Source organism: uncultured Tenacibaculum sp. (assembly GCF_947502995.1).
Taxonomy (GTDB): Bacteria; Bacteroidota; Bacteroidia; order Flavobacteriales; family Flavobacteriaceae; genus Polaribacter.
On sequence record NZ_CANNBW010000014.1, the window covers coordinates 1 to 115,343 of the forward strand.

Genomic DNA, 115,343 nt, shown 5'->3' on the forward strand with positions numbered 1-115,343 from the left:
TGGTGATACAGATACGTATGCAAATGCCTAGAATAGGAACTCGTAAGTTGTATTATTTACTAAAGGAAGAGTTTAAAGATCAAGGGATAAAAATAGGTAGAGATGCCCTATTTGATTACTTGCGCTCAGAATCTATGTTGATCAAACCTAAAAAGAATTATACTAAAACCACGAACTCTAAACATTGGTTACGCAAATATCCTAATCTGATTAAAGATAAGAAGGCTGTTAAACCAGAACAATATTTTGTTAGCGATATTACTTATATAAAAAGTAGGGAACGAACCCATTATTTATCTTTGGTAACCGATGCTTTTAGTAGAAAAATTATGGGATATCATTTAAGTGATGATATGAGTGCAGAAAATGTAGTTAAAGCTTTAAATATGGCTATTAAAAACAGGATTACATCTGGACCTATGATTCATCATTCTGACAGAGGACTACAATACTGTTCAAGAATATATCAGAAAAAGCTAGTAGATAAAGATATAAAACCATCAATGACTGATGGATATGACTGTTATCAAAATGCTCTAGCAGAAAGAATCAATGGAATCTTGAAACATGAATTTTTAATTTATAAATGTAATACAGGCAAGGAATTGAAAAAACTAATTGAACAATCAATACATGTTTATAATAATTTGAGACCACATTTGAGTTTGAATATGAAAACTCCTAATTTTATACACAACAAAAAACCAGAGAAGCTAGCTTCTCTGGTTTAAATATTTTTTTAACTGTCAACCTATTTTAGGACGACTCAAAATAAACTAACTGTATTATTTTTTCTTTTGAGCTCTACGTTGTGCTTCTTGTTGTTCTTGAGCTTGCTTCATAGCAGCATCTAAACGCTCCCTGAATTTACTTTTCTTAACAGGCTTTTTCTTGTTTTCTTCAATTTGAGCATGAATTTTCTTTTCATCAATTACGTAATTCTTAATAACGAACATAATCGTAATCGTTAGTAAGTTAGAAACGAAATAATATAAACTTAATCCACTAGCATAATTGTTAAAGAAGAATAACATCATAATAGGAGAGAAGTAAATCATATACTTCATCATCTTACTCATATCTGGCATTCCCTCTTGTGGCGGAGCTTGCATTGCAGATTGTTGACTTTGGTTCATTTTCATGTAAAAGAAAATTGCAACAGAAGCTAAAATTGGAAATAAACTAATGTGGTCTCCATAAAAAGGAATCTTGAAAGGAAGTTTAGCAATAATATCATAAGAAGATAAATCTTCAGCCCATAAGAAAGCCTTTTGACGGAAATCTATATTTGTAGGGAAAAATTTAAATAAGGCAAAAAATACAGGCATTTGTAATAATGCGGGAATACAACCAGACATCATACTTACCCCAGCTTTGCGTTGTACAGCCATAGTTTCTTGCTGACGCTTCATTGCGTTTTCTGTACCAGGATACTTTTTATTGATTTCTTCCATTTCAGGACGAATCACTTTCATCTTAGCACTAGATAAATACGATTTGTATAATACAGGTGATAAGATAATTCTAACAACAATAGTCATTAAAATAATGATTAAACCAAAGTTACCTATAAATCCTTTTAAAACATTAAATACAGGATAGAAAACAGTTCTGTTTAAGAATCCGAAAATACCCCAACCTAAATCAGAAATTTCATTTAAATCTGTTCCTTTATATGTACTTAATAAATTATAATCTGTTGGTCCGTAATACCATTCCATATTATAATTTAATTCACCATTTTTTAAAGCTAATGGCGTATTTAAGCTAAATGTTTTTGTATATATACTGTCTTGATCTTCACCTAAATAATCAACAGACTTTAATTTTGCATCATTAAAAGGAGTGTCTGTTAATAAAGCAGTAGAGAAGAAGTGTTGTTTATAGGCAACCCATTCTACATCATTTACAACTTCATCATCTTTCATTTGTAAATAGTCTACATCTCCATCTTCTTTAAAATAATAGTAAGTATACATATTTTCTGTACGCATACTTTTTTCTTTACGTAAAGATTTTAATTTCCAGTCTAAGTTAATATTCTGAGAACTATTAATTACGTTACTTAACCCTTGTGAACGAACAGCAAATCCAATTCTGTAGTCGTTTGGTTTAATTTCGTAACGGTACTCTAAATACTGACCTTCAGAAACTTTAAGTTTCATAGAAAGTACAGTATTTTCTCCATTTTTAGTTTTTTCTGGAGCAAATAATAAATCTTGAGTGTTTATAGTACGATTATCAGTTGTACCAAAATTGATATTAAAATTTGCATTTTTATTATTAATAATATGTAGTGGTAAAGAATCGTAAGTCTTGTAATTTTTAATTAAAGCCTTGGTAATTTGTCCACCTTTATTGCTAATAGTTAACTGAACTAATTCATTCTCAATTACTGTTTCACCATCTTTTCCATTAATGGCACTGTGAGCAAATGCACCTAATTGATTTTTAAAAGCAATTTGTTGTAAAGAATCATTTACTACAATGTTTTTAGTCTTAGTTGTGTCTAAAACAGTATTTGTAGTAGTAACTTGTTCTGTTGTTGTAGTGTTTGGTTTTTCAGCATCAACTTCAGGCTTATTAGAATTTAAATACCATAGTAAAATTCCACCTAATAATAACATTCCTATGAATGAGTTGAAATCAAATTTTTTTTCTTCCATCGATATACGTTAAATGTCAACTTGTCATTTACTCAAAAAACTGAGTAATAAAACGCGACAAATGTAGCAAAACTACATCTTATTTCAGTTGTTTAGTTATAATTAATTTATGTCATATATATAGCGCAAACTATGTTCCGTTTTTTAAATTTGTTAAAACTAAATTATTGTAATGGCAAAAAAGTATACAATTCAAAAATCCCCTTTTGTAGTTCCAACAACAGATGGAAAATTAATCGAAGAACATTTCGGTAATGCTACAGACGGAAACTCGAAAGTAAGTATTGCACACATGGTTGCTCCTGCAGGATGGGCTGAACCTTTTCAAACTCCAGCATTTGATGAATTTACATATATCATAAAAGGAAAGAAACAATTTATTATTGATGGAGAAACTATAATATTGGAAGCAGGACAATCTATTAAAATAGAAAAAAACGTTAGAGTACAGTATTCAAACCCTTTTGAAGAAGAATGCGAATATTTAGCAGTTTGTTTACCTGCATTTTCTATTGACTTAGTAAATAGAGAAGAGTAAAAAATTAAACGGTGAGCAAAAAGTTCACCGTTTGTTATTTTTGATTTTAGAAACCAGTATATCTGCATTCGTAAGTTCCTGGTGTAGGATTGTTGTCTAAACAAGGACCGCATTCAGTAAAAGGAGCAGTACAAGAGTTTTGACAAGCTCTTAGAGAATGATAATCGCAAGTAGAAGCAATTGGCACAGGACCAAATCCACCTAAAATTTCTAATTGTTTTTGTTTACTAAGTTTTTTTCCGATTTCGAATATTTTTTTCATGGTTAATATTTTTGAAAAATTAATATTCTGTGATGGTTTAAAGACATTCACAGCTTTACGTCTATTTCTTCGCGACAAGAACAATTAAAACTAAACTTTTCATTTTAAAATTTAAATAACTAATTAGTTAATCTTTATTTAAAATATTATTTGTGTTCATTTTATTAAAAGTTTAATTTAAATAGCAGAAATAAAAAAAGGCATACTCTTTTTAGAGCACACCTTTTTAATAAAATTTTCTTTTCATTATGTCTTATTACTCACAAGCTCCAGTTAAACAGCAGTGAGTTTCTGCAAAACCTAAACAACATCCGTTTGTTCTAGGGAAACCACCACAAGACAAACACTGTTGAGCAGAATATTGAGGACAAGTAACTGATATTAATCCTCCACTAATTTCTTGTTGTTCTTTTTTATTTAAGGCTTTACCTAGGTTTAAAATTGATTTTTTCATAAGTATTAATTTTTAATCGATTACTTATTAAACTATATCAATGCAAACAGATTCTGAAGCAATAATATCAAAAGGTCCACAGAATACTTGAACACATATTTGGTTTGAACCACATCCTGTACCGCAGTTTCTATTTCCGCAACCATTAGTTTTTGTTGAAGTTAAACCGCTTCCTTTTATTTTTTGTTGTTGTGTTTTACTTAGTAACTTACCTAAATTGAAGATTTGATTTTTCATAAATTTGATTTTAATAGAAGATTATTTTTCGTGTGGTCCAGTTGGTTTTATACCAATAACACAGCCGCAATTTCCAACACCAACACATACCCATTTTCCTCCACTATTTAAACATGCATCTTGCGCTATGCTACCTCCGTTTATAGTTTGTTGTTCTTGTTTGTTTAAAGTTTTACCTAAGTTTAAAATTGATTTTTTCATAAATGTTGATTTATATTTTTGTTCGAAGTAAAATTTCAATTTTTGAGTAATAAAATCAATAAGGATTTCAGAAGTGTAACACTTTTTTTCAAAAGCGTTTTATTGTAAAAAAGAAAGAGAACTCTTAATAGAGTTCTCTTTAGTAAATGTATGTTATTGTTTATTATCGTTGTAAAAAACCTGAAAAATTAAGTAGTAAGTATTCTTCGTATCTACAATTTGATAAATTAGTGTATGGTCTAGCTACTATTACATTATCAGTAAAATTATCTAAATAATTATGATTAACTCTATCTACTTCTGTAACTCCATTGTTATCACTTTCTTCAGATATTACTGAAGAATGATGAAACCCGAAATTAACATCATTATAATTTAATGGATGAGCTGTAGATGTTATTGAATGTGGTAAATGTACAGGAGCTAATGGATGAAGTACTTCAGGAAAATATAATTCTATACAATTTTCATTTAAAACAGAATTTAAGAAGAATTGCATTGCTCTTTGCGTTAAATTGCTACCTACTGGTGTTAAACAATCACCTAAGTCATCTTCGCAAGTAATTAATGGTTTAGGAGGAGTTTGTGTACCGTGAATAGGATCTCTATTAGGAGGACTATTATCTATATGATCTCTTAAAATATTTAAAAACTCACTTTTAAAATTCAAATTAGAGCTTTCTCCTATTAATTCGTTTAATGTTACAGATTCTCTTCCTTGTATATAATTAGAAAGTTCCACTCTGTTTGTCATTTTAGTCATAATAACTTGTGCGCTGATATAAGATACCCATTGTAGTTTTTTTTGAAGTTGATTATCTTGATTACTATGAGGTATAATAATTTGTGATCTTTCGTTTAATTCAAATTCAGCGTTTTTATGATCTAAAATTTCTAATTCTTTAGCACTATCTTCACAAGCAATAGTTAGAAGTACGGAACAAATAAAAAGTAATCTTGTTATTTTCATTTTCTACTTGATTTTATATTTTGAATGATCTTACAAGTTATGTATTGTCATTTTAGATGAAAACATGAATTTCAAATTAGTACAGTTTATTTTCAAATCTGCGATGTGATTTTTAAAATATATTTAAAATATTTTTTCAAGAGTATATTCTTTTCTTCTAGAAGAAACAGGAATTTTTATCTCGTTTTTTAATACTAAAAAACCTTTTTTACTATATTTTATTACATGTTTTTTGTTGACTAAATACGATTGATGACAACGAACAAATTTTTGTTCAGATAATAATTCTTCAACTTTTTTAGCAGATTTAGTAATTACAATTTTATCTGTAATAGATGAGTAAAAGGTAGTGTAATTTCCTTCAGATTTACAGTATAATATATCATCTTCATGAATTGCAAAAACAGTGTCCGCTGTTTTTAATACAATACGTTTATTAGTGTTCTTGTCATTAAAATACTCGTTTGTTACTTCTATGGATTTTTCTAGCGTAGTTGTTTGAGTTTTTTGTTGAATAGCTTTATTTACAGCTTCTATAAATTCATCATCATCAATCGGTTTTAATATATAATCTAAAGCACCAACTTTTATGGCTTTGATAGCATGTTTGTTAAAACCAGTAATAAAAATGATTTCAAACTTTTTAAAAGTTAATTTATTTAAAATATCAAAAGCAGTTTGTTGTCCTAGGTTTACATCAAGAAATAGTAAGTCGGGTTGTTCTTTTTCTATAATTAAAACAGCAGTATCAACATCAGATGCTTCCCCAACAATATTTATTTTATATATAAAATTTTGTTCTATTTTCTTTTTAACATCGACTCTTACATGTGTTTCATCATCAATTATAATCGCTTTAATCATTATCTGAGAGTTTATATGGTATTTCAAATGTTACTATAACACCTGTTTCATTTGATTTATTTTTAATGTTAATTCCTTTTTTTACAACTTTTTTTAAGTAGCTATCAATTAGTATGGTAGAAGATGTTTTTGAGTTTTTACTATGATTTAACAATCCATTTCCATTATCTTCAATTATGCACAGTAAAGTTTCATTTTGTTGGGTTAAACTTAATGTAATTTGTCCTGGATAGTTTATTCCAGACAAGCCATGCTCAATACTGTTTTCTATAAAAGGTTGAATTAACATCGGAGGAATAAAAATTAAATCATCTTGATTAAGATTCTTTAAATTCAGTTGAAATTGAAAAGTATCAGGAAAACGAAGTTGTTGTAGTTCAATAAACTTTTGTAAAGCTTCAATTTCTTCATTTAATTGAATATAATTTTGTGTTGAATTTTCTAGAATCAAACGCAATAATCGAGAAAACTTCAATAAGTATTTTGATGCTAATTTAGGTGTGTCTTCTATTTTATTTTGAATTGCATATAATGTGTTAAATGTAAAATGCGGATTCATTTGTAAGCGTAACAAGCGTTGTTGCATTTGTAAGTTTTGCTTTTCAAAATTATGTTTGCGTTGTTTGTAAAAGAGGTAACCAACAGTTATAAAAATGACGAATAAAACTATAAAACCGAATATTCGTTTTAAACTTTTAATTTCTAAATCGTTTTTTTCAGCTATTATTTTCTTTTCCCTTTCAGAAGCTTTTTTGAGTTCTATAAGTTCATTCTCAAACTTTTTAGTGTACTCTTGTTCTTGATAACTGTATATACTATCTAAATTATTCTGTACAGGGTCTATTTTTTTATTTGTTAAAAACGAAAGATGAAGTTGTGTTTGTAAAATACTACGTTTTGTTGTAGATTTTACATTGCTGTCGATTAGGTTTTTAGCAGAGTCAAGATGTTGTTTCGCTTTCTGAAAAGCATTTAAATAGATATAACTCTCTGAAATATTTTTATGTAATCCTGCAATTTCATTTTTTGAATTTAAATTCTTTTTCCCTTTGGTTAAAAAGTGTAAAGCTTTTAAGTAATAGTTTACAGAACTCGAATAATTTTTCTCATAAAACTGATGAATACCAAGCTCTCTAAATAAATTATATTTAGTGTTTTTATTTAGCGTATTTTCAAATTTAGAAATACTATCTAATACTGAAAAAGCTCTTTGTTTATTACCAAGTTTTAATTCATACTGAGCTTGAATGATTAACTCTTCACTGATATCATTTACAGTATGTCCTTCTTGTAATTTAGCCTTTATTTGAAGTTTATTATGTATTAAAGCTTTCTGTATATCACCTTTCGCTTTAAAGATATTTTCAAGCATGTATTGATAATAAGAATCTTCAGTTTTTACTAACTTTTTATAATCATTAATAACGGTAAAACAGTCACCATAATTTCCTAGTTGATTATGAAATTTCCAACAATTAAAATAGTATTTTAATTCAAGTCTATTCTGAATACTATCTTTCACAAAATCTTTAGCTTTATGAAAGTATATAACGGCAGAATCATTCAATTTTTTAAATCGATAATAATTAGCCAACATATAATCATTTTTAGCTTCAATAGAATCATTAATAAATGAATGCTGTTTAATAAAGTTTCTAACTTTATTTAGTTTGATTAATGTAGAATCTCTGTTTTTAAATGCTTTTTTATGAAGAAGTTTAATTTCATTAAGTACTTCTATTTCATCCTTTTTAGGAGTACAGGCATGAACAAAAAATGTTAGTGTTATAAAAAAACACAGACGCTTAAACATAGTAAGATACTTGATTGATCTGACTAAGTTATGAAATTAAAAACTTATTGAATTTAGTAAAATAGGAGTAGAGGAGTTGTTAAAATTGATATTTCTTATCTATAGCGTATTTAACGAGTTCATTTCCGCTATTTAAATTTAATTTTCTAATCATATTTTTTCTATGCGTATCTACAGTAGTTTTTGCGATAAAAAGATCTTCAGCAATTTGCTTAGATGTTTTACCATTAGCAATATGTTGTAAAATTTCTTTTTCTCTGTTAGATAAAACAATTTTATCTGATTTACCAATAGTTACATTTTTATCGATGTAATCATTCATAAAGTTAAAGGCTACATTAGGATCAAAAAAAGTATTGCCACCAGCTATTACTTTTATAGCTTTTGATAACATTTTAATTCCAGAGTTTTTCAATAAATATCCTGAAGCACCAGCGTCTAACATCTGTTTTATAGCATCAGGTTGATCGAACATAGTTAATGCTAAAACTTTAATGTGTTTAAATTTAGATTTTATAATCTTTGTAGCCGAAATGCCATCCATTTTAGGCATTCTAATGTCTGTAATAACTAATTTTGGTTGTTTTAATTCTACAAGTTTTATAAGTTCTTCGCCATTATTTACACTGCCAATTATTTTGATTTCTTCATCATATTCAAAGAAAGACTTTACTCCATCAATCAACATTTGATGATCTTCTGCAATAACGATTGTAGTCATGTTTTTCAGATTTGTTTTACTCAAATATAATAAACCAAAATAGTATTGGATTACTTACAGCTAGGTATTTAAATAGGGATATTCAATATAATTGAAGTTCCGCCTTTTGAAGAAGAATCAATTTGAAAAGTTCCTTCTAAATGTTCAATTCTTTTTTGGATAGAATGTAATCCCATTCCTGTTTTAGCTTTAATTTTTTTAGGATCAAATCCTTTTCCATTATCTTCAATAATGATATTTAAAGCATCATTAAACTGAGAAATACTGATAGTTGCCTCACTAGCTTCTGCATGTTTAATAATATTAGTTGTAAGTTCTTGTATAATTCTAAATAAAGTGAGTTCTGTATTGGTATCTAATCGCTGTTCTAAACCAAAATCTATAATTTCAATTTTTAACTGATTTGCAGCAGAAATTTTCTCAGCCATAATTTTTACAGCGACTAATAATCCCTGATTAGCGATTACTCCTGCATTTTTAGCATGAGCTATACTTCTGACTTTTAGATAAGTTTCATCAATTAATTTTTCAGTTTTTTCATACAATTCATCTTGATTGAAATGTTTTTTCTCTCTATTTAGTTTTAAGTTTTCAAAATGAAGTTTTAAAGTAGCGAGAACACTACCAATATTGTCGTGTAAATCTTCAGCTATACGAACGCGTTCTTTTTCTTGACCTGTAACCATTGCATTAATGGTGTTAATTTCTTGCTCTTTAAGTAATGTAAGGTTTTTCTGTTTTTCTAATTCTTTTTGTTGTTCAGCTAATAAGCGTTTTTTCTTAGAGTTTTTGAGGTTTAAATACGCTATAATTCCGCCAAGGAAGAGGAAAATACTACTAATTAAAAGTATTGTTTTTAATCTCAAGTTTTCTTTTTCTTTTTTTTCTGTCTGATATTTAGTGTTAATTTCTGCAAAAACTTTATTCCTAGATTGAATATCTACAATACTATCAATTTTACTTTGCTTTAAAAGAAAGTTGTAAGCTGAATCAATTTCACCTATTCCGTAATAAGCTTTTGCTAATCTTCTGTATGCAATAATTTTTTGATGTAATTTGCTATTGGGTATTTTGTATTTAAAACCTTTTTTAAAGTATTTTATAGCTTCATCGTAATTTTTTCTCCTTAATTGATTAGAACCTAAATTAATTATTATACCAAATGCATAACTATTATTAAGAAAAATATTTTCTCTAGTGTAGTTTTCAAATGCTTTCTTGTAATAAATATCAGAATTTTTATAGTCTTTATAAAAAAGTGTATACTCCATTCCAATATAGTGTTGAATCCTTGCTTTTAAAAATGAAAAAGTATCTGAATTAACAGTACTATTTAGTTTTTTTAATTCATAAATATTATTTACGCAATCTTTTACATGTTTATATCTTAAATATAAAAAATCAGAAGAAATTTTCTCATATTGATCATAAATATTGTTGTTGTAATCGTAAAACTCATCACTTACTAGTTTTACTTTTCGAGTTCTATCTAACAATAAAGGCAAAATTCTTTTTAGTGCCTCACATACCAAAATTTTATCATTGTTTTTTTTTGCTTGTTCTTTTGCAGCAAAATAATATTTATACGCTCTATTATTATTTAATAGTTTATTAGAACAATAATCTCCGAGTGTTATTTTTTTTAAAATTTCATATTTTGTAACTAAGTAAGTTGGAATTTTTTTATTATCAAAAATGATAGTATCAAGTTTACCATTCTCATGAAAGTCAATTTGCCAACTAATCAATTTTTTTAGATTAGTTGGCATTTTTACTTTTTTTAAATAATCTTTTATACTATCAAAACGACTATATTTTATATCAATAATTAACTTATCAATTTCATCATTTTGAGAGTTTAAAGAAAAGCTTATAATTAAAAATAATATTAATATTTTTCTATTGATCAATTTTTGGGTTTACTCTTGTGAAACAAATATCAATTCGATCTTGATTTAAATCTTGATCATCAGGTTTTATATCATCTTCAATGTCAAGATTAAGTATTTCTTTGTCAATTTTTAGATGTACAGTATCACCTTCTTTTATTTTAAAGTCGTGAGTTGGTATGTATTCTATATTATGACTCTTATTACTAAAAGCTCTTAATTGAACATAAATTGCTTTTACTTTTCCGTAATCTTTTTCTTCCTCAATAGCTAATTTAGTAATATTATTTAATGTAAATTCTACAATACCTTGTAATCTACCATATTCAAGAGATATTTTTTTAACAATATTAGTTTTAGGGTCAGTTTCTATGATACCAGATATTACAAAAGTTGTTCTGTATTTATCAGCAACAAGCATTACTTGGTAACTAGGATTGTTTAAGTTGATTTGTAAAAGTTTATCCATTTTTTAAAAATTAAAAGTTAAGTTTAAATTAATATCATCCATTATTTGTTTTATAGGAATAATTTTTGAGAATTTTTCACTTCTCCTAGATCTACTTTTTACTATTCCAACTATTCTATTATTATTATCAATAACTAAAGAACCAGAATCACCATCGACAGTAAATAAGCAACTTGAGGATTGATGTTTTACTTCAATTAAACCTTTATTTATAGTTTGTCCGTTTATGCTTTCATTACAATAATTTGAATGAATTATGCCTTCAGTGAAATCTGAAAAAAAACCATATTTTTTTACTTTTTCACCTTGCATATTATCAGAATATAAATGAGGAATTGTGCCGCTAATTTTAATTCCTGAATTAATTTTATGATTAATATTATTATCTATATCTATTAATGCATAATCAATATGTCTATTTATTTTTTTAAAACCACCAATGGAATTTGTTATTCTTCTATTATTATTATCAAAAAAACCATCAAAGTAGTACAAGTTTTCATTTCCTATAATTCCGTGAGAAACTGTTAAAGCAAAAAAATCATTACTTATTTTGTTTTTTAAGAATGCTCCTATAGTATGAGTAGTACTTTTGCCTTTTCCTAATAACAGACCTCCACCTCCGATTAATCTATTTTTTATTCTTGTATTTTCAGTTTTACTACAAATAGTATTATTTTTTATAAAATTTAATGGGAAATTACTTTCTCTGATTGTAGTTTTAATTTTAATATCTTTTAAATCATGCCTTGACTTGTTATCTATGTAGTTAATTAATTTTATATTATCAGGAATATCAATATTTTTTTCTTCTCTTCCTTTTTGGTTTATAGAGAATTCAATAGTAAACTTTGAGCTTCCTTTTTCAGATAAATCTATTATTTTAGATATTGAAAAAGGAATTTTATGCGATTTTAAAAATTCTAAAGAAATATTATCAATAGCTTGATGTATTTCATATTCACTAATTTGTACTTCTTCCCCCATGAAGTTTAATTTTGATTAGTTTATTCAAAAGTAGGTTGTTTTAAATACCTACTATATACCTATAAATAGGTATATTTTTCTACTTATTTATAAGTAAAATTGAGTTTAATCACCAATAATTATGCTTCCATCTTTAGATTCTGGAGCCATTGGATCAAAGGGGAGATTGAGATTTTTTACTTCTATATTCTCATCAGAAGTATCAGTGCAACTAGCAAAAACTAATGCAAATAAAAATAGAATTAGGAGTAGTGTTTTTTTCATATTTTAATTTTTATCCAACTAAAATATTAAAAAAAAACTAGTGTAAAGTGAAAATAGTCAGTAGAATACCTAATAAAATAGCTATGAATTTCTGAAGATTGAATTTATGATTTTCAGAACTTTCAAATAAAATAATTGTAGAAATATGTAAAAATACACCAATAATTAAAGCTGTAATTTCTTGGTTATATTGTTGTAACCAACTTACATTTTCTCCTAAAAAATAACCAATAGGACTCATCAAACTAAAAATGAAAAGAAAAATGAATGTCTTTGGTTTAGAGAAATCAGAGTGTAGAAAAAAAGTAGTGATAATAATTGCAACTGGAATTTTATGAACTACAATGGCCCATAATAAATTATCATTGGCATTATGAATAGGTAAACCTTCAGAGAAAGCATGTAGAGATAAACTCACAAATAACAACCAAGGAAAAGTATTAGAATTAGAATGTAGGTGTACATGACCATGTTCAGCTCCTTTAGAAAAAGATTCTAGAATAGACTGAAATAAAATCCCAATTAATATAATAATACCTATTTTATGAAATTGTGTATGATCATGAGAATGCGCATATACTTCAGGCAGTAAATGTAAAACAGTTACAGATAATAAATACGATCCACTAAAGGCTAATAAAAGTCTAGTGTATAGTTTGTTTGGTTTTTTAAAAAGAACAAAAGCTCCTCCTAATAAAACAGAACCTATTAAAATTAGGTAATTCATTTAGCTACTAAAATTAATCGATTTGAAGTTTCTTCGTTAAAAGAATTCAAATTATAATCGCCAAAAGTATCAATAATTTCTAATCCTACAGCATCAAAGTATCTCTTCATTTTATCAAAACTCAAGAATTTAACTTTTTCTGTGTATGAATGTTCTTCATTATCAGCTTTAAAATTAATATGCTTAAAGATAAACCCGTCTTTAATTTCACGTTTTATATGAAATTCAATATTGTCAATCGTTTTTACTTCTTGTTTAACAAGTTGTTGTTCTGTTTTAATAACATTTAAAAAATCTAAAACTAAAACTCCATCATCTTTTAAACCTGTTTTTATGGCTTTTAATACTTGAAGATCTTCATTATCATCATCAAAATAACCAAAACTTGTAAACAGATTAAAAACAGCATCATATTTGTTTTCTAATGTTTTACGCATATCCCAAACTTCAAAACTTAAACTTTCGTTTTCAAATTGTTTAGCGTAGTCGATACTATTTTTACTTAAATCACCTCCAGTTACTCTATAACCTAAAGAATTTAAAAAAATAGAATGCCTTCCTTTACCACAAGGTAAATCAGCTATATGAGCAGAAGTAGAAAGCTTTAAATGCGCTGTAATATTTTTCATAAATAATTGCGCATCTTCATCATTTCTGTGCTTGTATAATGTATGATAATATGGTGTGTCAAACCATGAACTGAACCAATCTTTTGTCTTCATAAGTAATATGGACGCAAAAGTAATGAAAACTTACATTTTTCTTTCCTGAATTATTATCTAAAAACACAATAATTAAAATGTATTTTTGCAATCTAAGACAGCGTAGATGGATAAAGATTTTAAAATGGTTGCAACAACCATTTCTGGACTAGAAGGTGTTTTGGCCGATGAGCTAAGAAAACTAGGTGCTAGAGAGGTAAAAGAAGCAATTAGAAGTGTACATTTTAGAGGAGATAAAGGTTTTTTATATAAAGCAAATATTGCACTAAGAACAGCAATTAGAATTTTAAAACCTATTAAACGTAGTAAAGTTTTTGATGAAGAAGATTTATATGAAGCAATTCAACGTGTAAAATGGGAACGTTTATTAGATGTTGATGGAACTTTTGCTATAGATGCTGTTGTTTATTCTAGAAACTTTACTTCAAACTCTCACTATATAGCATTAAAGTCTAAAGATGCTATTGCAGATTATTTTGTGCATAAGTATAAGAAAAGACCCAATGTAGATTTAAAATATCCTGATGTAAAAGTTCACATTCATATTCATAAGGAATGGTTAACAATTTCCTTAGATAGTTCTGGAGATTCTTTGCATAAAAGAGGATATAGAAGTGCTACGAATATTGCACCAATTAATGAGGTTTTAGCAGCTGGATTAATTTTACTTTCAGGATATAAAGGAGAAGAAAATTTTATTGATCCTATGTGTGGTTCTGGAACTTTATTAATTGAAGCAGCCATGATCGCAAATAATATTCCTGCAAATATCAATAGAAAACATTTTGCTTTTGAGAATTGGAAGGATTACGATGAAGATTTATATTTTATAATTCAAGATTCTTTGTTGAAGAAAATCCGTAATGCTCATTATAAAATTATGGGGTTTGATAAAGCTCCTTCTGCAGTTAAAAAAGCAAGACAAAATATTATCAATGCAAATTTAGAAGAGTTTGTAGGAGTTCATCATGTGAATTTCTTTAATTCTAAAAAAGAAGTATTTGGTAAAACAACAATTTTGTTTAATCCACCTTACGGAGAACGTTTAAATATAAATATTGAAGAGTTTTATAGAAGTATAGGAGATACCTTAAAACATGGTTACCCAAACTCTACAGCTTGGTTAATTACTTCAGATTTTAATGCTTTAAAGTTTGTTGGATTACGAACATCGAAAAGATTACCAATAAAAAATGGTGATTTAGATTGTCGTTTTGTAAAGTATGAACTTTATGAAGGAAGTAAAAAAACAAAGAAGTTTAGCGAAAGCTAAACTTCTTTGTTTTGGGTAAAATGGTTTACTTATTTATTTTTTGAATAAATAGTTGTTAAAACTTCTACCGTTTATTTTAGTGTATTTTGAGTCTATATCATAATTTACAATCATATTTTTTACATCAAACTCTCCAGATACTTCCATGTATTTGATGTTTAAATCCTCTTCAAACTTTACGTTATTAAAAGAAACGCCTCCGTTAAATTCTGTATACTTGAACGTTGCAGTTTCTTGAAAAATCGAATTAGCAAAACTTACATGCTTTCTAAACTTAGCGTATTTAAAAGTAGCAGGTTCATCGAAGTTTGTGTTTTTAAAAGTGATGTCTCTATCGAACGAAGCATATTTAAAAGTAGTATCTTCTAAAAACTTAGATCCACTAAAATCTGTGTTGTATTCAAAATCTGAATATTTAAACATTGATTTTCCTTCAAAAGTACAGTCTCTAAATGTTACATCGTCTTCAAAATTTGCGATAAACGTATACCCGCTATCTTCATGTGGTATGTAAGCCAATACATCGTCTTTAAAAACACAGTTAACAAAAGAAATTTTACTAATAATTTGCTTTTCAACAGTGTTAGAACCACCATTATTCCACCATCTTCTTCTTTTTGGTAAGTTTGGTAAAGCTTTATCCATATAAGTTAAGTCTAAAATACCAACTACAGTAGCATTACTAATGGTAATATTTTCTTCTTTTTCTATAGCCTTTAAAATTTCGCTAGCATTTACGGTTTTCTGTGCAATTAATACAGAAGTCATAAAAAATACTAGTAGTGTTGTAATTGTTCTCATGATTTAAATAGTTTACTTATTTATTCTAAAGACAACGACATTTTTAATATGTTACAAAAAAAAACGTCCAATATAAAATTGGACGCCTGTATACTGTTTAGTGCTTGATTATTAGTTTACAGAATCACTTAAACCAGCACCTGCTTTAAATTTTACAACATTCTTAGCAGCGATTTGAATTTCTTTTCCAGTTTGAGGATTTCTTCCGCTTCTTGCAGCTCTTTGAGAAACTGACCAAGTTCCCCAACCAACTAAAGCTACTTTGTCACCTTTCTTTAAAGCGCTAGTTACATTGTTAGTTAAAGAATCTAATGCAGCTTTAGCAGCAGCTTTAGAAATTCCTGCATCAGCAGCCATTGCGTCGATTAACTCAGACTTGTTCATAATTTGTAGATTTTAAAATTAATTAATAAATTTTTTGCTTTAACGCTTAACAAATATAGATTTAATGGGGTATTGTGCAAGTTACAGCCCTAAAAAACTAAGGATTTGTTAATAAAAACCCTCGATTTGTTAATAACCATAGGTTAAAAAAGGTTAAAATACGTCAAACCCCTATGAATAAAGGGCTACAGCGCCTTAGCTTTATCTATAAATGTAAATCCATTTAATAAACTAGCAGCATCTAGTTTTTTCTTGCCAGAAATTTTTATTTCATCAATAATAAGGAAGCCATCTTTAACCGCCACTTTTATTTCTTTCTTGGTTGTTAATATTGTACCTATTTCAATATTATGATCCTCTTTTTGCTTTGAAACTCCATAAATTTTAGCAGAAATCTCATCTTCACCATTTATTATAGTAGTCCAAGCTGCCGGGTATGGATTTAATCCACGAATATGATTATAGATCTCATCTAGAGATTTAGACCAATCAATTTTACAATTGTGAGGAAATAATTTAGGTGCAGCTTTTTCTTCTAGTTCAGGCTGTTTTGTTGTTGTTACATTTTCAGAGGCAATTAAATCGACAGTTTCTACAACTAAATCAGCTCCTAAATACATTAATTTGTCATGTAGCTCACCAACGATTTCATTAGAAGTGATATCAATTTCTTTTTGTAAAATAATTTCTCCTGTATCAATTTTGTCATCAATAAAGAAAGTAGTTACACCTGTTTTGGTTTCACCATTTATTATAGCCCAATTAATTGGAGCTGCACCTCTATATTCAGGTAGTAAAGATGCATGTAAATTAAATGTACCGTATTTTGGCATTTTCCAAACTACAGTAGGTAACATTCTAAACGCTACTACAATTTGTAAATCGGCGTTTAAATCACTTAATTCTTGAACAAATGAATCTGCTTTTAAGTTTTTTGGTTGTAAAACTTTAAGGTTTTGAGAAACTGCATATTTTTTTACTGCAGACTCGTTAAGTTTTCTTCCTCTACCAGCAGGTTTATCAGGAGCTGTAATTACTCCAACAATAGTGTAGTTTTGCTCTACAAGTTTTTTTAAAATGGTAACTGCAAAATCTGGAGTTCCCATAAAAACAATTCTTAAATCTTTCATTTATACAAGTAAATACGTGTTATAATTTGTTACTTTAATTTTTTCTTCCGCAAGTAATTTTCGCAAATGTATTAAAATGTCTCTTTCTTTATAATTTAATATTTGACAGATTTCTCTGGAAGATATTTCTGTTCGTTCTTTAATAAGATTTAATATTTGAGATGAAACATCAATAATTTTTTCTTTTCTTAAACAAACATCGCATGTGTTACACACTTTAGGATTTTCTTCTCCAAAATAGGAGAGGAGTTGAACACTTCTGCAAACAGTATCATTTTTAATAAATTGAATTAAGTTTTTAATTTTTTCATGCTTATAACTTAATAGCTGGGTAATTTTCTTGGATGACCTATTTATTGTTAAATCATCTTCTCTTGGATGTAAAAAATATAAAGTACTGTTTTTTGAAGATTTTTTATAATTAATAATTTGATCTATATGTAATTCATTGAGAATATCAATAACTCTTGTAGAAGTGATTCCTACAAGTTTTCCAATAGTGAATTCATTTATTTGTACTTCTTGTTCAAATAGTCCACCATACATTCTTAAAAGTGTATCAATAAACTTAATTTTCCGACCATTAGCAGACTTATAGGAATTTAATTGATTATGATGAATTAAAAATTGTAATGTTGATTTCTTCTGACTAAAATGATTTAACTCAATAATCCCAAAATTATTCAATATTTGAAGGATGTTAAATACTTTTCTAGTAGGTAAGTTATATACATTACAGAATTCTAAAATATTAAAATCGAAGCCTGTTTCTACCAATTCTCCTTTTGCGATTTGATAGTACTGATATAATTTAGCGTGAGTAAATTTTATTTCTTTTAGAGTAGGTTGAGAACTTTCAAAAAGATTTAAAGTAAGTTTTATATCACTTTCATTCGTTAGTGTAATAGCATACGAATTATCACTATTTCTTCCAGCTCTTCCGGCTTCTTGTACATAATTTTCTATAGAACTAGGAATATTATAATGTATAACAACTTTAACATCCGGACGATCTATTCCCATACCAAAAGCATTTGTGGCTACCATAATAGGAGTTCTATTATTCATCCAGCTTTTATAAGCTACTTCTTTTTCTATAGCTGATAAACCAGCATGGTATGAAGCAGATTTAAAACCATTTGCATTTAAAAAGTTTGAAATTTCTACAGTTTTTTTTCTAGAACTCACATAAACTATTGCAGGAGAGTTTATTTTGGTAAATATTTCTTTGAGTCTGTATAATTTATCTTCGCTCTTTAAAATACGATAGCTTAAGTTCGGTTTGTAAAAAGACTTCTTAAAAAGAATAGGTTCTTTTAAATGTAATGTACTATCTATATCTACTAAAACTTTTTTGGTAGCTGTAGCAGTTAACGCTATAATCGGCGTATCGTTTTTTAGTTCTTTTAAAATAGATAATTCTGCGTACGATGGTCTAAAATCATGTCCCCATTCAGAAATACAGTGAGCTTCATCAATAGCGAAAAAAGAAATTGGTAATTGTTTTATTTTTTCTTGAATGAATTTAGATTGAATTCGTTCTGGAGATAAGTATAAAAATTTATAATTTCCAAATTTAAGATTATCAAAAATACGAACGACTTCATCTTGAGAGCTTCCAGCAGGAATATGAAAAGCTTTAATCCCTTTTGCGTCTAAACTATTAACTTGATCGTTAATTAACGCAATAAGAGGAGAAACTACAATACAAATACCTTCTTTTATAAGTGCAGGAATTTGATAACATATTGATTTTCCACCACCAGTTGGAAGTAAGGCAATTGTATCTTTATCATTTAAAACAGATTCAATTATTTCTAATTGTTGAGTTCTAAATGTATCAAAACCCCAATATCTTTTTAATATATCTACTGGGCTATTCACGATTTAAATATTATTCAAGATAAAGAAGCACCTGTTTCTAACACTATCAAAAGGAACATTTATAATTTCATAACCTAAATCTGAATAGGCTTTATTTAAAAACATACTGATTTTTTCAGCTTGTTCAAAAGTTTCATAACGTTCATTATCAGATTTGTAAATATCTTTCCAAGGTAAGAATTGAAATACTTTGGTATATCTATACTTTTTGCTTTTTTCTAAAAAAACTTCGGGTACTTCAGTATTAAAATATTGTAAATAAGCATGAACACTAGGAATTCCTCTATCAAAAAAAACAATTTCTTTGCTAGAATTATCTGCATTTATGTATTGTTTTTCTCTACCTTCAAGTAATTTATAACTAAACAAAAGAGGGTCTGTAAGAAAAAGTTGATCGATACCTTGTTCTTGTGCTTCTCTAGTTACTTCTCTAGAAACTTCAGGCATACATTTGTAACCTCTTCTTTTTAAGTATCTTAAAACTGAAGATTTTCCTGTGCCTGGTCCGCCAATAAAAACAATTTTTTGTTGCATGACGCAAAAATACTAGATTCGCCAGTTATATATAATAAATAGTGTAATTTTGTGTTCAATTTTTATAATGAAGGTGTAGCTAGAACACAAGCTTAAATTAATTTACGTAATTAAACTATGTCTGATAGAGAAGCATTTTATGCAAATTTGAAAGAAAAATTAAACGAAACAACTAAATTTCCTACCAAATATTTATATAAATTTATAGTTCCTAGTGAAGACAAGAAAGTGGAACAAGTTCAAGATATTTTTAACAAAGGTGGTGCTGTAATCAATACTAGGAAATCTAGATCGGGAAAGTATACAAGTGTATCTATTCACTTGAACGTTTCTAGCGCAGATGAAGTAATCTCTTATTATCAACAAGCCGAAAAAATAGAAGGCATTATATCATTATAAAACCTTATGAAAACTACTCTTATTACCACGATTTCACTCTTTATTTCTTGTTTTCTTTTTGCACAAAAAGATGAAGTTCTTTTAACTATAAACGATGAACCAGTTTATGTTTCTGAGTTTAAAAGAGTTTATGAGAAGAATTTAGATCAGATTAAGGAAGAAGAAAAAGATGTAGATAAAAATTTGAATCTTTTCATTAATTACAAGTTAAAATTAATTGATGCTTATAAGTTAAAATTAGATACTTCCAAAACATATAAGAATGAACTAAGTTCATATAAGAATCAGTTAATGACACCTTATCTTCATGATGATGAGTTCAAACAAAAAATGGTAAAGGAAGCTTATGATAGAACTGTTGAAGAAGTTAGAGCTAGTCATATTTTATTAGCTTATCCTAAAAAAGGTAAAAAAGATTCTATCGCTTTAAAGAAAAAACTAGAAGAAATAGGAAAACGAATTTTAAACGGTGAAGCTTTCGATAAGGTAGCTAAAGAAGTTTCTAGTGATCCTTCAGCGAAAATTAATGGAGGAGATTTAGGCTATTTTTCAGCATTTAGAATGGTATATCAATTTGAAGATGCAGCTTACAAAACTAAAGTTGGAGAGGTTTCTAAACCTTTTGGAACTAGATTTGGATATCATATTTTAAAAGTTACCGATAAAAGAAAGTCTAGAGGAGAAGTTGAAGCAGCACATATTTTAATACGTGATACTGAAGCAAAAGGAAAAGCGAAAGTAGATTCTATTTATCAACAATTATTAGGTGGGGCTAATTTTGAGGATGTAGCGAAAAAATATTCTGAAGATAAAGGTTCTGCAAATTATGGAGGTAAATTACCAAGGTTTGGTTCTGGTAGAATGGTGTTAACGTTTGAGAATGCTGTAATGGACTTACAGAAAGAAAATGAAATAAGTAAGCCTTTTAAAACTCGTTTTGGATGGCATATAGTGAAATTATTAAAAAAATATCCTGTTAAATCTTTTGATGAAGTGAAAGAGGATTTACAGCGTAAAATAAGAACAAGTAACAGAGGAAACTTATCTACACAACGTTTAATTAAGAAATTAAACAAAGATTACCAACCTACAGAGAATAAAAGTATAATTGAAAAGGTAGCAGCTAAAAAAGTCTTAACTAAAGAAGATTCTGTAGCTACAGTATACACTGTTCAAAACAAAAAATATGCATTAACTGAGTTTTTAGATTATGCAAAGAACAAGCGATATTTATCTACAGAAGAATTATGGTCTAAATTTAAAGATCAAGAAATATTAAGTTATTACAAAAATAATCTTGAAAATATATTTCCTGAATATAAAAACACACTCCAAGAATATAAAGATGGATTATTGTTATTCGATTTAATGCAATTAAAAGTTTGGAATAAGTCTCAAAGTGAGAGTGAAGAATTTTTAGCCTTTTTCGACAAAAACAAGAAGAATTATAAAAGTGAAGACCTAGAAAAGGTTAGAGGAGAGGTTATTAACGATTATCAAAAATATTTAGAAGATACTTGGATTGATAACTTAAAATCTTCAAACAAGGTAAAGATTAATAAAAGAGTACTTAAAAGAGTTAAAAAAGCTTATAAACAATAAACTAAATTAGTGAAGAAGGTCATTTTTACATTTTGTTTTTTAGCATTTCTATCATGTGATAAAATAAAAGAATTTATATCTACTGATACCGATAGTGATAATGAACCAGTAGTTGCTTCTGTAGGAGAAGTAAACTTGTACTTATCTGATGTCGCTAATGTTGTGCCGAGAGGAACTTCTAAAAATGACAGTTTAGTTTTAATTAAAAGCTACATAAATACTTGGGCTAAAGAGCAATTGTTGTTAAAAAAAGCTGAAGAAAATATTTCTGATGTTAATAACAAACAAATTAATGAGCTCGTAAAAAATTACAAAGAAAGCTTATATATAAATGGCTATAAGGAAACTTTGATAAATCAACAGCTGGATACTATTATTTCAGAACAATCAATTCAGAAATACTACACAAATAACAAGGATAACTTCAGATTGAATGAAGAATTACTTCAGTTAAAGTATATTTATTTTGGTAAAGATTTTTTAGATAAAAAAGAAGCGATAAAAAAGTTTCAATCTACTACAGTAGAGGATTTAGAAGATTTAGAAAACTTAACGATTAATTTTAAAGATTATATGTTGAGAGATTCATCTTGGGTAAGCTATGATGATGTTTTGTTAAAAATCCCGCCATTTAGATATGAATCGAAAGAAAAACTGTTAAAAAAATCCAAATTCATTCAGAAAGAAGATAGTTTAGGAGTATATTTGGTCGCTGTGAATAATGTGCTAAAGAGAAACGAGATTGCTCCTTTGAGTTACATTAGAAGTAATATAAAGCAACTTATTTTACATAAACGTAAAATAGAATTAGTAAGAGAGATAGAAAAAACGTTGATTAATGATGCAATTAAAAACAATGAATTTAAAGAGTATTAGTATTGTAATGATTTTAGGATTAGCTCCAATTTTTGCAGGAGCTCAAAAGAATAAGATAGATGGTGTAGCAGTAGTTGTTGGTAAGAATGTTGTTTTAAATTCAGATATTGAAAAGTTTAAAAAAGAGATTGAAACACAGAGTGAAGGAAAAATAAAAATTACTGATTGTCAAATGTTAGAGCAATTGATGGATCGTAAGTTACTTGCTCATCATGCTGTTGTGGATAGTGTTACTGCATCAAAAGCTGAAATTGACGACAGAGTAAAAAGAACTATTGACTTCTTTATAAGACAACATGGTGGAGAAAAAGAGGCTATAGCAGTTTATGGATTTAATGACAAAGAAGATTTAATTAAGGAGCTTGAGCGTGTTCAAAAAGAAGAAATCTTAATAGAAAAAGAACAACAAAAAATTACTGGTGATGTAGATTTAACTCCAGAAGAAGTTCGTTTATATTTTAATGGTTTAAAAGAAAAAAATGAATTACCTGAATTTCCAGCAGAAGTAGAATTAGCACAGATAGTTTTAAAAGCTGAACCAACTAAAGAAGAAAACGAGAGAATTATAGCTAAGCTTAACGAGATTAAGAAAGATGTAGAAGAGAATGATGCTAGTTTTAGGTTAAAAGCAATTGTAAACTCAAATGACCCTTCTGTTGCAAGAAATGGTGGTAATTTAGGAACAATTACAAAAGATACACAATTTATTAAAGAGTTTAAGGAAGTTGCTTTTTCTTTAGATGAAGGTCAAATTTCTGAGCCATTTAAGTCTATTTTCGGATATCATATTATTTTACTACACAAAATTAAAGGTAATGGTAGAGAAGTTTCTCACATTGTTATGAAACCTGAAATTGAAGAGAATAAATTAAAAGATGCGAAAGAAAAATTAGAAAAACTTAGAAAAGATATTATCGCTGGAGAGTTAACTTTTGAAAAGGCAGTTGACGATCATTCACAAGATGATGAAACAAAAAACAGTGGAGGATTAATATTAAATCCATACACAGGAGAGTCTACTTTCGATTTAACAAGAATGGATCCTGCTTTATATGGTAGAATTAATGAGTTACAAAAAGGAGAGTTTTCTGAAGTTTTTTATGACGAAACAAGAGCAGGAGAGAAAATGTATAAGTTATTATACATGAGAAATAGAACAAATACGCATAAAGCTGATTTAGTAGATGATTATGTTAAAGTTCAGAAATTAGCTCTAGTAAAGAAAAAAGAAGAAACAATTGCTAAATGGTCAAAAGACAAAATTTTAGAAACTTATGTTAAGATTGGAAGTGATTACAAAAAATGTACTTTTAAATCTAACTGGAAAAAAGAAAATCAATAATGTCAGACGTTGCTGCAGTTAATAATTTAGTAACTAAATATCAACAGTTACAGCAAGAAATAGGTAAAGTAATTATAGGTCAAAAAGAAGCCGTTAATTTCTCATTACTATCTATTTTTTGTGGTGGTCATTCACTTTTAATTGGTGTACCAGGATTAGCAAAAACTTTATTAGTAAATACAATATCAGATGCATTAGGGTTGAATTTTAATAGAATTCAGTTTACTCCAGATTTAATGCCTTCAGATATTTTAGGTAGTGAAATCTTAGATGAAACTAGAAAGTTTAAGTTTATTAAAGGACCAATATTTTCTAATATCATTCTTGCAGATGAAATCAACAGAACACCACCAAAAACTCAAGCAGCTTTATTAGAAGCAATGCAAGAACGTTCTGTAACTATAGCTGGTCATCATTACAAATTAGATTTACCGTTTTTTGTATTAGCTACTCAAAACCCAATAGAACAAGAAGGAACTTATCCATTACCTGAAGCTCAATTGGACCGTTTTATGTTTTCTATAAATTTAGATTATCCTTCGTTTGAAGAAGAAGTAGAAGTGGTAAAAAATACAACAACAACTAATGAGTTAAAAGTAAATGCTTTATTTAATGCTCAAGAAATTGTTGAGATACAAAAGTTAATTCGTAAGATACCTGTAGCAGATAATGTAGTAGAATATGCAGTTAGTTTAGTTGGAAAAACTAGACCTAAATCTGATAAAGCTACTGATTTAGTTAAAAAATATATTGATTGGGGAGCAGGTCCTCGTGCTTCGCAGAATCTAATTTTAGCAGCTAAAGCAAATGCGGCAGTTAATGGTAAATATTCACCTGATATTGAAGACGTACAAGCTGTAGCTGTACCAATTCTATCACATAGGGTTGTTAAAAATTACAAAGCAGAAGCTGAAGGAATTACTATAGATGAAATAATTACTTCTTTATTTTAATAAAGTATTCAGAAAGTAAAGTTATAACACAAAAAACTCGGATGATTTCATCCGAGTTTTTTTATTTTGAGAATGTAAAGTTTTATTTATTTCTTAATAAACTTTTTAATAAATGATCTTTGACCGTCATTTACTTCTAAGATATGTAAACCTTTAGATAAGTTACTAACATCAATATTTTCATCTACTTTACCATTTAAAACTGTTTGACCAATAGTGTTAATAATCTTGAAAGAAGCATCTCTTTTATCTCTTAATGAGATTTTCAAGAAGTTAACAGCAGGATTAGGGTAAACTTTAGCATCAAAAATAGGAGCTTCATTACCTAATTCACCATCAATTTCTATACTAGTTAACACTTCAGACGTTCTTGCGGCAGTACCAATATTTACAGTGTAATCTTCCACTTCTCCATAACTAAACGTTTCACACGCTGTTGGAGCTCCATTCCATTTCATAGAAACTCGCATTCTTGTATTTCCTAATTTAGCTGAACTAGGAATAGAGAAGTTGTATGATAAGTTACCAGAACTAGAAGAAGAACCAGTTACTAACTGTTCATTAGATTCGAATGTTCCATTTTGGTTTAAATCAATCCAAACACTCCAATATTCTGTATAAGAAGAGCTAACAAAACCTGCACTTACTACGATAGTATTGCTACCATAGTTCAAATTTCCTATTAAGTTGGTAAAGTCACCATATCCAGCATTTGCACCAGTATTATTAGTTATACCACCTATAGCTACATTGTCTATGTATTCATAGTTTACATTATTTCCTTTAGAATTACAATATGTTAGAACAGGAGTTGAAGGTAAAGTTGTCACATTAACAGTATTACTAGCTGATGATGTATTTCCAGCAGCATCTATAGCTCTGATAGAAAAACTATACGAAGTATCAGGATTTAAATTTATTGCATTATAACTTAATGTAGTAATTGTTGTAACTTTTGTAGACCCTCTATAAACCTCATAACCTGTAACACCTTTATTGTCTGTTGAAGCATTCCAAGATAGGCTCACGGAAGTTTCTGTAATGTTTGAAGCAGTTAATCCAGTTGGTATTGTTGGTGCTTGAGTATCTGGTGCTTCTAATGTTGTTACATTAACAGTATTACTTGCAGAAGAAGTATTTTCAGCGGCATCTATAGCTCTTATAGAGAATGAATATACAGTATTAGCATTCAAGTTAGTTACATTATAATTTAATGTTGTAACTGTAGTTAATTTTGTAGATCCTTGGTAAACATCATAACCAGTAACTGCTGTGTTATCTGTTGAAGCATTCCAAGCTAAACTAACAGAAGTTTGAGTTGTATTGGAAGCTGTAAGTCCAGATGGAGAAGTAGGTGCTTGTGTATCTGGAGTAGGTGTAGATCCACCATCTATAGTATGAGTTCCAAGATCAGAAATTGTATTTGAACTTAAAGAATTCCATTCTGAAGTTGTATACGATGTATTAGGTGAAGTTACAGATGATTTACGTTGTAAAGTAACATCCTTACCAAAATTAGCACTGCTTGCAGGAGTACCAACAAGATCTATTAAAGAGTTATTTTTAAATAATGCAACAGCATCATTACCATTAAAATTCATTGCTCCAGCACTAATAGTTTGATCAGCTTTACTTGTAATTGTAGTAGAAGCACTCACATGAGCTACAACATAAACTTCACCATTAGCTAACTGTCCTGATAAATTTAAAGTACTTCCCCAAGAATTATCACCATTTGTAGTTTTTCTTAAAGAGTATCCAGATAAGTTTACAGTACTTCCAGTAAAATTAGCAATCTCTATAGCTTTATTAAAAGATGAACCTTCTACATATTCAGAAATTATTAATTCTGTAGTAGTTCCAGATCCTCCAGATCCGCTAGAAGTAGTTACAACATTTACTCCATTGCTGTTAGCAGAAACATTACCAGCAGCATCAAAAGCTCTTACAGAAAAAGTATAAGCTGTTCCTGCTGTTAATCCAGTAACATTAAATGAAGTTGAAGTTGTTGTACCTATTTGAGTAGTTCCGCTAAATATATTATATCCTGTGACTGCAACATTATCAGAAGAAGCTGTCCAAGCTAAGTCAGTAGTAGTTTGTGTGGTGTTAGATGCAATTAGCCCAGAAGGATTTGTCGGAGCTTGTGTGTCACTTCCTCCAGAATTACCAAATAAATCTTCTGCTTGTGGTCCTCCCCAAATTTGAGTAGCAAAAGCAGGATTGTCGATAAAAGGATTTCTATTTCCTTGTTCTTGTTCTAATATTGGATTTCTTTGTTTTTCTAAATCAGATACAGGATCTTCAGCATTCCACTGTAAAAACAGACTAATCATATTTGGATCAGTAGCAACTGTAGTTCCAACTCCAACGTTAATAGGAAGCGATTGATTTCCGTAACGTATATACATATACATCATCATTCTAGCAACATCTCCTTTCCATTCATCTCCAGGGTACCAGTTTCCTTGTGAAGTAATGTATGATGGAGTACCAGATCCTGCAGCAAATTTACGATTACTTCTCGAAGAATTTCTTTGAGCATCACAAGGTCTTAAGTTATGAGCATCAGCACCTGGACCAGATGTTCCTAAATTAGGGTTTGCTAGTGATTTAGAATATACATGTTCTCTATTCCATACGCCACTTCCTCCGCCATTATCATCTCTACCACGAGTTCTATCATTAGTAATATCAGAATCCGTATCATTCCAACCGTAAATTAAAAGTACTTTAGTTGGGTCAGTAGGGTCTAAATCAGTTTGTTTTAAAGCGTTCCAAACGCCTGGTGTATAACTTAAAAAGTTATTATGAGTACTGATTACTTTGGTAGCAAGTTCATCTTTAAGGCTAGAACCGGTTAAGTTTAAGTTTACATCGTTATAGTACGACGGTATTTGTCCTAATACTGACAAAGAAGTCATCAGCATTAAAAGAGCCAAATGTTTTTTCATTATGTAGTTATGTTGGGTTTAATCAATTACAAATAACATATCGATATGTTAATAAAACATTAATAAAGTGTTAATTTTTAAGAAGTTATTAACACTTTCGAAAATGGTATTTTATTCCAAGATAATCTTCAGAAAAAATGTAAATTTGCAGGCTAAATACTAGACTAAAAAATGAAAATATCATATAACTGGCTACAACAATTTTTACAATTTGACTGGAATCCAGAAAAGATAGGGGAATTATTGACGGATTTAGGACTGGAAGTTGAGGGGATTGAACTTAAAGAAAGTATTAAAGGAAGTTTAAAAGGTGTTGTTGTTGGTGAAGTTCTAACATGTAAAAAACATCCTAATGCAGATAAACTTAAAGTTACTACTGTTAATTTAGGAACAGGTGAACCAGTACAAATAGTTTGTGGAGCACCTAATGTAGATGCTGGACAAAAAGTTCCTGTAGCTACCATTGGAACAATGTTATACGACGAAAAAGGAGAAGGCTTTAAAATTAAGAAAGGAAAAATCAGAGGTGAAGAGAGTCATGGTATGATCTGTGCCGAAGATGAATTAGGTTTAGGATCTAGTCATGATGGAATTATGATTTTAGATGAATCTTTAGTTCCAGGAACTCCTTGTGCCGATGTATTTAAAATAGAAACTGACCATGTTTTTGAAATTGGATTAACTCCTAACAGAGCAGATGCAATGAGCCATTATGGAGTGGCAAGAGACTTAAGAGCTGGTTTGTTACAAAACGACGTGAAATTAGAATTAATTTCACCTTCAGTTTCTGATTTTCATGTTGATGAAAGAAGATTAAAGATTGATGTTGAAGTTGAAAATAAAGAATTAACGCCAAGATATTGTGGAATCACGATTACTGATGTTGAAGTAAAAGATTCTCCAGAATGGATAAAAAATAGATTAAAAGCAATAGGAATTGCTCCTAAAAATAATATTGTAGACATCACAAATTATGTTTTACATGAATTAGGTCAGCCTTTACATGCTTTCGATGCTTCAAAAATTAAAGGAAATAAAGTTGTTGTAAAAACTTTAGAGGAAGGTACTAAATTTACCACTTTAGATGAAGTTGAAAGAGAATTATCAGCTGAAGATATCATGATATGTGATGCTGAATCGAATCCTTTATGTATCGCTGGTGTTTTCGGAGGTTTAAAATCTGGAGTTACAGAAAATACAACTACTGTTTTCTTAGAGAGCGCATATTTTAATCCTGTTTCTGTTCGTAAAACAGCTAAAAGACACGGATTAAATACAGATGCTTCTTTTAGATTTGAAAGAGGAATCGATATTAATCAAACGAAATATGCGATTAAAAGAGCAGCATTATTAATTGAAGAATACGCTGGAGGAAAAATGTCTTCAGATATTATGGATTTCTATCCTGAGAAGGTTAATGATTTTGAAGTATTCTTATCGTTTGAAAATGTTTATAAATTAATTGGTCAAGATATTCCAAAGGAGACGATTAAAAATATTTTAGCTTCACTAGAAATCAAAATTAATAGTATTACAGAAGCTGGTTTAGGTTTAGTTATTCCTTCTTACAGAGTTGATGTTCAAAGAGAAGCAGATATCATTGAAGAAATTTTAAGAGTTTACGGATATAACAATATTGAGTTTTCTCATAAATTAAATACTTCGATATCTTTTGATAATGATACTCAAGTTAAAGTTGAAAACATAGTTTCAGATCATTTAGTTGCTTTAGGCTTCAATGAAACTATGGCGAATTCATTAACAAAGGCAGATTATATTGGCTTATCTGAAGATTTAAATGAGAGCTTTAATGTAGAAATGTTAAATCCATTGAGTAATGATTTAAAAGTATTACGCCAATCATTATTATTTAGTGGATTAGAAAGTATTTCTTATAACATTAACCGTAAGAATAATGCGTTAAAATTCTTTGAATTAGGAAAAACCTATCATAAATATGAATCAGGTTACCAAGAAGATAAACACTTAACATTATTTGTTACCGGAAATAAATTAAAAGATAATTGGAAAATAGCTTCTGAAACATCTAGTTTCTTTTATTTAAAAGGAGTAATTACTAGTATTTTTAACCGATTAGGTTTATCAAACTTAAAGAATTCACCAGTAAAATCATCGGTATTCTCTGAAGGATTAACATTAAGTTTAGGTAAAACAAAATTAGTAGAGTTCGGAGTTGTTAAACGTTCAATATTAAAAGAGTTCTCTATTAAGCAAGAAGTTCTTTTTGCAGATTTTAAATGGGATGTTATTTTAGGATTAGTGGGTAAGAAGAAAATAAAAGTTACCGATTTACCTAAATTCCCTGCAGTAAAAAGAGATTTAGCTTTATTATTAGATAGCAAAGTTGAATTTAAAGAAATTTACAATTTGGCTTTTCAATCTGAAAGAAAGCTTTTAAAAGAAGTAGACTTATTTGACGTTTACGAAGGTGAGAATTTACCTGAAGGAAAAAAATCGTATGCTGTTAGTTTTATTTTACAAGATGAAAATAAAACATTGAATGATAAGCAGATCGATAAAATAATGCAAAAATTACAGCAAACATTCGAAAAGAATGTTGGTGCAGAATTAAGATAAATAGATAAGCTCCCATTGGGAGCTTTTTTTTAATAGTTAATAAGAATGAAAATGAAAAAAGTTGTTTTAATATTAATAATGATTTGTGGATTAACAATTAATGCACAAAAAGAAGAATTAGAAAATTTAGGAAAAAAAATAGAAGAAACTTTAGCTAATGGAAATACTGAATTTATAAATAGTATTTATGATGTTAAAGAAATGGGAGATCGTTTTTTACTTAAAAAAACGAAGAGTAAAAAAATAAAGAGTTTTAATAAATCTTTTTATAGTGGTTTTTCTTCAAGTTTTGATTTCGGAGCTTTAATAAAAAGTGAGATAGAAAATGATGCTACTTATCAGTTCTTAAAATTAATTGAAGAAGATGGAGATCATTATTTATTATTTAGACTTTATGGTCAAGGAGTAAATTATCATAAACATTTGCTTAAAAAGGATAACGGAAATTATAAGATAATTGATACTTATATTTATATAACAGGTGAATATTTAAGCGATACGTTCAAGTCTATATATATGGGAGCTTTATTAAGTCAAGGAATTTTAAGTAATTCTAGTACTAATAAATCTATTATGAGTGATTTGATGAAAATGAATGAGATTAAAGTATTCTTAAATAGAGGAGAAGTAGATAAAGCAAAAAAAGCATATGAAAGTATAAGTAGTTCTTCTAAAGAAAAAAAGATATTTAAATTAACAGGAATCAGACTTGCAGGAGAAGTATCTAATGAGGCATACACAAAAGCTATTACTGATTACGAAAAATCATTTCCAAACGATATAAGTCTTTATTTAATATCTATGGATAAACTGATATTAAATGAAAAATATGATGAAACTATTGTAGTTTTAGATAAATTAAATGCTGCACTTAATGGAGATCCATTTTTAGATTACATGAAAGGGAATGTATATTTATTAAAAAAAGATCTTGAAAAAGCTGAAACTTTATTTAAAAAAGTAACTAATATTTATCCAGATTTTATGGATGCATATGATAGTCTGTTAAGTATTTATATTGAAAAAGATAATTTAAAAGAAGCAATATCTATATTAGATACTTTTGTAAAAGATTTTGAACTTCCTAAAGAAATACTTTTTGAAACATTAAAACAAAATTATCCAGAGTTTTCAAAAAAGGAAGAAGTTATAAACTGGTCAAATCAATAATATGTATAAATCAATAATTCGCCCTATTTTCTTTCTTTTCGATCCAGAAAAGATTCATCATTTCACTTTTTCTTTGGTAAAAGTAATGTCTAAAATTCCGTTTGTTTCATCTATTTTTAGAGGACTTTACCAAGTAAATGATAAACGATTAGAAAGAAACTTATTCGGATTAACATTCAAAAACCCAGTAGGCTTAGCTGCTGGTTTCGATAAAAACGCAGTATTGTATAACGAGCTTGCTAATTTCGGTTTTGGTTTTATCGAAATAGGTACAGTTACTCCAAAAGGTCAAGTTGGTAATCCAAAACAAAGATTATTTCGTCTAAAAGACGATAAAGGTATTATTAATCGAATGGGGTTTAATAATGAAGGATTATCTGCAGCTATATCACAGTTAAAAAAGAATAAAGGAAAAGTAATTATTGGAGGAAACATAGGAAAGAATACTGCTACAAAACCAGAAAACTATACAGAGGATTATACAGTTTGTTTTGAAGAATTACATCCTTATGTAGATTATTTTGTGTTGAATGTAAGTTGTCCGAATGTATCAAGTCATGCAAAATTAGAAGATGCAGCATACTTAAAAGAATTAATTACAGAAGTTCAAAAAATTAATAGTTCTAAAGAAAAACAGAAGCCAATTTTATTAAAAATAGCACCAGATTTAAATAATAATCAGTTAGATGAAATTATCGATTTGGTTGCTGAAACAAAAATAGATGGAGTTATTGCCTCTAATACTTCTGTGGATAGAACAGGTTTGAAAGCTTCAGAAGAACGATTAAAAGAGATTGGTAATGGAGGTTTGAGTGGACAGCCGATTAAATCTAAAAGTACTCGTGTAATTAAATATTTAGCTGATAATTCAAATAAAGCATTTCCAATTGTAGGAGTAGGAGGAATTCATTCTGAAAAAGATGCCTTAGAAAAAATTGAAGCCGGAGCAGATTTAGTTCAAATTTATACAGGTTTTATTTACGAAGGCCCATTGCTTATAAAACGAATTAATAAAGCAATTTTGAAAAAATATTAAAACTTAATAAAACTCATAACCAATTCGGTTATGAGTTTTTTGATTAACAATTATTGCTTAACAAATTTAATAGGCAATTGATAAATTTTTCCTTTGCTTATCGTTGAAGCTTGTATCGCTTTATAATTTAATTTTCTCTTAAGGAATGATTCGATTACCGTATCACTTGTATTAATATCTATAATTACAATTTCATTTTTTTCATTAATCATAAAATCTACTTTAACTGTAAAATCTAGATTAATATCGGGTTTTTCGTTATTTAATAGTTTAACGATTTCAGTTCTTAATTCTTTTTTTAATTCTTTAGAAGGAATAGTAATGTCATTAGCAAAAGTTAAAGTGCTAGTTAAAAAGGCGATTAAAATGATTAAATTTTTCATATTCTTTTATTTTAAAATTAATTATGATACAAACCTATAGCAATTGTATTTTCTTTATAGTTAACTATTGTTAACCACTGTTAATTAACGTTTTATTAGTAATTTTTATAAAGGTGATTTTACTGTGTATATTTGTTTTGAAATTGTAAACTAATGATAGAAATTTTAATCTCTTTTGCTTTATCTACAATGGCTTTAGCTATATCGCCAGGACCAGACAATATTTTCGTACTAACACAAAGTATTGTAAATGGAAAAAAATATGGACTTGCTACTGTCTTAGGTTTAATGACAGGTTGTATTATTCATACAACTTTAGTTGCATTTGGAGTTTCAGAGGTGATTAAAGCTAACGATAATTTATTTTTTGTAATCAAGTTATTTGGAGCTTTATATCTTTTATTTTTAGCTTATAAAGTATTCAAAAGTGATGCGAATATTACTTTTTCTACAGATAATGTTCAAAAGAAATCGACTTTATCGTTATTTAAAACAGGATTTTGGATGAATGTTTTAAATCCTAAAGTGACTATCTTTTTTCTAGCATTTTTTCCTCAATTTTTATTTTCAGATACAATCTCTACAGTATATCAATTTTACGTTTTAGGAGGAATATTTATTCTAGTTTCTTTTGTGATTTTTTCTACTATAGCCATTTTAGCAGGAGCTATTTCAGAGATAATTAAAAAGAACAATAAAGTCGGTGTATTTTTAAAATGGCTTCAAATAGTTGTATTTGTTGGTATTGCCATTTTTATTTTGATTCCATAGAAAATAAATTATTTAATAGATTTTATCAGAGTTATTAATTATTTCAACTAAACTTTCTTCAAAAGTATTAGCTACTAAATCATTAAAATTATTTTCAGTATTGTAGTTTATATAAATTTTTGAGTCTAATTTAGAAAAACCTATTTGATGACTGTTGATTAAATAATCACAAAAAGGGATAAAATTTATGTTTTGATTCTCAAAATATTCAAGCTGAATTCTTTCTAAAGGATAAATAGTAAATATATGTTCATTAGAATCATAATCTTTAAATCCATTAATTCTAGAATATAAATACTTGAAACTAGAAGGGGATTTAAAGTTTAAGATCTTTTCTAACTCAAGGATTTCATCAATAGAAGAAGCGTTATTTAATTTTATATCAGATTTTTTCCAATGAGTTATAATTTCATCTAAATTCATAAAAATTATTTCCAATTCTTTTTTATAATTAGGTTTTCTATGTGAGCATAATGATGATCACAATGCCAAGCATAAATACCAATATTTTCTCTCAAAGATACTTTTTCATTTCCTTCAGGATGAATAAAATATTGATCTAAATCATCGTTAGATAATGTTTTTAAAAAATAAACCCATTTGGCATGTAAAGCTTTTAAACTATTAATTGATAACCCTATTGGTCCATGTTTTGTGTCATCTAGATTAGCCCAACGATCTTCATAATAAGCTTTAATTACTGGAGTATTTTCGGTTAAAGTCCACTTAAAACGAGTATATGAATTATGATGACTATCAGCACAATGATGTATAACTTGTCGTATAGTCCAACCATTTTCTCTGTAAGGAGTGTCTAGTTGTTCTGCAGTTAAATGCTTAACTAAGTGTTCTAGTTTTTCTGGAAAAGCAGCTAGTGTTGTAATCCAATTATCAATTTCTGTTTGAGTAATTTTTTTAGGTAAATTAGGCTTTCCAATAGGATATCTTAATGTTTCCAAAACTATTCTTTTTTAAGTCTTTTTAAACTTTTTTTTGCTCTTCTATTTTCAGGATTAATACTCAAAGCTTTATTGTAATATGTAATAGCTTTAGTTGTATCTTGTTTTTCAAGAAATGCATCTCCTAAACTATAGTAACATGTAGAGCTTTTAGGATATAATTCAATATTAATTTTAAACGTAGTAATTGCTTTATCTATTTCATTGTTTTTAAGAAAAGCATATCCCTTTCGGTTTATAGTTCTTTGTCTAATTACCGGACTTAAACTGTCTTTTTCTTTAATTGAAAGAAAGCCTTTTAAAGCCATTTCAAAATTATTTTCCTTTAAATATTCTGTAGGTGTTTTTTCTCCTTCTTTCAATTTAACAAAGACTAACTTTTCATCTTTATGTTCTCTTTTTTCTGCTAAAACAATTTTAGAATCAGAAGTATTAAAAATTAGTTTTTCATTTAGTTCTCTAGCATAAAAAGTGCTATCATTTACCTTTAAGGGTTTAAGATCAGAATTTCTCCATTTTAAGAACAGTTCTTTATCCTTAAAGTAAACTTCTATGATTTCATCTGCGTTAAAAAAGTACCTACCTTCAGCTTTAGAAATAAAATCATCATTATTTATTTTAGAAGTACAACTTAAAAGTAATAAAGTTGCTAATATTAAAAGTTTGGTTTTCATAGTTTGTTGTTTAATCGACTTAAAAAGTATGACGGTCTTTTTATTTTTTTGTTACGTAAAATTAATATTTAAATGGCATAACTATTGACATCTATTATTGAAAATATTTAATATTTTTAATTTATTTCACTGAATTTCAGTTGTTTGTTTGTAAAAGAGCAATTCCGTGAATAAGAAAATAACGAAATCAATGTCATATTGACAGATATTCATACTATGAGTAAATCAAAAATTATACATTTAGACAATTTGTCTTTACAAGATATGTTGAATGAAGATTCTGAGTTAATTCCTTTATTAACTCCAGAAGATGAAGAAATAATAAACAATGAGGAAATTCCTAGTGAATTACCAATCTTACCATTACGAAATACAGTTTTATTTCCAGGTGTTGTAATTCCAATTACAGCAGGAAGAGATAAATCAATTCAGTTAATAAAAGATGCTAATAAAGGAAACAAAACTATTGGAGTTGTAGCACAACGTAATAGCGAAGTTGAAGATCCTACTTACGAGGATATTTATCATACTGGTGTTGTTGCACAGATTTTAAGAGTTTTAAAAATGCCCGACGGTAATACTACAGTTATTATACAAGGTAAAAAACGATTTGAAATTACTGAAATGATTCAACAAGAACCTTACATGAGAGCTAAGGTTACTGAAGCAATTGAAGAAAGAGATATCGACGATAAAAAAGAATTTGATGCTATTATCGATTCTATTAAAGAGTTGTCTTTAGAAGTAATTAAAGAAAATCCGATGTTACCTTCTGAGGCTTCTTTTGCAATTAAAAATATTCAATCTAATTCATTTTTGGTGAACTTTATTTCATCAAATATGGATTTAAGTGTTGGACAAAAGCAGGTTCTTTTAGAGAAAGATAATTTAAAAGAAAGAGCGCTTTTAACACTAAAGAATTTAGATAAAGAATTGCAAAAGTTACAACTACGTAACGATATTCAGTCTAAAACAAGATCTGATTTAGACAAACAACAACGTGAGTATTACTTACATCAGCAGTTAAAAACAATTCAAGAAGAATTAGGCGGCGTTTCTCATGACCAAGAGTTAGAGGAAATGAAAGCCAAGGCGAAGGATAAAAAGTGGTCTAAAGAAGTAGGAGAGACGTTCGATAAAGAATTAAATAGACTTCGTAGAATGAATCCTCAAATGGCAGAATATGGTGTTCAGCGTAACTATTTAGAGTTATTATTAGAGTTACCTTGGGGAATATATTCTGAGGATAAATTTGATCTTAAAAAAGCGCAAAAGATTTTAGATCGTGATCATTTCGGACTAGAAAAGGTTAAAGAGCGTATTATTGAGCATCTAGCAGTTTTAAAGTTAAGAGGAGATATGAAGTCTCCAATTATTTGTTTATACGGACCTCCGGGAGTTGGTAAAACGTCTTTAGGTAAATCTGTTGCAGAAGCTTTAGGACGTAAATATATTCGTATGTCTTTAGGAGGTTTACGAGATGAAGCAGAAATAAGAGGACATCGTAAAACTTATATTGGAGCGATGCCAGGACGTTTAATTCAAAACTTAAAAAAGGCTGGTACTTCTAATCCTGTATTTGTATTAGATGAAATTGATAAATTAGGTCAGAGTCACCAAGGTGATCCTTCTTCAGCAATGTTAGAAGTTTTAGATCCTGAACAAAACACAGAGTTCTATGACAATTATTTAGAAGTAGGTTACGATTTATCGAAAGTACTTTTTATAGCAACTGCAAATAATATTAATCAAATTCCATGGGCTTTAAGAGATCGTATGGAAATTATTAATGTTACTGGATATACAATTGAGGAAAAGACAGAAATCGCTAAAAAATACTTGTTGCCTAAACAATTAAAAGAGCATGGATTAAATGATGAACATTTAAAACTAGGAAAAGCTCAAATTGAAAAAATTGTTGAAGGTTATACTAGAGAATCTGGTGTTCGTGGTTTAGAAAAACAAGTAGCAAAAGTTGTGCGTTATGCAGCCAAATCTATTGCTATGGAAGAACAGTATAATATTGCTTTAACTTCTGAAGATATTGAAACTATTTTAGGTCCGGCTCGATTAGAAAGAGATAAATATGAAAATAATGACACAGCAGGTGTTGTAACTGGTTTAGCTTGGACTAGCGTTGGAGGAGATATTTTATTTATTGAATCTATTTTATCTAAAGGTAAAGGTGCTTTATCAATTACTGGAAATTTAGGAACAGTAATGAAAGAATCTTCTACAATAGCAATGAAATATATTAAGTCTAATGCTGAAGACTTTGGAATTAAACCTGAAGTTTTAGATAAATACGATGTACATATTCATGTTCCTGAAGGAGCAACTCCTAAAGATGGACCAAGTGCTGGTATTACCATGTTAACTTCTTTAGTTTCTGTATTTACACAACGCAAAGTAAAAAATAAAGTAGCTATGACTGGTGAAATTACTTTGAGAGGTAAAGTACTTCCTGTTGGAGGAATTAAAGAAAAAATATTAGCTGCTAAAAGAGCTAATATTAAAGAGATTATTCTTTGTGCAGATAATAAGAAAGATGTTAATGAAATTAATCAGAGTTATTTAAAAGGATTAAAGTTTCATTACGTGACAGAAATGAGTGAAGTAATCGATATAGCATTAACAAAACAGAAAGTTAAAAACGCAAAAAAATTGAACTAAAAAAAACTCCCTAACTAGGGAGTTTTTTTATTCTTAAAAGTACAGATTTACTTTCCTGAAAGTAACTGTTCGTTATTTTGTTCGTGTAATGTATTAGCTAGGATATTAAGTTTACTTTTTGTGAGTTTAGAAGTTTTACCTACTATTTTAATAAATTCGTCTACTTTTTTCTTCGTAGTTGGATATCCGATATTATTACCATTTGCATCATAAGACATTTCAATAAAATTTCCGTCATTATCTAATATGTACCAAAATGGAAAACCTTTTACTTTTGAATTAGTTTCAGCCATGTCATTTCTAGAACCAAAATAAGTCTTCGCTTTTTCTTCAGTCAACACAATATCTACAACAATATAACTTGTATTGTACAAAGGTTTACAAGTTTCGTTTGTCATTTGGTGTTCAAGTTTTTTACTTAATTCACATGATTCTACTCTATAATTTACAAATACATATTTACTCTCTTCTTTAGCTTTGATTAACGCATTGTCTATTAGTTTTGATGCCTTAAGTTGCGCATCAGATGAAAATTGAAAAATAAAAAATGTAATAAGTAATAGTAAATATTTACGCATAAGATTGGGGATTAAAAAGTTATGTATTCAATTTAAAGAAAAAGATAGCTTTTTATCCCTTCGTTCATCTACAGATTTTTTCCTTTCAACGAAACTTAAGAGTATTTCATAAAACTAAAGTTAATAAGTTAAAGAAATTTAAATTTTTATGAGTTGTAATATTAATTTTATGGTCTTTCTACTTGATTATTAGTTTTTTATTGATAATAGTTTTTGGAGAGTTTTCTATATTGAAAATTTTTAGAAAATAAGTTCCACTTTCTAAACTTGATATTTTGTAAGCTTCAGAAGCTTTATTAGTGTTTATTTCAGAAACAATTTGTCCAAGTGTATTATAAATTACAGCATTAAATTTTTTACTTTGTCTATTAGCTATAAATAAGTCATCACCGTTTTTATTAGGGTTAGGATATATTACAAAGTCATTTTTAATAGTATTATTTATGTCTTCTGTACTTAGTACCATATTACTTTTTAATGCTTCATACGCATTGATTCTTCCGTAACCAAAGAAATCATCTTTACCAGGTAAATCAGAATTTCCTCCAACTTTATCTTCAGAAGTATTTCTTAAAACCGTATTTATTTCATCTATAGTTAAATCTTTATTTAGAGATAACATAAGTGATATTAAACCGGCTACATGAGGAGCAGCCTGAGAAGTTCCACTCCAATAATAATTGTAGTTTGTATCTGAAGCATTGTTTAAACCATAGATATAATTTCCAGGAGCAACAAAATCAATTTGAGGGCCATAATTACTTCCACTAGTACTACTCCAAGAAAATGGGCGAGCAATTCTATCACTAGAATTTGTAGCTCCAATAGCAATAGCTTTTTCGTATCTAGCAGGATATTCTACCGAGGTGTTTTTATTTCCTGCAGAAACTATTACAGGTACATTTTTACTGTAGGCATAATCGATTGCTTCCTTTAAAAAATTTGAAGGATCTACACCACCAGCAGATAAATTAATTACATGAGCACCATTATCAACTGCGTAAATTATAGCTCTTCCCCAATGTGTATAAAAGCCTTTGTTTTCTCTGTCTAAAACTCTACATATCATTATTTTAGAGTTCCAGTTTACACCTGCATACCCAATATTGTTATTTCCTGTTGCAACAGCAATACCAGCAACATTAGTTCCATGTCCGTGATGATCATCTGGTGAGTTGTTATTTTCAACAAAATCCCAACCAATTCTATAGTCATCAACAAAACCATTATTATCATTATCAATTAAATCTCCAGGAATTTCATCTTCATTAATCCAAAACCTATTTTCAAATTCAGGATGATTAGTTTTTATACCGCTATCTAATACAGCAACAACTATATTAGGATCACCAGTTGTTAGTTCCCAAGCAAGATCCATATCTACATCTGCATCAGGTTTAGATGGAGACAAAGAAAAACTTCCATCGTTTATAAAACTCCATTGACGATTAAATAATGGTTCGTTAGGAGCTAATACAGCTTTACCATGTCCTTCTCCTATCTGGTCTATTTCTACATATTCAAATAGTCCAGTATTTTGATATTCTGAAACAATTTCACTGTAATTTTCTTCATTATTTAGCTCTAATAAAAAAGTTTTATTGAAGTTATGTATAGATTCAATTTTAGTTACGTTAAGCGTTTGGTTGAGTTTAGAGAAAACTTGACTTTTACTTTTAGCTCCTGAATTTTTAAACTTAACAATAAGTCGTTTTTGTGAAGTAATGTTGTTTTTGTTGATATCATTTTGTTGTGAAATTCCAGAATAAACAACAAATAACAAGCAAAAAGCATAGCGTATATTTTTCATTATCATAGTTGGTTTTTTAGACAATGAAAGTTAATAAAAAATAAGTAAAAAACTTACTTCCATTTAATATTACAACCAATACTTGGTTTTTGATTTTCAAGAATGGTATTGTGTTCTATTAAAGCATCAATAGCGTTTCTTAAATCTTTACCAGAAACAGGAATATTATTACCAGGTCTTGAATTATCTAATTGTCCATGATATACACATTTTAAATCACCATCAAAAAGATATAAATCAGGAGTACATGCAGCATTATAGGCTTTGGCAACTTCTTGTGTTTCGTCATATAAATAAGGAAAAGGGTATTGAAGTTTTTCTGCATTTTCTTTCATTAAAACCGGACCATCTTGAGGGTAGTTTACAATATCATTACTACTAATAGCAATACAATTAATTCCTTTAGTTTTATAATCATTAGCAATTCTAACTAATTCTTCATTGATGTGAATTACAAAAGGACAATGGTTGCAAATAAAAAAAATAGCAGTTCCATTTTCTCCTTTATTTTCAGATAATTGAATTGTTGTATGATCTATTGTGTTTATTAATTTAAAATCTGGAGCAAAAGCACCAATCTGAAATTTATTAGATTCCGTTAAAGCCATAAGTCAATTAATTTTAGACTTCTCTTAAGTCTATTGTTTGTCCATTTGTAAGCTTATTACTACTATCTAAGTTATAAATGCGTTCAGCTACAAATTCAGGAGAATAAAGTTCGTTATTATTTTTTAAATCTATAAAACGTTGTACGTTTTTAAACTTAGAGACTTCAGTAGTTCTAATTTGAGATTGCATATTTGTATCGACTACACCAGGACGGATTCCAAAGGCTTTTACACCATTTTCTACATTTTCTTGCTCTTTAGATATCGTAGCGGTTATCATATCCAGTGCAGCTTTAGAACTGCAATAAACACTCCAACCTTCATAAGGTTTTTTTGCTGCGCCTGAAGAAATATTAATAATCTGTTTTTTACAATTAAGTTCAGATAATTGATTAATAAATAGGCTAGAAAAAATAAGAGGTATTGTTGTATTTAAGAATACAGATTGATGAATATCTTGATAATTAATAGCTTCTAAATTCGCTATTTCACCAAGTCTACCTGCATTATTTACTAAAGTTATCGAAGTAATTGCTGTTTTTTTAACTTCATCTAAAAGCATTTCAAAAGCATTCTTAGCTTCTTCAATATTTAATAAATCAACAGAAATTTGAGTAACATTTTGAATGTCTATAATTGACCGTGATAATGAAAAAACTATATAATTTTCTTGTAGATATTTTTCAACAAGAGCTTTACCAATTCCTTTACTACCTCCAGTTACAATTAATACATTACTCATTTAATAATTTTTTATAAAGGGCTAAAGTTTCTCGAACTGTTCGTTCTATGCTATATACATTTTGAATTCTAGCTTTAGCATTTTTACCCATTTGAATTCTTTTTTCATTATTGTTAGCCAAATCAGAAATAGCTTTACCAATACTTTTATAATCTTTTAAAGGCACAACAATTCCAGAGTTTTCATCAATTAATTCGGTGCAACCTCCAGCATTTGTCATTATTATTGGTTTTCCAACACTCATTGCCTCGCTTATTGCCCTACCAAATCCTTCGCTTAAAGAAGACTGTACATACATATCAGAACCCGCTAATAAAGACGGAACATCATCACGTTTTCCTAAAACATGAATTCGATTTTTTATTTTACTTTCCTCTTTTAATTTAGATAGGTGAGGAGCATCAGTTTTATCACCAATTAATATAAAATGAATTTCTTTTTCTGAAGTTAAATAGTTAGATGCTTGTAAAAAATACTTTGTTCCTTTTACTTTTCTGTGATTACCAATAGAACAAACAATTATAGCATCTTTAGGAATTCCAATAGAAGTGTAATCAAATGGAATAGCATTATCAAACCAATCTGTACTATAACCTTTAAATATACGTACAGCTTTTTGTTTACGTTTACCAAATAGTTGTTTTTTTACATGGTTGTAAACGAAATTACTATTTCCAATAATAGCATCAATTCTTGGATGTAAATAAGTTAAATAAGCGCTAGGATCATGCCAATGTAAACTTGCAGATCCGTAATAAATAACAGCTTTTATGTTAGGGTATTTTTTTAAAACACCTAATCCGCTACGACTAGCTTTACCACTGATAAAATGTACAATATTTATCTTTTTAGAAGTTAAAAGCTCAGTAAAAGTTTTTTGATATTCTTTATCAATTTTCTCTTTTGGATGTAAATATTGATAATCTGAACGGTCTAATTTTTTTTCTTTAAGATAATTGATTACTTCTTTAGATAAATTACCAATTAAATAAATATTTACTCCCTGTTCTTTTAAGCCTAAATACAAAGCTATTTGAGCTATTTGTGCAATTAAATTACCACCACCAACTACAAAAAGTACATTCATTAATTGTTGTTATTTATATAATTTTTTAGCTTCATTCCAAAAAACATCCATTTCGGTTAAAGACATATTAGATAAATCTTTACCAGCTAATTTAGCTTGTTCTTCTAAGTACTGGAATCGATTGATAAACTTTTTATTTGTTTTTTCTAAAGCATTTTCTGGATTAACCTTTATAAATCGTGCATAATTGATCATAGAAAACAAAACATCTCCAAATTCTTTTTCTATGTTTTCCTGATTTCCATTTTCAATTTCTTCGTTGAGTTCATTCAATTCTTCTTGAACTTTTTCCCAAACTTGATGTGGTTCTTCCCAGTCGAAACCAACTCCAGCTACTTTATCTTGAATACGATTAGCTTTTACCAAAGCAGGTAAACTTTTAGGAACACCTTCTAAAACAGATTTCTTTCCTTCTTTAAGTTTAAGTTTTTCCCAGTTTTGTTTAACTTGTTCTTCGTTTTCAACAGAAACATCGCCATAAATGTGTGGGTGACGATCTATAAGTTTATCTGATATTGCATTGGCAATATCCGCAATATCAAAAGCTTTTTTTTCACTTCCGATTTTTGCATAAAAAACGATGTGCAAAAGCACATCGCCTAATTCTTTTTTAAGTTCTACTAAATCATTATCTAAAATAGCGTCACCTAATTCGTAAACTTCTTCAATTGTTAAATGTCGTAAACTTTCTAATGTTTGTTTTTTATCCCACGGACATTTTTCACGAAGATCATCCATGATGTCTAAAAGACGATTAAAAGCTTCTAACTGTTGTTTACGAGTATTCATATTTTATTCTTCTTCCTCTGAACTAATAACTTCTTCATTTAAAGAAGTAAAATCAAATTCTGCTTTTACTAAAATATTATACCATTGTAATACTTTCTTAATGTTAGAAGTATATACTCTTTCCTCATCGTAACCTGGTAAAACTTCAGAAAAATAAGAAGTTAATTTATTAGCACTTTCTTTGTGTGAAATTGCTTCTTTGTTATCTTCTTTGTTAGCAATGTTTTTAAAAACTTCAGCTAACGGAATATCCTCTTCGTATGTAAAGATTGCAATATTCTCTAACAAACTAACATTGTGAGTTGCAGTAATAGGCATTCTTTTACCATCTAGTAATGATTTTACAATTACTCCCGCTTTAGTTTGCGATAAAATTTCATATAAACCAGGCTTACCTGATACAGCTATTATTTTACTAAATTCCATGTAATAAAATTATCTTTTTGAGTTAGGAAAACGCATTCTATAACCAGAATTTACTTTCCCTTTTGAAATATTTTCTAATTTTTTCTTAATTAATCTTTTCTTTAATGAAGATAGTTTATCAGTAAATAATACACCTTCAATGTGGTCATACTCATGTTGAAAAACACGTGCAGCTAATCCTGAATAAGTTTCTGTGTGCTTTTCAAAATTTTCATCTTGATATTCAACAGTGATTACAGGTTTTCTCCAAACATCTTCTCTAACATCAGGAATGCTTAAACATCCTTCATTAAAAATCCATTCTTCTCCTTCTTCTTCAATAATTTTAGCATTAATAAATACTTTATTAAATGATTCTAAAACTTTTTTCTCTTCTTCAGGTAAACCATCATCTTCCGCAAAAGGAGAAGCATCTATAAGAAATAGACGTATGTCTTTTCCAATTTGTGGAGCAGCTAAACCAACTCCAGAAGCATTGTACATAGTTTCTTTCATATTGCTAATTAGCTCAGAAAGATTAGGATAATCTTTATCTATTTCTTTCCCAACTTTTCTAAGCACTGGGTCTCCGTAAGCAACTATTGGTAGTATCATATACTATGGTAAATTTTTTAATGCAAGCAAAAGTACAAATAAGCTTGTTTACTTAAAATTATTTGTTGTATAAATATGATTGTAGAATAATAGTAGCACTAATTTCGTCTACTAGAGCTTTATTTCTTCGTTGTTTCTTTTTTAAACCACTATCAATCATTGTTTGAAAAGCCATTTTAGATGTGAAGCGTTCATCAACTCTTTCAAAAGGAATCGATGGAATTTCTTTTTTAAGCTTTTCTATAAATGAACTAATTAATTGTTCACTTTCACTATCAGAATTATCCATTTGTTTGGGTTTTCCAATTATAAAACGTTCAACAGTTTCTTTATTAATGTAATCTTTAAGAAAATTGATTAGAGTATCTGTTTCTACAGTTGTTAACCCAGAAGCAATAATCTGTAATTCATCAGTAACAGCTATTCCAGTTCGCTTTAATCCGTAATCTATTGCTAATATTCTTGCCAAGTTTTACTTTTATTTTGAGCAAAAATAGTCATTTTAAACAAGGAATTATTTTCTGTTTAAAAAATGTGTTTTACTACCAATTCTTTCTAGGGAGACTTATATTTGTAAAAAATATTTAACCAAGATGACTGAAATTCGTTCTATTATAGAAAACGCGTGGGATAACAGGGAATTATTGAAAAATGAGGAAACTGTAACAGCAATAAGAAAAGTTGTTGATTTATTAGATGCAGGAGAGCTTCGTGTAGCTGAGCCTACTGATGATGGTTGGCAAGTAAATGAGTGGGTAAAAAAGGCTGTAGTATTATATTTCCCAATTCAAAAAATGGAAGCTTTAGAAGCTGGTATTTTTGAATATCACGATAAAATTCCATTAAAGAGAAACTATCAAGAGAAAGGAATTCGTGTAGTACCAAATGCTGTAGCTCGTCATGGAGCTTATATTTCTTCTGGTACTATTTTAATGCCTAGTTATGTAAACATTGGAGCTTATGTAGATGAAGGAACAATGGTAGATACTTGGGCAACTGTAGGATCTTGTGCACAAATTGGAAAAAATGTTCATTTATCTGGTGGAGTAGGAATCGGTGGTGTGTTAGAACCATTACAAGCTGCTCCAGTAATTATAGAAGATAATGCATTTATAGGTTCTCGTTGTATTGTTGTAGAAGGTGTAAGAGTAGAAAGAGAAGCGGTTTTAGGTGCTAATGTAGTATTAACAGCTTCAACAAAAATTATTGATGTAACAGGTGATGAGCCAGTTGAAATGAAAGGAAGAGTTCCTGCTCGTTCTGTAGTTATTCCAGGAAGTTATACTAAGAAATTTGCTGCTGGAGAATACAATGTACCTTGTGCTTTAATTATAGGTAAACGTAAAGAAAGTACAAATAAGAAAACATCATTAAACGATGCATTAAGAGAGTATGATGTAGCTGTTTAATATTTTAAACAAATAACTTTAATTCTTAAGATCAAATATAGTTTTATATTTGGTCTTTTTTTATGCATGAATAAAATAGTTATATATACAGCAGCTTTCGGAGAAAACTATGGTTTCATTCCACAAAAAAAAATTAAAGGAGTAGATTTTTTTTGTTTCACAGATGATATAAAAAAGGTTGTTGCTCCATGGAAACCAATAGAAGTAAAGTTTGAAGGAGGTAATAATGTTTTAAGAAATAGGCATCCTAAATTATTACCACATTTGTATTTCAGTAATTATGAAACTAGTATTTATATAGATAGTAATTTTTTAATTGTTGGAGATATTTATGAACTTTTAAAATCTCTCAACGGTTTTAAAATGGCTACCTTTGACCATGCTCAATCTGATGATTCAAGAGATTGTATATACAAAGAATATGAAGCTATTTTAGAATTAATGAAACAGACAGGACAAGCAAAGGATAACCCCAAAGTTATGTCTGATCAGATTGCTGGATTTGAGTTAGATAATTATCCAAAAGAAAATGGATTAATTAAAGGAGGTGTTTTAATTAGAAAACATAGTGATTTTGAGGTAGTTAAAGTAATGGAAGATTGGTGGAAGATAGTTTCAACTCAAAGTAAAAGAGATCAATTAAGTTTTAATTATGTGGCTTGGAAAAATAACTTTATTCATAAAATAATAGATGGAGATATAAGAAGAGGAAATTCATATTTTTATTTTTTAGCATCAGCAAGAAAAAACTATTTACCAAAATTAATTAAGTATAAAATCAAACGATTTTTAGGAATAAAAAAACATCCATAGTGATTAAAATATCAATCATAATTTCATATTACAAAGCACTAGATAATTTAAAGTTAATTCTAGAAGCATTAAATCATCAAAGCTCAAAAGAATTTGAAGCAATTGTTTCTGAAGATGATAGCAATCAGGAAACTATAGATTTTTTGAAATCTTTTAGAGGTCAATATAATTTTCAAATTTTACATGTAAATCAAGAAAAAGATTATGGATTTAGAAAAACGATGATGTTAAATAAATCTATCAAAGCTTCTAATGGAGAAACTCTAGTTTTTATTGATGGTGATTGTATTCCTCATAAACATTTTGTAAAAGCGTATATAAATAATGTTGAAGAAGGAGTAATGTTAAAAGGAAGAAGAGTAATGTTAGGAGAAAAAATAACAAATAAAGTCACTTCAAATAAAACAATTAAACCTCTAAATACGATATCTATTTTACTTTCTGATTCCGATAAAAAGAAAGAAGGTATTTACTTAAAAAATAAAAGTTTAATAGTAACAATGAAAGATAAAGGTTTATTAGGTTGCAATTGGGGAATTCAGAAAAAGCATTTAATCGCAATTAATGGATTTGATGAAGATTATGTTCGTGCTGCAGTTGGTGAAGATACAGATATTGAGTGGAGATTAAAACGAATAGGAATTGGAAGTAAATCCATGAAAAATAAAGCTATAGTTTATCATTTACATCATGAAAGAGGTTATTCTAACGAAGGTGTAGAAATGAATAGAGTTTTGTTGAAAGAAAAGATGGATAAAGATCTTTACATCTGTTTAAATGGATTAGAAAAGCATTCGTAAATGAGAATAGGTTTCGATGCCAAAAGAGCATTTCATAATACTACAGGATTAGGAAATTATAGTAGAGATCTAATTCGAATCTTATCGGAATATTTTCCAGATGAAGACTATTACTTGTATAATACCAAGCCGAAAAGAGTAGATCGGTTAGATATGAGTAAATTCACAGAAATACTTCCAGATACGAAGTTTTGGAGAAAGTTTTCTTCGATTTGGAGACAAGGTCCAATCAACCGACAAATAGCTCAAGATAAAATAGAATTATATCATGGACTTTCAGGTGAAATTCCAAGAAATTTAAGTAAAACTGGAGCTAAATCTATAGTTACGATACATGATTTAATATTTGTTCGTTACCCGAAATTATATTCTTTTTTCGATAGAAAAATTCATTTTAATAAATTTAAATATGCGGCTCATAAAGCTGATAGAGTTATAGCGATTAGTGAGCAAACTAAGGAAGATATTATTGCGTATTTAAATATTGATGCTTCTAAAATAGATGTGGTTTATCAAGGTTGTCATGCTATTTTTAAAGAACAAGTATCTGAAGAACAGAAAATATTAGTTAGAGAAAAATATAATTTGCCTGATCAATTTATATTGAATGTAGGAACTATCGAAGAGCGTAAAAATCTACTTAGTATTGTTAAAGCTATTAAAGACATAGATATTAATCTTGTCGTAGCTGGTAGAAAAACAAAATATTATGATCAAGTTAAAGAATATATCACAGAAAACCAGTTAAATCATAAAGTTCACTTTTTAGGTGGAGTAGATTTACAAGAGTTAGCAACGCTATATCAAACTGCAGAAATATTTATTTATCCAAGTATTTTTGAAGGTTTTGGTATTCCAATTATTGAAGCTTTATTTTCTAAAACTCCAGTAATTACAACAAATGGAGGTGTTTTTCCAGAAGCAGGAGGACCACATTCGATTTATGTAGAACCTTATAATATCGAGCAACTTAGTTTAGAAATTACTACATTGCTAAGCGATAAAGCAAAACAAATAGAAATTGCAGAGCAGGGACATGTATTTGTGCAAAAATTTAATGATGAAGCTATTGCAAACCAATTAATGAAAGTATACACATCGGTTTTACATGGATAATAAAAAAACAATATGTTTCTTTAATTCTACAAGAACTTGGGGAGGTGGAGAAAAATGGCATTACGAAATGTCGTCTTATCTATTCTCAAAAAGAATCAAGGTTTTGGTTATTGTATCTCCCAATAGTGAACTTCAAAATAAAGTAAATACAGTTGGTATTCCATATGAAGAAATTAAAGTTTCAAACTTTAGTTATTTAAATTCAAAGAAGATTGCAAATGTGGCTACTTTTCTAAAGAATCATAACGTTTCTACAATTGTTATGAATTCTTCCGAAGATATGAAACTTGGAGGTTTAGCAGCAAAAAAAGCTAATGTAAATAGAATAATTTATAGAAGAGGAAGTGCGATACCAATTAAAAATTCTTTCATCAACAGGTATTTCTTTAAAAATATTTTAGATGAAGTTTTAGCAAATTCTGAAGCTACCAAAGCAACTATTAATGCTAAAAATGGACATTTATTTCCGAAGGATAAAATTACTGTAATTCCTAATGCGATTAACATTGAAAAGTTTGATAGTATGCCATCTGAAGAATTGTATATGAGACAAAACAATGAAATTATTTTAGGAAATTTAGGAAGGTTAGTTTATCAGAAGAATCAAGAGTTTTTAATAGATGTTGCTTTAGAACTTAAGAAAAGGTCACTAAATTTTAAATTATTTATTGGAGGTGATGGTAAATTAGGTGATATTCTATCACAAAAGATAAAAACACATAATTTAGAAAGGGAAGTCACTTTACTTGGTTTTATTGAAAATCCTAAAAGCTTTATGAATAGCTTGGATGTCTTCTTGTTACCATCGAGATGGGAAGGTTTTGGTTATGTTCTTGCAGAAGCCATGCTTTGCGAAAAACCAGCAATAGCATTTAATATAAGTAGCAATGGTCAAATTATAGAAGATAAAGAAAATGGTTTTTTACTTCCTTTTGATGATGTACAACACTTCAGTGATAAAATTGAATTTTTCATTAATAACAAAGCTATGATGACTGTAATGGGAAAAAAAGGAAGAAAGAAAATAGAAGAAGAGTTTAGTAGTGCTTTAATCCAAGAAAAAGTAAAAGAATATTTACTTCCTTAATTTCTTACGTCTTTCTATTAATTTTAAATATTTTAGTACGCTATATTCTGCTATATAAGTACTCCAAACATAACCTTCATAACCATTAAACATATTTCCTCGAATCACATATTCCTTAAAAAAAGTAAATGGATATTTAAAGACAAGTAAAATTATATTTACTCGTTTTTGTCGTTTAAAATATTCTTCAGATACTAACGATGCATATCTATTTTTCTTTAAATTAATTTGTTCTACAGAATTTGCAGTGTAATGGTAGAAGAAGTTTTTAAATCTTCCTTTTGCTCCTTTGTATTCTACAGTTTCATGAACTTTTTTATCAGAAAATCCAGCATTATTTTTATTAAAAAGTCTTAGAATAGGAGTGTTTTTTAAATATCCATATTCAAAAACTTTTCCTAAATAGACATGTTTTCTGTTTATAAAATAAGCTTTATAGGGAATTTTTTCTTTACTAAATTCAGTTTTTATTTCATCTATTAACTCATTAGTTAAAACTTCATCTGCATCAATAGATAAAACCCAATCATAAGAACATTTACTCACTAAAAAACTTTTCTGTTCACCATATCCATTAAATTCTTTTTGAAAAACTTTTGCTCCGTAAGATTTACAAATTTCAACAGTATCATCACTACTATAAGAATCAATAACCACAATTTCATCGCACCAGACTAATTTTTCTAATGTACGAGCAATATTTTGCTCTTCATTAAAAGTAATAAGTGCAGCACTAATTTTATGTTTATGCATTCAATATAGTTTTACTATAACAAACATAATGTAAATTAGCGGTTTTAAAGTAATATAATTTCTGTATCGTAAGATATAATTTACGAAAGGAGTATTTTTAGAAGTAAACCTTCATATTTTAAAACGAAATTATCATGATAAGTGAAGTTGTAATTGAATTAAATAAAGGAAAAACAATATTATATCCTACTGATACTGTTTGGGGATTAGGATGTGATGCAACAAATTCTGAAGCAGTACAAGAGATTTATAAGATTAAAAACAGAGAAGAAAGTAAGAGTTTAATTGTTTTGGTAAGTTCCTTTGAAATGTTAGAACAATATGTTTCAGTTCCTGATGTAGCTAGAGAAATACTTAAAAAAGCAGAAAAACCAACAACAATAATTTATCAAAATCCAAAGGCTATTGCTGCTAATATTATCAATAAAGAGGATAACACACTTGCTATTCGCATAGCTAAAGATGAATTTTGTGAAGAATTAATAGAGACGTTTGGAAAGCCAATTGTGTCTACATCAGCAAATGTTAGCGGAAATCCAACTCCTAAATCTTTTTCTGAAATAGAACAGTCTATTTTGGATGATGTTGATTATATAGTAAATTTGCATCAAAATAAAGTATCTGAGAAATCATCAACGATACTCAAATTAGAAGGAGAAAAAGTAATAGTGATACGAGAATAGAGTTTATGCAGGATCAATTTTTTAAAGAAGCACTAACACATAAAGTTTTTGAATACATAACCAAAGCAACCGATGAATTAGGCTTAGACAGTTATGTTATTGGTGGTTTTGTTCGTGATTTTATTTTAAAACGCGGAAATGCCAAAGATATAGATGTTGTAACAATAGGAAGTGGTATAGAACTAGCTCAAAAAGTAGCAAGTTTATTACCAAACAAACCTAAAGTACAGGTTTTTAAAACCTATGGAACAGCTATGTTACGTTTTAATGACATTGAGGTTGAGTTTGTTGGTGCAAGAAAAGAGTCTTACACAGAGGAGAGTAGAAATCCAGAAGTATCTGCGGGTACGTTACAAGATGATCAAGATAGAAGAGATTTTACAATTAATGCTTTAGCCTTAAGCTTAAATGCTAAATCTTTTGGAAAATTGTTAGACCCTTTTGATGGTATTGGTGATTTAGATCGAAAAATAATAAGAACGCCATTAAATCCAGATATTACGTATTCAGACGACCCTTTACGTATGATGAGAGCTATTCGTTTTGCAACTCAATTAAATTTTACAATTGAAAAAACTTCATTAGATGCAATTCAAAGTAATGTAGAACGAATCAAAATTATTACTAAAGAAAGAATTGTTGATGAGATTAATAAAATAATGGCATCACCTAAGCCTTCAATAGGTTTTTTACTTTTAGAAAAAACAGGTTTATTAAATAAAATTTTACCTGAATTAATCGCTTTAAAAGGTGTTGAAGAAGTAGAAGGGCAAACTCATAAAGATAATTTTTATCATACCTTAGAAGTAGTTGATAATATTTCAGAAAATACAAACGATGTTTGGTTACGTTGGGCTGCGTTATTACATGATATAGGAAAAGCTCCAACAAAAAAGTTTGATAAAAGAAATGGATGGACGTTCCATTCTCATGAATTTGTCGGTTCTAAGATGGTTTACAAGTTATTTAAGCGTTTAAAAATGCCATTAAATAACAAGATGAAGTTTGTACAAAAAATGGTGTTATTAAGTTCTAGGCCCATTGTATTAGCTTCTGAAGTAACAGACTCTGCTGTTCGTAGATTAATTTTTGATGCAGGCGACGATATCGATAGTTTAATGACTTTATGTGAAGCTGATATTACTACTAAAAACCCAAAGAAGTTTAGACGTTATCATAAAAACTTCGAAATCGTTCGTCAGAAAATTAAAGAAGTAGAAGAACGTGATCGTGTTCGTAATTTTCAACCTCCAATTACAGGTGAGGAAATTATGAAAACTTTCAATTTAAAACCTTGTCGTGAGATTGGTCAAATAAAAGAAGCAATAAAAGAAGCTATCTTAGAAGGAGAAATACCTAATGAATATGAAGCATCTTATAACTTTATGTTACAAAAAGCAAAAGATATAGGATTAACAGCTCAAACAGAAATTTAAAATGAGAATAGTACAAGTAATAGATCAATTAGGTCTGGGGGGGGCAGAGCGAGTTTGTGTGAATTTAACAAATTTATTATTTAGAAATGGTAACGATGTTAAACTTATTGTTTTAAACGATAAAGGAGCTTTATTTGATCTTATAGATGATGGAGTAGAAGTTGTTCGCTTAAATAAAAATAAAGGTAAATTTAAAGCTTACAGAGAGTTTAAAAAAAATATCAAAAAAGACGATATTATTCATATTCATATGAGAGCAAATTATAGGTTTGTAAAAAAAACATTTTTCTTCTTAGGTGGAAATAGACCAGTAATTTTGCACGATCATTATGGGAAAATTGTTGTAAATCAATCTGTACCGAAATGGTATAAAACAATTTTTAAACCTCATTTTTTTATTGGTTGTTCTGAATTACTTACCGAGTGGGCTCTAAACAAAGTTAAACTAAAAGAAGATCGAGTTTTTCTTGTAAATAATTTTGTGTTACACTACGAATCAAACTATAAAAATCATACTCCAAAAGGATTAGTTTTAGTTGGAAGTTTAAAAAAGGTGAAAAATCATAGATTAGCAATGGATATTGCTAAAGCTTTAGATAAAGATCTTACGATTTATTGTCCAAGCTTAAAAGGTGGAGAAGGTGACTATTATGAAACATTAGTAGCACATATGGATAAAATTCAATATAAAGATCGTATCCATTTTGTTACAGGTTGTAATAATGTACAAACTGAACTTAAGCAATATGAAATGGCTTTATTAACTTCTACTTCTGAAGGAGATCCATTAGCTTTAGTAGAATATATGGCACAAGGCTTACCTTTCTTATGTTCAGATATTGGAGAATCTGTTAAAGTTGTAAAAAAGTATTATCCAGATATGGTTCAAACCGATTTTAATCTAGATAATTGGGTGGCAAACTATCATAAAGTAAAAGAGATCCAATCTGAACAGATCGAATCTCTTTATAACGAACATTTTTCTTCTGATTTATATCTTGAAAAATATTTATCTATTTATAAGAAGTTTTTAGCATCAGTCTAAAGATTGTAATTCTACAAGTTTTGCATATTCACCTTTAGCCGCTAAAAGTTCTTCGTGTTTACCTTGTTCTACGATTCTACCTTCTCGCATTACAACAATTAAATCTGCTTTTTGAATGGTAGACAGTCTATGTGCGATTACTACAGAAGTTCTATTCTGCATCATATTTTCTAATGCAGATTGAACTATTTTTTCAGATTCGGTATCTAAAGCAGAAGTAGCTTCATCTAAGATCATGATTGGTGGATTTTTGAGCACAGCTCTAGCTATAGATAAACGCTGTTTTTGTCCACCAGAGAAGTTATTAGCACTATCTGCAATATTTGTTTCAAACCCTTTCGAAGAATTTTCAATAAACTCTAAAGCATTGGCAACTTTTGTAGCAGCAATAATTTCTTCTTCAGTAGCATTCGGATTACCAACTTTTAAGTTGTTTTCTATAGAATCATTAAATAATAAAGCATCTTGAGTAACTATTCCTATTAAAGAACGTAACGATTCTTTAGAAACATTTTTGATGTTATCATTGTCAATTAATACTTCACCTTGATTTACATCATAAAAACGCATTAAAAGATTAGCAATTGTAGATTTTCCACTACCAGACTGACCAACAAGTGCAACCATTTTTCCTTTTGGAATTTCTAAACTGAAATCTTTTAAAACATAATCATCTTCATATTTAAAAGAAATATTCTTAAAACTTATCCCTGTTGTAAATAATTCTTTATCAATAGGGTTTTCAATATTTAAAATAGGATTAGCTTCATCTAAAATATCATATAAACGTTTTGCAGATGCATCACCTTTTCTAATATTGGTAAAAATTCCTGCGATTGCTTTAGTAGGCTGTAAAGTTGAGTAGAAGAAAATAATATAGGTAATAAAAGATTCTGAATCAAATCCATTTAAAGCAGATTGATTATTAGTAAGAACTAAACTCCCTCCATACAATAAGATGGCAAGAACAGTAAAAACTCCTAAAAATTCACTTAAGGGTGAAGCTAATTTTTGACGATGTGTTACTTGTATGTTTAAATCAGCTTGTCTTTTTGTTGAATTAGAAAACTTTTTAAAGAAACCATTTTCTGAAGTAAAACCTTTTACAACTTTTAAACCTGCAATTGTTTCTTCTAATAAAGAAAGATAAGTACCACTTTCTTGTTGTGATTGTAGCGCTTTAGATTTTAGTTTTTTTGTAGACCAAGAAATTATTAAACCTGATAAAGGTAAAGTTACAAAGACAAACAATGTTAGTTTATAGCTCATTGAAAACATTACAATAAGAATAATTATAATGGTTAATGGCTCCCTTATAATTCCACCAAAAGAGGAAATAAAAGACCCTTCAACAACTTGAATATCTGAAGTCATTCGAGACATTAAGTCACCTTTCTTTTGTTCTGTAAAATACCCAATAGGAAGATTGATAATTTTATTATATAATGTATTTCGCATATCCTTAACCGTTCCATTCGATAAATATGCCATTTGATATGATCCTAAGAAATAGAATAAATTCTTGAAAAAGAATAATACTAAAACGCTTATTGATATTAAAAACAATGTATGAATTGCTCCTTCTCGTTCTATATATTGAGCTATTTCGTAGTAAAAATTATTTTTTAGATATTCAAAGCTTTTTCTAAGTCCTTCATATGTAGGTTTTTCTACTTTTTTATCAGGGTTAAATAAAATAGATAATACAGGTAAAAAGGATATTACCGTTAAAATGTTAAATAAAGCAAATAATATATTAAATATAGTAGCATAAATAAATCTGTATTTATATGGCTTTACAAAAGATAAAATTCGTTTAAAGTAATTCATTAAACTCCTAACTGTTTTATAATTCGTTGGAGTTTTTCATCCAACTGTTTTCCAACTACATCTGCATTTTCAACTGTATCTAAAGAACCTTTTGTGCCGATGTAAAATTTAATTTTTGGTTCTGTACCACTAGGTCTACAAGCTACTTTAGTTCCATTTTCTGTTTCGTAAATTAATACGTTAGATTTAGGAATATCAATCGTAGTTTCTTCTCCGGTGATAATATTTTTTCTGATTGAAGTTTTATAATCATTTACAAATGTTACTTTTTCACCATCTATTTCAGAAAGCGGATTATTACGTAAATCGATTAACATTTGCTTGATTTCTTCAGCACCTTGCATTCCTTTTTTAACTAGCGAAACTAGTTTTTCTTTAAAGAAACCGTGTTTTATATATATTTTTAGTAATTCATTGTAAAAAGAACTATTCTCAGACTTTGCTTGAGCAGCAATTTCACAAGCTAGTAGGGTAGAAGTTACAGCGTCTTTGTCTCTAACAAAATCGCCAACCATAAACCCGAAACTTTCTTCTCCACCACCAATAAAGTCTAATTCAGGATGATCTTTAATCATTTTAGCAATCCATTTAAATCCTGTTAAACCAACTTTAGTTTCTACACCATAATTTTCAGCAATAACATTAACTAAGGTAGTAGATACAATGGTGGAACCAATAAATTGCTTACCATTCAATAAACCTTTTTCTTTCCATTGGTTTATTAAAAAGTCTGTCATAACACTCATGGTTTGGTTACCATTTAATAATTTCATGTTACCATCAGTATCACGAACAGCAATTCCTAAACGATCACAATCAGGATCTGTACCAATTACAATATCTGCATTTGTTTTATTAGCATATTCGATAGCCATTGCTAAAGCTTCTGGTTCCTCAGGATTAGGAGATTCAACAGTAGGGAAGTCTCCATTTGGTTCGGCTTGTTCTTCAATAACATGAACTTGAGTATATCCAGCTCTTTTTAAGACTTCAGGAACTAATTTTATTGATGTACCGTGTAATGAAGTAAAAACAATTTTTAAATCTTCTCTACCTTTTATATTAAATGTACCACTTTTTAAAGATGCATTCCAGAAAGCTTCGTCAACTTCTTCACCAATAAAAGAAATTAGTTCTTCTTTTTTATTGAAATTGATATCGTTAAATTCTAAATTATTTACTCCAGATATAATTTCTGCGTCTTGAGGAGGAACTATTTGTCCGCCATCAGTCCAATACACTTTGTAACCATTATATTCAGGTGGATTATGTGAAGCTGTTAATACAATACCAGCATGACAGTTTAAATGGTTTACAGCAAAAGATAACTCAGGAGTAGGGCGTAAGTCTTCAAAAACAAAAGTTCTAATATTGTTCGCAGAAAGTACATCTGCAACTAACTGAGCAAACTTTTTACTGTTATGTCTACAGTCATACGCAATTGCTACCTTTATTTCTTCATTTTTATATACTTTGTTTAAATAATTACTTAAACCTTGCGTAGCTTTTCCTAAAGTATATTTGTTAATACGATTTGTACCAGCTCCCATAACACCTCGCATTCCTCCGGTACCAAATTCTGTATTTTTATAAAATCTATCTGTAAGATCTTCTGTGTTATTACTTATTAATTCAGAAATTTCATTTCTTGTTTCTTCATCGAAAGTATCAGTTAACCAAAGTTTGGCTTTACTTAAAATATCGTTCATAGTTAATTAAAAAGAGGTGTTATAAATTTATTTTTTCTTTGATTTTATAATGTTTTTGAAGCGGATTACTTTTTATTATTAATTCGCCTAAAAAGCCAGATAAGAATAATAGTGTTCCTAAAATCATAGATGTTAAAGCAATGTAAAACCAAGGATTATCAGTAACTAATATTGTTTTGATCTTTGCATAAACGCGATACAGCTTAATGACACCTATGTAAAAAGCAGTTGTAAATCCAAATAAGAACATTAAAGAACCCCATAAACCAAAAAAGTGCATGGGTCTTTTACCAAATTTAGATAAAAAAGAAATGGTAATCAAATCTAAAAGACCATTAATAAAACGATCTACACCAAACTTTGTAACACCATATTTTCTAGCTTGATGTTTTACTACTTTTTCTCCAATTTTTGAATATCCTTCATTTTTTGCCAATATAGGAATGTAACGGTGCATTTCACCACTAACTTTTATAGCTTTTACCACTTCATTTTTATAAGCTTTTAATCCACAATTAAAATCATTCAACTGTAAACCAGAAGTTTTTCGAGCAGCCCAATTATAAAGTTTTGAAGGAATATTCTTAGTTAAAACATTATCATAACGTTTCTTTTTCCATCCAGATATTAAATCGAAATTTTCTTTAACGATTAAGTCATATAGTTCAGGAATTTCATCTGGATTGTCTTGTAAGTCTGCATCCATAGTAATTACAACAGCTCCTTTAGCTTCAGCAAATCCTGCATCTAAAGCTTGAGATTTTCCGTAATTACGTTGAAAACGTATTGCTTTTACTTCTTGATTTTTTTCAACTAAATCTTGAATTACTTTCCAAGAAGTATCTGTACTACCATCATCGATAAAGATTACTTCATATAAAAAGTGATTGGATTGCATAACTTTTGCAATCCAATCATATAGCTCTTGTAAAGATTCTTCTTCGTTTAAAAGTGGTATTACTACCGATATATCCATGAATATATATTATTACCAGTTTTAGATGGTAAAGTTACAATATTATTATTGCTTAAAAAGTGTCTTCCTCTCTTTTTTGCATGATAGCACCAGCAATAGCAGAGATAATAAAACCAATAATTGCAGAACCAATTAAACTAAAAGCAGCTGTAATACCAGGTGAAGAGAATTTTTTAGCCATCTCTTGACTAGCTTCAATTTGTTCTTCAGAATAACCTTGGTCTATCCAGTTTTGTGTTTGAATTTCAGTCATTTGTTCCATGTATGTAGGTTCTATAAAGCTTATAAATATATATTGGTAAATAACGCTTATTAGAGCTGAAAAAATAGCAATACCAACACCTACTTTAACTGCTTGCCCAAAAGATAAAAAGCCATTATTACTAACTTTGAACTTTTTTATTCCAAGTACAATAATCACTATTAAAAGTACTATTGCTATAAGAGATAGAGACCAATGTGGTTTTAAATGATTACCTGTAGCGTACATTATTAATCCTTGGAATACACTGATTGTACCCAATATCCCACCATAATTAAGAATTATATTTTTACTACTTGCTTGATTTTCCATGTTTGTGAATGATTTGATTAGTTATTAATTTATAAAATTACTTAAAACATTTTATTAGTATTCAATGTTTTAAAAATGTTACAAAAAAAAGATATAATTTTTTTGTTTGTGTTTCAAAAAAACATTGTAAATTTGCAGCCGGCAAGTTCTACACAACTAGCTCCCTTTGAATCCCCCAGGGCGGGAACGCAGCAAGGGTATTAGGTTGTAGCAGTGTGATGTAGGTAGCTTGCCTTTTTTTGTATATTTTTTTTTTTTTTCTTTTTGTAATTTTATTTAATTTAGTCTTTAAATTAAAATTATAAAAATGTTAGAAAAATTTAAATCTTTTCAATTAAACAAAGATCAACAAAAAAATGTTAAAGGAAGTGGCGATGCGCTAGTACCTAACAAGAATGCTTGTCGTAATAGTATAGTAGCCAAGACAATAGGGTTAATTACACTTGGTTCTATTGGAAGTATTTTCGGAATTGGAGAAGCTGTTCACTGTGACTAACATATTAAAGAGTAAGATAACTATCTTGCTCTTTGTATTATTTGTTTCTAGGATGATATTTTTCCACTACTTCTTGTAAATGTTTTCTATCTAAATGTACATAAATTTCTGTTGTAGTGATGCTTTCGTGGCCTAACAGCTGTTGTATTGCTCTTAAATCAACACCTTCTTTAAGTAAATATGTAGCAAAAGAGTGACGGAGTGTATGCGGACCAATATTTTTATTTAAGTTAGTTTTAGCGGCTAAATTTTTCAAAACAATAAAAATCATTTGTCTTGTAAGTCTTTTTCCTCTTCGATTTAAAAAAAGAGTATCTTCATCTTCTTTTATTGGAGTTATATGATTTCTCGTATGTTCTAAATAAAATTTGATAAATTTTATAGTAGATAAATGTATAGGAACGAAGCGATATTTATTACCTTTTCCTAAGACTTGTATAAAACCTTCTTCAAAAAATAAATCTGATAACTGTAAATTAATTACTTCGCTTACGCGTAGACCACAACTATAGATAGTTTCAATTATGGCTCTATTACGTTCACCTTGTGGATGACTTAAATCTATTTTAGATATTAATTTGGAAATTTCATCGTCTGTCAGTACATCAGGTAAAGTTCTAGATAGTTTAGGAGACTCGATTAAATCTAATGGATTATCTTCTCTGTATCCTTCAAAAATCAAATAGTCAAAAAAACTCCTCAACCCAGATATTATTCTAGCTTGAGTTTTTGGATTTACAATTTTTGCTATTTCATATATAAATTGTTGTATTTCTATTTTTTGTATAGAAATAGGTGATTTTAATATTTCAAATTCTTGCGTAAAATTGTATAATTTTTTAACATCTCTTACGTAGTTTTCTATAGAATTTACAGAAAGTCCTCTCTCAATTTTTAAGAAAGTTTTATAATCTTTTATTTTTTTATCCCAGTTCAACTTAAACGATACTTTTTATCAAAATACTTTTTTATTTCGAAAATAATTATACATTTGCCAACACAAACATATAATTATATCAAAAATTTAAAATTATGAAAAAATTATTTTTAACAATTGCTGTGGTTGCTTTTGGATTTGCTGCAAACGCTCAAAAGAATGTTATTAAGGCTAACCCATTAGGTCTTGTATTAGGTTCTGCTGAAGTTGGTTACGAAAGAGCTATTTCTGACAACTCTTCTATCGAGGTTGCTGTTGCTTTTTCTAGCTTCGATGTAACGAGTGGAACTACAACAGTTTCTTCTAATGGTTTTGGAGTTGAAGGTAAGTATAAATTTTATTTCTCTTCTGATAAAGATGCACCAAGAGGATGGTATGGAGCTCCTGTAGTTTCTTATTCTACTTCTTCTGTTGATTCTGATGGAGTAGATGGAAGTACAAGTTTCTTTGCTGCTGGTGCAGTAGCTGGATACCAATGGGTATTTGGTGGAGGAGATTCTGGTTTCGCTTTAGATTTAAACTTCGGAGCTCAGTACGTTTCTGCTTCAGTTGATGGAAACATTAATTCTGTTAGTATCGACGGATTCTTACCTAGATTAGGATTAGGTTTAGGTTACGCTTGGTAATCTATTATCTTATAAAGATATTTAAAAGGAGCCTTTTTGGCTCCTTTTTTTATTTTATATTCGCAATAAATACATTATTTATGAAAAAAATATTCTTTGTATTAATCATTTTATTATCTGTTAAAAGTTTATCTCAAGAACAACTAAACTTAGGAGTTAATGGAGGTATAACTATAGGTAATTTAGAGCCAGTATCAACAGCAGCTTTTGGTGTAGATGCAAATTATTTATTTGAAATTTTCGAAGGCTTAAGTGTCGGTCCATCATTAAATTTTATTTATTTTTTAACTGATGAAGTTGATGGTGTTAAACGTGATGCTTTAATGTATTTACCAATAGGTGGTGCTGTAAGATTTCAAGCTATAGACGAAAAGTTTTATGTGGGTGCAGATTTTGGGTTTGCAGTTGGAATTGCTCCTGAAGGAGATAATGGAGGTGTTTTTTTTAAACCTTTATTAGGATATAAAGTAAATGATAATATAAAATTGAATTTATTTTATTCGGGAGTAAAAAAGAAATTACCAACTTATGGCTATACTGGTTTAGGTTTAGTATTTGATGTTTTCGGAGGTTCTAATAGATATTCTTTTTAAAATTTTAAAATGAAATTAATAATCATTAACGGACCTAATTTAAATTTATTAGGAAAAAGAGAACCAACTATTTACGGAGATAGTTCATTCGAATCTTATTATGAAAATTTAAAATCTATTTATCCACAAGTTGAACTTTCTTATTTCCAGTCTAATATAGAAGGAGAAATAATAAACAAACTGCATGAAGTAGGTTTTGAATATGATGGAATCGTTTTAAATGCTGCAGCATATACTCATACTTCTGTTGCAATTGGAGATGCAATAAAAGCAATAAAAACACCAGTTGTAGAAGTTCATATCTCAAATACTCATGCTCGTGAAGAGTTTCGTCATAAAAGTTTTATAGCTAAAAATGCTAAAGGCGTAATTTTAGGCTTTGGATTAGATAGTTATAAATTAGCAATACAAAGTTTCTTATAACTTTACTTAAATCTAATGTTATTAACTTAAGCTTAAAGTAAATTAAAAATAAGGCTAACAATCATTTAAACTAGTTTTTTTCATTTAGTAAAATCTAAATTTTTAAAAATGAAAAAAACTTTTTTAGGTTTATCAATCTTAATCTCATGCTTTTATAGCTGTAGTGATGATAATGATACGGTAGTTGATACTAATACTTCAATCAGTTCTATCCGATTTATTGGTGAGCAAATAATTCCAGACGGATTCCAATTCAATGGAAATATAGTTGGTGGACTTTCCAGTATCGATTATGCTAACAACAAATTTTATCTAATAAGTGATGCTCCAAATGCGCCAATACGAGTATATTCAGCAGATTTAAATTATACAGAAACTGAATTTACTTCAATAAATATTACTTCTGAAATAGAATTATTAGATACTAACAATACATCTTTTATTAATCCAATAGATCCAGAAGCTTTAAGAATAGATACTGATGCTAATAGTATTATTTGGGCTAGCGAAGGAAATATTAATAATGGAGAAAATCCTTTTATTAGAGAAGCTTCTTTAAATGGAAATTTCAAAAGAGATTTTACTATTCCGAGTATTTTTGAAGCCAAATCAATAGATACAGAAGGACCAAGGCATAATGGAGTTTTTGAAAGTATCTCTTTGAGTATAGATAAAAAAGGATATTGGGTTGGAATGGAATTACCTTTAAAAGAAGATGGAGTTGAGCCAATTTTTGCTATGGATACAGATTCTCCTGTTAGAATAGCCTACATTAATAAAAGTACAGGCAAATTTGAAAAGCAATTTGCTTATGAATTAGACAAAGTTGCTAGAGAAGTTGTAGGCACAGGTTTTAACTTTACTGTTAATGGATTAGTTGAACTTTTAGAATACGATACAAACAAGTTTTTAGCATTAGAGAGATCCTTTACTACGGGAGCAGATGATGGTGGTAATAATGTGAAAATCTATAAAGTAGATGCTTCTAATGCAACAGATATTTCTACTATTTCTAGTTTAAAAGGGGCAAATTATGTTAAAGCTACTAAAACATTATTATTTGATTTTGAGTTAATCAGAGATCAATTGTCGAGTATACCAGCAGGGAATGGAGCTAAGGTTGTTGATAATATTGAGGGAATTACTTTTGGTCCACGTTTAGCTAATGGAAATTTATCTATAGTACTTGTAGCAGATAATAACTTCAGTGCTTTCGGCCAACAACTAAATCAGTTTGTTGTTTTTGAAGTTTTACCTTAATCTTGAGTTTAAAAAATATTTAATAAGGCTTACTAATTCTAGTTAGGCCTTATTTTTTTGAAATTTTATTATAAATATATAACGTACGATTAATAATAAAATTAAAGGATATACTGGGTAAGTAAACTTTTGAATTCCAAAAAGATGTAATAAAGGCATTAAAGCTAAGAAAACCAATAAAATAGTTAAGTATTTATTTATCCATGATTTAATTTCATCTTTAGTTACAAAAAAAGCTATGATTAAATTTGGAGCAAATGCCCAAAGAAAATTAAAGTTATTTGGAGCTGTCGAGTGATTGGTGAAGAACCATAAAAAGACAATTAGAAGACCTATCAATCCAGTGATGAATAAAATTGAAAAATCTAATATTTTAGATCTTTTTCCTTTTCTAATATCGTTATAGCTTATAAAAAGAATGATAAAGAATAATAATGTGAAAATTAAAAAAGGACTAAAACTGTCTGCTTTTGAAGGCTTGGTCTCGAATTTTAAAAGTGTTTTGTTACTTCTAACTAAATTCGCCTTTTCTTCATTTTTAATAGTACTTGACTTTTCAAAAATAGCATAAAGATATTCAGGTAAATACATGTACTCTTCAATTGTAGCAATTTGGTCTAATCTGCTTCCTAGAGCTATATTTATACCGAAACTTCCCCAAGTATTAGGGTTTATTTTTTCATTCATTAAATCTCTAAGAGATTTTTGTTCTTTTAAAATTGAAGTATCAAATGAAAGCTTATCTTTCAAAATATCTTTCAGAATATCTTTTGGTCTGGTAGCACAATTATCAAAAAAAGGATCATAAAAATAACTAGCATTTTCTGGTTGCGCATTGATTTCTAAAAATTTGAAATATGCATTTTTTTGCTCTTGCGTTAAGTTTAAAACTTGTTGTTTTACCCAACGTTCATCTTCATTAGCAGATTTTAAAGAGTAATGAAAGGGATATCTTTGTAATTTATATTTCATGAATCCTCTAACAAAATTCATGTAAAAATCAGGTCCATTAAAATCGAAAATTCCATAGTTATACAGTAGATCGATACCTAACATAGGATCTTTAATTCTTACGGCTGTATGTCCAAATTTTTCATATAAATGATCACCCGGTCCAGAAGTAATAATACTAACTTCAGCATATGCTGAAAGTTGAGCCGTTTGAGAATAACTATAAAAAATAGAAAGTAAAAAACTTAAGGCAAGTAGTTTTTTTATCATGATTTATCGGTAAAAACTATAGTCGAATTTAATAGAAAAAATATTAGAAAACAATGCATTTCCTACACTTCCAATATTAGTTAAAGCATAATCGATTTGAATTCCTTTATATTTAAAACCTAATCCGAAATTTGGTTGTACAGCAAGAGATTCTTCACCATTAAATTCTGTAGTATTCTGAAAATTACCAGCACCAACTCGTAAATATACCAACTGATCATAATCTAATTGAAAACCAAAAGCAGGATCAATACTTAAAAAAGAGGTTGAAATAATATCGTTAGTTTCGGCAAATCTCATATTTAAATCAACTTCTGCAAGTAAATTAAAATAACGACCAATTTTAAAATCTCGTGCTACACCAACTTGAAGTTTAGGTTTAGTAATCTCAGTAGTTTCTGGTAATTCTTGATTTTGTCCTGGAACTGCGTTTCTAATTTTTTCAAATTCATCTTCATCTATAGACCAAGTATTAAATGTTGTTGTAATATCGCGAGCCATAGCCCCAAATTTCCAACCGTTTCTTTCAAATTGAATTCCTAAATCGAAACCGAATCCCCAAGAAGTAGCAAAATCACCAATAATTCTTCTAACAATTTTAGCATTTCCACCAATAGAAAAGCCATCTAATAACATTTTTCTACCGTAACTGATATTGAAAGCATAATCAGCAGCAGAGAAGAGGCTTACTCTATTAAAATCGATATTTCCATCACTATCAATTAATTCAGTAGTATTTAAAATATCATCAACACCAAATCGAATTAAAGATAAACCTACAGCACTTTGTTTATCTATAGGCATAGCGAAACCAGCATAATTGTATGTTGCAATTCCTGCGAAATAAGAAGCATGCATTAAAGTTCCTTGGTAATCTTCAATATTTACTAAACCAGCAGGATTCCAATAGGTCGAATTTACATCATTTGTAGTAGCAACAACGGCTTTACTCATTCCTAAGGCAGCAGCATCTACACCAATATTTAAAAATTCGTTAGAGAAATTTCTAAATTGTGCTTGAGTCAATGTAGAAATTAAAAGAAAAATATAAACTAATTTTGTTTTCAATCGATCAATTTAATAAGAACAAATATCCAAATTCCTTAGTAAATAACAGTAGTTTTTTAGAGTTATTGTTTGTTAAGAATAGATATTTAACTCATTTTGAATAAAATTAACAAATTGTTTTTCTATCCAATACGACTGATCATTAAAAGATGAAACAAATCCTACATGACCACCATACTTAGGTGTTATTAAAAAGAAATTTGAAGAATTTTCTGCCAATTCATAAGGATAACATTCTATGGATAGAAAAGAATCGTCTTTGGCATTAATTAATAAAGTTTTATGCTTAATATGTTTTAAATAAGGCTTGCTACTTGCTTTTTTCCAATAATCCTCTGGGCTATCAAAACCAAAAACCGGAGCTGTATAAATTTCCTCAAAATCTCTGAAAGACGAAGCTTTTGCAATTAATTTTTTATCTGGGTTAAACTCATCAAATTTTTGAGCTTTTAAATTAACTTTAGCTTTTAAAGTTCTTAAAAACTCTTGCATATATAGTTTGTTTTTTAGTTTACCTAATTCAGCTTGAGAACTCGTTAAATCGATAGGAACAGAAACAGCAATACCTCCTTTTACTACTGATGGAATTTGATTTTCATATTCACCTAAGTATTTTAAAGTTAAGTTTCCTCCAAGACTAAATCCACTTAAAATAATGTTTTGATAATCATAATGTTCTTCTAAATATTTTAAAATAAAATGTACATCATCTGTTTTACCAGCATGATATGTTTTTAAAATATTATTGTCTTCACCACTACAACTTCTCAAATTTATGCATACAACGTCGTAACCCATGCTATGTAAGTAATTTGCAGTAGACATCATATAACTTGATTGAGAGCTACCTTCTAATCCATGAATTAAAACTATTAAAGAAAAAGAATTATTAGGTAAAAAATCTAAATCAATAAAGTCATTATCCCATGTATTTACTCTAACTCTTTTATAGTTAGGTTTTTCTTTTGTGATAAAAAACTTGTAAATCGTATTTACATGAGGGTTTCTAAAAGGGAAACTTGTAGTTAGTTGATTTTTAAGTAATGGCATCTTTAAAACAATTTATTTTTTGATTAAACAGTAAAAAAACAATCAATTTCATATTTTCGTAAAAATCATGAAAAAATATGAATATTAAAAAACACATTCCAAATATTATTACACTCGGAAACTTATTTTGTGGTACTATAGCTGCAATTTTAGCTGTCCGAGGTTTTTTTTATGAAACAGCAATTTTTGTTGGAATTGGAATTGTTCTCGATTTCTTAGACGGTTTTGCGGCCAGATTGTTACAGGTACAAGGTGAATTAGGAAAAGAATTAGATAGTTTGGCAGATATGGTTACAAGTGGAGTAGTGCCAGGAATAGTAATGTTACAGTTTATGGTTCATAGTTCTTATTATAGAGAATTTGGATTTTCTTCTTGGGATTCTGCTTTAGATATCGGTTTAGGTTTAGATAATTTAATTTCTATAGAATTATTAGGTTTATTATTAACCCTTTTTGCTGGTTATCGATTAGCTAAATTTAATATTGATACAAGACAAACAGATAGTTTTATAGGTTTACCAACTCCTGCAATGAATTTATTTGTAGTTTCATTACCAATGATTGCCGGATATACAAAATCAGAATTTATTTTAAATATTATTCACAATCAATTTTTTTTAATTGCAGTAACTATAATTTTAAGTCTTTTAATGGTTTCTGAACTTCCGTTATTTTCACTTAAATTTAAGTCTACTAGCTTAAAAGATAATCTTTTAAAATATATTTTCTTATTAACATCAATTGTTTTGTTAGTTTTATTAAAGTTTATAGCAATTCCTTTAATAATAATCATTTATATTTTATTGTCTGTCTTTAATAATATTAGTGTTAAGAAATAAATAAAAAAACTCCTTAGAAGGAGTTTTTTTGTTTTAAAAAGTTGCTAAATAAGCTTTAGTATTTTCTTCTAAAATAGATTCTGCTGGATTAAACATGGCACCATATAATCTATGTAAACCAGTAAATTCCGCACCACAAAACCTAAAAGTTAAAATAACATCGTTTAAAAGTTCTTCTAATGGAATTCCTTTAGGTGATTTATAATTTTCTTCGCCTCCACCAGTAGAAACAGCCAAACCAATTTTTTTCCCTTTAATTTTGTCTCCTCCTTCACCAAAAGCCCATCCGTAAGTAAATACTTCATCAATATATTTTTTTAAAGCATATGGAGTACTAAACCAGTGTAAAGGAAATTGGAAAATTATTTCATCATATTTTTCTATTAAAGCTTGTTCTTCATTAATATTAAAATTTAAAGAAGGATAATTTTCATAAATAGAGTGAACTGTATATGTTTCTGGAGTTTTATTAAGTTCATTAATCCATTTTTTATTTACTACAGAAGTTTCAATATTAGGATGTGTAACAATGACTAATTTTTTCATTTTGTTAATTATTAATGTATTATGATTTAAAATTAGTATTTTTGATATATAAAGTATAGTAAGTAGTTGTTAAATACTACTATACAAAAGTATAGTTAAATATTTGTAATGGAAGTTGTAAGAACCTACCCAAAAGTTAAGAAATGCCAAGTAAGTTATGTTTTGGCTGTAAATGATACTTTAAATGTATTAAGTGGAAAGTGGAAATTGCCAATAATAGCATCTTTATTTTATGGTAATAAAAGATTTAAAGATATTCAGTCGAATATTGATAATATAACACCAAGAATGTTATCTAAAGAATTAAAAGATCTGGAAATGAATGGAATTGTGTTAAGAATTGTTCACGATACTCGCCCTGTTTTAATAGAGTATGAATTAACAGAATCAGGAAAGACTATAACTAAAGTTTTAGATAGTATGGTAGAGTGGGGTTTAAAACACAGAGAACTAACTATTGGTTCGTGATTTAAATTTATAAACTAAAGAAACCATAATGTTAATAAATGGAATTACTACTAATAGTATTATAAAGAGTAAAAAAGATAGGATTAAAGTAGCATTATAATCTTTATAATTTCCACTCCAAAGATCTTCTTTAGTTAGATTATAGTTATGATCTTGATATAACACATAAGATGTAAATATCAATAGAATTATACTTGAAATTGTTTTTAAGATTAAACCTTTTTTGAATAGTTTTCCTTTGAATAAATCAATCAGATAATAGATTAAAAAGTTAAATATATATAGTATGAAAAATAAGAAAAAGATATTTTTATAGGTAATTACAAAATAAGTATCATGAACATTAATACTCATTACTAAATCTCTTAGATTTTCACCATAGCCTAAATTAAAATAATCACTAAAAATTAATGAAATTATTAAAGATATAATTCCAAGAAGAATAAAAATAGAATATGGTTTAGAACGAAACATTTAGAATTTCTTCTTCTTCAATTCAAAGTCTTTACCTAAATAAACTTTTCTCACCATTTCATCAGCAGCCAATTCTTCAGGAATTCCTTCTTTTAAAATACCACCTTGATACATTAAATAAGAACGATCTGTAATTGCTAAAGTAGCTTGTACATCATGATCTGTAATTAAAATACCGATGTTTTTGTTTTTAAGTTTAGCAACAATTCCTTGGATATCTTCTACAGCAATAGGGTCTACACCAGCAAAAGGTTCATCTAATAAAATAAATTTCGGATCAGAAGCTAAACAACGAGCAATTTCTGTACGTCTTCTTTCTCCACCAGACAATAAATCACCTCTATTTTTACGAACGTGTCCTAAACTGAATTCCTCAATTAATTCTTCTAATCTTTTTTTACGCTCTTCTTTAGTACGGTTTGTAAATTCTAAAACGGATAGGATATTGTCTTCAACAGATAACTTTCTAAAAACAGAAGCTTCCTGAGCTAAATATCCTATCCCTTTTTGAGCACGTTTATACATTGCATCATCAGTAATTCTTTCATCATCAAGGTAAATATTCCCACCATTAGGTTTAATCATACCAACGATCATGTAAAAGGAAGTAGTTTTTCCAGCACCATTCGGACCAAGTAAACCTATAATTTCTCCTTGTTGTACTTCTAAAGAAATTCCTTTTACAACTTTACGACTACCGTAGATTTTCTGTATGTTATCTGCTCTTAAAATCATATAATAAAAGTACAATGTTACTATTTAATAAAAGTACATTGTATTAATTGATTGTTAAATTGAATTAATTTGGAGTTTCCTCTTCAAGAGCTTCCCAAAATTCGACAGCTCTTCTTAAATGAGGAATTACAATTGTTCCACCAACTAAAGTAGCAATAGACATAGTTTCCATCATTTCTTCTTTAGTAACTCCGCTTTTGTATGCAGTATCTAAGTGATATGCAATACAATCATCACAACGTAATACTGCAGAAGCTACTAATCCTAATAACTCTTTAGTTTTTACTGATAAATGACCTTTAGCATAAGCATTAGTATCTAAATTAAAAATTCTTTTGATTACTTTATTATCACCTGATAGTATCTTTTCGTTCATTTTTGAGCGATACTCATTGAACTCTTGGACTTTTTTCGACATTTTTTTGTTGTTTTTTAATTACATATTTTGAAATGTAAATTCCGACTTGATATAAAAACATGATTGGAACAGCTACAATAATCTGACTCGCAACATCTGGAGGTGTTATTATGGCTGATAATATTAGCACAACAACTAATGCATGTTTTCTATATTTTCTTAAAAATTCTGGAGTTACTAAACCTATTTTTGTTAGGAAGTAAATGATAATTGGAAGTTCAAAAAATATTGCAACTCCAATTAATGTATTCGTAATTAAACTGATGTATGCACCAAGTTTAAAGCTCTTAACAATAGCATCTCCAATAGAGAAATTGTAAAAGAAATATACAGACATCGGTAAGATTACATAATAACTAAAAAGAATTCCTGAAAAGAATAGGGAAGAAGCAGAAAAGATAAATCCTTTCGATCTTTTACGTTCACTTTCTAATAAACCAGGAGCAATAAATCTCCATATTTCCCATAAAACATAAGGAAAAGCGAGTATGACTCCTAAAATTAATGAAGACCAAATTGCTGTCATTAATTCTTCTGTAGGGTTTAAAACTTGTAATTCTTTAGAAAATTCAATGTTACAAAAACTACTATCAATTCCAATTAAAGAAAATGCTTTACAGAAAAAACGATAGGTAACAAAATCGGGTTTTAAATGCGCTAATAAAACCTCATCAAAAATTACTTTTATGAAACTAAAAGCTAAAATTGCTACAGAAAATATAGCAACAATACTTCTTATAATATGCCATCTTAATTCTTCAAGATGGTCTAAGAAAGACATTTCTTTTTCTTGTGCCATTAAAATATACCTTCTTTTAAAATATCATGTAAGTGAACAACACCAACATAGTTGTTATCATTATCACATACTAAGATTTGTGTAATATTATTATTTTCCAATGTATCTAAGGCATCAATTGCCATAGCATCAATATGAATAGTTTTAGGTTGTTTACTCATAATATCAGCAGCAGTTAAATCATCTATTTTAGTAGTTTTATTTAACATTCTTCTGATATCTCCGTCAGTAATAATACCTTCAATTTTATTTTCAGTATTAATTACAGCAGTAACTCCTAATCTTTTTTCAGAGATTTCTACAATTACTTTAGAAACTTTATCTGTAGGAATTACTTTTGGTAATTCATTATTGTTAACTAAATCAGATACTCTTAAATATAAACGTTTACCTAAAGCTCCTCCCGGATGATATTTCGCGAAATCTTTATTACTAAATCCTCTTAAATCTAACAAACAAACAGCTAATGCGTCCCCTAAAACAAGTTGTGCGGTAGTACTATTCGTTGGAGCTAAGTTATTTGGATCAGCTTCTCTTTCTACATAAGAATTTAAAACATAATCAGCATTTTTACCTAAAAAAGAATCCGCATTACCCGTTATGGCAATAATTTTATTGTTCGAATTTCTTATTAAAGGAACCAAAACTTTTATTTCTGGAGTATTACCACTTTTTGAAATACAAATCACAACATCTTCCGTTTGAATATTTCCTAAATCACCGTGAATTGCATCTGCAGCATGCATAAATACTGCTGGAGTTCCTGTAGAATTTAAAGTAGCAACTATTTTATTTGCAATATTTGCACTTTTACCAATTCCAGTAATAATTACTCTTCCTTTAGAATTTAATATGAAGTTAACTGCATTAGCAAAGGAATTGTCCAAAAAATTAGTTAAATTAGCTATACTATTGCTTTGAAGTTCAATAGTTTCTTTAGCTTTAGCTAGTATTAAGTCTGTATTTTTCAAGTAAAACAGGTTTAATTTAAAGTGTAAAAATAGGAATATTTTAGCTAGAAAAACTTTCCTTTTAAAAGAAACTTTGAAGATCTTTAAGTAATTATTTTTGTGTATTAGTTTGAATTTTTAATTTTGGCTTTCTGGGAACATTATGAAAATGAATTTATACGATGCTTTAAAAAAGTTTTTTGGATTCAATCAATTCAAGGGACTTCAAGAAGATGTGGTAAAAAGCATACTGAACGACCAAAATACGTTTGTAATTATGCCAACAGGTGGTGGAAAATCACTTTGTTACCAATTACCAGCCTTAATGAAAGAAGGTACCGCAATTGTGGTTTCACCATTAATTGCCTTAATGAAGAATCAAGTTGATGCTATCCGTGGAATCTCCGAAACTCACGGCATAGCTCATGTATTGAACTCTTCATTAAACAAATCTGAGGTCAATCAGGTGAAACAAGATATTATGGACGGCGTTACAAAATTGTTGTACGTTGCACCCGAATCTTTGATTAAAGAGGAATATGTAGATTTCTTAAAATCACAGAAAATATCTTTTGTCGCCATTGACGAGGCTCACTGTATCTCTGAATGGGGGCATGATTTTAGACCTGAGTATAGAAATCTTAGAGCTATTATCAAACAGATCGATAACGTTCCTGTTATCGGTCTAACTGCAACAGCAACAGAAAAGGTACAAGAAGATATCTTAAAAACTTTAGGAATGACTGATGCTAATATTTATAAAGCATCATTTAATAGAGCTAATTTATTTTATGAAGTTCGTCCTAAAACAAAAGATATTGAAAAGGATATCATTCGTTTTGTAAAGCAAAAAGAAGGACAATCTGGTATTGTTTATTGTTTAAGTAGAAAAAAGGTAGAAGAGATTGCCCAGGTTTTACAAGTAAACGGTATCAATGCTTTACCATATCATGCAGGTTTTGATGCAAAAACCAGAGCAAAACACCAAGATATGTTCTTAATGGAAGATTGTGATGTAGTTGTTGCTACAATTGCATTTGGTATGGGAATTGACAAACCAGATGTTCGTTTTGTAATTCATCATGATATTCCTAAAAGTTTAGAAAGTTATTACCAAGAAACAGGTAGAGCAGGAAGAGATGGAGGAGAAGGTCACTGCTTAACATTCTATTCTTATAAAGACATAGAAAAATTAGAGAAGTTTATGGCAAATAAACCTGTTGCAGAGCAAGAGGTTGGTCATGCTTTATTACAAGAAGTTGTAGGTTATGCTGAAACTTCAATGAATAGACGTAAATACTTGTTACATTATTTCGGTGAAGAGTTTGACGAAATAAATGGAGAAGGAGCTGATATGGATGATAATATGAAAAATCCTAAGAAAAAACATGAAGCTCAAGAACAAGTTTGTACTGTTTTAAAAGTAGTAAAGAATACAAATGAAATGTATAAGGCTAAAGAAGTTGTAAATACAATTACTGGAAAAGAAAATGCCTTATTAAAATCGCACAAAACTACAGAACAACCATTTTTTGGAATAGGTAAAGAGAAAGATGGTAATTATTGGATGGCTTTAATTCGACAAATGTTAGTTGCTGATCTTATTAAAAAAGAGATCGAGCAATATGGTGTTGTGAAGTTAACCAAAGCAGGAAAAGTATATTTAGAAAATCCATCTTCATTTATGATGACAGAAGATCATGTTTATAATGATACTGATGATGGATCTATAATTACGAATGCTAAATCAAGTGCTGTTGGATTAGATGATAAGCTTATTAGTATGCTTAAGGATTTAAGAAAACAAGTAGGTAAGAAATTAGGTGTTCCTCCTTTTGCTGTTTTTCAAGATCCTTCTATTAATGATATGGCTTTAAAATATCCTATAACCTTAGAGGAATTATCTACAGTTCATGGAGTAGGTGAAGGTAAAGCTAAGAAATATGGTAAAGATTTTATCAAATTAATCGGACAATACGTTACTGATAATGATATTACTAGACCAGATGATTTAGTGGTAAAAAGTACAGGAGTAAACTCTGGTTTAAAGCTTTATATTATTCAAAATACCGATCGTAAATTACCTTTAGAGGATATTGCAAAATCAAAAGGTTTAGAAATGAATGAGCTAATTAAAGAAATGGAAGCTATTGTATTTTCTGGAACTAAATTAAATATTGATTATGCAATTGAAGATTTATTAGATGAAGATCAGCAAGAAGAAATACATGAATATTTTATGGAAGCTGAGACAGATAAAATTCAAGATGCATTAGATGAATTTGATGGTGATTATGACGATGAAGAATTACGTTTAATGAGAATTAAGTTTACTAGTGATGTAGCTAACTAGAATTTAAGAAATTAATGAACGAAAGAGTTACAGCATATATATTAACTTCAGAAAAATGGACGCAAGAATTAAACCTTTTGCGTTCTTTTTTATTAGAATTAAATCTAGAAGAAGCTATCAAATGGGGAGCACCAGCATATTTGTATAAAGGAAAGAATATTATTGGTATTGCTAGGTTTAAAAATTATTTCGGATTATGGTTTCATCAAGGAGTTTTCATTAATGATAGATATAAAGTTTTAATGAATGCTCAGGAAGGAAAAACGAAAGCAATGCGTCAATGGCGTTTTACTTCTATAGAAGAAATAGACAAAGTAAAAATTGTAGATTACGTTTTACAAGCTATAAAGAATGCTGATGAAGGCAAAGAACTTAAGCCTAAAAGAAACACAAAACCATTAGAAATTCCTGAATTACTAATCAACGAATTAAATAAGAGCGAAAATTTAATGATTAATTTTAAATCTTTTTCGTTAAGTAAACAAAGAGAATTTACAGAATATATAAGTTCTGCTAAAAGAGAATCTACACAAGTAAGTCGACTACAAAAAATAATTCCTATGATTATGAAAAACATAGGATTAAATGATAAGTATAAAAAATAAAATTATTTTAGAATTATTTTATCAATAGTTGCAGTACTATCACAACGTATTACATATAAATCTAAATTTTTACTAGTTACGTAGTATTCTGCACAAGGCCTTAAACGAGGTTTACTCTTTCCAAAATCAACATCGCCTGTTTTCAAAATAGTAGAAACTTGAGCAGTATCTATATTGTTTGATAGCATTACAGACTTTGCATTATCAGAAAATAATCTTTTTTTGGTTCTAATACTTTTTAAAGTTCTTGCATCCATTCCATAATCAAAAGTAACTTTTTTGTTTTTCCAAAAGAAAGAAACAGCTAAAGTTCCCAAAGCTACACCGACTAAATAAAAACCTATTCTTTTAAGTAATTGCATTGTTAAAATTTACATGTCAAAAATATTAATATATAAGCAGACGGAATAATTTTTTTTGAACATATATTAAATTTTATTTTCAAAAGTTAAAGTCAATATAATTAAAGGTTTAATGATGTTTTTATGATAAACTCAATTATTACAAGTGTTAATTTATAAAATTTAGGTAGGGTAAATATTTTAATAGCTGTTTTAAGTCCGAATTAAAACCACATAAAAATGAAATTACTGTCTATTAATTTAAAAACAATCGCTCTATTATTAACAACTTTAATTGTTTTTACTTCGTGTAATGATGATGACGAAACTACTCCTATTGATGGAAATCAAAACCAATCAGTATTTAATGAACTTATAGGAACATGGTTAATTCAAAAAAGTAGTGTAAATGGAGTAGAAGTGAGTGCAGAATCATTTAACTGCTTAAAAACATCTGTAATAAAATTTACAGAAAGAAATTATGAATTAAATTATAATAAAAAGGGAACTGGAGCCTTTGCAGCCGGTTGTGCAGTTACTCAACAATTTTCAGGAACATATGAAGTAAATAAAGAAGGCGTTGTAGATTTAAATTCAAACAGAGGTTTAACTGCTGAGTTAAAAGAAGGAAAACTTATAGTAACAACCGTAGAAGGAAATACAAAACAAGAAGATATTTTTATAAATGAAAAAGATATAGTTACTTCTGTATTAGATACAGATGATACTAGTGCAGGAGGAAATCCTACAACAGGAACTCCTGTAGAAACTGAAGAGTTTAAAAAGTTAAAAGAAAAACTACAAGGAAAGTGGGCATTAAATTCTTTCGAAATTAACGGAGAATCTATTACATTAAGTTCATGTAGATCAGGTTCTTTAATTGAGTTTAAAGAAAACAATAATGAAATTTTCATTCTTCAAAAGAAAGCAACATTCACGCAAGGAGATTTAAATAAATACGGAATTGGTATTGGAGGTACTGGAATAAAAACTATAAAAGTCACAAAGTCAACCACTAGTGGAAATAATAAAGATAAAGTAACGATTGATAGTAATGCTTCTTGTAAGTTTATTAAAGAAAGTACAAGAATTTTTGAGCATGTTTCAGATAATACTTTAAAAATTAAAACGAGAAATATACAGTTTAAGTTAATCGATGCTTCTACAATAGAATTAACTTTTAAAAACACTTCTACTAATACAGAAGGGAAACAGATTTACAAGAAAATGTAATCTTTTTTAGTTGATAAGAAGAAACCTTAAATATTTTAAGGTTTCTTCTAAATTACTAAAACATAAGTTTCAGTAATTCCCCCAACTTAGTATTTTATAAAGGGATAAAGGCTTGAATTTTATAAAATTCATCAGCATTTAAATTGTCATTAGAAATGTTTGGTCCGAATGCAAAACGAAACCAAACTCCATTATTAAGTGTTGCTTTTACATAGCCTCCTAAAAACTGATATAAAGTTTTTGTATCTCCACTATCAACTCTAGTTTGTCCTAAATGCTCATAAAATCCTCCAAAAGAAAAAGAGTCGCTCACTTTAAAACCAGGAATTACCCAGTTTAACATTAAATCCTGTGAGCTACCTTCACCACGTAAACTCATGTAATACGCATGATAGGTTTCAAATTCAAATCTTCCAGAATTGTATAAAGCAAAAACACTAGGAATTAAACTTTCTGCAATTTTAGTTCCAGCAGTTTGAGATAATAACTTTCCATGTCCGAAACCTAAACTAGGGTTTACAAACAGTTTACCGTCTTTAGAAGCTAAACCTAAACCTACACCAGTTTCTAGAAATAAATCTTTTCCTTGATTACCAAAAGAAGGATTCACCCAAAAAACACTGTAAAAAGTTAATTTTGTTCTAGGTTTAAGTTCATAAGAACCTAAAAAAACATTATTAAATCCGGCTCCACTATTGTGAATAGGCATAATAGCAAAAGAAGTTTTCGATTTTTTTTCTTCTTCTTGAGCAAAAATGGAAGCTATTGATAAACATAAAATTGTGATAAAAATGATTGATTTTTTCATGATAAATTGAGGTTAAAGATTAATTAAAATTTGGAGTTCTTTTTTCTAAAAAGGCGCTCATGCCTTCGGTTTGATTTTGAGTATGAAATAAAGAGTGGAACAACTTTCTTTCAAATACAATTCCGTCTTTCAAACTACTCTCTAAAGCTTGATTTGTAGCTTCTTTTGCAGCTTTTAATGCTGTTTTAGAATAAGAAGCAATCAAGTGTGCTTTTTTAATAATTTGTTTTGTGAAATTTTCCTGAGGCAAAACTTGAGTAATAAGTCCGATTTTCTCAGCTTCTTCGGCGTTAATTGTCTTTCCGGTTAAAATGATTTCCATGGCTTTAGATTTTCCAACAAGTTTTGTTAATCGTTGAGTTCCACCAATACCTGGAATAACTCCTAATTTAATTTCAGGCTGACCAAATTGTGCATTTTCTGAAGCATAAATAATATCACACATCATGGCAAGTTCGCATCCGCCACCAAAAGCATAACCATTTACCGCAGCGATTATAGGAGTTTTAATGCGTGAAAAAATTTCCCAATACCCAAAATAATCTTCATTAAACATTGCTGTGAAATCTTTTTCAGCCATTTCTTTAATGTCAGCTCCAGCACAAAAAGTTTTTTCATTTCCTGTAATAATAATACAGCCAATTTTCGGAGATTTATCATATTCTAATAATCCAGAAATAAGTTCATGCATAAGTTCTGAATTCAGTGCATTAAGTGCTTCAGGACGGTTTAATTTGGCAATAACGATCCTATCTATTTTTTCAAATAGTACATTCATAAGTAATAAGTTTTGTGATTGTTAAGAGTCCCAAATAGCTCCGTAAGCTGGAATTCCTCGGTATTCCATATTATGAACTACTTTTTGCGTTAAACTCTGATTAGAAATACAGATTACAGCTTCAGCATTAAAATCTTTATAAGCTTGGTAAGTAAGTTTTACCAAATCAGGTTTTCCATGTTCATCTGTATTCCAAATAATAGCATTAGGTTGTACATTTTTAATCTCATTTACTAATGCTTCTCCGTATGTTTTTTCAGGAGATCGAGTAGACCAAATTAAAACAGAAGGAGTTTCATTGAGTAATAAATGTGGTAAACACGGACCAATACCGCTTCCTGTGGCAACCCAAATTACTTTTTTAAATAATTTATCTACATTTCCAACACCTGCTGTAGGAATTCCTTTTACCCAAATTTTATTAGGTTTTTCTGAAATGAATTTTCCAGTCCAATCTCCAGCTCTAGAAATAGTTAAACGAAAACCAGTTTTATCGGGAGCAGGAACATTTGCAAATGAATGCCATTCTAGTAGCGGATTTCTGCTCAATGCTGTAGATGAACCAGCAAAAGGTGTAACTCCGTAATCGAAACTAGTTAAGGCAACATGATTAGAAGGACTATCGATATTGATATCTACTTTTTTCAAACGTAACCACGGAATTATTACACTTGCGGTTAGAACAATTAAAATCCAAAAATCTAATTTATTCCACAAAGGAATTGAAGGAGATTCTAGTCGTACGAATAATAGCATTTGAACCCAGAATAATATCAAAACTGACCAGCCACCAATTCTGTGAGTAATTTCAAACTGATTGTGATATTTGGCTCTCATTTTTGGCAAAGCCATAATTACAATAGTAACTAATAATACCAAGATGAGTGTGGTAATAATTACTATAGGATTGTTGATTTGATATACATCGTTAGATAAACTCTTGTAAATCCCCCAAACAAACACAAAGTACCATAAAGTTCCCATAGTTGCACTAGAGCTGTGTAAACCGCCAAAATGATATACTTTGGCACATATTCTTCGAATAAACAAAGGCCAATGTTTTGGAACACTTGTAGCTATTGTAAATAAAAGATTTATTACATACTGTTGTCGAATTAATATCGCGAGTGTAAAATTGAAAAGAATTACTCTAGAAATCTTATAAATAGCTATGCTTTCTGGATTAAACCAATTCCATGAAGTTAATCCTTTGAAGAAAATGAAACAGTTTATTAATGTGATTAAAATAAATAATCTTTTGTAGGGAATAAGCAAAGGATGTTTTCCTAATCGATATAGAAAACTCTTTTTCGGTGGTATAATTATCGTATTCATGATTGCTTATTTTAAATAGGAAGTTCTAATTTTACGTTTGTCGATTTTACCTCTAGAAGTCTTCGGAAGTTTATTTAAAAACTTAAACTCACTTGGTACATAATAATATGGTAAATCTCTTTCTATGGCTTCAATTATTTGATTCAAAAGAGTTTCTGTAGCTTTTTTATCAGTCAAACTAATAAAAGAAACCAAATGATTTTTATGTTTTAAAGTAACAGCTCGTTTTACTTCATTAAAGTTTTCGATGATTTTAGTTATAGCATCAAGTTCAACACGAAATCCTTTAATTTTTACCTGATCGTCAATTCTTCCATAATGAATTAATTCTCCATTTTCATCCCATCTCCCTAAATCACCAGTATTGAACATCATATTCTCTCCTTTCAAAAAAATATCTTTAGCATATCTAGTTTTATTTAGTTCATCGTTATTGATGTATCCTTTAGTAACACAATCGCCACCAGCCCACATTACGCCAACATCACCAACTTTAACTGGTTTTTTGTCATTATCTAATACATAAACAGTATTGTTTGGTGTTGGTTTTCCAATAGAAAGCTCATAACTGTTTGGAACACATTTTTTCATGGTATTTACAATCGTAGTTTCTGTTGGTCCGCAACAATTGTAAAAATCACATTTCTTAGACCAAGTATTAGCTAAAATTACAGGGCAAGGTTCTCCTGCTACAGCTACAGCTTTAATTTCATGACATTGTTCTGCATCTATAGAAGTAAGGATAGTAGGGGTGGCAATAATAACATTGGCTTGTTTAGCAGTTTCTTCAATATCTTTTCCACGAATTAATAAAGTTCCTCCGTTTCCTAAACAACCTAAAACTTCCCAAGCGGCCATATCAAAAGAAATATTTAAAATTTGAGCAACTTTTATTCCAGGAGAAATACCAAGATTACCTGGAGCATTATATAGAATATTACATAGATTTTTGTGTGTTACTTCCACACCATTTGGAGTTCCTGTTGTTCCAGAAGTAAATAAAATGAAACAAGAATTGTTAGCGTCATCATTCACATGATGAATTAATCGAATATTTCCATAGAGATTTTTATAGATTTCTTTTTCTAATTCTATATCTATTTGAATTAGATCATCGCTTTTGAAAAAATCTAGCTTTTCAGAATAATCCGATTGTGTTAAAATGATTTTAATATCACCAAGTTTAGTAATTTCACTAAGCATATTTTTAGGAACTATTCTAGGATCTTGAGGAACATATACTGCTCTTAGTTTTAAAATGGCAATAATTCCAATTAGCATTTCTAAAGAACGATGTGTATACAAACCTACTTTATCACCTCTTTTTATTCCTTTTTGTTTTAAGACTAAAGCAAGTATTGTGGCTTCATCATCAAGTTGTTTGTAAGTGATACTTAAATTCCGAAATATAGCAGCAATATTTTCTGGTGTTTTTGATACCCAATACTCAAAAGCATGAATAACATTTTTGTATGGAGTATCGATTGCTGGAGCTATTCCATATTCAACAAATAAGTTTTGATCTTCGGATGATAGGTGTTTAATTTCCTCTAAATTAATCTGTTCTTGTCGTAGATTGATTTCTTCTTTTAAAGCCAAAGAGAAGTTATCATCATCATTGATAATTGATTTTTTCATGATCTATTTTAATAAAGGTTAATACTAAAATTGAAGAACTGCAGTTCAATTTTACAAGGACAAATAACTTTTTAAAGTATCACAGAAGTATCACAGAAGTATAAAATATATGTAACATTTTAATTTTTTTATATTAGCACAACCCCGAATAAATCTACTCTCAAATGAAAAAAATATTAATTATAGATGATGATAAGTCAGTTTCAAATCTTTTAAAAATTAACATTTTAAATCATGGTTATGCTGCAGAATTAGCTTTTGATGGAGCTCAAGGACTTGATTTAGCAATAACTAATGAATATGCTTTAATTCTTTTAGATATTACTTTACCGAAACTCGATGGAATTGAAGTTTGCAAAAGAATTCGTCAAAAAAAAGAAGTTCCAATTATCATGCTTACAGGAAAAACCGATGAACTAGATAAAGTTTTAACTTTAGAATTAGGCGCAGATGATTATGTAACAAAACCATTTGGAATTAGGGAATTAATAGCTAGAATTAAAGCTGTTTTAAGACGTTACGAATACAATTTTAATTTAGATATAAACAAGACCTTGGTTTTTGATGATTTATCTATTAATATTCCTAAACGAATAGTTTATAAAAAGAATTCTAGAGTTAATCTTTCTCCAAAAGAATTTGATTTATTGACTTTATTCGCAAATAATCCTGGTAAAATTTATAGTAGATCAACCCTTTTACAACTTGTATGGGGATATAATTTTAAAGGATATACGCATACTGTAAATTCACATATAAATAGATTAAGAAGTAAAGTAGAGTACGATATGACTAATCCTAAATATATTTTAACAGAGTGGGGAATTGGTTATAAGTTTAATGAATCATTAACATCCTATTTAGATGAGCAAATACCGATCGTTGTCTAATAGGTTTGTAGTTAAATTAAGTATTTCTTTTTTACTTACCATTTTAATAATTGGTGTTATTTATATATCAGTTACTTTTTTTTTGTTAGACAAATTCTATAGTCAAACTACACAACGATTAAATGCTGATATAGCCAATCATTTAATAGATGAAAAATTTAAAAGTTCATCCCCTTTTTTAGAAAATGGAAATGTAAATATTCAATTATTTGATGATGTAATGCATGATATGATGGCTGTTAATAGAGCTATTGAAGTGTATTTGTTAGATGAAAATGGATTTGTATTACATTCTGTTGTTCTTGATCACTCTGATGCTTCAGAAGAAATAAAACAAGTTGATTTAACACCGATTCATAAATTCATAAATAATAAAGAAGAGTATATTTTAGGAAATGATCCTAAGAATATATCAGAAAAGAAGATTTTTTCAGCAGCGTCATTTGAAAGTAACGGAAAAGTTGGCTACATATACATATTATTGGCTAGTCATGATTTTGAACAAGTTTGTAATAGTTTATTTAAATCTTATTTTTCCAAACTTACAACAACTACTATTATAATAACAACCCTATTGTCTTTAGCGATAGGGTGTTTAAGTATATTTTTAATTTCTAAAAGTTTACTTATTATTATTCATCATGTGAATAAATTCAAAGAAGGAAATTTACAAAGTAGGATACCAGAAAAATCTACTAGTAACTTATCAATTTTAGCTACAACATTTAATGAAATGGCAGATACCATTTCTTATCATATAGAAGAAATAAAGTCAATAAATACATTTAAAAAAGAATTAATAGCTAATATTTCACATGATCTTAGAACGCCACTAACCATAATTAGAGGATATGCAGAGACATTAAATGAAGATAAAATTTTAATTACTGATGAAAATAGACAAGAGTTCTTAAAAATTATAGAGAAAAGTACTTTAATATTATCAGATTTAGTAAATCAATTATATGAATACTCTAATTTAGACACAAAACGTTTACCGATAAAGAAAACGATTTTTAATTTACCACAATTAGTAGATGAAATAGCTAGTCGTTATGGTATGATATCAAAACAGAAGAAAGTTAACATACAAGTAGTTTGTAAACTCTATAAAAATCAATTTGTATTGGCAGATAAATTACTAATTGAAAGAGTAATTCAGAATATTTTGGATAATGCATTAAAGTTTACACCAAAATATGGAAATATAGTTTTACTGCTAGAAAATAATAAAGAACGAGCAGTTATAAGAATTAAGGATTCTGGCTTGGGAATAACTAAGACAGAAATTGATTCTATTTTTGACAGATGGTATACTTCTGGAGATACAACTGAGAGTAAAGGTTTAGGTTTAGCTATTTCAAAAAAAATAATTGAATTGCATGGAACACATCTTATGATTTACTCAGAAGGAAAAAATAAAGGATCAGAATTTATGTTTTCGCTACCGAATACTACAGAATTAATAAATTAATATCTCTAAAAGGAATATCAAACCAGTCACCAACCGTTTTATTAGTTAAAATTCCATGATAGAAATACATACCGTTACGTAAACTTTTATCGAATCTAGCAGCATTTTCAAAACCACCTTCTTCAGCAATGTTTAATAGGTAAGGAGTTAAGATGTTACTAATAGAAACAGAAGCCGTTCTTGCGTATCTAGAAGGAATATTAGGAACACAATAATGAATAACGTCATGTTCTCTAAACGTAGGTTTGCTATGTGTAGTTACTCTAGAAGTTTCAAAACAACCACCTCTATCGATACAAACATCAACAATAACTGCACCTATTTTCATTTGCTCTATCATAGTTTCAGTAACAATGATAGGAGATCTATCAACTCCTCTGATTGCACCAATGGCAACATCACAACGCATTAATGCTTTTAATAAAGACTTTGGTTGAACAGTAGATGTATAAATAGGTCCAGGAATGGCTTCTTGTAATTTTCTTAATTTAGTAATAGAATTATCAAAAACTTTTATACGAGCACCTAAACCAATAGCAGCTTTTGCAGCTGATTTACCAACGGTTCCAGCCCCTAAAATAACAACATCAGTAGGAGGAACACCACTTACATTTCCTAATAATAAACCATTTCCTCCATTTGCAGAAGACATTAATTCTGCTGCTATATGCATAGATGATATTCCTGCAATTTCACTTAGTGATTTTAAAACAGGGTATACACCATCTTCATCTTTTATGTAATCGTAAGCTATAGCTGTAATTCTCTTTTTAGCTAAAGCTTCGAAGTATTTTTTATCTTGAGTTTTTAATTGTAAAGCAGAAATTAAAAATGATTGTGGATTCATTAATTTAATTTCGTCTAATGTTGGTGGTTCAACTTTCACAACCAAATTACAAGCAAAAACTTCTTTTATATCATAAGATATTTTAGCACCAGCTTCAGAATATTCTCTGTCTGTATAATTAGTACCTTCTCCAGCGTTATTTTCAACAACAACTCTATGGCCATGTGCTACTAAAGCGGCAACAGCATCGGGTGTTAAACTAATTCTCTTTTCTTCTAATCTGGTTTCTTTAGGTAACCCTATGAATAACTCTCCTTTTTGCTTTTTAATTTCTAGCATTTCAGGTTGAGGAAGTAGTTGTTCTTTAGTAAATGGTGTGATAGAACTCATTAATTTAGTTAAGTTGAATGTTTCTTAGATTATCGTCGGCTAATGTGATTGTTACTTTACTAGCATTTAAAGGTAATAAATTTTTAATATTATCAGGCCATTCTATTAAACACCAATGACCTGAATCAAAATATTCTTCTACACCAATATCTAAGGCTTCTTCTTCATGGTTTATTCTATAAAAATCAAAATGATAAATGATGTCATCTGTTGTTGTATGATATTCATTTACTAAAGAAAAAGTAGGAGAACTAATAATATCATTGCTTCCTAAAACTCTACATACTTCTTTAATAAGTGTAGTTTTTCCTACTCCCATTTCACCATTAAACAGTAAAATTTTATGTTTTGAATTGCTAATTAGTTCTTTAGCAATTATTTCAATTTCTTCTAATGAATAATTTTTATTCATAAACTATTTAGAATTATATATAGCGCAAGGTATAATAATTTCTTCTAATGAAATACCTCCGTGTTGATATGTATTTCTGTAATATTTTACAAAGTGGTTAAAGTTGTTTGGATATGCAAAAAACAAATCTTCTTTAGTGAAAATAAAAGGGCTATTTATAGATACACTTGGTAGAAAAATATCTCTTGGATTTTTAACTTCATAAACATCTTTGTTCTCATAACTTAAACTTCTACCTGTTTTATATCTTAAGTTAGAACTGATATTTTTATCTCCAATTACTTTTGTAGGTGTATTACAGTTAATTGTTCCATGATCGGTAGTAATAATAAGTTTTTGTCCTAATTCTTTTGCTTTCTGAATAATAGAAAGTAATGGAGAATTTTTAAACCAACTAACAGTTAAAGATCTGTAGGCTTTATCATCACCAACTAATTCTTTTATTACTTCCATTTCAGTTTTAGCATGAGAAAGCATATCAACGAAATTATATACTACGACAGTCAGATCATTATTTTTTGTAGCATTATAATTTTCTTCTAAATCTTTTCCGTTTTTAAGAGAAGTAATCTTAAAATATTCGTGTTTAATGTTTAAGTTTAATCGCTTAATTTGTTCGGTTAAAAATTCATTTTCAAATAAATTTTTTCCACCTTCATCTGTATCGTTTTTCCAGTATTTAGGATGTCTTTTTTCCATTTCAGAAGGCATAAGACCTGAGAAAATAGCATTACGGGCATACTGTGTTGCGGTAGGTAGTATACTAAAATAAGAATGTTCAGTTTCTTTTCTATAGAAATTATTAATGTAAGGTTCTAACACTCTAAACTGATCATATCTTAAATTATCAATTACGACAACAAGTAGTCCTTGCTCTTTACTTAAATTAGGAACAATAAGATCCTTAAACAGTGTATGCGACATTGTTGGTTTGTCGTCACTAGTTAACCAATCTTCATAATTCTTTTTTATGAATTTAAAAAAATGAGTGTTTGCTTCAGATTTTTGGCTTTCTAAGATTTCTAAAAGATTAGAGTCATCTATGTTTTCTAATTCTAATTCCCAGTGAATTAGTCTTTTATATAGGTTAATCCACTCTTGATAAGAATTTACCATAGATAAATCCATAGATATTTTTCTAAACTCTTGCTGATAATTTAAAGTTGTTTTCTCAGTAACTAATCTAGAATGATCTAAATTCTTTTTTAAACTCAATAATATTTGGTTCGGATTAACAGGTTTTATCAAGTAATCGGCAATTTTAGAACCAATAGCTTCTTCCATTATATACTCTTCCTCACTTTTAGTAATCATAACTACCGGAAGATTAGCTCTTTTTTGCTTAATTAGATTTAATGCATCTAAACCAGAAATACCTGGCATATTTTCATCTAAAAAAACGATATCAAAATTCATATCATCTACTAAATCAACAGCATCAGTTCCATTCGTACATGTAGTAACTTTATAATTCTTTTTCTCCAAGAATAATATATGAGGTTTTAATAAATCTATTTCGTCATCTACCCAAAGGATATCAATTTTTCTCATAAGATTAATTTATTATCAAAGAACGATCAAATTAAATCTTTAGTGTCGCATAAAAAAATAAAAAACTCTTAAAATTTTAGATATTTATGTTTTTGTTGTTCGTAAATAAGCATTGTTTATATTTACATACTTTTGTTCAACACATTAAAAAAGAAAACACAACATATTGAGTAAGTCTAAAACTAACAAGCTAAAAATACTTAACGATCCTATTTACGGATTAGTTTCTATCCCCAATTCCTTAATTTTTGATATTATCGAACATCGATATTTCCAAAGATTAAGGCGAATTACTCAAATGGGACTTACAAATTTAGTTTATCCAGGTGCTAATCATACACGATTTCATCATGCAATAGGGTGTATGCATTTAATGCAAAAAGCAATTCAAGCATTAAGATCTAAGAATATTGAAATCTCTGAAGATGAAGCAGTGGCTTTATGTATTGCTATTTTATTACATGACATAGGACATGGAGCTTTTTCACATGCTTTAGAATACAGTATTGTAAATGAAATAACTCATGAAGAGATTTCGTTACTCTTTATGAAAGCATTAAACAAAGAGTTTAAAGGAAAATTAAGTTTAGCTATAGAGATTTTTGAAGGTAAATACGAAAGAACCTTTTTTCATCAATTAATATCAAGTCAGTTAGATATTGATCGATTAGATTATTTACAACGTGATAGCTTTTATACAGGAGTTGCAGAAGGAAATATTTCTTCTGATCGATTGATAGCTATGATGAATGTAAAAAATGATGAACTTGTTATAGAAGAAAAAGGAATTTATTCTGTAGAAAAATTTTTAATAGCTAGAAGACTAATGTATTGGCAAGTTTACCTTCACAAAACGTCTTTATCTGCGGAAACATTATTAGTAAAGATTTTACAAAGAGCAAAAACTATAACAAAAGAAGGAAAAGATTTACCAGCGAATAGCGCTTTAGATTATTTCTTAAAAGCACCAATTAATAAAGGAAACTTTAATGTTGAGACTTTAGAAATGTTTGCTAAACTTGATGATTATGATGTATTGTCAGCAATAAAAGAGTGGTGTGATAACGATGATTTTGTACTTTCTAAATTATCACAAATGTTAGTAAATAGAAAGTTACTGAAGTTAGATTTACAGAGTAAACCTTTTTATGAAAAATATAAAAATAAAGTTCAAGCTAAAGTAAAGAAGAAGTTAGGTGATCGAGAAAGTGATTTATCTTGTTTCGTTTTTGAAGATACGGTTTCAAATCAAGCTTATAATAAATCTATTCCGATTAAAATATTAACAAAAAAAGGAAAGCTAAAAGATATCGCTAAAGCTTCCGACAATTTAAACATAGAAACATTAGCTGTTCCTGTGGTTAAATACTTTTATTGTTATCCAAAGAATTTTGCTTTGATCTAGATCAACAGATTAAAACTAAACAAAAAATAATTACTTTTGCACCTAATGAAGTTTACAGCAAAACAGATCGCAGATATTTTACAAGGTGAGATTGAAGGAAATACGGAGGAGACAGTATTTGAACTTGCGAAAATTGAAGAAGCTCAAAAGGGTTCTTTAACCTTTTTAGCTAACCCAAAATACGAACCATATATATATACTACATCAGCTTCAATAGCTATTGTAAGTAAAAAATTTATAGCTGAAAAGACTGTTTCATCTACTTTAATTAGAGTAAATGATCCATATCAATCATTTTCAACGTTATTAGAATATTACAATCAAGTAAAAAATAATAAAGTTGGTAGAGAAAATCCTATTTACGTTTCAAGTTCTGCCTCTATAGGTAGCAATGAGTATATAGGTGCATTTGTGTATATCGGAGAGAATGTAACTATTGGAAATAATGTGAAAATTTATCCTAATAGTTATATAGGTGATAATGTGAAAATTGGTGATAATTCAACAATTTTTTCAGGAGTAAAAGTTTATTCTGAATCTGTGATAGGAAAAGGTTGTAAAATTCATTCAGGAACTGTTGTAGGTTCAGACGGTTTTGGATTTACACCAGATGAAAATGGTATATACAAAGCAGTTCCACAAATTGGGAACGTAATAATAGAAGATTATGTAGACATAGGAGCGAATTGTACTATAGATAGAGCTACTTTAGGATCTACAATTATAAAATCAGGAGTGAAACTAGACAATCAAATACAAGTTGCTCACAATGTAGAAATTGGTAAAAATACTGTAATGGCTTCTCAATCGGGAGTTGCAGGTTCTACAAAAATTGGGGAAAACTGTATGATAGGTGGTCAAGTAGGTATTGTTGGACATATTACAATTGGTAATAATGTTAAAATACAAGCACAATCTGGTATTGGAAGAAATTTAAAAGACGGAGATGTAGTACAAGGATCACCTGCAATAGGGTATTCAGACTTTAATAAGTCATATGTTTATTTTAAAAATTTACCAAAAATAGTATCAACCGTAAATAAACTAGAAAAAGAGTACAAGGCTCAACAAAACCAAAATGAGTAAACAACAAAGAACTATAGAAAATGAAGTTACTTTATCCGGTGTAGGATTACACACAGGAAATGAAGTAACTATGACCTTTAAACCAGCACCAACCAATCATGGTTTCGCTTTTAAAAGAGTAGATTTAGAAGGTCAACCTATAATTGAAGCTAAAGCAGAGTATGTTATTGATACCCAGAGAGGTACTAACATGGAAAAAAATGGTGTTCAAATCAATACTTCTGAACATGTACTTGCAGCAGCAGTGGGATTAGATATTGATAATCTTTTAATTGAAATAAATGCTTCTGAACCACCTATTATGGATGGTTCTTCTAAGTTTTTTATTGAAGCGCTTGAAGAAGCAGGAATAGTAGATCAAGATGCTGAAATAGAAGAGTATGTAGTAAAAGAGATTATTTCATATAAAGATGAAAGTACTGGAAGCGAGATTATTCTAATGCCTTCAGATGAGTATCAAGTGACTACTATGGTAGATTTTGGTACTAAGGTTTTAGGAACACAAAACGCTACTTTAGATCATATTCAGGATTTTAAAGAGGAGATTTCTTCTGCTAGAACATTTAGTTTCTTACATGAAATAGAAATGCTTTTAGAACATAATCTAATCAAAGGAGGAGATCTAAACAATGCTATTGTTTATGTTGATAAAGAACTTTCTGAAAGTACTACAGAGAAACTTAAACAAGCATTTAATAAAGATGATATTAAAATCAAGCCTAATGGAATTTTAGATAATTTAGAATTACGCTGGGCAAATGAAGCAGCAAGACATAAATTATTAGATGTTATTGGTGATTTAGCTCTTGTAGGTACTAGAATTAGAGGAAAAGTTATCGCTAACAAACCAGGGCATTTAGTAAATACTACTTTTGCTAAGAAACTTGCTAAAATTATAAAGAAGGAAAAAAGAAATAATGTTCCTACTTATGATTTAAACCAACCACCTTTAATGGATATTCATCAGATTATGGATATTCTTCCGCATAGACCCCCATTCTTATTAGTTGATAGAATATTAGAGTTGTCGGATAAGCATGTAGTTGGAATGAAAAATGTAACTATGAATGAAGATTTCTTCGTAGGACATTTTCCTGGAGCTCCTGTTATGCCTGGAGTTCTTCAAGTTGAAGCGATGGCTCAAGCTGGTGGAGTTTTAGTATTAAGTACTGTGCCAGACCCTGAAAATTACTTAACTTATTTTATGAAAATAGATAAAGTTAAGTTTAAACAAAAAGTATTACCTGGAGATACATTAATCTTCAAGAGTGAATTAATAACGCCAATTCGTAGAGGTATTGCTCATATGCAAGCTTATGCTTATGCTAACGGAAAATTAGTAGCTGAAGCAGAATTAATGGCACAAATTTCTAAAGCAAAATAATATGAATCAACCATTAGCTTACGTTCACCCCCAAGCTAAAATAGCAAGAAATGTAGTTATTGAACCATTTACAACCATACATGCGAATGTAGAAATTGGTTCTGGTACATGGATTGGTTCTAACGTAACAATAATGGAAGGTGCACGCATTGGAAAAAATTGTAGAATTTTTCCTGGAGCTGTAGTTTCCGCTATACCACAAGATTTAAAGTTTAACGACGAAGAAACTGTAGTTATTATTGGAGATAATGTAACTATTAGAGAATGTGTTACCATAAACAGAGGAACATCAGATCGATTAAAAACTGTAATCGGAGACAACTGTCTAGTTATGGCATACTGTCATATCGCTCATGATTGTATTGTGGGTAATAACTGTATTTTTTCAAATAATTCAACCCTAGCGGGGCACGTTACTATTGGAGATAATGTGGTTTTAGCAGGTATGGTAGCTGTACACCAGTTTGCTTCTGTAGGAAATCATGCTTTTGTAACAGGAGGTTCTTTAGTACGTAAAGATGTTCCACCTTATGTTAAAGCAGCTCGTGAACCATTATCTTATGTAGGTATTAATTCTATAGGTCTACGTAGAAGAGGTTATTCAACAGAAAAAATTAGAGAAATACAAGATATTTATAGAATTCTATTTCAAAAGAATTACAATAATTCACAGGCAATAGAAATCATTGAAGCAGAAATGGAAGCTACTTCTGAAAGAGATGAGATAATCCAGTTTATTAAAGATTCTCATAGAGGTATAATGAAAGGATATTATAAAACAAATTAATATAAAAAACAATGGCAACAACTTCAGATATTAAAAAAGGATTATGTATAAAATATAATCATGATATATTTAAAATTATAGAATTCTTACACGTAAAACCAGGTAAAGGTCCTGCTTTTGTTAGAACTAAATTAAAAAGTGTTACTTCAGGAAAAGTAATTGATAATACTTTCTCTGCTGGACATAAAATAGAAGATGTTCGTGTAGAAACTCATAAATTTCAATATTTATATGCTGAAGGAGATGATCTTCATTTCATGAATACAGAAGACTACAACCAAATTACTTTACAAAGAAAAGTAGTTGATGGTTCTGAATTTATGAAAGAAGGAGAAGTAGTTACAATTTTAATTAACACAGAAGACGGTTTACCTTTATCTGTAGAGATGCCTTCTCATGTAATATTAGAAGTAACTCATACTGAACCAGGAGTAAAAGGAAATACAGCAACAAATGCAACTAAGCCTGCAACAGTAGAAACAGGAGCTAGAGTTAATGTACCTTTATTCATAAATGAAGGAGATAAAATAAAAATTGATACTGAAAAAGGTTCATATTCAGAAAGAATCAAAGAGTAAATAAAATTTGATCCCGCTTAATTGCGGGATTTTTTTCATATGAAATTTAATACTGTACAAACTTTACAACAAATAGGAAATCTCTTAGATGTACCTTTTGTTGGAGATCCTGATTTTGAAATTACGGGACTAAATGAAATTCATGTAGTTCAAAAAGGAGAAATTGTTTTTGTTGATCATCCAAAATATTATGATAAGGCTTTAACTTCTGCTGCTACCACAATTTTAATTAATAAACAAGTTGAATGCCCAGAAGGTAAATCACTTTTAATTTCGGATGACCCGTTTAGAGATTTTAATAAGCTCACAAAACATTTTAATCCCTTCATAGCTTCTAAACAAAGTATTTCAGATTCTGCTGTTATAGGAGAAGGAACAATTATCCAACCTAATGTTTTTATTGGAGAAGGAGTAACTATAGGTAGAAATTGTATTATACATGCAAATGTTACTATAAACAATGACTGTGTTATAGGAGATAATGTTAATATTTATTCTAATACTGTATTAGGCAGTAATGCTTTCTATTATAAGAAAAGACCAGAAGGTTTTGATCCTTTAGTCTCTGGAGGTAGAGTTGTAATCGAAAATAATGTAGATTTAGGTGCTTCTTGTACAATAGACAGAGGAGTTACAGGAGATACAACAATAGGTGAGGGAACTAAAATTGATAATCAAGTTCATGTTGGCCACGATACAATTATAGGTAAAAAGTGTCTTATTGCAGCTCAAACCGGAATTGCAGGTTGTACTGTAATTGGTGATGAAGTAACAATTTGGGGGCAAGTAGGTATTGTTAGTGGTTTAAACATAGAGAAAGGTACTGTTTTAATGGCACAAACAGGAGTAATGAAGTCCTTAAAAAAAGGAGTTTATTTCGGAACACCACAAAGAGAGTACCGCCAAACTATGAGAGAAATTATACATTTAAAAAACGAAGTAAATAAAGCAAAAAAGTAACCATAATTTAATTGGTTATCCTCAATTAAAAAACTATTTTTGCTAGACTTAAAAAATTAAAAATAAACCAATGAGCGTTTTAGTAAATAAAGATTCAAAGATTATAGTACAAGGTTTCACAGGAAGTGAAGGTACTTTTCATGCTGGTCAAATGATCGACTACGGAACAAATATTGTTGGAGGTGTTACTCCTGGAAAAGGAGGACAAGAGCACTTAGGTAAGCCTGTTTTTAATACTGTTGATGAATCAGTAACTAAGGCTGGTGCAGATACTTCAATTATTTTTGTACCACCAGCATTTGCAGCTGATGCAATTATGGAATCTGCTGAAGCAGGAATTAAAGTAATTATTTGTATTACTGAAGGTATCCCAACTGCTGATATGGTAAAAGTTAAAGCTTATATCGACGCATTAGAAGATTGTACTTTAGTAGGACCTAACTGTCCAGGAGTTATCACTCCAGATGAAGCTAAAGTAGGTATTATGCCAGGGTTTATTTTCAAAAAAGGTAAAGTAGGTATTGTTTCTAAATCAGGAACTTTAACATATGAAGCTGCTGACCAAGTTGTAAAGCAAGGTTACGGAATTACTACTGCTATTGGTATTGGTGGAGATCCAATTATTGGAACTACTACTAAAGAAGCTGTAGAATTATTAATGAATGACGATGAAACTGAAGCAATCGTTATGATTGGTGAGATCGGTGGACAATTAGAAGCTGAAGCTGCACGTTGGATTAAAGCTGATGGAAACAGAAAGCCAGTTGTAGGATTTATCGCTGGTCAAACTGCTCCTGCTGGTAGAACAATGGGACATGCTGGTGCTATCGTTGGTGGTGCTGATGATACAGCTCAAGCAAAAATGAAAATCTTAGCTGAAAATGGAGTACACGTTGTTGAATCTCCTGCTAAAATTGGAGAAATGGTAGCAAAAGTTTTAGCGTAGTCGTTAAAATATTCTTAAGAAAATAACGTTATTAGTCCGAATACTATATTTTAGTGTTCGGATTTTTTAATTTAAGTGCTATAAACAAAGAAAAAAATAAAGAAAATGAAAGGAAGAGTATTTGCTAAATATTGTTTATTGACACACAATAACACTAGATAACAAAAAATAACATTCTAATTTTATTATACAAATTATTTTGTTAGTCATATAATTTAATCTAATAAACAATAAGCAATGAAAAAAATGAACAAACTCCTCATTGCTTCGATAGTAGCCGTTTTTTTTATGGGCTGTAAGGAAACATCTAATGATTCCGTAAAAACTAACGAAGTAAAAATTGAAAATCAGAAAGATAAAAATGGATTTAACTATGTAAGTTATACTAACGATCCTACTGGTTTAAGATTATACACACTTGATAATGGTTTAAAAGTGTATTTAGCTCAAAACTTTAAAGAACCTAAAATTCAAACTTTTATACCTGTAAGAGCTGGGTCTGTTTATGATCCTTCAGATAATACAGGTTTAGCTCACTATTTGGAACATATGTTATTTAAAGGAACAAGTAAAATTGGTTCTGTTGATTTTGATAAAGAGAAAGTAGAGCTCCAAAAAATTTCAGATTTATATGAAAAGCATAAAGCTGAAAAAGATCCAAAGAAGAAATTAGAGATTTATAAAGAAATAGATAAAGTTTCTCATGAAGCTTCAAAGTTAGCTATTGCTAATGAATATGATAATATGATAAGTGGTTTAGGAGCTGAAGGAACTAATGCTTGGACATGGCATGAGGAAACTGTTTATACGAATAAAATTCCAGCTAATGAATTAGAAAAATGGTTAAAGGTTGAAAGTGAGCGTTTCAGCCAGTTAGTTCTTCGCTTATTTCATACAGAATTAGAAGCTGTTTATGAAGAATATAACAGATCTCAAGATAATGATTTCAGAAGATCTAGCTTTGCTTTAATGGATGCTTTATTCCCAAGTCATCCATATGGTCAGCAACCTACTATAGGCGTTTCTGAGCATCTTAAAAATCCGTCAATGGAAGCAATTCATGCCTATTTTGATAAATATTATGTTCCTAATAATATGGCTGTTGTCTTAGTGGGAGATTTACAATTCGAAGAAACTATTCAAAAAGTTAACGCTGCTTTTGGAAACATGAAATCAAAAGAAGTTACTTATCCTGAAAGACCACAAGAAGTAGCAATTGAAAAACCTGTAATAAAAGAAGTTACGGGACCAGAAACTGCCAGAACCAATATTGCTTTTAGAAGTAAAGGAATTGGTTCTAAAGATGAAAAATATTTAACTGTAATAGATTATATATTAAATAATAGTACAGCAGGTTTAATAGATTTAAATTTAAATCAAAAGCAAAAAGTTCAAAGCGCAGGTTGTTATACTGAATTTATGAATGACTATGGTCTACATCAATTTTATGTTACACCAAAGAATAATCAAACTTTAGAAGAAGCTACAGAATTAGTTTTAGGAGAAATAGAACGAATTAAAAAGGGAGAATTCGAAGATTGGATTATTGATGCTGTTGTAAAAAACTTTGAATTAAATCAAGTTCGTCAAAATTTAAATGCTTCTTCAGTTGCTTACCAATATGTTTCAGCTTTTGTTCATTTCCAAGATTGGGGTGATAAAGTAAGGTTCTTAAATGAATTAAAGCAGATTAAAAAAGAAGATTTAGTTGCTTTTGCAAACGATTTTTATAAAGAAAATTATGTAGTTGTTCATAAAAGACAAGGTAAAGTAGATGATTTAGTTAAAGTTCCTAAACCAAAAATTACTCCAAATAAATTAAATAGAGAAAAAATATCAGATTTTGTTACCTCTGTAAATGCTATGAAATCTGAAGATTTATCTCCAAAATATATAGATTATAAAAGCGAAATTCAAAAGAGTAAAATTTCTAATGGTATAGAAATAGAGTATATTAAAAACACTGACAATGATTTAGCTGAATTAGATATCATTTTTGATATGGGTAAAGATCATAATAAAAAATTACCTATAGCAGTTGGCTATTTAGAGTATTTAGGAACTGAGAAATATTCTCCTGAAGATCTTAAAAAAGAGTTTTATAAGCTAGGAATTAATTATGGGGTTAGTGCAGGGGCAGAACGTTCCTATGTGTATTTATCTGGTTTAAGAGAAAATTTAGATAAAGGTTTAGCCTTATTAGAAGATTTATGGAATAATGCTAAAGCAGATAAAGAGACTTACGAAAAATATGTAGATAAAATAGCAAAACAGCGTAATGACAATAAACTTAGTAAAGGTCAAATTATGTGGAGTGGTCTATGGAATTACGGACAATATGGAGAGAAATCTCGTTTGAGAGACATATATACTATAGAAGAATTAAATAGTTTCAATCCTGAAGAGTTAGTTTCATTAGTTAAAGAATTGAAGAATTATAAACATAGGGTTTTTTATTATGGTAAAGATTTAAATCAAGCAAAGCTAGCCTTAGAAAACAACCATTCAATTCAAGAAAACCTAAAAGATTATCCTGAAAAAAAATCATACGAATATGCTAAAACTGGAGATAATGTGTATTTCGTAAACTATGATATGGTTCAAGCTGAAATGCTATTTTTAGCAAAAGGAGAGGAGTTCGATCCTAAGAAAATGGCTGTTTCTACACTTTTTAATACTTATTTTGGTAGTGGACTGTCATCTATAGTATTTCAAGAAATAAGAGAATCTAAATCATTGGCATATTCAGCATTTTCTTCTTACAGTAATGCTTCAGAAAAAGGAAATCCTAATTATGTTTATGCTTATATTGGAACTCAAGCAAATAAACTTCCAGATGCTGTTGATGCTATGATGGATTTAATGAATAATATGCCTGAAGCAGAAAAACAATTTAATGCTGCTAAAAATGCTGCTTTAAAAAAGATTGCTGCTCAAAGAATTAATGATACAGGAATATTTTGGACATATGAGTCATTAAAAAAGAGAGGATTTACAAATGATAATAGAGAAGAAGTTTATAATTCTATCAAGAATTTAACTATGAAAGATCTTAAAGATTTCTTTGATAATAATATTAAGGGACAAGATTATAATATTATGGTTTTAGCGAATAAAAAAGATATTGATCTAAAATCTTTAAGTAAATTAGGTAAAGTCAAGGAATTAGATGTGGATCATTTATTCAATTATGAAAAATCTAAAAAGTTAAAACTTTAAAAATCAGTTTTTAAAATATTAATTCTATAAGAAAGCACTCTTTATTGAGTGCTTTTTTTATTGGTATTACTAAATCATTTATATTTGGAGCTTTAAATTTGACCAAATGAAACTTTTAGAAAATAAAACAGCAATAGTTACAGGTGCTACCAGAGGAATTGGTAGAGGAATAGCTTTAGAATTTGCTAAACAAGGAGCAAATGTTGCTTTTACATTTAATTCTTCTGTAGATGCTGCAACATCTTTAGAAAATGAATTAAAAGAATTAGGAGTTAATGCTAAAGGATATCAATCTAATGCTGCTGAATTTGATGCAGCGCAAGAGTTAGCTAAAAATGTATTAGAAGAGTTTGGTAGTATCGATGTATTGGTTAATAATGCTGGTATTACAAAAGATAATTTATTAATGCGTATTTCTGAAGACGATTTCGATAAAGTTATTGAAGTTAACTTAAAATCTGTTTTCAATTTAACAAAAGCAGTAATTCGTCCAATGATGAAGCAGAGAAAAGGTTCTATCATTAACATGAGTTCTGTAGTTGGGTTAAAAGGAAATGCTGGACAAGCAAATTATGCTGCTTCTAAAGCTGGTATTTTAGGATTCTCTAAGTCTGTAGCTTTAGAATTAGGATCTAGAAATATTCGTAGTAACGTAGTTGCTCCTGGTTTTATAGAAACTGAAATGACTGCGAAATTAGACGAAAAAGTAGTAGAAGGTTGGAGAAATGAAATTCCTTTAAAAAGAGGTGGAACTCCTAAAGATATAGCAGATGCTTGTGTGTTTTTAGCTTCTGACATGAGTGCTTATATTACCGGGCAAACTTTATCTGTAGATGGAGGAATGCTAACTTAAACCGATAACATTTTACATTATAAAATTTCGAGCTGTCTTATTTTAGACAGCTTTTTTTTATTAAAATTTTACTCTGAAACTCACATTTGGTGTAAAACCTAAAGAAATGTTATCAATCTTAGAAAGGTTGCCATTTTCTATGTCATAATAAGTATTTAAAACATTTTTTCTATCTAAAATATTCCAAACAGACAGACCAGCAGTAGCTTGTGATTTTCCAATTTTAAAATTGTAATTTATGGAAGAGTCTAATCTTAAATAACTTGGTAATCTACTGCTATTAGGAGTTTCATAATTAATACTATTTCCTGTAGAACTCACACCGTTTGGTTCTGTGAAAGGTCTACCAGAATGCCAATTAAAACCAAGAGCAAAGTCAATATTTTTATACGTATATGTTCCGTCTAAACTAATTACATTTCTAATATCGACATTGTTAGGAAAGCTTTTAGAGTTATTTAAATTTTTAAAAATGTAATCATTTTTACTGTAACTATAGCTTAACCAGGTTTTTATGTTTTTAAACTTTTTATGAATTAGTAAGTCGATACCTTTAACTTCATAGTTTCCTATATCATTTATGAGTTGAAACTGATTTTGAAAACCTTGACTTCTACTACTTATATTATTTACTTTTTTATAATAGGTTTCGATACTTACTAACCATTTATTTTTCTCGTAAAATAAACCTAAACCAAGTTGTTGACTCGTAATTATAGGTGTACTTTCGTTAGCTAAAACCCATCTTCTTTTTTCTATTCCTAAGAAATCGTTTTGTAAATCAATAATTTGTGATGTTCCTTGACTTTTAAAGTCTGTAGTAAATTCAAATTTAAAATTTTCATGAAACCTATAATTAAAAGCTAATCTAGGTTCAACAGAGAATCGTTTAAACTTGTCAAAATAATTAACTCTTAATCCGCCTTTTAAATAAAAATTATCACTAGAATAGTTTAATTGACTATACAGAGAGTGTGTAATAAGTACTTGTTTTATGAAACGTCTGAAGAAAGGTTCATCTACTTTTTCTAAATTACTGATTGCAATTTGTGAGAAATGATATCCGTTAGACCAAGTTGTATTTGGAGATATAATTAATTCGGAATCAAACTTATATCCGTTGTCTTGAATTTCATTTTCTTGTGTTAAACTCTGACTGTTAAGTATGTTTGCGTTAACAGAAGATAAATTATAAAAAGAAAAATAAGCTTGAGCAGTTAGTTTAAAACGATCGTTTAAGTCTCCGACGTAAGTTATTCCTGTACTTATATTGTTTTGATTAAGTTCACTTTTAAGTTCTTCATCCCTTAAAGGATTTATTAACGATTCATTATACGTTAAGTCATTTTCTATATTTAATAAAACGAATCTTAATTGATGTTTGTCTTCAATATCCCAAATTAATTTACCGTAAAAATCATGAAATCTAAAATTTTCATCTTTAGTTATTACGCTACTGTCTCCAGTAATTAATTGTAAATCTGAATTTTGAAAAGCTCTTTGAAAATATTGATCAAAAGTTGGAGTGTTTAAAAAATCTGTAGTAGATCTTCTTGCAGCAAACTGTAATTCTAAATTTTTCTTGATAGGAATAGTGCTTAATACATCTAAATTCAATAAGTTCAAACCTACACCTAATTCAAATTTATTGGTTATTTTGTTAGGTAACTTCATATCAATAATACTAGAAATACTTTCTCCGTATTTTGCACTACTTCCTGATTTTGATAAACTTATGTCGTATTTTAAATATGGATTAAAAGCAGAAATTAATCCGAAAAAATGTCCAGATTGATACATGCGAATACCATCAAAAAGAATTAAATTCTGATCATGAGTTCCACCTCTAATATTCAAATTAGAGATAGATTCATCTACACTTACTACACCTGGTAAAGCATTAATTGCTTGTAAAACATCAGGTTCTATAAGACCAGGAAGTATTCCTAATTTGTCAGTTTTTAAATTTATAGACCCATCATTGTTTTTAGAAATACCAGAAGTTAAATATCCTTGAACAGATATTTCTTCTAAATTTTCAAATAAAATATTATCTGTGTTTTTTGTTTTTATGATGATGAATCGATCATTTAAAACTTTATATTCTAATTTAGTTGTCTCTTCTAAAAAAAATAACGTTTTTTCTAAGTCTAAAGAAGTGGAAGGAGGTGTTATAAAAATCTTCTCAATAGTTTTATCAGCGTAAGAAAAACTGATTTTAAATTTTCGTTCTATTTTTTTTAAAAATTTGACAAGGGAAATTTCATTTTCATTTTGAGCAAAAGAAATGAAAACGTTCAGGTTAAATATTAATAGAACAAAAAAAAACTTATTGAGGATTTTCACGCTTTAAAATAATTTCATCTCCTCGGATTATGTAACTTAAATTTAAAGGTAAAGTTATTGAATTTAAAGCTAAATTCAGGTCTTTATGATTAAATTTACCTGTAAATAATTGTTGAGTATTGATATTATTTATTGTGAAATTGACTTTATATTGTCTTTCGAATTCTTTAATTACTTCTATAAATGGTTCGCTTTCAAACTCACTTTCATTATTAATCCAAGAAGGCGAAATGTTTTCAGTATCTTTTTCGATTAATTTACCGAATTTGAAAGAATCTCCCGGAGATAACTTTTCAGTCTTTCCATTGAAATCTACACGTACAAGTCCTTCATAACAAACGACTTGAAAAGTGTTGTTTCTTGCTTTTACATTAAACTCTGTACCTAAAACAGTAACATTCCCTTGATCTGTAACTACTTTAAAAGTAGAACCTTTAGCAACTTTAAAAAATGCTTCACCTTTTAAAGTTAATTCTCTTTTTTTGTTCCAAGAATCTTTTACAAAATTAATAGAACTCACGGCATTTAATTCTACAGTAGAATTATCAGGTAAAAATGTTGTTATTTTATCAGCATAACTAGTTTCTATTTTAGTAACATTATTATTAAACAAGAAATAGTAACTACCAAGAGCTATAACAAAAATTGCAGCAATCTTAGTTAATAAGCTGAAAATATTTGAATTGGTATTTTTCTTTTCTGAAATAATATTATTTAAAATTTGTTGTTGATTAACGTTTTGATCAACTTTAAATTTTTTCAAACTTTCAGAAATTTGGATCAATTCATCTGCATCTTCTAGTGACTTGAATTCTTCAAGCTCTTGAGGATCAAGATCGTGATCTAACCATTTTTTTATTAATTCTGTTTTTTCCATATCTATCTACAATACTATAACAAGTAGAGATTAAAAATTCCTACCCCAAAAGATTATAATTCTTCTATATCTTCTCTTAATTTTTTTAGAGCACCGTAAATTCTTTTTTCTACGGCTTTTACAGAGATTTCTAAAATTTCTGCAATCTCTTTAAATCTTTTACCTTCAACTCGATTCATTAAAAAAGCAACTCTTTGAGCTTCAGTTAAATTACTAATTGCTCTTTGAATTTTATCCATGTACTCTTTTTCTTCTAAAACAAATTCAGGTGATTCATTTGTTGAATTTTTCTTGGGGATTTCTGCGTATTTTAATTTTACTTTTTCATGGTTAACTTGATTTAGCATCAAATTATTAGCAGTAGTGAATAAAAAACTTTTTGCTTTATCCGGAGTTATACGATGACAATTTTGCCAAACCTTTAAAAAGGCTTCTTGTACTTTATCTTCAGGATTTAATTTTTCACCGAATTTGTAATACAAGAAGTTATACAAATCTTTAAAGTGCTTATTAAAAAATGAAGAAAAGAGTGTATCGTTACAAATATTTTTATGTATTGGTTTTTCCATTAAGCAATAGCCATAATTTTTTCTAAGTTAAAAAAAAACGGTCACGAAGGTAGGATTTTTTTTTAGTATGTTGTTATACTAATAAGCAAACAAAGAATTATTGGGTTGATTTTTAATAGTTAACTGCTCTTTGTATAATTTTTTAATGAAATCAAATTTATTTATTTTGTTGAAACATTAATCCGTAATTTTGAGTTTGCTTTTTACAACTTACAATAGTAAGTTGTTGAATATTAATTTAATTATGAATATCAAACCTAGTCAACTTTTAACTTTTACTCTTTCAATTCTATCGATGTTAATAATATTTTCATCTTGTCAAAAAGAAGTAATTGAAATTTCGAGTTCTCAAGAAGAAGAAGTAAAGTTAACATCAGATTCAACTTTAACAACTTTAATAACTCAAACTGTAACTAACGATGGTTCTGTAGATAATATTATAGATCAAGCAAACTGTTTAGAGGTACAACTTCCAGTTTTTGTGGTTGTAAATGGAACAGGTGTAGAAATTAATTCTATAGATGATTATCAAGTAATCGAAGAAATTTTTGATCGATTTACTGATGATATTGATAAGATAGATATTCAGTATCCAATAAAAATTATCACTAATGAATTTGCTGAATTAGAGATAAATAATGAAGATGAATTAAAGGAATTGGTGAGTAGTTGTAAAGGAGAAAATGTTAAAGATGAAGATATTGAGTGTATAGATTTTTCTTATCCGATTTCAATTTCTGTTTTTAATGCTGACTTTGACATTTTAGACACTAAAACAGTAAATAATGATGCTAATCTTTATGGTTTTTTACAAAATTTAGATGCTTCTACAATTGCAAATATTAAATATCCGATCACTTTAATTAAAGCTGACGGAACTTTAATTTCTGTGAATAACAACAAGGAATTGCAAGATGCTATTATTGAGGCAGCTGATAGCTGTGATGAAGATGATGACTTTAACTATAATGATGACGATCCAGATTATTGTAATGTTGATTTTGTTAGAGAAAGTATAGAAAAATGTATTTGGGAAGTAACTTCTTATGCTAATAATGCACTTTTAGAAAATTATAGTTTCAGATTTAGTAACGATTTTACATTTACAGTAAATCAAAATGGAGCAATTGAAGGTTTTGGAGATTGGTCTATTGAAAATTCTTCTAACGGAAATGTTTTAAAATTATCTTCAACAATCAATGATTTTAATGGTGATTGGGAAATTAAAGAATGTGGAGATAGATTTTTAGAAGTGAAACTGGATAATGATGTAATGAGAATAGAGAAGAAGTGTCCTGATTTTAGTGAAGATAAAGTAAAAGAAATTTTAGCTGGTTGTAATTGGGCTATTACAGATTTTATAAATAACGGAGAAAGCTTATCAGATCAATATTCAAATTATAAATTCGATTTTAAATCAGATGAAACTTTTGAAATTACTGATGGTACTGATACATACACAGGTATTTGGACAGTTGAAATTAATGCGTTCGGAAATGTAATCATCAATATTTCTTCTGTTTTTTCAGATATAGTAGATCAATATTTTGTTGCGAGCTTAGATAATAGTAATGTTTTAATTCAAAGTAATTCAGGAAAAACTATTAAACTTCGAAAAGATTGCAGTACAGCAGCAGGAGATATTAGTGTTGATAGATTAAATTTTTTAGTTCTTAATTGTATATGGAAAATTACAGATTTAAATAAGGACAACAATAATTTAACGGCAAACTATTCTAATTATAGATTTAAGTTTTTCCAAGATGGAACTTTTATATTTTATAATGCTTTTGGTGGTGGAGATTATTCTGTAGGAATATGGAAAGCAGAAAGAACTAATAAAGTTGTGTTTTTATTAAGTTCACAAAACTTAAGCAATGAAATTAAAGGCTTTTTCGAAGTAGTTCTTTTAGAGGATGACAAATTAAATTTATTTGTAGAAGGTATAAATGGAACACACGATATGAAATTAGAAAGAGAATGTATTTAGAAATTTTTGTGCCAATGCTGTAGTTTACTACAGCTCTTTTTACCCATTTTTAGATATATTTATTTATTTGGAGTCTATACTAAAACATTTTTAGTATAGACTTTTTTGTTGAATTATTAATTTAATTGATGTTATATAACTGAACTCTTTATAAGCCTATTAAAATAAAACAAGCCTGTAAAGAATACAGGCTTATTTTTTCTAGGGGATTATTTAAATCGGTAATTCTCGGGAATTACTTGTCAAATACATCGAATGTACCGTCATTATACAGTAAAATAATTTTGGTTAAGGTTTTCGGGGTAAGTGATGATAAGTTATTACTTTTTTCCGACCTGTCAAAATTATTTTCTAAAATAGGTTCTTTTTTTGCACTTTCTTCTATTTCTTGGTTAAATAATGAGGTAGAGTGTTGTAGTGATGTAGATTTTTCTGGTTTATTATTTTTAGGAAAACTTCCTTTACCATAAAGTAACCAATCTAAATCAACTTCTTCGAAAGCTTTATCTACTTTCATAACAAAATCTAAACTAGGTTTATTTCTACCAGAGAGTAGATGTGAAATACTAGATTTAGGCACATCTATTTTTTCAGCAAAATTTGTTGACGTTAGATTATAATGATCTAAAATAAATTTTATACGATCTATCATTTTACAAATGTAAACTAGTGTTAGGTGTTTACAAGTGTAAATATAACTAATCTAAGTTGATTAGCAAAAAAATCCTTGTATTAGATGACTATAACCAGTGTTTCTAGCTATAAATTACTTTAATTAACTAAGCTTAACTTATTGTTTTACAGCGATTTACAAATGTACTATAAATTATACTTATAACTGAGTAATAATGCGTTTTTAGTGGTTTGAAATACAAATGTAAACACCTAAAAAGAGTAAATTAGCTTAAAATACATATATTGATTTAACAATATTTGCTTTTACTGATTTAATTGTATGATTTATTATAAAAACCAATGGTTACAATTGTAAAATTATTTAAATTCTAATTAGTTTAACTTTGTGGACTGCTTTTTGGTATACAATTGTAAAAAAAAAGAGACACTAATAATAGTGTCTCTTAATTTTATCATATAATTAAATTACTTAATCATCATTTTTATTATCGATCCAATTTTTAGCATTAATAAATGCTTCTAACCATGGAGAAACTTCGTCTTTTCTACCTTCAGGATAATACGGCCAGTTCCATTGGAATGTAGAACGCTCAATATGCGGCATTGTAACTAAATGTCTTCCTGTTTTGTCGGTTAACATTGCTACGTTATAATCTGAACCGTTAGGATTATGAGGATATTCTTCATAAGCGTACTTAGCTACAACATTATATTCGTTTTCTTGCTTAGGTAAATTAAATTTACCTTCACCATGAGAAATCCAAACTCCTAAAGTACTTCCTGCTAAACTAGATAGCATTATAGAGTTGTTTTCTTGAACTTTCACAGATGTAAACGAACTCTCATGCTTGTTAGAATCGTTATGAATCATTTTTCCATGAATATCATGCTCTGGATTAATTAGTTCTAATTCCATCCATAGTTGACAACCATTACAAATACCAACTGATAAAGTGTCCTCTCTTTCAAAGAATTTCTTTAATGCAGTATTTGCTTTTTCATTATATAAAAATGCTCCAGCCCAACCTTTTGCAGAACCTAAAACATCTGAATTAGAAAAACCACCTACAGCACCAATGAATTGGATGTCTTCTAAAGTTTCTCTTCCAGATATTAAATCAGTCATATGAACATCTTTAACATCAAAACCAGCTAAATACATGGCATTTGCCATTTCTCTTTCTGAATTAGACCCCTTTTCTCTAATAATAGCAGCCTTAGGTTTTGGTTTTGTAGTGTCTATTTTTGGTAATTCACCAGTAAAATTACTAGGAAAACTATATGTTAAAGGTTGATTTTTATAGTTTTGGTAACGATCTTCAGCTAAATTATTTGCAGTTTGCTTTTGATCTAATAAATATGAAGTTTTATACCAAACATCTCTTAATTCACTAATTGATAAAGAATATAAATCAGTGTTATTTTTAATATTAATTCTGTCAGATTCAGTTACTGTACCTATTTTAAAGAATTCAATAGCATTAGCTTTTAATGCATCTTCTATAGAACTATCACTTCCTTGGATTACAATTCCTGAGTTTTCAGCAAATAATAAACGTAAAGAATCATTTTCGTTTAATGAAGATAAATCTAAGTTAGCTCCAGTATTTGTATTTGCAAAACATAATTCTAAAAGAGTAGTGATTAAACCACCTGAAGCAACATCATGTCCAGCAACAATCTTTTCTTGCTTAATTAATTCTTGAATAGTATTAAAAGCTTTTTTGAAAAAAGCTGCATTTTTTATTGATGGTACTTCATTACCAATCTTATTTACAACTTGACTAAAAGAACTACCACCTAATTTAAAACTATCTTGTGATAAATTGATGTAGTAAATATCTCCTTTATTTTGTTGAAAAACTGGCTCTACAACTTTAGTAATATCATTACAATTTGCAGCAGCTGAGATAACCACTGTACCTGGAGAAATAACGTCTTCATTAGGATACTTTTGTTTCATTGATAAAGAATCTTTACCTGTAGGAACATTTATACCTAAATCAATAGAGAATTCAGAAACTGCTTTTACAGCTTTGTATAATCTAGCATCTTCACCTTCATTTTTACAAGGCCACATCCAGTTTGCAGATAAAGAAACCGATTGTAAATTATCTTTTAAAGGTGCCCAAATAATATTCGTTAAAGCTTCAGCAATTGAATTTAAACTTCCTGCTCTAGAATCTATTAAACCAGAAATAGGAGAGTGGCCAATAGAAGTAGCAATTCCTTCTTTACCTTTAAAGTCTAGTGCCATAACACCAACATTATTTAAAGGTATTTGTAATTGTCCAACACACTGTTGTTTAGCTACTTTACCACCAACACAACGATCTACTTTATTTGTTAACCAATCTTTACAAGCAACAGCTTCTAATTGTAAAACTTGATGTAAATACGATTCAAAGTTTTCACTAGAATATGTAATTTCTTTATAATTACGATTGATTGTTTTATCTGTCATTATTGTTTTTGGAGAACTTCCAAACATGTCAGATAAAGCTAAATCCATTGGCGTATTACCCTTAGTTTTAGATTTAAATGTAAAACGATGATCGTTAGTAACGTCACCAACAGTATACATAGGAGAACGTTCTCTTTCTGCAATTCTATTTAGGATTTCAGAATTTTCTTCTGAAATTACTAATCCCATTCTTTCTTGAGATTCATTTCCAATAATCTCTTTATCAGATAAAGTAGGATCACCAACAGGAAGTTGATCTAAATCAATCTTTCCACCAGTATCTTCTACTAATTCAGATAAACAATTTAAATGTCCACCAGCTCCGTGATCGTGAATAGAAACAATAAAGTTTTCTTCACTTTCAACCATTCCTCTTACAGCATTGGCAGCACGTTTTTGCATTTCTGGATTAGATCTTTGAACAGCATTTAATTCAATACCTGAAGAAAACTCACCAGTATCAGCAGAAGAAACTGCAGCTCCTCCCATACCAATTCGGTAATTTTCACCTCCGAGAATTACAATTTTATCACCTTCTTTAGGAGTATCTTTTAAAGCTTGATCTGCTTTACCATATCCAATTCCACCAGCTTGCATAATTACTTTATCAAATCCTAACTTTCTAGCATCTTCTTCATGTTCAAAAGTTAAAACTGACCCACAAATTAATGGCTGTCCGAATTTATTTCCGAAATCAGAAGCTCCATTAGAAGCTTTAATTAAAATATCTATTGGTGTTTGGTATAACCATTTTCTTTCATCCATGGCTTTTTCCCAAGGACGATTTTCTTCTAAACGAGAATAAGAAGTCATGTATACAGCAGTACCGGCCATTGGAATAGAACCTTTACCACCTGCTAAACGATCTCTAATTTCTCCTCCCGAACCAGTAGCTGCTCCATTAAATGGCTCTACAGTAGTAGGGAAGTTATGTGTTTCTGCTTTTAATGAAATCACAGATTCAAACTCTTTGGTTTCGTAGAAATCAGGTTTATCTGCACTTTTAGGAGCAAATTGTTCAACTTTAGGTCCTTTTATGAAAGCTACATTATCTTTATACGCAGAAACAATATCATTTGGATTTTGTTTAGAAGTCTCTTTAATCATTTTGAATAAAGAAGTAGGTTGTTCTTCTCCATCTATGACAAAAGTTCCATTAAAAATTTTATGTCTACAGTGTTCTGAGTTTACTTGTGAAAAACCGAAAACTTCAGAATCTGTAAGCTTTCTTCCAATTCTTTCAGAAACTTCATTCAAATATTCAACTTCTTCGCTACTTAAAGCTAAACCTTCTTGCTCATTATAAGCTGCAATATTTTCAATTGCTACAATTGGTTCAGGTGTAATGTTTATGGTGTACGTTTCTTGATCTAATTTTTCAAATTTTTGAGAAATCATCGGATCAAATTTAGAAAAATCTTTAGCGACAGCATTAAATTCTTCAATTCTTATAATACCTTCAATACCCATATTTTGGGTAATTTCAACGGCATTTGTACTCCAAGGTGTAATCATAGCTGCTCTTGGTCCAACAAAAAAGGCGTCGATAGACGCCACGTTTATTTTAGGTTGATTACCAAATAACCAAGTTAATTTTGCTATAGTCTCAGATGTTAATTCTTCTGTTGTTTGAACAGCAAAAACCTTGCTGTTTGTGTTTCCAAAGAAATGAATCATTATGTTAAGTTGTGTTTACGTGTTGTTATAAGGGTGTAAATTTAATTCTTTTGAATGAAATAGAAGCATAAAAAAAGCGGCAAAATTTTGCCGCTCTAATTTTTACTTTACTAATATCTTTTGATGTTTATCTCCAGAATCTGTCTTTATTTTTAAAAAGTATATTCCAGTTTGTAAATTCTTAATAAAGATTGTGTTTTCATTTAAGTTTTTAGAAGAATTAAAAACTTCTTTACCATCTATAGAAAATACACTTACTCTATTAATAGTAACATTACTTTTGTTTTGAATTTTAATAGTTCCATCAATAGCTGGATTAGGAAAAACTTTTATACCATTTAGAATTTCTTCATCTACACTAGCTGTAGCTGTATTGTGAATTCCGATATTTTCAACATTATCTCTAGGGAACTCTTCCCATTCATTTGCTAAATCGAAAGTTGTGTTAGGACTAACAACAGTTAATTTTCTACGTAATGTTTTATCTTTTGCAAAATTACCTGTTCCTCCATTGAAAACACCAATAATATCTATTAAAACATCATTTTTAAATAAACCAACAGGATCATTTCCATTGAAATTTATAGGCTCTCCGTTGTTAGTTGCACTAGAGTTAGGATGATTTAAATCAGCTTCATCAATTAGTTTTTGAAGAGAAGCGCTTCCATTTATAATTACATATACATCTCCCGCCGCTATTGTTCCTGAAAGATTAAGAGGAGCAGACCAAGTTGAACCACCATTTCCATTTCTTCTGACACTATACACAGATAAATCAATTGGATTAGAAGTAACATTAGCGATTTCAATAGCTTTATTATTACTTGACCCTTCTACATATTCTGAGAAAAATAGTTCATTTGCGCTTGAAGTTCCCCCATCTGTAGTTGTTGCGTTTACTCCAGTACTTAATGAAGAAGAATTACCAACCGCATCTTTTGCTAAAACTTGAACACTATAAGTAGTAGAAGCTGTTAAACTATTTGCAGTATATTCTGTATTCGTACTAGTTCCATTTACACTTCCATCAATATAAATTTCATATTCAGTGACAGCAGTATCATCAGTAGATGCATTCCAAGAAACTTTAAATGTAGTATCTGTTTCATTACTAATAATAATATTAGTTGGAGTAGTAGGAGCAGTTGTATCTTCTAAAGTTTTAGGTATTATTGGAGAAGTTTGAGCAGATTCATTACCAACAGCATCTTTTGCTAAAACCGAAATAGAAAATGTTGTATTAGAAGCTAAATTACTTAATGTATGGTTTGTACTTGTTACATTAGTGTTTAAGGTTCCATCTACATAAATATCATAACTAGTTACATCAACATTGTCTGTTGAAGCTGTCCAAGAAATATCAATAGATGAAGTGGTGATATTACTAGCCATTAAATTTGTTGGCACAGTTGGAGCTTCTGTATCTGAACTTGAGTAAATTCCCCAAATATCTTCCGCATCTGGTCCTCCCCAAATTCTTGTAGCTAATCTTGGATTATCAATAAAAGGGTTTCTATTTCCTTGAGCATAAGTGTTTGAAGTATTTTCATGAAAAGTATTTCTTTGTTTTTCAACATCAGAAACAGGGTCTTCTGCATTCCATTGTAAAAACAAATCAATCATGTCATCTGGAGTAGCAGATGAACTACCAACACCAACTTGTGTAGGCTTACATTGGTCACCATATCTTAAATACATGTACATGATAATTCTAGCTACATCACCTTTCCATTCGTCTCCAGGATACCATCCGTTTGTAACAGCTCCTGAATTACCAGAACCAGTTGCAAATCTTTTATTTCCTCTTGATGAATTAATTTGTGTATCAGAAGGGCGTAAATTATGAGCGTCAGCATAAGGAGGTCCGTTTGTACCACCTGCGTCTAGATCAGGATTCCCTAATGAGTTAGCGTAAACATGCTCACGGTTCCATTCTCCGTTATTTCCTCCATTATCATTAATTCCTCTGGTTCTAGAAGTTGACCCAGAAGTACTGTAACCATAAATTAGTAAAACTTCTGAACTATTAACAGGATTTACATCAGTAACTCTAGAAGCTTCCCATATTCCTGGAGTATAATCTAAAGCGTTAGTGTGAGTATTAATGATTTTTACAGATAAAGCATTTTTTAACGATGTACCTGTAAGATTTAGATCAACATCACTATAGTAACTTTGTTGACCATAAATTGAGCTTGCTAAGGTTAAACATAACAAGGCAAAAATAGTTAAAGGTATTTTTTTTACCATAAATAACTTTTTAAAGAATTGATTTAAAAACTATAATTTAATTTTTCCTAGGTATTCTATCTCTTTCAATTTTACCTTTTTTAATTGCTTTATAATTTTCATAACAATTTAATACAGCTTCGATTAACTGTAAATCACTAGCTTTTTTAATAAAGTATTCAGAATAATTACAATCATCTAACAACTTTGTTAATTGTTGTTTATCCATTTCTAAATATTCCATCATTACTTCTCTGTCAAACTTACCAGCTAACATTTTACGTAAATCGTCTTCTTTTTTAAGCTTTTGTAATTTTTTAAGTTGCTTGGGTTTTTTTCCAAACAAGTTATAAACGAGATCTACAGGATTGAGAAGTTTAGCAATAGGAGAGGAGATTTTTTGTGGTCTTCCAACTTCATAAGTCTGTGGTAATCCATTTAAGTGTATTCTAGTAAATTTATCTTTAGGAACCTGTTTTATATCTACTTCTAAAACTCCAATTAACTTTGTAGATTTAATTACAATTTCTTTAACTTCTTCAGGTTTTTCATTTAAGGCTATTTCTAATTCATTACCTTTTAATAAATCATTTGTTACTTTTAATTTAATAGATTCAAAACCTAAAAAAGAAACTAATACAGTATCGTTAGCTTTAGCAGTTAATTCAAAAAGTCCATCTTCATTAGTAATTGTACCAATAACTGTATTTAAATTTAGAACATGTGAAGCACTAAGTGGTTTCTTGGTAACAGCATGAACAACTTGGCCTCTTAATTTATTTTCTTGAGAAAAAGTGATAGAAACACTAAAGATAAGTATTAGTAAATATATTTTTTTTAGCATAGTGCAATAATACGGAATATTTATGGTGATATTAGTCAATTATACGTTAAAGAACTTTCAAAAAATATACCATAAAAAAACGTTTCTTTAATTAAAAAGAAACGTTCTGAGTGCGCATAAGAAGATTCGAACTTCCACATTCATAAGAATACTGCCCCCTCAAGGCAGCGCGTCTACCAATTCCGCCATATGCGCTTAAACAAAAAAAGTTAAGCAAATGCTTAACTTTTTGTGACCGGGCTGGGGCTCGAACCCAGGACCCTCTCCTTAAAAGGGAGATGCTCTACCAACTGAGCTACCCGGTCTGTTATTGTTGCTCCGAAAAGCGGTTGCAAATATACATACGTTTTTTAAAACTTGAAAGTATTTTTTGTGTTTTTTTTTTAATATTTGTGAAAGAAAAATTTATATACATGAAAATTATACTTTTAGGTTATATGGGAAGTGGTAAATCTACCATAGGGAAATTAGTTTCTGAAGCGGAAAATTTACCTTTTATAGATTTAGACCATTACATAGAAAGTAAATTGAATAAAACAATTCCAGAAATTTTTGATGTAGAAGGGGAGATTTTTTTCAGACTAAAAGAACATGAATACCTAAAAGAACTTTTAGATAAAGATGATGATTTTATTCTTTCCTTAGGTGGTGGTACACCATGTTATGCTGGAAATATGGATGTAATTAATAAGAGAGAAAATGTAATTTCCATTTATTTAAGAACATCAATCAATACAATAGTTGAAAGATTAAAGGGTGAAAAAGAATCAAGACCTTTAGTAGCTAAACTAAATGATGAAGAATTACATGAGTTTATAGCTAAGCATTTATTTGAACGTAGTTTTTTCTATGAACAAGCCACGGAGAAAGTAAATACTAGTGATAAAACTATAGATGAAATTAAATTAACGATTCAATCTACTCTAAAAAAGCAATAATATCATTATTGTTAAATTCTACTACAACATGCTCTTTTATAGATGTTGATAATGAAATACCCTTAAAATCGGCTTTTATAGGGTATTTTTTATGGTTTCTATTTACTAATACTGCTGTTTTAAATTTCTTTAAAGGAACCCCTAAAAAGTGTTTTACAGCATATATTAAAGTAGTTCCAGAGTGTAAAACATCATCTACCAATACCAGAGGTTTGTTAATGTAATCTTCAACAGCAATATCAGTCGTAATTTCTTCTAATGGATTTTTTTTGTTGATACTTACTTTACAAAGAGTGATATTTAAATCAGAAATACTTTTTAGTTCTTCAACAATTTTTTCCGCTAACAAATAACCATTATTTGCTATACCAGCTATAACAACTTCATTTTCTTGATGATTCACTTCATAAATTTGATAAGCTATTCTCTTTATTTTTTGATGAATCTGTGTATTATTTAAAATGATATTATTTGTCTCTGTCATACTGCAAATTTATGAATCTTCTTCATTAGTTTCATAATAATCTTCAATATCTCTTCGGTCTTTTTTAGTTGGTCTCCCTGTTCCTTTTTTCCTGTAATAATCTTTGGCGTATTTTAATAACTCTGTTTTTTCAAACTCTTCTTTAGGAGTTATATCTTTCCTATATAAATCAACTAATTTAGCACCGACTCTATTCGGAGGTATATCTAAAACAGTTATTTTATAATTGATCTGATTTTTACGAACAGTTATCGTTTCTCCTCCAAAAATATCTCTTGAAGGTTTACAAATTTTATCATCTATTTTTACTTGTCCTTTTTTACAAGCATTTGTGGCTATATTTCTTGTTTTAAACAATCTTATACACCATAAATATTTATCAATCCTCATTCAAAAAGTTAATTTTTTGTTGACTTCTTTTTACAAAGGTATAAAAATGGTAAATTGCAAGCCTAAATAAAAATAAATGATGAAAATAAAACATATACTATTAGTTGGTATTATTTCAATTTTAGTGTATTCGTGTGGTGATGATGGTCCTGTGAGTACAATTGATCCAAACTTTGATCATGCAGCACAATCTGTTATTGATAATGATTCTTTAGTTAAATTTTTTAAAAATCATTATTATGATTTAGATACTGATTTGGTAAAACCTATGGAAGATGGTAAAACGCCACTTTCTGAAGATCCAAATTTAAAGACACAAGATGTTGTTGAAACTATTAATGGTAATGATATTGATTTTAAACTTTACGCTTATGTTAGAGATGAAGGTACATCACCAAAAGGAAATCCAACTGTTGTAGATTCTGTTTTAGTAAATTATTCTGGAAGAAAAATTTTAGATACAGAAAGAATTAGTCCTACTCAGTTTGATGTTAACATTAATACTTGGTTTGTTTTAGGTTCAGGAGTTATTCGTGGTTGGACTTACGGAATGACAAATTTTAAAGGAGGAATTAACGCAAGTGTTCCTAATGGACCATTAACATATTCAGGTACAGGTAAAGGTGTTTTATTTATTCCTTCTGGTTTAGCTTATAGAAATGAAGGAATTCTAACTGGTGGAATATTACCTAATGACATATTAATGTTTTATGTGGAGATGAATGATATTGTTGAAAATACAGATGGCGATGTTGATGGAATACCATCAATATTAGAAGATTTAGATGGAGATGGAAAACCATGGAACGACGATACAGATGGAGACGGATTACCAAATTTTGCTGATACAGACGACGATGGAGATCTTATCTTAACAAGAAATGAAGATACTATGATAGAAGATAATAATCCGTTAAATGATTTTAGTGATCCAGATAATCCTACATTACCAGATTATTTAAATCCAGATATCAGAAAATCTAAGGATAATTAATATCCTAATAAGTATAAATAAAAAAGGACAACGAATTTCGTTGTCCTTTTTATTTTATAGTAGATTTTAATTAAAATCTGTACGAAAGTCCTATAATAATTTGATTTACTCTAGTGTCGAAATTTGCTGATCCAACATTAGAAATTAATTCAGATTCTACATCAGAAAAAGCTCTTTCCCAACGTAAGTCTAAACCAACTTTTCCTATTTCTATTCCACCTCCTAATTGTAAACCAACAGTAAAACCATCAGCTTTTATATTAGAAACAGCATCAAAATCTAAATCACCATCAATTAAATACTGAAAAGATGGTCCAATATGAGCATAAGCTATTTTGAAGAATTTTTTTCCTAATAATACAGGAATATCTATTTTCTGAAAATCGTAATTAGCTTTAGTTGTAAGAGGAGTTGTGTTTAATTCTACTTCACTTTTTAAAGATGTATATACCAATTCAGGTCTAATATACCAACCTGTCATTGGAAGTTTAAAACGTAACCAAACACCAGCATGAAAACCTGTTCTGCTTTCTGCATTTCCGTTAATAATATCATCAGAAACATCTCTAAATGAATCTGAGTTGTAGTTTATACCTCCTTTAATACCAAAACCTATTTGCGCTTCAGAAAATTGTACAGCTGCAAATAATAAGCATAATGTAAAAATAAGTTTCTTCATAATTTTACTTTTAGAATTATTGTATATAAAAAAACGAGTTATTAACTCGTTTATTTTCTCTTTATTACTTTCTTAACAGCTGCTATGACAGCTTCATCGTTAATTTTGTATTTTTTCATTAGTTGATCTGGTGTTCCAGATTCTCCAAAACTATCATCTACAGCAACAAACTCTTGTGGAGTAGGAGCGTTTTGAGCTAAACAACGTGCAACACTTTCACCTAATCCTCCTAATTTATTATGCTCTTCCGCAGTAACAACACATTTTGTTTTTGCTACAGAGGCTAAAATAGCTTCTTCATCTAAAGGTTTTATCGTATGAATATTAATAACTTCAGCAGAAATCCCTTCTTTTTCTAATTCCTCAGCAGCTAATAAAGATTCCCAAACTAAATGACCTGTAGCAACTATAGTTACATCTGTACCTTCAGTTAATTTAATAGCTTTTCCAATTTTAAATTCACCT

General features: G+C 28.9%; 113 protein-coding genes, 2 tRNA genes and 1 other RNA gene (1 of these 116 running past the window's edge). 46 read left to right on the plus strand and 70 right to left on the minus strand.

What is annotated here, in order from left to right; genetic code table 11:
* On the plus strand, nt 1-731 hold a 731-nt coding region (locus Q1A46_RS12465), incomplete at its 5' end, for an IS3 family transposase (RefSeq protein WP_299678994.1).
* 54 nt (nt 732-785) lie between these two features.
* Here Q1A46_RS12465 and yidC read toward each other — a convergent pair.
* Nucleotides 786-2,666, minus strand: coding sequence for a membrane protein insertase YidC (gene yidC / locus Q1A46_RS12470; protein ID WP_299678997.1), 1,881 nt, complete (start codon nt 2,664-2,666; stop codon nt 786-788).
* A gap of 172 nt (nt 2,667-2,838) precedes the next feature.
* On the opposite strand from yidC, the gene Q1A46_RS12475 reads away from it, so the two are divergent.
* Nucleotides 2,839-3,204 (plus strand): cupin domain-containing protein, encoded by a 366-nt coding sequence (locus tag Q1A46_RS12475; RefSeq protein ID WP_299679000.1) that lies wholly within the window; start codon nt 2,839-2,841, stop codon nt 3,202-3,204.
* 46 nt (nt 3,205-3,250) lie between these two features.
* On the opposite strand, the gene Q1A46_RS12480 is transcribed toward Q1A46_RS12475, so the two are convergent.
* The 14 genes from Q1A46_RS12480 to Q1A46_RS12545 form a co-directional block, all read right to left on the minus strand.
* Entirely contained in the window at nt 3,251-3,466 is a 216-nt protein-coding gene (locus Q1A46_RS12480; protein ID WP_299679003.1) for a hypothetical protein, read from the minus strand.
* 256 nt (nt 3,467-3,722) lie between these two features.
* Nucleotides 3,723-3,920, minus strand: a complete 198-nt coding sequence (locus Q1A46_RS12485; protein WP_299679006.1) for a hypothetical protein — start codon at nt 3,918-3,920, stop codon at nt 3,723-3,725.
* 27 nt (nt 3,921-3,947) lie between these two features.
* Nucleotides 3,948-4,157, minus strand: coding sequence for a hypothetical protein (locus tag Q1A46_RS12490; RefSeq protein ID WP_299679009.1), 210 nt, complete (start codon nt 4,155-4,157; stop codon nt 3,948-3,950).
* Nucleotides 4,158-4,178: 21 nt separating this feature from the next.
* Nucleotides 4,179-4,358 carry a hypothetical protein gene (locus tag Q1A46_RS12495; RefSeq protein WP_299679012.1) on the minus strand — a complete coding sequence of 60 codons (180 nt, stop codon included), beginning with the start codon at nt 4,356-4,358 and terminating at the stop codon, nt 4,179-4,181.
* 163 nt (nt 4,359-4,521) lie between these two features.
* Nucleotides 4,522-5,328 (minus strand): hypothetical protein, encoded by an 807-nt coding sequence (locus Q1A46_RS12500; RefSeq protein ID WP_299679015.1) that lies wholly within the window; start codon nt 5,326-5,328, stop codon nt 4,522-4,524.
* A 123-nt stretch (nt 5,329-5,451) separates the two neighbouring features.
* On the minus strand, nt 5,452-6,192 hold the full coding sequence (locus Q1A46_RS12505) for a LytTR family DNA-binding domain-containing protein (protein WP_299679018.1): 741 nt from the start codon (nt 6,190-6,192) through the stop codon (nt 5,452-5,454).
* On the minus strand, nt 6,185-8,005 hold the full coding sequence (locus Q1A46_RS12510; protein ID WP_299679021.1) for a histidine kinase: 1,821 nt from the start codon (nt 8,003-8,005) through the stop codon (nt 6,185-6,187). Before Q1A46_RS12510 ends, Q1A46_RS12505 begins: the two co-directional genes overlap by 8 nt.
* Nucleotides 8,006-8,084: 79 nt before the next feature.
* Nucleotides 8,085-8,726 carry a response regulator transcription factor gene (locus Q1A46_RS12515; protein WP_299679024.1) on the minus strand — a complete coding sequence of 214 codons (642 nt, stop codon included), beginning with the start codon at nt 8,724-8,726 and terminating at the stop codon, nt 8,085-8,087.
* 68 nt (nt 8,727-8,794) lie between these two features.
* Complete coding sequence (locus Q1A46_RS12520; protein WP_299679027.1) at nt 8,795-10,636, minus strand: sensor histidine kinase; 1,842 nt, start codon at nt 10,634-10,636, stop codon at nt 8,795-8,797.
* Nucleotides 10,626-11,084, minus strand: a complete 459-nt coding sequence (locus Q1A46_RS12525; protein ID WP_299679030.1) for a hypothetical protein — start codon at nt 11,082-11,084, stop codon at nt 10,626-10,628. Before Q1A46_RS12525 ends, Q1A46_RS12520 begins: the two co-directional genes overlap by 11 nt.
* Nucleotides 11,085-11,087: 3 nt before the next feature.
* A complete protein-coding gene (locus Q1A46_RS12530) occupies nt 11,088-12,071 on the minus strand; it encodes a hypothetical protein (protein ID WP_299679033.1) in 984 nt (327 codons plus the stop codon).
* A gap of 105 nt (nt 12,072-12,176) precedes the next feature.
* Nucleotides 12,177-12,335, minus strand: a complete 159-nt coding sequence (locus Q1A46_RS12535; protein WP_299679036.1) for a hypothetical protein — start codon at nt 12,333-12,335, stop codon at nt 12,177-12,179.
* A 37-nt stretch (nt 12,336-12,372) separates the two neighbouring features.
* The gene (locus Q1A46_RS12540; RefSeq protein WP_299679039.1) at nt 12,373-13,062 is read right to left on the minus strand and encodes a ZIP family metal transporter; all 690 of its coding nucleotides are present in this window, start codon (nt 13,060-13,062) and stop codon (nt 12,373-12,375) included.
* Entirely contained in the window at nt 13,059-13,784 is a 726-nt protein-coding gene (locus Q1A46_RS12545; RefSeq protein WP_299679042.1) for a cyclopropane-fatty-acyl-phospholipid synthase family protein, read from the minus strand. The genes Q1A46_RS12540 and Q1A46_RS12545 overlap by 4 nt, the downstream gene beginning before the upstream one ends.
* Nucleotides 13,785-13,890: 106 nt before the next feature.
* On the opposite strand from Q1A46_RS12545, the gene Q1A46_RS12550 reads away from it, so the two are divergent.
* Nucleotides 13,891-15,057 (plus strand): class I SAM-dependent RNA methyltransferase, encoded by a 1,167-nt coding sequence (locus tag Q1A46_RS12550; RefSeq protein ID WP_299679045.1) that lies wholly within the window; start codon nt 13,891-13,893, stop codon nt 15,055-15,057.
* Between the two features lie 33 nt (nt 15,058-15,090).
* Here the strand turns inward: Q1A46_RS12550 and Q1A46_RS12555 are convergent, their stop codons facing one another.
* The 5 genes from Q1A46_RS12555 to Q1A46_RS12575 all read right to left on the minus strand — a co-directional run bounded on the left by Q1A46_RS12555 (nt 15,091) and on the right by Q1A46_RS12575 (nt 19,790).
* Nucleotides 15,091-15,858, minus strand: coding sequence for a pentapeptide repeat-containing protein (locus tag Q1A46_RS12555; protein WP_299679048.1), 768 nt, complete (start codon nt 15,856-15,858; stop codon nt 15,091-15,093).
* A gap of 111 nt (nt 15,859-15,969) precedes the next feature.
* The gene (locus tag Q1A46_RS12560; protein ID WP_095071568.1) at nt 15,970-16,242 is read right to left on the minus strand and encodes an HU family DNA-binding protein; all 273 of its coding nucleotides are present in this window, start codon (nt 16,240-16,242) and stop codon (nt 15,970-15,972) included.
* 185 nt (nt 16,243-16,427) lie between these two features.
* Complete coding sequence (fmt, locus tag Q1A46_RS12565; RefSeq protein ID WP_299679054.1) at nt 16,428-17,372, minus strand: methionyl-tRNA formyltransferase; 945 nt, start codon at nt 17,370-17,372, stop codon at nt 16,428-16,430.
* A complete protein-coding gene (locus tag Q1A46_RS12570) occupies nt 17,373-19,256 on the minus strand; it encodes an ATP-dependent DNA helicase RecQ (RefSeq protein ID WP_299679057.1) in 1,884 nt (627 codons plus the stop codon).
* Between the two features lie 3 nt (nt 19,257-19,259).
* The gene (locus Q1A46_RS12575) at nt 19,260-19,790 is read right to left on the minus strand and encodes an ATP-binding protein (RefSeq protein WP_299679060.1); all 531 of its coding nucleotides are present in this window, start codon (nt 19,788-19,790) and stop codon (nt 19,260-19,262) included.
* Between the two features lie 117 nt (nt 19,791-19,907).
* Here Q1A46_RS12575 and Q1A46_RS12580 point away from each other — a divergent pair, with 117 nt between their 5' ends.
* Genes Q1A46_RS12580 through Q1A46_RS12600 form a run of 5 tightly spaced genes read left to right on the plus strand, consistent with a single transcriptional unit; the run spans nt 19,908 to nt 24,962 of the window.
* Entirely contained in the window at nt 19,908-20,189 is a 282-nt protein-coding gene (locus Q1A46_RS12580) for a DUF493 family protein (protein WP_299679063.1), read from the plus strand.
* Between the two features lie 6 nt (nt 20,190-20,195).
* Complete coding sequence (locus Q1A46_RS12585; RefSeq protein ID WP_299679066.1) at nt 20,196-21,791, plus strand: peptidylprolyl isomerase; 1,596 nt, start codon at nt 20,196-20,198, stop codon at nt 21,789-21,791.
* A 9-nt stretch (nt 21,792-21,800) separates the two neighbouring features.
* Entirely contained in the window at nt 21,801-22,667 is an 867-nt protein-coding gene (locus tag Q1A46_RS12590) for a hypothetical protein (RefSeq protein WP_299679069.1), read from the plus strand.
* Nucleotides 22,630-24,009 carry a peptidylprolyl isomerase gene (locus Q1A46_RS12595; RefSeq protein ID WP_299679072.1) on the plus strand — a complete coding sequence of 460 codons (1,380 nt, stop codon included), beginning with the start codon at nt 22,630-22,632 and terminating at the stop codon, nt 24,007-24,009. The genes Q1A46_RS12590 and Q1A46_RS12595 overlap by 38 nt, the downstream gene beginning before the upstream one ends.
* Complete coding sequence (locus Q1A46_RS12600) at nt 24,009-24,962, plus strand: MoxR family ATPase (RefSeq protein WP_299679075.1); 954 nt, start codon at nt 24,009-24,011, stop codon at nt 24,960-24,962. Before Q1A46_RS12595 ends, Q1A46_RS12600 begins: the two co-directional genes overlap by 1 nt.
* Nucleotides 24,963-25,048: 86 nt before the next feature.
* On the opposite strand, the gene Q1A46_RS12605 is transcribed toward Q1A46_RS12600, so the two are convergent.
* Nucleotides 25,049-27,916, minus strand: coding sequence for an endonuclease (locus Q1A46_RS12605; RefSeq protein WP_299679078.1), 2,868 nt, complete (start codon nt 27,914-27,916; stop codon nt 25,049-25,051).
* 171 nt (nt 27,917-28,087) lie between these two features.
* On the opposite strand from Q1A46_RS12605, the gene pheT reads away from it, so the two are divergent.
* The 3 genes from pheT to Q1A46_RS12620 are packed head-to-tail and all read left to right on the plus strand — an operon-like array spanning nt 28,088 to nt 32,720.
* On the plus strand, nt 28,088-30,514 hold the full coding sequence (gene pheT, locus Q1A46_RS12610; RefSeq protein WP_299679081.1) for a phenylalanine--tRNA ligase subunit beta: 2,427 nt from the start codon (nt 28,088-28,090) through the stop codon (nt 30,512-30,514).
* Between the two features lie 51 nt (nt 30,515-30,565).
* Nucleotides 30,566-31,684 (plus strand): lipopolysaccharide assembly protein LapB, encoded by a 1,119-nt coding sequence (locus Q1A46_RS12615; protein ID WP_299679084.1) that lies wholly within the window; start codon nt 30,566-30,568, stop codon nt 31,682-31,684.
* Nucleotide 31,685: 1 nt separating this feature from the next.
* Complete coding sequence (locus Q1A46_RS12620; protein WP_299679087.1) at nt 31,686-32,720, plus strand: quinone-dependent dihydroorotate dehydrogenase; 1,035 nt, start codon at nt 31,686-31,688, stop codon at nt 32,718-32,720.
* A 50-nt stretch (nt 32,721-32,770) separates the two neighbouring features.
* Here the strand turns inward: Q1A46_RS12620 and Q1A46_RS12625 are convergent, their stop codons facing one another.
* Nucleotides 32,771-33,103, minus strand: coding sequence for a hypothetical protein (locus Q1A46_RS12625; RefSeq protein WP_299679090.1), 333 nt, complete (start codon nt 33,101-33,103; stop codon nt 32,771-32,773).
* A 153-nt stretch (nt 33,104-33,256) separates the two neighbouring features.
* Between Q1A46_RS12625 and Q1A46_RS12630 the strand changes: the two genes are divergently transcribed.
* Entirely contained in the window at nt 33,257-33,874 is a 618-nt protein-coding gene (locus tag Q1A46_RS12630) for a LysE family translocator (protein ID WP_299679093.1), read from the plus strand.
* Nucleotides 33,875-33,886: 12 nt separating this feature from the next.
* On the opposite strand, the gene Q1A46_RS12635 is transcribed toward Q1A46_RS12630, so the two are convergent.
* The 3 genes from Q1A46_RS12635 to Q1A46_RS12645 are packed head-to-tail and all read right to left on the minus strand — an operon-like array spanning nt 33,887 to nt 35,507.
* Nucleotides 33,887-34,312, minus strand: coding sequence for an SMI1/KNR4 family protein (locus tag Q1A46_RS12635; protein WP_299679096.1), 426 nt, complete (start codon nt 34,310-34,312; stop codon nt 33,887-33,889).
* Entirely contained in the window at nt 34,303-34,833 is a 531-nt protein-coding gene (locus tag Q1A46_RS12640; protein WP_306420520.1) for a YfiT family bacillithiol transferase, read from the minus strand. The genes Q1A46_RS12635 and Q1A46_RS12640 overlap by 10 nt, the downstream gene beginning before the upstream one ends.
* A gap of 2 nt (nt 34,834-34,835) precedes the next feature.
* The gene (locus Q1A46_RS12645; RefSeq protein WP_299679099.1) at nt 34,836-35,507 is read right to left on the minus strand and encodes a lipopolysaccharide assembly protein LapB; all 672 of its coding nucleotides are present in this window, start codon (nt 35,505-35,507) and stop codon (nt 34,836-34,838) included.
* A gap of 216 nt (nt 35,508-35,723) precedes the next feature.
* Between Q1A46_RS12645 and lon the strand changes: the two genes are divergently transcribed.
* Entirely contained in the window at nt 35,724-38,180 is a 2,457-nt protein-coding gene (lon, locus tag Q1A46_RS12650; RefSeq protein ID WP_299679102.1) for an endopeptidase La, read from the plus strand.
* A 47-nt stretch (nt 38,181-38,227) separates the two neighbouring features.
* Here lon and Q1A46_RS12655 read toward each other — a convergent pair whose 3' ends face one another.
* The 9 genes from Q1A46_RS12655 to ruvX all read right to left on the minus strand — a co-directional run bounded on the left by Q1A46_RS12655 (nt 38,228) and on the right by ruvX (nt 45,283).
* Nucleotides 38,228-38,758: a hypothetical protein gene (locus Q1A46_RS12655; RefSeq protein WP_299679105.1), complete on the minus strand. Its 531-nt coding sequence runs from the start codon at nt 38,756-38,758 to the stop codon at nt 38,228-38,230.
* Between the two features lie 178 nt (nt 38,759-38,936).
* Nucleotides 38,937-40,568 (minus strand): S8 family serine peptidase, encoded by a 1,632-nt coding sequence (locus Q1A46_RS12660; RefSeq protein ID WP_299679108.1) that lies wholly within the window; start codon nt 40,566-40,568, stop codon nt 38,937-38,939.
* A 53-nt stretch (nt 40,569-40,621) separates the two neighbouring features.
* Nucleotides 40,622-41,176 carry a thioredoxin family protein gene (locus tag Q1A46_RS12665; protein WP_299679111.1) on the minus strand — a complete coding sequence of 185 codons (555 nt, stop codon included), beginning with the start codon at nt 41,174-41,176 and terminating at the stop codon, nt 40,622-40,624.
* A 13-nt stretch (nt 41,177-41,189) separates the two neighbouring features.
* A complete protein-coding gene (locus Q1A46_RS12670; RefSeq protein WP_299679114.1) occupies nt 41,190-41,918 on the minus strand; it encodes an SDR family NAD(P)-dependent oxidoreductase in 729 nt (242 codons plus the stop codon).
* On the minus strand, nt 41,911-43,005 hold the full coding sequence (locus Q1A46_RS12675) for a glycosyltransferase family 4 protein (protein WP_299679117.1): 1,095 nt from the start codon (nt 43,003-43,005) through the stop codon (nt 41,911-41,913). The genes Q1A46_RS12670 and Q1A46_RS12675 overlap by 8 nt, the downstream gene beginning before the upstream one ends.
* 9 nt (nt 43,006-43,014) lie before the next feature.
* Entirely contained in the window at nt 43,015-43,794 is a 780-nt protein-coding gene (gene mazG, locus Q1A46_RS12680) for a nucleoside triphosphate pyrophosphohydrolase (RefSeq protein WP_299679120.1), read from the minus strand.
* Nucleotides 43,795-43,797: 3 nt separating this feature from the next.
* Complete coding sequence (locus Q1A46_RS12685; protein WP_299679123.1) at nt 43,798-44,220, minus strand: DUF5606 domain-containing protein; 423 nt, start codon at nt 44,218-44,220, stop codon at nt 43,798-43,800.
* A 9-nt stretch (nt 44,221-44,229) separates the two neighbouring features.
* Nucleotides 44,230-44,814 (minus strand): peptide deformylase, encoded by a 585-nt coding sequence (gene def, locus Q1A46_RS12690; protein ID WP_299679126.1) that lies wholly within the window; start codon nt 44,812-44,814, stop codon nt 44,230-44,232.
* A gap of 58 nt (nt 44,815-44,872) precedes the next feature.
* Nucleotides 44,873-45,283 (minus strand): Holliday junction resolvase RuvX, encoded by a 411-nt coding sequence (gene ruvX / locus Q1A46_RS12695; protein ID WP_299679129.1) that lies wholly within the window; start codon nt 45,281-45,283, stop codon nt 44,873-44,875.
* Nucleotides 45,284-45,407: 124 nt separating this feature from the next.
* On the opposite strand from ruvX, the gene Q1A46_RS12700 reads away from it, so the two are divergent.
* The 5 genes from Q1A46_RS12700 (at nt 45,408) to Q1A46_RS12720 (ending at nt 50,039) form a co-directional block, all read left to right on the plus strand.
* Nucleotides 45,408-46,223 carry a 2,3,4,5-tetrahydropyridine-2,6-dicarboxylate N-succinyltransferase gene (locus Q1A46_RS12700; protein ID WP_299679132.1) on the plus strand — a complete coding sequence of 272 codons (816 nt, stop codon included), beginning with the start codon at nt 45,408-45,410 and terminating at the stop codon, nt 46,221-46,223.
* Nucleotides 46,224-46,289: 66 nt separating this feature from the next.
* A complete protein-coding gene (locus Q1A46_RS12705; protein ID WP_299679135.1) occupies nt 46,290-47,036 on the plus strand; it encodes a glycosyltransferase domain-containing protein in 747 nt (248 codons plus the stop codon).
* Nucleotides 47,036-47,836: a glycosyltransferase gene (locus Q1A46_RS12710; protein WP_299679138.1), complete on the plus strand. Its 801-nt coding sequence runs from the start codon at nt 47,036-47,038 to the stop codon at nt 47,834-47,836. The genes Q1A46_RS12705 and Q1A46_RS12710 overlap by 1 nt, the downstream gene beginning before the upstream one ends.
* Nucleotides 47,837-48,952 carry a glycosyltransferase family 1 protein gene (locus Q1A46_RS12715; protein ID WP_299679141.1) on the plus strand — a complete coding sequence of 372 codons (1,116 nt, stop codon included), beginning with the start codon at nt 47,837-47,839 and terminating at the stop codon, nt 48,950-48,952.
* Nucleotides 48,945-50,039, plus strand: a complete 1,095-nt coding sequence (locus Q1A46_RS12720; RefSeq protein ID WP_299679144.1) for a glycosyltransferase family 4 protein — start codon at nt 48,945-48,947, stop codon at nt 50,037-50,039. Before Q1A46_RS12715 ends, Q1A46_RS12720 begins: the two co-directional genes overlap by 8 nt.
* On the opposite strand, the gene Q1A46_RS12725 is transcribed toward Q1A46_RS12720, so the two are convergent.
* Nucleotides 50,028-50,792: a glycosyltransferase family 2 protein gene (locus Q1A46_RS12725; protein ID WP_299679147.1), complete on the minus strand. Its 765-nt coding sequence runs from the start codon at nt 50,790-50,792 to the stop codon at nt 50,028-50,030. The genes Q1A46_RS12720 and Q1A46_RS12725 overlap by 12 nt on opposite strands.
* Before the next feature lie 134 nt (nt 50,793-50,926).
* Here Q1A46_RS12725 and Q1A46_RS12730 point away from each other — a divergent pair, with 134 nt between their 5' ends.
* The 3 genes from Q1A46_RS12730 to Q1A46_RS12740 are packed head-to-tail and all read left to right on the plus strand — an operon-like array spanning nt 50,927 to nt 53,956.
* The gene (locus Q1A46_RS12730) at nt 50,927-51,475 is read left to right on the plus strand and encodes an L-threonylcarbamoyladenylate synthase (protein ID WP_299679150.1); all 549 of its coding nucleotides are present in this window, start codon (nt 50,927-50,929) and stop codon (nt 51,473-51,475) included.
* A gap of 5 nt (nt 51,476-51,480) precedes the next feature.
* A complete protein-coding gene (locus Q1A46_RS12735) occupies nt 51,481-52,911 on the plus strand; it encodes a CCA tRNA nucleotidyltransferase (protein ID WP_299679152.1) in 1,431 nt (476 codons plus the stop codon).
* Between the two features lies 1 nt (nt 52,912).
* Nucleotides 52,913-53,956 carry a glycosyltransferase gene (locus tag Q1A46_RS12740; protein ID WP_299679154.1) on the plus strand — a complete coding sequence of 348 codons (1,044 nt, stop codon included), beginning with the start codon at nt 52,913-52,915 and terminating at the stop codon, nt 53,954-53,956.
* On the opposite strand, the gene Q1A46_RS12745 is transcribed toward Q1A46_RS12740, so the two are convergent.
* From Q1A46_RS12745 to Q1A46_RS12760, 4 genes are read right to left on the minus strand one after another with little or no spacing between them, the layout of a single operon-like run.
* Entirely contained in the window at nt 53,948-55,786 is a 1,839-nt protein-coding gene (locus tag Q1A46_RS12745; RefSeq protein WP_299679156.1) for an ABC transporter ATP-binding protein, read from the minus strand. The genes Q1A46_RS12740 and Q1A46_RS12745 overlap by 9 nt on opposite strands.
* Nucleotides 55,786-57,495 (minus strand): phospho-sugar mutase, encoded by a 1,710-nt coding sequence (locus tag Q1A46_RS12750; RefSeq protein ID WP_299679158.1) that lies wholly within the window; start codon nt 57,493-57,495, stop codon nt 55,786-55,788. Before Q1A46_RS12750 ends, Q1A46_RS12745 begins: the two co-directional genes overlap by 1 nt.
* A 19-nt stretch (nt 57,496-57,514) precedes the next feature.
* Nucleotides 57,515-58,471: a glycosyltransferase family 2 protein gene (locus Q1A46_RS12755; protein WP_299679161.1), complete on the minus strand. Its 957-nt coding sequence runs from the start codon at nt 58,469-58,471 to the stop codon at nt 57,515-57,517.
* A 52-nt stretch (nt 58,472-58,523) separates the two neighbouring features.
* Entirely contained in the window at nt 58,524-59,045 is a 522-nt protein-coding gene (locus Q1A46_RS12760) for a DUF4199 domain-containing protein (protein ID WP_299679164.1), read from the minus strand.
* A gap of 139 nt (nt 59,046-59,184) precedes the next feature.
* Between Q1A46_RS12760 and ffs the strand changes: the two genes are divergently transcribed.
* An RNA gene (gene ffs, locus Q1A46_RS12765) (signal recognition particle sRNA small type) lies at nt 59,185-59,283 on the plus strand.
* A 69-nt stretch (nt 59,284-59,352) separates the two neighbouring features.
* The gene (locus Q1A46_RS12770) at nt 59,353-59,541 is read left to right on the plus strand and encodes a hypothetical protein (protein ID WP_299679167.1); all 189 of its coding nucleotides are present in this window, start codon (nt 59,353-59,355) and stop codon (nt 59,539-59,541) included.
* 37 nt (nt 59,542-59,578) lie between these two features.
* Here the strand turns inward: Q1A46_RS12770 and xerA are convergent, their stop codons facing one another.
* Nucleotides 59,579-60,478 carry a site-specific tyrosine recombinase/integron integrase gene (gene xerA, locus Q1A46_RS12775; protein ID WP_299679170.1) on the minus strand — a complete coding sequence of 300 codons (900 nt, stop codon included), beginning with the start codon at nt 60,476-60,478 and terminating at the stop codon, nt 59,579-59,581.
* Nucleotides 60,479-60,573: 95 nt separating this feature from the next.
* Between xerA and Q1A46_RS12780 the strand changes: the two genes are divergently transcribed.
* The 4 genes from Q1A46_RS12780 to Q1A46_RS12795 all read left to right on the plus strand — a co-directional run bounded on the left by Q1A46_RS12780 (nt 60,574) and on the right by Q1A46_RS12795 (nt 63,380).
* A complete protein-coding gene (locus tag Q1A46_RS12780; RefSeq protein ID WP_299679173.1) occupies nt 60,574-61,104 on the plus strand; it encodes a DUF3575 domain-containing protein in 531 nt (176 codons plus the stop codon).
* Between the two features lie 80 nt (nt 61,105-61,184).
* Nucleotides 61,185-61,697 carry a hypothetical protein gene (locus Q1A46_RS12785; RefSeq protein WP_299679176.1) on the plus strand — a complete coding sequence of 171 codons (513 nt, stop codon included), beginning with the start codon at nt 61,185-61,187 and terminating at the stop codon, nt 61,695-61,697.
* A gap of 9 nt (nt 61,698-61,706) precedes the next feature.
* On the plus strand, nt 61,707-62,120 hold the full coding sequence (gene aroQ / locus Q1A46_RS12790) for a type II 3-dehydroquinate dehydratase (protein WP_299679179.1): 414 nt from the start codon (nt 61,707-61,709) through the stop codon (nt 62,118-62,120).
* Between the two features lie 108 nt (nt 62,121-62,228).
* Nucleotides 62,229-63,380: an esterase-like activity of phytase family protein gene (locus Q1A46_RS12795; RefSeq protein WP_299679182.1), complete on the plus strand. Its 1,152-nt coding sequence runs from the start codon at nt 62,229-62,231 to the stop codon at nt 63,378-63,380.
* 42 nt (nt 63,381-63,422) lie between these two features.
* Here the strand turns inward: Q1A46_RS12795 and Q1A46_RS12800 are convergent, their stop codons facing one another.
* The 3 genes from Q1A46_RS12800 to Q1A46_RS12810 form a co-directional block, all read right to left on the minus strand.
* Complete coding sequence (locus tag Q1A46_RS12800; protein WP_299679185.1) at nt 63,423-64,601, minus strand: DUF4105 domain-containing protein; 1,179 nt, start codon at nt 64,599-64,601, stop codon at nt 63,423-63,425.
* A 3-nt stretch (nt 64,602-64,604) separates the two neighbouring features.
* Nucleotides 64,605-65,669: a PorV/PorQ family protein gene (locus tag Q1A46_RS12805; protein ID WP_299679188.1), complete on the minus strand. Its 1,065-nt coding sequence runs from the start codon at nt 65,667-65,669 to the stop codon at nt 64,605-64,607.
* 72 nt (nt 65,670-65,741) lie between these two features.
* Nucleotides 65,742-66,719 (minus strand): YheT family hydrolase, encoded by a 978-nt coding sequence (locus Q1A46_RS12810; RefSeq protein ID WP_299679191.1) that lies wholly within the window; start codon nt 66,717-66,719, stop codon nt 65,742-65,744.
* Nucleotides 66,720-66,796: 77 nt separating this feature from the next.
* Here Q1A46_RS12810 and Q1A46_RS12815 point away from each other — a divergent pair, with 77 nt between their 5' ends.
* Entirely contained in the window at nt 66,797-67,558 is a 762-nt protein-coding gene (locus Q1A46_RS12815; RefSeq protein ID WP_299679194.1) for a phosphatidylcholine/phosphatidylserine synthase, read from the plus strand.
* Between the two features lie 33 nt (nt 67,559-67,591).
* On the opposite strand, the gene Q1A46_RS12820 is transcribed toward Q1A46_RS12815, so the two are convergent.
* Nucleotides 67,592-68,104 carry an NAD(P)H-dependent oxidoreductase gene (locus Q1A46_RS12820; RefSeq protein ID WP_299679197.1) on the minus strand — a complete coding sequence of 171 codons (513 nt, stop codon included), beginning with the start codon at nt 68,102-68,104 and terminating at the stop codon, nt 67,592-67,594.
* 108 nt (nt 68,105-68,212) lie between these two features.
* Here Q1A46_RS12820 and Q1A46_RS12825 point away from each other — a divergent pair, with 108 nt between their 5' ends.
* Entirely contained in the window at nt 68,213-68,572 is a 360-nt protein-coding gene (locus Q1A46_RS12825; RefSeq protein WP_299679200.1) for a helix-turn-helix domain-containing protein, read from the plus strand.
* On the opposite strand, the gene Q1A46_RS12830 is transcribed toward Q1A46_RS12825, so the two are convergent.
* The 5 genes from Q1A46_RS12830 to Q1A46_RS12850 all read right to left on the minus strand — a co-directional run bounded on the left by Q1A46_RS12830 (nt 68,555) and on the right by Q1A46_RS12850 (nt 71,969).
* Complete coding sequence (locus tag Q1A46_RS12830; protein WP_299679203.1) at nt 68,555-69,046, minus strand: hypothetical protein; 492 nt, start codon at nt 69,044-69,046, stop codon at nt 68,555-68,557. The two genes, Q1A46_RS12825 and Q1A46_RS12830, sit on opposite strands and share 18 nt — an antisense overlap.
* Entirely contained in the window at nt 69,047-69,781 is a 735-nt protein-coding gene (gene lptB, locus Q1A46_RS12835) for an LPS export ABC transporter ATP-binding protein (RefSeq protein WP_299679206.1), read from the minus strand.
* A gap of 64 nt (nt 69,782-69,845) precedes the next feature.
* Nucleotides 69,846-70,199: a carboxymuconolactone decarboxylase family protein gene (locus Q1A46_RS12840; protein ID WP_299679209.1), complete on the minus strand. Its 354-nt coding sequence runs from the start codon at nt 70,197-70,199 to the stop codon at nt 69,846-69,848.
* Nucleotides 70,171-70,998: a twin-arginine translocase subunit TatC gene (gene tatC / locus Q1A46_RS12845; RefSeq protein ID WP_299679210.1), complete on the minus strand. Its 828-nt coding sequence runs from the start codon at nt 70,996-70,998 to the stop codon at nt 70,171-70,173. Before tatC ends, Q1A46_RS12840 begins: the two co-directional genes overlap by 29 nt.
* The gene (locus tag Q1A46_RS12850) at nt 70,998-71,969 is read right to left on the minus strand and encodes an SIS domain-containing protein (RefSeq protein WP_299679212.1); all 972 of its coding nucleotides are present in this window, start codon (nt 71,967-71,969) and stop codon (nt 70,998-71,000) included. The genes tatC and Q1A46_RS12850 overlap by 1 nt, the downstream gene beginning before the upstream one ends.
* A 148-nt stretch (nt 71,970-72,117) precedes the next feature.
* Between Q1A46_RS12850 and Q1A46_RS12855 the strand changes: the two genes are divergently transcribed.
* Both Q1A46_RS12855 and Q1A46_RS12860 read left to right on the plus strand, forming a co-directional pair.
* Nucleotides 72,118-74,301 carry a RecQ family ATP-dependent DNA helicase gene (locus Q1A46_RS12855; protein ID WP_373456512.1) on the plus strand — a complete coding sequence of 728 codons (2,184 nt, stop codon included), beginning with the start codon at nt 72,118-72,120 and terminating at the stop codon, nt 74,299-74,301.
* 14 nt (nt 74,302-74,315) lie between these two features.
* Nucleotides 74,316-74,906, plus strand: a complete 591-nt coding sequence (locus Q1A46_RS12860) for a YdeI family protein (protein ID WP_299679217.1) — start codon at nt 74,316-74,318, stop codon at nt 74,904-74,906.
* 2 nt (nt 74,907-74,908) lie between these two features.
* Here Q1A46_RS12860 and Q1A46_RS12865 read toward each other — a convergent pair whose 3' ends face one another.
* On the minus strand, nt 74,909-75,268 hold the full coding sequence (locus tag Q1A46_RS12865; RefSeq protein WP_299679220.1) for a DUF4258 domain-containing protein: 360 nt from the start codon (nt 75,266-75,268) through the stop codon (nt 74,909-74,911).
* Between the two features lie 219 nt (nt 75,269-75,487).
* On the opposite strand from Q1A46_RS12865, the gene Q1A46_RS12870 reads away from it, so the two are divergent.
* Nucleotides 75,488-76,480 (plus strand): lipocalin family protein, encoded by a 993-nt coding sequence (locus Q1A46_RS12870; protein WP_299679223.1) that lies wholly within the window; start codon nt 75,488-75,490, stop codon nt 76,478-76,480.
* 94 nt (nt 76,481-76,574) lie between these two features.
* Here the strand turns inward: Q1A46_RS12870 and Q1A46_RS12875 are convergent, their stop codons facing one another.
* Genes Q1A46_RS12875 through Q1A46_RS12890 form a run of 4 tightly spaced genes read right to left on the minus strand, consistent with a single transcriptional unit; the run spans nt 76,575 to nt 81,039 of the window.
* Nucleotides 76,575-77,288 (minus strand): DUF6733 family protein, encoded by a 714-nt coding sequence (locus tag Q1A46_RS12875; protein ID WP_299679226.1) that lies wholly within the window; start codon nt 77,286-77,288, stop codon nt 76,575-76,577.
* A gap of 19 nt (nt 77,289-77,307) precedes the next feature.
* On the minus strand, nt 77,308-78,066 hold the full coding sequence (locus Q1A46_RS12880; RefSeq protein WP_299679229.1) for an enoyl-CoA hydratase-related protein: 759 nt from the start codon (nt 78,064-78,066) through the stop codon (nt 77,308-77,310).
* Nucleotides 78,067-78,087: 21 nt separating this feature from the next.
* Nucleotides 78,088-79,401, minus strand: coding sequence for a hypothetical protein (locus Q1A46_RS12885; RefSeq protein WP_299679232.1), 1,314 nt, complete (start codon nt 79,399-79,401; stop codon nt 78,088-78,090).
* A gap of 6 nt (nt 79,402-79,407) precedes the next feature.
* Nucleotides 79,408-81,039 (minus strand): AMP-binding protein, encoded by a 1,632-nt coding sequence (locus Q1A46_RS12890; RefSeq protein ID WP_299679235.1) that lies wholly within the window; start codon nt 81,037-81,039, stop codon nt 79,408-79,410.
* A 164-nt stretch (nt 81,040-81,203) separates the two neighbouring features.
* Here Q1A46_RS12890 and Q1A46_RS12895 point away from each other — a divergent pair, with 164 nt between their 5' ends.
* Together Q1A46_RS12895 and Q1A46_RS12900 are read left to right on the plus strand one after the other, a co-directional pair.
* Nucleotides 81,204-81,929 carry a response regulator transcription factor gene (locus tag Q1A46_RS12895; RefSeq protein ID WP_299679238.1) on the plus strand — a complete coding sequence of 242 codons (726 nt, stop codon included), beginning with the start codon at nt 81,204-81,206 and terminating at the stop codon, nt 81,927-81,929.
* A complete protein-coding gene (locus Q1A46_RS12900) occupies nt 81,904-83,403 on the plus strand; it encodes a HAMP domain-containing sensor histidine kinase (RefSeq protein ID WP_299679241.1) in 1,500 nt (499 codons plus the stop codon). The genes Q1A46_RS12895 and Q1A46_RS12900 overlap by 26 nt, the downstream gene beginning before the upstream one ends.
* On the opposite strand, the gene Q1A46_RS12905 is transcribed toward Q1A46_RS12900, so the two are convergent.
* Genes Q1A46_RS12905 through Q1A46_RS12915 form a run of 3 tightly spaced genes read right to left on the minus strand, consistent with a single transcriptional unit; the run spans nt 83,384 to nt 86,543 of the window.
* Nucleotides 83,384-84,580 (minus strand): alanine dehydrogenase, encoded by a 1,197-nt coding sequence (locus tag Q1A46_RS12905; protein ID WP_299679244.1) that lies wholly within the window; start codon nt 84,578-84,580, stop codon nt 83,384-83,386. The genes Q1A46_RS12900 and Q1A46_RS12905 overlap by 20 nt on opposite strands.
* A 4-nt stretch (nt 84,581-84,584) precedes the next feature.
* Entirely contained in the window at nt 84,585-84,992 is a 408-nt protein-coding gene (gene tsaE / locus Q1A46_RS12910; protein WP_299679247.1) for a tRNA (adenosine(37)-N6)-threonylcarbamoyltransferase complex ATPase subunit type 1 TsaE, read from the minus strand.
* A gap of 3 nt (nt 84,993-84,995) precedes the next feature.
* Nucleotides 84,996-86,543 carry a bifunctional response regulator/alkaline phosphatase family protein gene (locus Q1A46_RS12915; RefSeq protein WP_299679250.1) on the minus strand — a complete coding sequence of 516 codons (1,548 nt, stop codon included), beginning with the start codon at nt 86,541-86,543 and terminating at the stop codon, nt 84,996-84,998.
* 166 nt (nt 86,544-86,709) lie between these two features.
* Here Q1A46_RS12915 and Q1A46_RS12920 point away from each other — a divergent pair, with 166 nt between their 5' ends.
* The 9 genes from Q1A46_RS12920 (at nt 86,710) to fabG (ending at nt 97,761) form a co-directional block, all read left to right on the plus strand.
* Entirely contained in the window at nt 86,710-87,948 is a 1,239-nt protein-coding gene (locus Q1A46_RS12920) for an HD domain-containing protein (protein WP_299679253.1), read from the plus strand.
* Between the two features lie 45 nt (nt 87,949-87,993).
* Nucleotides 87,994-89,034, plus strand: a complete 1,041-nt coding sequence (lpxD, locus tag Q1A46_RS12925) for a UDP-3-O-(3-hydroxymyristoyl)glucosamine N-acyltransferase (protein WP_299679256.1) — start codon at nt 87,994-87,996, stop codon at nt 89,032-89,034.
* Nucleotides 89,027-90,418, plus strand: a complete 1,392-nt coding sequence (locus Q1A46_RS12930; protein ID WP_299679259.1) for a bifunctional UDP-3-O-[3-hydroxymyristoyl] N-acetylglucosamine deacetylase/3-hydroxyacyl-ACP dehydratase — start codon at nt 89,027-89,029, stop codon at nt 90,416-90,418. The genes lpxD and Q1A46_RS12930 overlap by 8 nt, the downstream gene beginning before the upstream one ends.
* A gap of 1 nt (nt 90,419) precedes the next feature.
* The gene (gene lpxA / locus Q1A46_RS12935; RefSeq protein ID WP_299679262.1) at nt 90,420-91,205 is read left to right on the plus strand and encodes an acyl-ACP--UDP-N-acetylglucosamine O-acyltransferase; all 786 of its coding nucleotides are present in this window, start codon (nt 90,420-90,422) and stop codon (nt 91,203-91,205) included.
* A gap of 11 nt (nt 91,206-91,216) precedes the next feature.
* Nucleotides 91,217-91,783, plus strand: coding sequence for an elongation factor P (efp, locus tag Q1A46_RS12940; RefSeq protein ID WP_299679265.1), 567 nt, complete (start codon nt 91,217-91,219; stop codon nt 91,781-91,783).
* A gap of 39 nt (nt 91,784-91,822) precedes the next feature.
* The gene (locus Q1A46_RS12945; RefSeq protein ID WP_299679268.1) at nt 91,823-92,743 is read left to right on the plus strand and encodes a UDP-3-O-(3-hydroxymyristoyl)glucosamine N-acyltransferase; all 921 of its coding nucleotides are present in this window, start codon (nt 91,823-91,825) and stop codon (nt 92,741-92,743) included.
* Nucleotides 92,744-92,813: 70 nt separating this feature from the next.
* Nucleotides 92,814-93,689 carry a succinate--CoA ligase subunit alpha gene (sucD, locus tag Q1A46_RS12950; RefSeq protein ID WP_299679271.1) on the plus strand — a complete coding sequence of 292 codons (876 nt, stop codon included), beginning with the start codon at nt 92,814-92,816 and terminating at the stop codon, nt 93,687-93,689.
* Between the two features lie 237 nt (nt 93,690-93,926).
* Nucleotides 93,927-96,908 carry a pitrilysin family protein gene (locus Q1A46_RS12955; protein ID WP_299679274.1) on the plus strand — a complete coding sequence of 994 codons (2,982 nt, stop codon included), beginning with the start codon at nt 93,927-93,929 and terminating at the stop codon, nt 96,906-96,908.
* 106 nt (nt 96,909-97,014) lie between these two features.
* Nucleotides 97,015-97,761 carry a 3-oxoacyl-[acyl-carrier-protein] reductase gene (gene fabG / locus Q1A46_RS12960; RefSeq protein WP_299679277.1) on the plus strand — a complete coding sequence of 249 codons (747 nt, stop codon included), beginning with the start codon at nt 97,015-97,017 and terminating at the stop codon, nt 97,759-97,761.
* Between the two features lie 60 nt (nt 97,762-97,821).
* Here fabG and Q1A46_RS12965 read toward each other — a convergent pair whose 3' ends face one another.
* The 3 genes from Q1A46_RS12965 to Q1A46_RS12975 are packed head-to-tail and all read right to left on the minus strand — an operon-like array spanning nt 97,822 to nt 101,553.
* Nucleotides 97,822-100,107: a TonB-dependent siderophore receptor gene (locus tag Q1A46_RS12965; protein ID WP_299679280.1), complete on the minus strand. Its 2,286-nt coding sequence runs from the start codon at nt 100,105-100,107 to the stop codon at nt 97,822-97,824.
* The gene (locus Q1A46_RS12970; protein WP_299679283.1) at nt 100,091-100,984 is read right to left on the minus strand and encodes a FecR family protein; all 894 of its coding nucleotides are present in this window, start codon (nt 100,982-100,984) and stop codon (nt 100,091-100,093) included. Before Q1A46_RS12970 ends, Q1A46_RS12965 begins: the two co-directional genes overlap by 17 nt.
* A gap of 53 nt (nt 100,985-101,037) precedes the next feature.
* Entirely contained in the window at nt 101,038-101,553 is a 516-nt protein-coding gene (locus Q1A46_RS12975) for an RNA polymerase sigma factor (protein ID WP_299679285.1), read from the minus strand.
* A 244-nt stretch (nt 101,554-101,797) separates the two neighbouring features.
* Here Q1A46_RS12975 and Q1A46_RS12980 point away from each other — a divergent pair, with 244 nt between their 5' ends.
* Nucleotides 101,798-103,543 carry a hypothetical protein gene (locus Q1A46_RS12980; RefSeq protein ID WP_299679288.1) on the plus strand — a complete coding sequence of 582 codons (1,746 nt, stop codon included), beginning with the start codon at nt 101,798-101,800 and terminating at the stop codon, nt 103,541-103,543.
* 235 nt (nt 103,544-103,778) lie between these two features.
* Here the strand turns inward: Q1A46_RS12980 and Q1A46_RS12985 are convergent, their stop codons facing one another.
* The 6 genes from Q1A46_RS12985 to Q1A46_RS13010 form a co-directional block, all read right to left on the minus strand.
* The gene (locus Q1A46_RS12985) at nt 103,779-104,195 is read right to left on the minus strand and encodes a helix-turn-helix transcriptional regulator (protein ID WP_299679291.1); all 417 of its coding nucleotides are present in this window, start codon (nt 104,193-104,195) and stop codon (nt 103,779-103,781) included.
* A gap of 453 nt (nt 104,196-104,648) precedes the next feature.
* Nucleotides 104,649-108,320, minus strand: a complete 3,672-nt coding sequence (gene purL / locus Q1A46_RS12990) for a phosphoribosylformylglycinamidine synthase (RefSeq protein ID WP_299679294.1) — start codon at nt 108,318-108,320, stop codon at nt 104,649-104,651.
* A gap of 102 nt (nt 108,321-108,422) precedes the next feature.
* A complete protein-coding gene (locus tag Q1A46_RS12995) occupies nt 108,423-110,570 on the minus strand; it encodes an endonuclease (RefSeq protein WP_299679297.1) in 2,148 nt (715 codons plus the stop codon).
* A gap of 37 nt (nt 110,571-110,607) precedes the next feature.
* Complete coding sequence (locus Q1A46_RS13000; protein ID WP_299679301.1) at nt 110,608-111,393, minus strand: carboxypeptidase-like regulatory domain-containing protein; 786 nt, start codon at nt 111,391-111,393, stop codon at nt 110,608-110,610.
* A gap of 111 nt (nt 111,394-111,504) precedes the next feature.
* Nucleotides 111,505-111,588: transfer RNA gene (locus Q1A46_RS13005), tRNA-Leu, on the minus strand.
* Between the two features lie 37 nt (nt 111,589-111,625).
* A tRNA-Lys gene (locus tag Q1A46_RS13010) sits at nt 111,626-111,698 on the minus strand.
* Nucleotides 111,699-111,806: 108 nt separating this feature from the next.
* Between Q1A46_RS13010 and Q1A46_RS13015 the strand changes: the two genes are divergently transcribed.
* Entirely contained in the window at nt 111,807-112,331 is a 525-nt protein-coding gene (locus Q1A46_RS13015; RefSeq protein ID WP_299679304.1) for a shikimate kinase, read from the plus strand.
* Here Q1A46_RS13015 and Q1A46_RS13020 read toward each other — a convergent pair.
* On the minus strand, nt 112,312-112,815 hold the full coding sequence (locus tag Q1A46_RS13020; protein ID WP_299679307.1) for a phosphoribosyltransferase family protein: 504 nt from the start codon (nt 112,813-112,815) through the stop codon (nt 112,312-112,314). The genes Q1A46_RS13015 and Q1A46_RS13020 overlap by 20 nt on opposite strands.
* 9 nt (nt 112,816-112,824) lie before the next feature.
* Nucleotides 112,825-113,205: an RNA-binding S4 domain-containing protein gene (locus Q1A46_RS13025; protein ID WP_299679310.1), complete on the minus strand. Its 381-nt coding sequence runs from the start codon at nt 113,203-113,205 to the stop codon at nt 112,825-112,827.
* A gap of 76 nt (nt 113,206-113,281) precedes the next feature.
* On the opposite strand from Q1A46_RS13025, the gene Q1A46_RS13030 reads away from it, so the two are divergent.
* Nucleotides 113,282-114,199 carry an FKBP-type peptidyl-prolyl cis-trans isomerase gene (locus Q1A46_RS13030; RefSeq protein ID WP_299679313.1) on the plus strand — a complete coding sequence of 306 codons (918 nt, stop codon included), beginning with the start codon at nt 113,282-113,284 and terminating at the stop codon, nt 114,197-114,199.
* A 70-nt stretch (nt 114,200-114,269) separates the two neighbouring features.
* Here the strand turns inward: Q1A46_RS13030 and Q1A46_RS13035 are convergent, their stop codons facing one another.
* Complete coding sequence (locus Q1A46_RS13035) at nt 114,270-114,878, minus strand: porin family protein (RefSeq protein WP_299679316.1); 609 nt, start codon at nt 114,876-114,878, stop codon at nt 114,270-114,272.
* A 50-nt stretch (nt 114,879-114,928) separates the two neighbouring features.
* On the minus strand, nt 114,929-115,343 hold the final stretch of the coding sequence (locus Q1A46_RS13040; RefSeq protein WP_299679319.1) for a transketolase family protein. It continues 536 nt past the right edge of the window; 415 of the gene's 951 nt are visible here — the last part of the coding sequence; the start codon falls outside the window, past its right edge — the gene reads right to left on this strand; its stop codon occupies nt 114,929-114,931.

Bases quoted from the DNA above. Each gene is read 5' to 3' on its own strand.
- yidC (WP_299678997.1), bottom strand. From the start codon at position 2,666: ATGGAAGAAAAAAAATTTGATTTCAACTCATTCATAGGAATGTTATTA.
- Q1A46_RS12475 (WP_299679000.1), top strand. From the start codon at position 2,839: ATGGCAAAAAAGTATACAATTCAAAAATCCCCTTTTGTAGTTCCAACA.
- Q1A46_RS12480 (WP_299679003.1), bottom strand. From the start codon at position 3,466: ATGAAAAAAATATTCGAAATCGGAAAAAAACTTAGTAAACAAAAACAA.
- Q1A46_RS12485 (WP_299679006.1), bottom strand. From the start codon at position 3,920: ATGAAAAAATCAATTTTAAACCTAGGTAAAGCCTTAAATAAAAAAGAA.
- Q1A46_RS12490 (WP_299679009.1), bottom strand. From the start codon at position 4,157: ATGAAAAATCAAATCTTCAATTTAGGTAAGTTACTAAGTAAAACACAA.
- Q1A46_RS12495 (WP_299679012.1), bottom strand. From the start codon at position 4,358: ATGAAAAAATCAATTTTAAACTTAGGTAAAACTTTAAACAAACAAGAA.
- Q1A46_RS12500 (WP_299679015.1), bottom strand. From the start codon at position 5,328: ATGAAAATAACAAGATTACTTTTTATTTGTTCCGTACTTCTAACTATT.
- Q1A46_RS12505 (WP_299679018.1), bottom strand. From the start codon at position 6,192: ATGATTAAAGCGATTATAATTGATGATGAAACACATGTAAGAGTCGAT.
- Q1A46_RS12510 (WP_299679021.1), bottom strand. From the start codon at position 8,005: ATGTTTAAGCGTCTGTGTTTTTTTATAACACTAACATTTTTTGTTCAT.
- Q1A46_RS12515 (WP_299679024.1), bottom strand. From the start codon at position 8,726: ATGACTACAATCGTTATTGCAGAAGATCATCAAATGTTGATTGATGGA.
- Q1A46_RS12525 (WP_299679030.1), bottom strand. From the start codon at position 11,084: ATGGATAAACTTTTACAAATCAACTTAAACAATCCTAGTTACCAAGTA.
- Q1A46_RS12530 (WP_299679033.1), bottom strand. From the start codon at position 12,071: ATGGGGGAAGAAGTACAAATTAGTGAATATGAAATACATCAAGCTATT.
- Q1A46_RS12535 (WP_299679036.1), bottom strand. From the start codon at position 12,335: ATGAAAAAAACACTACTCCTAATTCTATTTTTATTTGCATTAGTTTTT.
- Q1A46_RS12540 (WP_299679039.1), bottom strand. From the start codon at position 13,062: ATGAATTACCTAATTTTAATAGGTTCTGTTTTATTAGGAGGAGCTTTT.
- Q1A46_RS12545 (WP_299679042.1), bottom strand. From the start codon at position 13,784: ATGAAGACAAAAGATTGGTTCAGTTCATGGTTTGACACACCATATTAT.
- Q1A46_RS12550 (WP_299679045.1), top strand. From the start codon at position 13,891: ATGGATAAAGATTTTAAAATGGTTGCAACAACCATTTCTGGACTAGAA.
- Q1A46_RS12555 (WP_299679048.1), bottom strand. From the start codon at position 15,858: ATGAGAACAATTACAACACTACTAGTATTTTTTATGACTTCTGTATTA.
- Q1A46_RS12560 (WP_095071568.1), bottom strand. From the start codon at position 16,242: ATGAACAAGTCTGAGTTAATCGACGCAATGGCTGCTGATGCAGGAATT.
- fmt (WP_299679054.1), bottom strand. From the start codon at position 17,372: ATGAAAGATTTAAGAATTGTTTTTATGGGAACTCCAGATTTTGCAGTT.
- Q1A46_RS12575 (WP_299679060.1), bottom strand. From the start codon at position 19,790: ATGCAACAAAAAATTGTTTTTATTGGCGGACCAGGCACAGGAAAATCT.
- Q1A46_RS12580 (WP_299679063.1), top strand. From the start codon at position 19,908: ATGTCTGATAGAGAAGCATTTTATGCAAATTTGAAAGAAAAATTAAAC.
- Q1A46_RS12585 (WP_299679066.1), top strand. From the start codon at position 20,196: ATGAAAACTACTCTTATTACCACGATTTCACTCTTTATTTCTTGTTTT.
- Q1A46_RS12595 (WP_299679072.1), top strand. From the start codon at position 22,630: ATGATGCAATTAAAAACAATGAATTTAAAGAGTATTAGTATTGTAATG.
- Q1A46_RS12600 (WP_299679075.1), top strand. From the start codon at position 24,009: ATGTCAGACGTTGCTGCAGTTAATAATTTAGTAACTAAATATCAACAG.
- Q1A46_RS12605 (WP_299679078.1), bottom strand. From the start codon at position 27,916: ATGAAAAAACATTTGGCTCTTTTAATGCTGATGACTTCTTTGTCAGTA.
- pheT (WP_299679081.1), top strand. From the start codon at position 28,088: ATGAAAATATCATATAACTGGCTACAACAATTTTTACAATTTGACTGG.
- Q1A46_RS12615 (WP_299679084.1), top strand. From the start codon at position 30,566: ATGAAAAAAGTTGTTTTAATATTAATAATGATTTGTGGATTAACAATT.
- Q1A46_RS12620 (WP_299679087.1), top strand. From the start codon at position 31,686: ATGTATAAATCAATAATTCGCCCTATTTTCTTTCTTTTCGATCCAGAA.
- Q1A46_RS12625 (WP_299679090.1), bottom strand. From the start codon at position 33,103: ATGAAAAATTTAATCATTTTAATCGCCTTTTTAACTAGCACTTTAACT.
- Q1A46_RS12630 (WP_299679093.1), top strand. From the start codon at position 33,257: ATGATAGAAATTTTAATCTCTTTTGCTTTATCTACAATGGCTTTAGCT.
- Q1A46_RS12645 (WP_299679099.1), bottom strand. From the start codon at position 35,507: ATGAAAACCAAACTTTTAATATTAGCAACTTTATTACTTTTAAGTTGT.
- lon (WP_299679102.1), top strand. From the start codon at position 35,724: ATGAGTAAATCAAAAATTATACATTTAGACAATTTGTCTTTACAAGAT.
- Q1A46_RS12655 (WP_299679105.1), bottom strand. From the start codon at position 38,758: ATGCGTAAATATTTACTATTACTTATTACATTTTTTATTTTTCAATTT.
- Q1A46_RS12660 (WP_299679108.1), bottom strand. From the start codon at position 40,568: ATGAAAAATATACGCTATGCTTTTTGCTTGTTATTTGTTGTTTATTCT.
- Q1A46_RS12665 (WP_299679111.1), bottom strand. From the start codon at position 41,176: ATGGCTTTAACGGAATCTAATAAATTTCAGATTGGTGCTTTTGCTCCA.
- Q1A46_RS12670 (WP_299679114.1), bottom strand. From the start codon at position 41,918: ATGAGTAATGTATTAATTGTAACTGGAGGTAGTAAAGGAATTGGTAAA.
- Q1A46_RS12675 (WP_299679117.1), bottom strand. From the start codon at position 43,005: ATGAATGTACTTTTTGTAGTTGGTGGTGGTAATTTAATTGCACAAATA.
- mazG (WP_299679120.1), bottom strand. From the start codon at position 43,794: ATGAATACTCGTAAACAACAGTTAGAAGCTTTTAATCGTCTTTTAGAC.
- Q1A46_RS12685 (WP_299679123.1), bottom strand. From the start codon at position 44,220: ATGGAATTTAGTAAAATAATAGCTGTATCAGGTAAGCCTGGTTTATAT.
- def (WP_299679126.1), bottom strand. From the start codon at position 44,814: ATGATACTACCAATAGTTGCTTACGGAGACCCAGTGCTTAGAAAAGTT.
- Q1A46_RS12700 (WP_299679132.1), top strand. From the start codon at position 45,408: ATGACTGAAATTCGTTCTATTATAGAAAACGCGTGGGATAACAGGGAA.
- Q1A46_RS12705 (WP_299679135.1), top strand. From the start codon at position 46,290: ATGAATAAAATAGTTATATATACAGCAGCTTTCGGAGAAAACTATGGT.
- Q1A46_RS12715 (WP_299679141.1), top strand. From the start codon at position 47,837: ATGAGAATAGGTTTCGATGCCAAAAGAGCATTTCATAATACTACAGGA.
- Q1A46_RS12720 (WP_299679144.1), top strand. From the start codon at position 48,945: ATGGATAATAAAAAAACAATATGTTTCTTTAATTCTACAAGAACTTGG.
- Q1A46_RS12725 (WP_299679147.1), bottom strand. From the start codon at position 50,792: ATGCATAAACATAAAATTAGTGCTGCACTTATTACTTTTAATGAAGAG.
- Q1A46_RS12730 (WP_299679150.1), top strand. From the start codon at position 50,927: ATGATAAGTGAAGTTGTAATTGAATTAAATAAAGGAAAAACAATATTA.
- Q1A46_RS12735 (WP_299679152.1), top strand. From the start codon at position 51,481: ATGCAGGATCAATTTTTTAAAGAAGCACTAACACATAAAGTTTTTGAA.
- Q1A46_RS12740 (WP_299679154.1), top strand. From the start codon at position 52,913: ATGAGAATAGTACAAGTAATAGATCAATTAGGTCTGGGGGGGGCAGAG.
- Q1A46_RS12745 (WP_299679156.1), bottom strand. From the start codon at position 55,786: ATGAATTACTTTAAACGAATTTTATCTTTTGTAAAGCCATATAAATAC.
- Q1A46_RS12750 (WP_299679158.1), bottom strand. From the start codon at position 57,495: ATGAACGATATTTTAAGTAAAGCCAAACTTTGGTTAACTGATACTTTC.
- Q1A46_RS12755 (WP_299679161.1), bottom strand. From the start codon at position 58,471: ATGGATATATCGGTAGTAATACCACTTTTAAACGAAGAAGAATCTTTA.
- Q1A46_RS12760 (WP_299679164.1), bottom strand. From the start codon at position 59,045: ATGGAAAATCAAGCAAGTAGTAAAAATATAATTCTTAATTATGGTGGG.
- Q1A46_RS12770 (WP_299679167.1), top strand. From the start codon at position 59,353: ATGTTAGAAAAATTTAAATCTTTTCAATTAAACAAAGATCAACAAAAA.
- Q1A46_RS12780 (WP_299679173.1), top strand. From the start codon at position 60,574: ATGAAAAAATTATTTTTAACAATTGCTGTGGTTGCTTTTGGATTTGCT.
- Q1A46_RS12785 (WP_299679176.1), top strand. From the start codon at position 61,185: ATGAAAAAAATATTCTTTGTATTAATCATTTTATTATCTGTTAAAAGT.
- aroQ (WP_299679179.1), top strand. From the start codon at position 61,707: ATGAAATTAATAATCATTAACGGACCTAATTTAAATTTATTAGGAAAA.
- Q1A46_RS12795 (WP_299679182.1), top strand. From the start codon at position 62,229: ATGAAAAAAACTTTTTTAGGTTTATCAATCTTAATCTCATGCTTTTAT.
- Q1A46_RS12800 (WP_299679185.1), bottom strand. From the start codon at position 64,601: ATGATAAAAAAACTACTTGCCTTAAGTTTTTTACTTTCTATTTTTTAT.
- Q1A46_RS12810 (WP_299679191.1), bottom strand. From the start codon at position 66,719: ATGCCATTACTTAAAAATCAACTAACTACAAGTTTCCCTTTTAGAAAC.
- Q1A46_RS12815 (WP_299679194.1), top strand. From the start codon at position 66,797: ATGAATATTAAAAAACACATTCCAAATATTATTACACTCGGAAACTTA.
- Q1A46_RS12820 (WP_299679197.1), bottom strand. From the start codon at position 68,104: ATGAAAAAATTAGTCATTGTTACACATCCTAATATTGAAACTTCTGTA.
- Q1A46_RS12825 (WP_299679200.1), top strand. From the start codon at position 68,213: ATGGAAGTTGTAAGAACCTACCCAAAAGTTAAGAAATGCCAAGTAAGT.
- Q1A46_RS12830 (WP_299679203.1), bottom strand. From the start codon at position 69,046: ATGTTTCGTTCTAAACCATATTCTATTTTTATTCTTCTTGGAATTATA.
- lptB (WP_299679206.1), bottom strand. From the start codon at position 69,781: ATGATTTTAAGAGCAGATAACATACAGAAAATCTACGGTAGTCGTAAA.
- Q1A46_RS12840 (WP_299679209.1), bottom strand. From the start codon at position 70,199: ATGTCGAAAAAAGTCCAAGAGTTCAATGAGTATCGCTCAAAAATGAAC.
- tatC (WP_299679210.1), bottom strand. From the start codon at position 70,998: ATGGCACAAGAAAAAGAAATGTCTTTCTTAGACCATCTTGAAGAATTA.
- Q1A46_RS12855 (WP_373456512.1), top strand. From the start codon at position 72,118: ATGAATTTATACGATGCTTTAAAAAAGTTTTTTGGATTCAATCAATTC.
- Q1A46_RS12860 (WP_299679217.1), top strand. From the start codon at position 74,316: ATGAACGAAAGAGTTACAGCATATATATTAACTTCAGAAAAATGGACG.
- Q1A46_RS12865 (WP_299679220.1), bottom strand. From the start codon at position 75,268: ATGCAATTACTTAAAAGAATAGGTTTTTATTTAGTCGGTGTAGCTTTG.
- Q1A46_RS12870 (WP_299679223.1), top strand. From the start codon at position 75,488: ATGAAATTACTGTCTATTAATTTAAAAACAATCGCTCTATTATTAACA.
- Q1A46_RS12875 (WP_299679226.1), bottom strand. From the start codon at position 77,288: ATGAAAAAATCAATCATTTTTATCACAATTTTATGTTTATCAATAGCT.
- Q1A46_RS12880 (WP_299679229.1), bottom strand. From the start codon at position 78,066: ATGAATGTACTATTTGAAAAAATAGATAGGATCGTTATTGCCAAATTA.
- Q1A46_RS12885 (WP_299679232.1), bottom strand. From the start codon at position 79,401: ATGAATACGATAATTATACCACCGAAAAAGAGTTTTCTATATCGATTA.
- Q1A46_RS12890 (WP_299679235.1), bottom strand. From the start codon at position 81,039: ATGAAAAAATCAATTATCAATGATGATGATAACTTCTCTTTGGCTTTA.
- Q1A46_RS12895 (WP_299679238.1), top strand. From the start codon at position 81,204: ATGAAAAAAATATTAATTATAGATGATGATAAGTCAGTTTCAAATCTT.
- Q1A46_RS12900 (WP_299679241.1), top strand. From the start codon at position 81,904: ATGAGCAAATACCGATCGTTGTCTAATAGGTTTGTAGTTAAATTAAGT.
- Q1A46_RS12905 (WP_299679244.1), bottom strand. From the start codon at position 84,580: ATGAGTTCTATCACACCATTTACTAAAGAACAACTACTTCCTCAACCT.
- tsaE (WP_299679247.1), bottom strand. From the start codon at position 84,992: ATGAATAAAAATTATTCATTAGAAGAAATTGAAATAATTGCTAAAGAA.
- Q1A46_RS12915 (WP_299679250.1), bottom strand. From the start codon at position 86,543: ATGAGAAAAATTGATATCCTTTGGGTAGATGACGAAATAGATTTATTA.
- lpxD (WP_299679256.1), top strand. From the start codon at position 87,994: ATGAAGTTTACAGCAAAACAGATCGCAGATATTTTACAAGGTGAGATT.
- Q1A46_RS12930 (WP_299679259.1), top strand. From the start codon at position 89,027: ATGAGTAAACAACAAAGAACTATAGAAAATGAAGTTACTTTATCCGGT.
- lpxA (WP_299679262.1), top strand. From the start codon at position 90,420: ATGAATCAACCATTAGCTTACGTTCACCCCCAAGCTAAAATAGCAAGA.
- efp (WP_299679265.1), top strand. From the start codon at position 91,217: ATGGCAACAACTTCAGATATTAAAAAAGGATTATGTATAAAATATAAT.
- Q1A46_RS12945 (WP_299679268.1), top strand. From the start codon at position 91,823: ATGAAATTTAATACTGTACAAACTTTACAACAAATAGGAAATCTCTTA.
- sucD (WP_299679271.1), top strand. From the start codon at position 92,814: ATGAGCGTTTTAGTAAATAAAGATTCAAAGATTATAGTACAAGGTTTC.
- Q1A46_RS12955 (WP_299679274.1), top strand. From the start codon at position 93,927: ATGAAAAAAATGAACAAACTCCTCATTGCTTCGATAGTAGCCGTTTTT.
- fabG (WP_299679277.1), top strand. From the start codon at position 97,015: ATGAAACTTTTAGAAAATAAAACAGCAATAGTTACAGGTGCTACCAGA.
- Q1A46_RS12970 (WP_299679283.1), bottom strand. From the start codon at position 100,984: ATGGAAAAAACAGAATTAATAAAAAAATGGTTAGATCACGATCTTGAT.
- Q1A46_RS12975 (WP_299679285.1), bottom strand. From the start codon at position 101,553: ATGGAAAAACCAATACATAAAAATATTTGTAACGATACACTCTTTTCT.
- Q1A46_RS12980 (WP_299679288.1), top strand. From the start codon at position 101,798: ATGAATATCAAACCTAGTCAACTTTTAACTTTTACTCTTTCAATTCTA.
- Q1A46_RS12985 (WP_299679291.1), bottom strand. From the start codon at position 104,195: ATGATAGATCGTATAAAATTTATTTTAGATCATTATAATCTAACGTCA.
- purL (WP_299679294.1), bottom strand. From the start codon at position 108,320: ATGATTCATTTCTTTGGAAACACAAACAGCAAGGTTTTTGCTGTTCAA.
- Q1A46_RS12995 (WP_299679297.1), bottom strand. From the start codon at position 110,570: ATGGTAAAAAAAATACCTTTAACTATTTTTGCCTTGTTATGTTTAACC.
- Q1A46_RS13000 (WP_299679301.1), bottom strand. From the start codon at position 111,393: ATGCTAAAAAAAATATATTTACTAATACTTATCTTTAGTGTTTCTATC.
- Q1A46_RS13015 (WP_299679304.1), top strand. From the start codon at position 111,807: ATGAAAATTATACTTTTAGGTTATATGGGAAGTGGTAAATCTACCATA.
- Q1A46_RS13020 (WP_299679307.1), bottom strand. From the start codon at position 112,815: ATGACAGAGACAAATAATATCATTTTAAATAATACACAGATTCATCAA.
- Q1A46_RS13025 (WP_299679310.1), bottom strand. From the start codon at position 113,205: ATGAGGATTGATAAATATTTATGGTGTATAAGATTGTTTAAAACAAGA.
- Q1A46_RS13030 (WP_299679313.1), top strand. From the start codon at position 113,282: ATGATGAAAATAAAACATATACTATTAGTTGGTATTATTTCAATTTTA.
- Q1A46_RS13035 (WP_299679316.1), bottom strand. From the start codon at position 114,878: ATGAAGAAACTTATTTTTACATTATGCTTATTATTTGCAGCTGTACAA.